Genomic DNA, 115,343 nt, shown 5'->3' with positions numbered 1-115,343 from the left:
GGCCTGCTCGTCATCCTCACGATCGGCGCCTGGGCGGTCCTGACCGGTGACGGCGAACCCTCCCGGCTCGGGGAGTTCCAGGCGGAGGGCACCGGCTACGCGCTGATCACCAGCGTGCTGGGGGCGACTGCCCTCGGCTTCTTCGCCTTCGTGGGGTTCGAGGACTCGGTCAACATGGCCGAGGAGACCAAGGATCCGGCGCGTACGTTTCCGCGCGCCATCTTCACCGGCGTCGCCGTCACCGGCACCATCTACGTCCTGGTCGCCCTGGTCTCCTCGCTGCTCGTCGACTACCGCGTGCTGGAGGACTCCAGCGGCCCGCTGCTGGAGGTCGTCAAGGCCGGCGGAATCGACTTCCCACCCAAGCTGTTCGCGGTGATCGCCCTGTTCGCGGTCACCAACTCGGCCCTGATCAACATCATGATGGCGTCCCGCCTCTGTTACGGCATGGCGAACGAACGCATCCTGCCACGCGCCCTGGGCCGCGTTCTCCCCAGGCGCCGCACCCCGGTCGTCGGCATCGTCTTCGTTTCGCTCCTCGCCATCGGACTGGTCTCGACCGGGGAGATCGCCGGCCTCGGCGACACCACGGCCTTCCTGCTCCTGTGCGTCTTCGCCGTCGTCAACATCGCCGTCCTCGTCCTGCGCCGCGACCGCGTCGAGCACAAGCACTTCCGTACGCCGACCCCCCTGCCGGTGCTCGGCGCGATCACCGCCCTGATCCTCGCGAGCCCGCTGTCCGACCGGCCCGCCGACGTCTACATCAGGGCGGGAGTGCTGCTGGTCATCGGAATCGGGCTGTGGGCGCTCAACAAAACGGTGATGAAACTACGCGGCGAGGTGTGAGCCGCACCGTCTTCCTGGTGAGGCGGGAACACGAGCAGCCGGCCAAGCCACGAGGGATCGTGTTCCCATCGAGACAGGGGACTGTCTGGGCCGGGAGTGCGGAATCCGCACCGAGCGCCTCCGGGCCACCTGGGCGGATCTGGTACGGCTGGTGACTCGACCGGACGGCCCCACGGGTGGCGTCTCGCACCTGTGAACCGAAACGGCCTGGGGCACGTTCGCGCCGGGAGAGGCAGTGGCGTGGTGCCGCCGTCGCCATCGCACCGGGTGCGCCGCCGTCGGACGCGCCGCGCGGTGGCCGTGGCCGGTTGCAAGGGTGTGCGTTCCCCGGGGTTGCCGGGCAAGGCCCGAACGGGAGGGGATGAGCGGCGCGCCGTCCGCTGATGCGACGGCGGCGGCCGAAGCAAGAGCGGCCCGCTGTGGGTCAGGGCACAGCGGGCCGCGGTCGGTGAGGCCGGTCAGCAGGACCGGGCGCATGGTGATCAGGTATCGGCAGGTTCCGGGTATGTCTCGCTCATCTTCATGAGCCGCTCCAGTACCTCATGCGGAACAGGCCGGGGAAGGAAACCGGCGAACTGACGCATCGCCAGGGATGACAGCATGAGCAGCGCGTCGGCGTTTCCCTCCGCGTCCGCGTCGGCCTGTTCCTGGGGGAGCCCGGACGACAGTGCCGCCGTCAGGGCGGGGCCGACGGTCGGGTGGCCGAACCACTCGCTGATGGGGGAGTCGAGGGTGAGCGGCGGCAGTGGCAGGGCGTCGCCCGCCAGGTCGAGGGTGGCGGTGGCGACGAGGTCGTGGGCGTTGTCGGCGAGCTGCACCTGGTACTGCCCGGCGGCGATGGTCCAGTCGTCGCGGGTGATGTCCCAGTAGGCGAAGGCGCGGCGGTCGAGGGCGATCTCGACGGTGGTGCTCTCGCCCGGGGCGAGAGCCACCTTGGCGAAGCCGCGCAGTTCCCGGGCCGGGCTGCTGGCCGGGCGTTTCGGCGCGGCGACGTAGACCTGCACCACGTGCTTGCCGGGGCGCTCGCCGGTGTTGGTGACCGTGACGCTCACCGTGGCGGTGTCCGGGCCGGTGGGCGTGACATGGAAGTCGGTCTGCTGGAAAGAGGTGTAGCTCAGTCCGTGGCCGAAGGGGTAGCGGACGGCGACGTCGGCGGTCTCGTAGTAGCGGTAGCCGACCATGACGCCCTCGCCGTAGCGGACGTGGCCCTGCTCGCCGGGGAAGTTCAGGAAGGAAGGGGTGTCCTTGAGTCGGAACGGGATGGTCTCGGCGAGTCGCCCAGACGGGTTGACCCGGCCGGTCAGCACGTCGGCGATCGCGCCGCCGCCCGCCTGCCCGGGCAGCCACGCCTCCACCACGGCGTCCACGTCGTCGTGCCAGTCCTCCAGGCTCACCACGCCACCGTTGAGGAGAACGACGACCGTACGCCGGGCCACATGGGCGACTGACCGCACCAACTCCACCTGGTCGGAGGGCAGTTGGATGTGCTCGTGATCGAATCCCTCGGACTCGTCGGCCTCGCGCAGGCCGATCACCAGTACGGCGGTCTCCGCCCGGCCCGCGAGCGCAACGGCCTCCTCGCGCAGCTGGGCGGCGTCCGCAGACCCGGCGGTGTCATAACCCTGCGCGAAGTCGACCCCGGCCTCGGGCAGCAGGGCTCGCAGTTCCTCCAGCGGGCTGTCGACGCCGGTGGCGTTGACGTGCGAGCTGCCGCCGCCCTGGTGGCGCAGGGCCGTGGCGAACTCGCCGATGACGGCGATGCGGCCGGTGGGAGCCAGTGGCAGGGTCTGGTGGCGGTTCTTCAGCAGTACCAGAGAGTCGGCGGCGACCTCGCGGGCCAGCTGGTGGTGCGCGTCGAAGTCCACCGTCACGGGGCCGGCCCGGGAGCGGACCCGCTCGGCCAGGCCGCGCAGTCGGGCCACGGCGGTGTCGACGGCGGTCTCCTCCAGTTCGCCGGAGCGGACGGCAGCGGCGACCTCCGCGTCGGTGTCGCGGTGGCTACCGGGCATTTCCAGGTCGGTGCCGGCGAGCAGCGCGGCGACGCGGTTGCCGACGGCGCCCCAGTCGGAGACGACCAGCCCGTCGAAGCCCCATTCCTTGCGGAGCACCTGGGTGAGCAGCCACCGGCTCTCGGCGGCGTAGGTGCCGTTGACCTTGTTGTAGGCGCACATGACGGTCACCGGGCGGGCCTGGACCACGATCCGCTCGAATGCCGGAGGTAGATCTCCCGCAGGGTGCGCGTATCGACGTCGGCGCTGACCCGCATCCGTTCGGTCTCCTGGTTGTTGGCCGCGAAGTGCTTGACCGACGCGCCCACGCCCTGGCTCTGCACGCCGACCACATGCGCCGTACCCAGCACGCCGCTGAGGAGCGGGTCCTCGGAGAAGTACTCGAAGTTGCGGCCGCACAGCGGCGAGCGCTTGATATTGACGCCGGGACCCAGCAGGACGTCCACACCGAGCGCCCGCGCCTCGCGGCCCAGTGCTTCGCCCACACGGCCGATCAACTCCGGGTCCCAGCTGGAGGCCAGCGCGACCGCGGGCGGGAAACAGGTCGCCGGATGACTGCCGTGGAGGTCGAGGGCGCGAGTGATCGGCCAGATGCTGATGTGCCCGATGCTCGACGACCGCAACCACACCCCGTCCGCCCACCAGATGGCGGGCCTGGGCGTGTGGGACCGTACCTCCAACGAGACCGGGTGGAGCGCGCTGCTGGGTGAAGCGCGTGGCACAGCAGACGTCCCGCCCTATGCCGCGCCCGCTCGCGCGGACGACCTGTCCGGTCTTCCCCCGGCGTTCATCGACGTCGGCTCGGCGGAGACCTTCCGCGACGAGGACGTCGCCTACGCGAGCCGCATCTGGCAGGCGGGCGGTATTGCCGAGTTGCATGTGCGGCCGGGCGGCTTCCACGGGTTCGACAGCCTGGTACCCGAAGCCGCCCTCTCCGTGGATGCCCGCGCCGCCAGGCTGCGCTGGCTGCGCCGACTCCCGGGAGAAATGGCATAGGTGGACTCAGAGCGACCACCGCCGCCCTGGTGCCGCCGGTCTACAGGGGAGGAGGAGCGGTGGTCCGCCGCGGCACCAGAGTGGGTGAGAGCTTGACCTGTACCGGTGCCTTCCGACGGTCGGCGATCCGCTCCAGGAGGAGGCGCGCTGCATTCCCGCCGATCTCGCGGCCCGCCTGGTCGACGCTGGTGAGGGAGATCGGGCCGAAGGAGGCGAAGGTCGTGTTGTCGTAGCCGGCCACCGAGATGTCACCGGGAACGGACAGCCCGGCTTCGGCAAGGGCCTCCAGCACCCCCATGGCGACGATGTCCGCGCCGGCGAAGACGGCCGTGGGCCGGCGAGGGCGGGCGAGCAGTTGTGTGGCGCCCTCGTACCCGCCCTGTTGGGTGTAGCTGGTGGAGACGATGTCGATCTCCTCGGCGAGGCCGAGGGACCGCATGGCACGCCGATAGCCTTCCGCGCGCTGGGCGTTGGGCATCTCAGCGATGCGTGTCGGGTCGGATTCGTGGTGCTCGATGTGGGCGATCCGGCTGTGGCCGAGGTCGACGAGGTGACCGACGAGCATGGCCGCGCCTGCCACGTCGTCGTCCGTCACGGTGTCGTACACCGTGGAATGCCCGTGGCGGCCGACGACCACGGCCGGTACGGCGGAGGCGATGTGTTCGAGACGGGCGCGCGATGACACGGGTGCGATCAGGATGATGCCGTCCATCCCGCGGTCGATCATGGCGTCCGTGACGCGCGCTTCCGCCTGCTCGTCGTTGCGGCCGCCGGGCCCCAGGAAGACCTGGTAGTCGGTGTCCGCGAGGTGGCCGGTGATTCCGTCGAGGATCTCGGGGAAGAACGGGTTGCGGATGTCGGGCAGCATCACACCGATGGTGTACGTCTGGCCGCGCAGGCCTCGTGCGGCCGCGTTGGGCCGGTATCCCAGTTCGTCGATCGCCCGGCGTACCTTGGTGCGCATCTCGGGGCTGGCGCCGTAGGCGTTGCGCAGCACCTTCGAAACGGCGGTGGTGGATACCTGGGCGTGCCGTGCGACATCGACGATGGTGACACGGCGCTGCGGTGCTGGTGGCTCCATCCGGTGCCCTCCGTGGTGGGGAACGTTATCGGGGAGTGTAGGAGCGGACTCTGCAGTGAGGGTAGGCGCGGTTCCTGTCCCGCCGCCTCGTCAAAGCCTTCGCCGCCCCTGGTGACGTAACAACCGCGCAGCTTGCGCGGCATCTTGACGTCACGGTGGAGGCTCTCTAGGGTCTGGCACCACCCGATGGGAAACGTTACCCAAAATCGCATCCGACGGCGGGCGGCCGACGCCGGTCATCCCCCCGGTACCCGCCGGCAGCCGGTACCGCCGCGCATGACATCAAGCTGACCGTTCCAGACTCGGCGGCTGTGTGAAACGTTTCAAGGAAGTAGGTCCGCCCGTGACCCTCGCTCCACACGACCGGCTTCCGGACCGCGGCCGGCTCCCGGATCCGGCCCCGGCGACGCGTGTTCGCCGTGCGCGCAACGCGCCGCCCTGGTGGTTCGTGCTGCTGGCCCTGCTGCTGTTCGCCTTCGTCGTGCTGGTGCCGAGTGTCCGCGGCGTGAACTACGCGTTCACCGACTGGGACGGCCTGAACCCCGACTTCTCCTTCGTCGGCCTGGACAACTTCTCCGCAATGCTGCGCGATGCCGACGCGAGGCAGGCGGTCTGGCACACCCTGCTGATCGCCGTGGCGATCACGGTCGTGCAGAACGCGGTGGGACTGGTCCTGGCCCTCGGCGTCAACTCGGCCATCAAGTCCCGGAACGTGCTCAGGGTGTTCCTGTTCGCCCCGGCCGTGGTCACCCCGATCGTGACCGCCTACCTGTGGCGCAACCTGCTCGGCCCGGACGGCGCCGTGAACAGTCTGCCGGGCGCGGTCGGACTGGACGGCTGGGAACAGGACTGGCTGGGCAATCCCGACCTCGCCCTCTGGGCCGTCGTCGGAGTCGTCGTGTGGCAGTTCGCCGGCTATTCCATGGTGATCTTCCTGGCCGGGCTCCAGTCGGTGCCCAAGGAGGTCCACGAAGCCGCGGCGATCGACGGTGCGGGCCCGGTCCGGCGCTTCTGGTCGGTGACCCGGCCGCTGCTGGCCCCTGCCCTGACCATCAACCTGATGCTGTCGATCATCGGCGGGATCAAACTCTTCGACCAGGTGTACGCGCTGACCGGCGGAGGGCCAGGCCACGCCACCGACACGATCTCCACGCTGATCTACAAGGACGCCTTCGCCCTCGGCGAGTTCGGCTACAGCATCGCCCTCGCGGTGGTCCTGACCATCATCGTGGCGGTCGCCTCCACGGGGCAGTACCTGCTGCTTTCCCGCAACGAGAGGGCCGCGTCATGAACCGCTACCGACCTCGCACGCTCGCCCTGGAACTGGCCATGATCGCCGCCGCGCTGTTCGTGGCCTTCCCGCTGTACGTCCTGGTCAACCTCGCCGTACGTCCGTCCTCGGACACCTCCTCGCCGATCCGGCCGACCAGCTCGCCGACCCTGGACAACTTCACCCAGGCCTGGCAACAGGGTTCGCTGGGCGGCGCGTTGGCCAACAGCGTGCTGGTGACGGTGTGCAGTGTCGTCGTCGTGCTGGCCGTCTCCTCCCTGGCGGCCTATCCGCTGGCCCGGGTCACGGCACGCTGGTCGCGGGGAACGTATCTGCTCGTCCTGCTGGGCCTGGTGCTGCCCTTCCAGCTCGCCTCACTGCCGCTCTACCAGACCTTGCCCGACCTCGGTCTGCTCGGCACCCCGTGGGCGCTGGTCCTCTTCTACTCCGGGCTGCAGGTGCCGTTCACCGTCTTCCTGTACGTCGGCTTCCTGCGCGCGCTGCCCCGTGACTTCGAGGACGCGGCCCTGATCGACGGCTGCACACCGCTGCAGGCCTTCCGGCGGGTGGTGCTGCCGATGCTCAAGCCCGTCACGGTGACCGCGCTGGTGCTCAACACCGTGGCCGTGTGGAACGACTTCTTCACTCCGCTGCTGTATCTCAGCGGCAGCGCCCAGCAGACCATGCCGGTCGCGATCGCCGGATTCGTCGGTCAGTACGTCACCGACTGGAACCTCATCTTCGCCGCGCTGGTGATCAGCATCCTGCCCGTCCTGATCGTCTACTTCCTGCTGCAGCGCAGCATCATCAACGGCTTCGCGGGAGGGCTGCGGGATGACACCCGACTCCCGTCCCTCACCCACGCCCACTGTCACTTCCCCGAGGGGGACAAGATGAAGACGCGTACACCCATGACTCTCGTCGCGGCGGTGACAGCCGCCGCTCTCCTGGCCGCCTGCAGCGGCGGCACGAAGGCGAGCGACTCCGGCGGCGGATCCAAGACCCTGACGCTCGCCTCTATCGACCAGGGCTCCGTCGAGGACGTCGTCAAGGCGTTCGAGAAGGCCAATCCGGGTGTCAAGGTCCGCTACACCACCAGCGGCGCGGACCAGTACCAGCAGCAGATCCGCACCCAGCTGTCCTCGGGCACCGCACCGGACGTGATGTCCGTCTGGCCGGGCGACGGCAACCCCGGTGCCACCTACGTCCTGGCCGAGCCGGGCTATCTACGTGACCTCTGAACGGCATCGGCGCCATCTACAACCAGCAGGCCATGGAGAAGGCCGGACTCACCCCGCCGGAGACCTGGACGGAACTGCTCGCGTTCTGCCGGGACGCGAAAGCCAAGGGAACTCCCGCCTTCGCACTGGGCAACCAGGACAACTGGGTCACCCAACTCGTGCTGTACGCGCTGGTCGCCACGACCGTCTACGGCCCCGACCGCGACTTCGACCAGAAGATGCAGGCCGGACAGGCCACCTTCGCGCAGTCGCCGTGGACCACCGCCGTCGACAAGTACCTGACGATGGAGAAGACCGGCTGCTTCCAGAAGAACCCCCTGGGCGCCAACTACGAGGCCAGCCAGCAACTCGCCGCCACCGGCAGGACGCTCGGCATCGTCCAGGGAAACTGGGTGATCGCCCTCCTCAAGGGGAAGAACCCGAAGGGTACGTTCACCTTCAAGGCGCTCCCGGCCACCGACGACCCGTCCGCGACTCTCATCCCGGCTGCGGCGGGTGCCGGCTACGGAGTGAACGCCAAGGCGAAGAACGAGGACCTGGCGCTGAAGTTCGTGAACTTCGTGATGTCGCCGGAGGGCATGAACCTCTTCGTCAAGAAGCAGGGAAGTCTGCCCTCACTTCCCGACACGGGCCATGAGTTCGACCCGTCCCTGGCCGAACTCTCCACGTTCATCCAGGGAGACCGCACGGTGCCCTTCATGGATCAGCTGTGGCCCAACGCCAAGGTGCAGCAGACCATGCTCAGCGGCCTCCAGGAGATCTTCAGCGGGCAGTCGACGCCCCGCGAACTCCTCCGCGACATGGACACCGACTACAAGGCCGGTTCGTGACCGCTGCCGGGGTGACCGCGACCCTCTCCACAGCCATCGAGGAGTGAGGTATGTCCGCACAGCCGCACGGTGACCCGAGCCGCAGACAAGTCATCGGGACCGTCGTGGCAGGGACGGCCGGATGGGCGCTGCCCCTCGCGACCGCCGACCCTGCCGCCGCTGCCGGACCCCGCCGAGCGACGGTCGACCGTGTGGCAGGTCAGGGTCTGGAGCACAGGCGGTGACATGACCGACTGGAGTCGTCCCGCCTCATGGGCGATGGGACTGCTGGAGCGTGGCGACTGGGGCGCGGCCGAGTGGATCGAGTATCCCGGCCGGGATGTCGGTGATCCGCTGCCGGTCTTCGCGCGTGCGTTGGGAACGCTGGCCGCACCGGCTGCCGCCGGGGCCGCCGCCCTCAAGGTGAGCAGCGTCACCGGCTACCACGTCGGCGGCACGATCAACATCGACACAGGCGACGGCGGTGAGCGGCTGGAGTCCCGTACGATCACCGCGATCGGCACCGCGGGCCCGGACGGTACGGGCATCGGTTTCGAGCCGCCCCTGAGCGCCGCCCACGCGGCGGCCGCCGAGGTCACAGGATCCGGTAACTCCCTCGCCAGTACGGATCCGAGCGCCGGGCCGCCGCCCCGTGTGATCGCCCGGCTGGAGATCACGAGAGCGGACGGCTCCACCGAGTCGATCGTCAGCGACCGGACGTGGCGGGCGGCGCTCGGTGCGGTCACGACCGCCGACTGGTACGCGGGCTCCGACTACGACTCCCGCCGCGAACAGCCCCCCGTCATAGCCGCCGCTTCACCGCGGACGCGGGGCAGGCTGGTGCGGTCGTCGGCCATCAGCAACGGGTCAGTGTGAGCCCTGAAACACCAGGGGACAGCTGACCGGACATGCGAACCGTTGTACGCTCCGGAGACCGCCCTTGACCTGCAAAAAGCGGGCAGGGAGCAGACAAGTCGGGAGTATCTCCGTGTTTCGTACGATGTTCAAGTCCAAGATCTAACGCTTGGTCATCCTTGCAGGTCAGAGGCATGATTGTCGGGCTGAGGTCAGCAAATGGTCAGCATCGGGCGTGGTTGCGTCCTGGCCTTGCTGACCTCTGGGCCGGGGGTGACCCGGCCAGGGTCGTCCCCCGCTCCCGCCCGGAAGGTTAGATTCGTGCCCCGACAGCTCGCCCGCGGTATGGGGTCCTTCTTCAAGGACTGCGACTGTGCCAAGCCAACCCGTTGCCCGCACCCGTACACGATTCGGTTCAGGGACGCCCTGGGTAGGCAGCGTGAAGAGGTCGGCTACGGCACCCAGGATGACGCGATCGAGCGCCTGACGCAGATCTACGCGGAGAAAAAGAAGACAGCGCCATCCGTTGCCGAGGCCCGCCGGGAACTCGGTCAGCAGACGGTCGAGGAATACGCGAAGCAGTGGCGGCCTCGACAGCGCAGGATGACCGAATATTCCACCGGCGGGCATGTCGACAGCTCGATCAAGGTGCACATCGTTCCCCGGCTCGGATCGCGGAAGCTGAACTCTGTCACGCCGATTGTGGTCGAGCGCTTCCTTGACGAGCTGGAGACGGACGGGGTCGGTCGCGGCAACCAGGTGAACATATTCCGCACCCTCAAGGCCATCCTGCGGGACGCTTATGACAAGGGAGCCATGGCGGAAGATCCTGTAAAAGGGGTCCAGGAGCCGGAGTACGTCCGCGAGAGAGTGGTCATCCCATCCCTCGTATACGTGAAGAAGGCGCTGTCTGCCGCTCACGAGGATCTTGCGCTTGAGATCGTCATGATGGCCGGTTGTGGATTGCGAAATGGCGAGGCCCGGGCGGTGAACATCAACAACATCGTGGCGGACGACGTCTACAGGGTGCACGAGCAGATCCACTCCAACACGCACAAGCCGGCGAAGCTGAAGCACCGCAAGGCAGGGGATTTCCGGGAGGTTCCTCTGCCGCGCTCGGTCCGGGAAGCGATGGAGCGTTATGAGGAGAAGCACGGGGCGACGAAGGAGGGCTATCTGCTGCGTGGTCCCAGTGGGTACTACACGGAGCCGATGGAACGCCGGCGGGTGCAGAGGCTCTTCAAGGACCTTCCTGCGGAGGACGGTGTCGGGATGTACGGCTTCCGGCACTACTTTGCCTCGAACGCGCTTGGCCAGGGGATACCGATCACCGATGTGGCGGAATGGATGGGGCACAAGTCCATCGAGGAGACGTATCGCACCTACCGGCACCTGATGCCTGGGAGCATCACCAAGGCGGCCCGCATTCTGGATGCTGGCCTTTGGGAGGCGGCTTGATCCCAGCTTGGCTGACAGCAGATTCTCCGTCTGCTGGTGGTACAGCGGCAGCGCATCGCTGATCAGCGCAAATAGTGCCCGTCGAGACCTTGGCGGGGTCGCTGGCCCGAGCATGGTCCGGATCATGATCGATGCTGTTCCCCGGACCGGGTCCTTGTTTGAATGGACCTTCGCCTTCTGCGCTGCTTGGCGGCTGGCTTCGAAAGAATCCGCTCCTGGTTGGCCACCGCCCGGGCCATGAAGGGGTCGAAGCCGGACGCAACCATGCCGTGGCACGCCTGCGGAACGCACCGAGTTGATGGGCCGCTGCGTAGGACCTTGTGGTGCGTGTTGCCTGCAGGCCGGGGCTCTGCCCTGGCGCTGAGAACCGCTGATGCACAGCCCGCCGGAACGGACAGCCATGCCGTCCTGGGGGCTCGCGCTTCCCACGACATCTGCATCCGACCACTGGCAACGAGATCGGCCACGTGCAGTGGTGCCACTGTCCTTGAGCTGTGACGGTCCCACATGGCACAGGTCGTAAAGACCGTCCAAGGGCGTCCAGTCGATCCAGAACGGGCGCGTACGGCCAGGTCAGGGCCTCACAGTCCGGGGGGGTCCGCCCAGTTGGTGAGAGCTGTGTGAGAGCGCGTGAGACGACGAAGCCCCGCCGGAATGAGCTTCTTGCTCCGGCGGGGCTTCTGTGCGCTGTGGGGCTACGACGGCGTGCAGCGTCCGGCGTGGGCACCGTTGTACTCCGGCTCTCCGCTTTCGAGCACGCGGAGCAGGGAGGCCGTGACGACACGCGTGCTACGGCCGACGCGTAGCACGCGGCACGGGAACTCCCCGCGACGAACCAGGTCGTAGCCCTTCGCCCGCGAGAACCCCAGCGCCCTGGAAGCGTCCTCCACGCTCCCCGTCCCGTCCCAGGTGGCGCGAATGCGCGTAGGGCTGTACCGGGTGCCCTGCACCTCGGCAGTCTGTCCGTGCATTTCGGATTCTCCAGTTCTTAAGTAAGACGGCCCTGCCTACGCGCAGCCGATAGGGTTTGAAACTGCCGAAAACTTGTGGCTCTAATGCCTGTGGCGGGTCAGCGGACCACGGTGTTGGGCCGGAAATTGGACAAGACAGACGATGACGTAAGTAGGGTCACCCCGCATCGCGCGCTGAGGTCGATGTCGATGCACAGGCAAACCCGACGCAGGTCGACGTCTTTCCCGGGTTCACGCGGGTTGTCATAGGGGTCGGCCCCAGGACACGGGCGACCTGCGCGGCTCATGGGATCTTGAGCGCGCGGCACATGTTCCGCGGGAGCTATGCGGCGGGAAGCGCTGACGACGCGCGACGAGTTGATTTGACGGCCGTCTCGGTGCCTTTCGACGTGCGGGCAGGTGGTGGCGGTGGACTATCAATGATCCGCGGGATCGCCGGTTTGGCTAACCGGCGATCCCGCGCTATGTTGCCCCGCTTCGAAGCAGCCTGCGCTTATTGAGCTGGAACCGTTGGGTCGCCTATGCGATCGTGTAACCGACGTGTCGGGCGTGGAAGTAGCTGCGGACGATGTGGATTTGGCGCTGTCGGCGGCGGAGAAAGTGGCGGGCTTCGTGGACGAAGTCGTCGGCCGAGGGTGCGCGTGAGCCGTACACGTGCCGTTTGATGTCGGCGTTGAGCAGTTCGGCGGGGTTGAGTTCGGGGCTGTGGCCGGGCATCAGGTGCAGTGCGACGTGGTCGGCATGTGAGTCCAGCCAGGTGCGGACGGCCTTCGAGCGGTGGAGAGGCGTGCCGGTCGGTGATCGCGTGGACCTTCCGTCTGGCCTGGCGGGCGAGCCCGTCCAGGAAGCCCGTGAACACCTCAATCGCGGATATCTCGTTCACGCGCAGCCGTCTGCCGTTCACTCTCACCACTGGAATGCGGGCGCTTCGGCGCCCAGGAGCGGCCGGGTGGCGCCGTGTCCGAGTGCAGCCCGCAGTGATCCGCCCAGGCCAGCACGGCCTTCTCCGCCTTCGCGTTGCCCACTCCGCGCTCGGTCATCGCCAGCCCGGTGACCATGCGGGTCAGTTCCCGCACCGTGGCCCGGGCCCACAGCAGGCCGCCGATGAGCTACGGGACTGACCTGCACAAACGCAGTGTTCCAGGCGCTCGTCCCGGTTACGTGGGATGTATGTCGGATCGAGTGATCCCTGGGGCGCGGGTGCGCCCCGATGGCCCGGACGCAGGTACTCACACCATCTTCACTCGCGCGCAGGGTCTCACGGAAACAATCTTCCCCCTCCCTGACGTTCTCGATCTTCGAGTCGAGGAGGAATGTGTCGGGCCTGAAGCTGTTCCACACGACCAATGGCGGCATGACGGAGGTCATGCCGCGCCTTGCTGATGCCGAGACGGATGTGCAGAGTCTCGTCGAGGCCAATATGGAGGCACTGCTCGGGGTCCGCTTCCTGGCGACCGAGTACAGCACCGGTCCGGTCCACGGCGGCCGGATCGACTCACTGGGGATCGACGAGAACGGGGCGCCGGTGGTCGTCGAGTTCAAGCGCGGCACTGACGCCGGGGTGATCCATCAGGGTCTCTTCTACCTGAGCTGGCTGATGGACCACCGGAGCGAGTACCAGCACCTGGTCCGCGACCGGCTCGGGGTCACGGCCGCGGCCCAGGTGCTGTGGAGCGCGCCCAGGCTGATCTGTGTGGCCGGCGACTTCACCCGCTACGACGTGCATGCCGTACGCGAGCACCGGCGCAGCATCGACCTAGTCCGCTATCGCTTCTTCGGCACTGAGCACTTTGGCCTTGAGACCGTGGCCTCCGTCACCGGACAGGCAACTGCCCCCAGGACCGCCCGTCGACGGACGTCCGCGGTGCCGAGCGCTTCAAGTCGAGACGGGGCGATGGCGGAACTGGCCGCGGCGGTCGACGAGATCCTGCTCGGCCTCGGGGACGGCATCACCCGGGTCCCGCGCCAGACCTACTGTGCCTACCAGCGGCTGCGGAACTTCGCCTGCGTCTGTCCGCCGCAGAAGACCAAGCTGCTCGTCTATCTCAAGGCGGATCCCAAGGGGGTCGGCCTTGTTCCCGGGTTCACCCGCGACGTGACGGGGCTGGGCCACCACGGCACGGGCGACCTTGAGGTGCAGCTTCGTGCGGAGCGGGACCTGGAGCGTGCCCAGGACCTGTTCCGCCTCAGCTACGCCGCGGCGTAGCGGCATCCTCCGGGTGGCTGGTCCGGTGGAGTGCGTTGCTGTGGGCTGTCGTCGTTTGCAGCCAGCGGCACGACTGATCACCCGCGGGATGTTGGTGGAGGCGGCCATCCAGACCGGGATGTGGTGCGGTTCCGGTTCCGTGCGGCATCCCGGGTCCTGGCCATCCAATCGGCAAGGGCCCGGGATGTGTTCGCCCCGGCCTCAGGGCGGCCGACAGGATGCGGGTGCCGCCGCACATGCGGAACCTGTCGGCCTCATGGCGGGCCGTCAACTACAAACCTCGAACGTCACTCGTCCTGGAACGGCGGGAGCTGGCGCATGGCCAGCACCGTGCCATCCCGACTGATGGAGACCACGCCGCCCCACTGGTGGTCCCAGAACGTCCCGCGCCGCTTGGCCTTCCACGCCTGGACCCGTTGCCGGTAAGCGGCGACATCGGCGCGTCGTGCAGGCTCTTTCCTGGTGACGAGGACATCGAGTATGTCGGCCGCGACGCCGGAGAATGCCTGGACCCTTTCGCCGTTGAGGCGGAAAACATGATCCGTGCCCTCGAATTTCTGGCCCAGGAGCTTGTAGCGCGCGTCCTGGACGGTGCCGGCTGCGGCGTGGGCGAATCCTTGGAAGAAGTCGCTGCCCTGACGTGTGGTGAGCAGTGCGGCGGTGGATTCCCCGTCGCCGGCGAAGGCGGTGAGTCCGGCGGCGCCGACGTGAGCCAGGGCACGTTGGAACCACTCGTAGTACTCGGGACCGACCTGGCATCCGGGCTCGGAGGAGTCGGGGTCCTTGCCCTTGCCCGGCTTGAAGATGCCAATACCCGGGTTCTTGTCGCCCACGGGCAGGCCGATGTCAGCGGCGGGCGTGTCGTCCGGGAGGTGGAGCCAGCCGCCGGGGCCGTCGGCGTGCAGGGCGTGGACGGTGAGCGGGTCGCTCAGGGAGATCTCCGTGCTGAACAGCAGGGCCGGAGTTTCGTTCCACGCTCCGATGTGCACCCCATCCGCATGGACCGCTGCGGAGGCGAGTTGCTCGTATGCCTTCTGCCGGTCACTGTGGTTGCCCTTGCACGCGATCGGAAAGACACGTGAGGATTCGCCGGGTTTCCAGACTTCGGCGAAGAACTGCGGGCGGTAGTGGTAGCCGACAGTTTTCGTTTTCGCCTTGTCCCGGCTGGTCAATGTCCAACCAGCGCGCAGGGCGGTGTCGGCGCGGACGATGGAGACACTGTGGTCGGGGTAGCGGCGGGTGAGGATTTCCTCGCTGACGGCCAATGCGAAGGCTTGTCCCAGCTCCTCAGATTGCAGCGCCTTGTAGTACATGGCGATCCGCTCGCCCTCCTCGGACAGCCCGAGGTGGGTTTCGGCGTTCCCGCTGAGAGCTTGGCAGTACTTGAGGCTGCCCCAGTGTTCGGCCAGCCCGCGCGATGCGCCGCGCTGGGACAGCGCGAGACCGCGGCCGAGGTGATGCAGTACGTCCCAGAACGTCAACCGTACTGACAGGCCGAGTTCTTGGCTGGGGAGCGGGCGCAGTCCCGGCTTGCGTCGCAGCGGTGCATAGGTGTCGCCCTGCTTGGTCTTGCCCTCCTCCTGACGCTTCTGGAACGTCTCCTTGCGCTCACGTTCCTTGTCGGCAGCAGCTTCCTCGACCTTGCCCACCAGTTCTCGCGTTGAATACACCGGTACGGTCACTTGCCGCTGGAGGCTGTGCAGGACTTCTTCGGTCTTCATGGTGCTCGTCACGACTGCCCCTCCCCAGGTCGGATGTCCGGTCAGCCGTGCAGGGCCGACCGGTCACTCAGTCGAACAGCGGCGCCAGTACGTTCGGGCCCGCCAAAATGCGCCAGGCTGGGATACGGAGAACGCGCTCGACGCTGCCTGCCTTCGCCCCCAGGCCGCCGGATGGCAGCCCGATCAGCAGGCCGGCGCGCTCGTGCATCAGGCGTAGGTGCCGTGCCGGGTCACGGTCTGGTAGTGGTCCGGTGTCGATCAGTACCGCCGTGTTGCCCTCGGGTGCGGTGAACAGCAGGTCGACCCGCTGTCCGCCGACCATGGCGTCGCGTTCCAACTCGACGACGCCTCGCGAGGCGAGGAGCTGCTGCACGGTGTCGGCGAGGTCCCTGCGGCGCGGATCCTGTCGTGGGCCGGGCTCGTGTACGGGAGTTTGGCCCGCATCGACAGCCCGCGCCCGGTTCCACAGGACCGAGCGTGACGACAGCAGGTGCGGAAGCCCGGTCTGCTGCTGCCAGTAGCCATGGTCGCCCACTGTGATCAACTGGGACTTCGCGCGGGTGATCGCGACGTTCCAGAGGTTCACCTGGCTCGCCACCCAGTGGGCCGTCCTCGGTGGTGTATTGGCAGTCGCCACCGGGCTGAGGACCATGACGTCGCGCTGACCGCCCTGGAAGGCATGCACCGTGCCCACCCGCACCTGGTCGCTGCCCACCATGCGCTCCAGAGCATCCTTCTGCGCACGGAAGGGAGTCACGACACCCACCGTTGCGGTCTTCGGCAGATGGTGCAGCAGTTCCTTCACGACCCCGGCCACGGCGGCGGCCTCGGACGGGTTGCGCCACGACTTTCCGCCAGGGCCGCGTGCTGACTCGCCGGAGGGAACGTTTGCCCAAGCCAGTACGGGAGTGGTTTCGCCGGTGCTCATGAGGTCGACCGCGGGTACTTGCCGGCGTACGTCGGTCAGGATCTCCAATGCGCCGGAGTAGCAGTGGCCGTTGACGATGTCGGCAATCTCCGGGTGGCAGCGGTAGTGCTCGTCGAGGAGCAGGGCGGAATCGCCGTTCTGCGCGGCGGCGTGGTACGACGAGTGGACGTGATACGCGAGTCGTCGGTCCTCCAGCCAGGCCGCGCTCAGACCCGCCCTGACACGTGCCTGGCGCTCCTGCTCCGGTGAGATGCCGGGGATGTGGCTCAGCTGCATCGGGTCACCGATGATCAAAGCCCGCCGGGCGCGGAACAGCAGCGGCAGTACCGAAGCGATGGAGCACTGGCTGGCCTCGTCGATGACGACCAGGTCGAAGAGCTTCGCAGTCGGTCGTAGCTGGCGCACCGCGTGCGTGGTGATCGCCCACCCTTTCAGGTGGGGCAGCAGATTCAGTTGGCTGCGCTGGGTTCCCGAGTGCTGCCGCAGCGTCTGGAGTCGCTGGTTCAGCAGCGATCGCCCGCGGCTGAGCGCCTCCGCCGACACGGCCACACACAGCTCTGCCGACAGTTCGGCGCGTGTCGTGGCGCAGTCCGCGCGAGCCTGCCGTACGGCCTCCTCGTCGTGGGTGAGCTGGGCTGGCGTGAACTCATGCACCTGCCGCTCCAGGGCCGTCACGTTCGCCAGGTTGTCGAGGACTTCCAAGGCGACGGGCCGTTCGCCGGTCCATGTCGGCAGTTGCGTGGCCACCTGCGGACTGGCAGCCGAGACGAACGCCTTCATCGCACGCTTCCGCCGCCAGCGTCCCCACCAGCCCCCCGCCGTCGCCGCCCTGCGGGCTCGCGCTTCCCAGCGGGCGAGCGCCGAATGGTCGTCGGTCGCCCACATCTGTGACAGGAGCAGCACCGGAAGTCCGATCTTCTCGGCGAGCTCCGCACGCTTCTCAAGGACTCGGGCCAGCTGCACCTCACCCTCGACCTGTCGGCCGGCCCGGTCGCGCAGAACGGTGGCGCGAGATCGGAGGTTGCGGAGCTCACCCGCCACCGTGGCCGAGCTGCGGCCTGGCTGTGGAGGCGGATCCGACAGCAGTTGCTCCAGCTTGGCGGCTTCCTTGACCAAGGCGTCGACGTTGCCGGTACGCATCAGAAGGGCAGGAGCGATGTCGTCGCACCGCTGGGCGACGACGTCCACCGCCTCGTTGTTGGTTGACGCCACCAGAACCGACTCGCCGGCGGCGACACAGGTGGCGACCACCGAGGTGACGACCTCGCTCTTTCCTGTCCCGGGCGGGCCGGTGGCCACGGTCAGGGGTTGCGTCATCGCCGAGACGACCACTTGCTCCTGGCTCTCGTTGGACGGCCCGGCTGCGACCATGAGCACCGGATCGGTTCCTGCAACCGGGGCGGCGCTGTGCAGTAGGGCATCCAGAGCGGTGCCAGGGATCTCGTTCGTGCGCGTGGAGATGGCCAGCAGATTCTCCACCAGCCCGTCGGTGGCGAACCGCTCCACGCTCGAAGGGGCCAGGATCACCGCGGCGTTGTGCGCCCCTGGGCGCAGGGCCTCGTTCACGGAGTCCGCACGGAGTGCGGAGGCGTCGAGCGGTTCGAGCTCCGGCAGTCCCAGCTCGCCGAGCAACTCCCGTACAGCTCTGAGCATCTGTGCGTCATTGCCGTGCTGCCAGGTTGGCTGCCAGCGGGCGAGTAACTGGGCGGCTTCGTCCTCGGAGAGAAGCTCGGTCACCACTTTGGTGTGCAGGGAGGGCACCCCGCTCGGACGGAGTAAGGCCCGCCCGCTCTCGTCCGGGGCCAACTCCATCTGCTGAATGAGTAGCGGTGCGATGCCCACGTCCGTGCGCCGACCGCCGTCGCCACGGGAGGGGAGGGTGACGGCCGGATACCCGTACCAGTACTCGTGCTGATCGGCGGCCCGCCCTGACCTGTCCTTAGCCGTGCCGCCGTTGCCCGGCACGTGCGCACCGGGCAGCCCCGCCGGAGCCGGCAGCACCGAGCCCAGACCGGACTGAATGGTCTCGGGCCCGTCGGTCACAAGGAAGTACTGCGAATTCCGCCCGGCCCGCCGGTCGGGCAGCATGCTCGCCGCGGCCTGGGCACTCAGGCACTGCGCGTAGTAACGGAGCAGCCGCTGCCAGTCGTTGGCGTTCTCGCTGTCAGCTGCGGCCCGCTCGCGAGCCTTGAGCTGAGCGGCGGACGGCGCAGCCGGCTCACCGGGCAGAGCGGGGAGACTGACCGGGCTGGCCACCGATCTGGCGAAGTACAGCGTGTGGGTGGCGCGGATGGTGGACTTGGTCGGGCGCTGCTCCTTCGGCACACCCCTTCGCACCATCTGCGCGTTTAGATACTCGAAGAGGTCCTCCGGTGATATCCAGCCGCTGTCCTTGATCCGCCCGTTCCGCAGCCCTTCGACAATTTCGCCGGTGAACCGCGAGGTGCCGAGCGTTGATCCTTCGGGGGCCATGGCGGAGGCGGCCTGTAGCGCGTCCGAGGCAGTGATGAAGTAGACGCCGGTGGGACGCAGCAGGGTGCTGCGTTCTTCCTCGGCCGATTCAGAGCCCTCTCCGCCCTTGGCACGCCAGCCCTGGACGACCGAACCGCTCGCACAACAGTCGAGCAGCACGATCTTGGACGCGGCGCGGCAAGACGCCAGGCTCCGCTCAAGGAACTCCGCCGACACCGCGGTGCGGGGCAGATCGGCGCGGTCGCTGTCGCGGGTGAGGAAGTACAGCTGGTTGTCGGTTTCGCAGAACTCACCGTGCCCACTGAAGTACAGCAGCGCGCTCTCGCTCTGCTGCCGCTCCTCGAGGAACGACTCGATGGCGTGCAGCATCTCGGCACGCGTCGGATCAGCCACCACCTCGCAGTCGTTGTACTGGCCGATTTCTGCTTTCTCCAGGACAGCCTGCATGTAGTGCAGATCGGCACGCACTGCCGGAAGGTCGTGGTAGTCGTCACTGTCGTACGTCGAGACGCCGATCAGCAGGGCGTATCGGTCGTTGTTGCGCACCCTCGGTCAGCCTGCCGTGGAGGTGTCGTCCCGGCCCGCTGCGCCGCCGACCGTGTCAGTGTCTGCCGGCAAGGAGCCATTGGCCAGGAACCGTTCGAGACGCTCGTCGTCCTCGCGGGCCTCGCGGCCTGTGATCCGCAAGGTGGATCCGTCGGGTCGGGCCGCGATGATCGTGCGCTGAGGTACCTTCGCTAGCCATACCTGAACGCAGGCTGCCGCGAATGAGCCGGCGCTCAGGGCCAGACCGACGACGCCCACGACGTCGCCACCCTTGTCGGTGCTCTCCGAGGGTTCGGTCGAAGGCAAGCGAAGTGAGGCCGTCGGATCGGCCCCAGTCACCTCGGCCAGCAGTTCTCGGGCGTCGCCGCGCGCCCTCAACGGATCGTCGTCGATCACTGAGATCAACAGGTGCGGCCGCCCTTGGCTGTCGCGGTCGTTGCTCACGAGTCCCCCTGCGCCGTCAGCTGTCGACTTAGATGCTTTGGGAAATTACCGGAGCAACTGCGAGGGGAAACGTGCATTTTCGGGAATCGGCCGATAGTTGACGTGAAACCTACTTCGCTCTCGAAGGCAGGTGGGAGCCTGAGTCCGTGCTGTGGTCGGGAACGCGTTGGTTGATCGCGCTCCGTGTTACCGGCGGTGCATCGTCTCCAGGGCTGCGGCCAGTACGTGGGGATCGTGGTGGCCCTTGTAGACCGCAGGCGGATGCTTGTCGAGCTTGAGGAGTTGGGCCACGGCTGTCCAGGCGGTGCGTACGGAGTACTCGACGGTGAAGACGACATCGTCGGGCACCTCGGCGAACTGGCCGATGAAGGCGAGGTTCACCGACCCCGGGGGCACGACCTTAGGCCGGTCGTCGCGGCGGCGGGCCAGGAACTGGCTGGTGATGTACGGCATCAGGCAGGGCACTACGGTGGAGCTCTGAACGATCCGGGCCGCCGTCGGCTCGTCGAAGTGCAGGTGGTGCAGAACCTCTTCGAGGATCTCGCGGCCGGAGCACATCGTCATCGGCTTGGGTGTGCGGTTGCCCTCACGGCCGGGGAACAGGGCGTAGCCCCACCAGACGGAGACGCCCTCGGGCTGGTCGCGGTAGACGGGCTGACGGTTGGCGACGATGGTGAGCAGCCAATTGGAGTCGGTGAACGTCATCAGGCCGCCGCGGCCGGTCTCGCGGCCGCTGAAATCCTCCAGCGCCTTGAGGAAGGCGGGGTCCTTGGTGGTGACGGTGAACGACTCCCAGCGGGATTCCTTGACGCGCTTGTCGAAGGCGTCCGGGTTGCCGAAATCGTCGCGACCCCGGGCCAGCCGGTGCCAGAGCAGCCAGGCGTCCGAGCGGTGGGGCGCCGGCGGGGGCGCGGCGGTGTGCGAGCCGAGGCTGGAGGCGTCGGTCATGGAGCCGTTGGTGACCAGGACCAGGTCTTCAGGGGCCACCTCGATCTGCTCGTCACGGCCGCTGCGGGACAGGTAGATGCGCTCAACCCTCGTACTCCTGCGGCCCGGTGCGAGCCCGAGGTCGGTGACGTGGCATCCGGTGTGGAGGGTGACACCGCGTTCGCGCAGCCAGGCGGTCAGGGGGCGCACGATGGAGTCGTACTGGTTGTAGCGGGTCCGGTGGATGCCCGTCATGGAGGCGAACTCGGGGAAGAGGTGGATGAAGCGCCTCAGGTAGCGGCGGAACTCGATGGCGCTGTGCCAGGGCTGGAACGCGAACGTGGTGCACCACATGAACCAGAAGTTCGTGGTGAAGAAGTGCTCTCCGAAGCAGTCGGTGATCCGCTTGCCGTCCAGGTGTCCCTCGGGCGTCGCCAGACAGCGGACCAGGTCCAGGCGGTCGTGTTCGGAGAAGCCCATCGAGCGGACGTCTACGACCTTTCCGTCGCCGTCGATGAGGCGTGCGATGTCGTCCCAGGCGAAGTCCTCGTGTCCGGCCAGGATCTCCTGCGTCACCGACACCGAGGGGTCATCGAGGGTGGGAATGCCAGACAGCAGGTCGTAGGTGCAGCGGAACTCGGCCTCGAACATCCGCCCGCCGCGCATGGTGTAGCCGACGTCGGCCGTGCCGCCCGCGTCGAGGCTGCCGCCGATGTTGCGCTGCTCCTCGAAGAGGTGGATGTCCGCTCCGTCGAATCCGCCGTCGCGGATCAGGAAGGTGGCTGCGGCGAGCGCCGCGATCCCGCTGCCCACCAGATACGCCTTCGCCATCACACAACTCCTCGTTCTCACTGGTCGATCGGGAACCGCACAGCATCAGCGTTTCCTGCGCCTGCGAGCGCTGTCATCGGGCCGTTGGTCACTCGTCTGGTCCGAACGGCCCGTGTGGTGGGCTCCCACGTACAGATTGGGGGGACGCACAGAGGCCCGGTCGGCGGACCGTCACCGACCGAGCCTGTACTCAACGCGGACTCACGCCGGGTGAGAGTCCGCCGCGCTGCCGCTGCCTTCGGCAGGACGTGGGGTACCGGAGCCACCGCGCCACGGCGGAGCCGGCGCCCGATGGTCGTTGTGTCCGGTGCGGGCGGCCTTGTCGGTCTGGCGGCGCAGCCGGTCCTGTAGTTGGTCGACGACCTCCCGGCCGGTGGCCTCCTCGGCGAGGACGACCACCTGGCGCCTGCCGACGCGCAGTTCCGCCGTGGCCAACCAGGGGTGGTCCGCGTGGCGGGTGGCCGCCCGCACGATCCGCACCTCGCCGGTGACGGCTGGCAGCCCCGGCCGGGTGACGACGGCGTCGATCTTCGTACGAGCGTAGTCGAGCGTGTCCTTGTCCACCGGGCCGTCGGAGCGCAGCCGCACTGTGGGCGCGGCCTGGGCCTTGTCGCTGGTCATGGTGATTCCTTTCTGGAGGTGGCAAGCTCGTTCAGGCCGCCGGGCCGGGCAGCCACAGGTCGGGTCCGAAGACCTCGTAGCGGATGCGCTGTGCCGGAACACCGGCGCCCAGCAACTGGCCGCGTATGTTTCGCATGAATGGCAGCGGGCCGCACAGGAACACCGTGGCGTTCTCGGGCAGTTCGATCCCGTCGAGGTTCATCAGACCCTCGCGGGCGTCGGGTTCCTCCGGACCGGGGCGCTCGTACCAGAAAACCGCGCGGGCGCCCGGCAGTTGCCCGACCAGCTCGCCCGTCTCGGTGCGCAGTGCGTGGTCGGCGGGGGAGCGGTCGGCGTGCAGGACCAGCACCGGGCGGGTCGAGCCGAGGGCGGTGAGATGGGCCAGGATGCTGGTCATCGGGGTGCCGCCGATGCCCGCGGAGACCAGGACGACCGGAGTGGTGGCGTCGGCGGGGTCGTCAAGGAAGACGTCCCCGAAGGGAGCGGAGAGCGTCAGTTCGTCGCCCTCCTGGACCTGGGTGTGCAGGAGGTTGGAGACCTCGCCGTCCGGCGCGTCGGCCGTGCCGGCGACCCGCTTGACGGTGATGCGCCGCAGCTCCCCGCCCGGGTCTGAGGACAGGCTGTACTGGCGCAACTGGTGGACCCCGTCGGCCATCAGGACCCGTACGCTCACGTACTGGCCTGCCCGTGCCCGCGGAGACGGTTCGCCGTCGGCTGGGCGGAGGACGAAGGAAACGACGTCCGGTGTCTCGGTGCGGCGCTCGACGACCGTCCACGGTCGCCACACCTTGCCGGGCTCCACGCCCGCGTCCTGGTACAGGCGGGCTTCGCGGCCGATGAGGGCGCCGGCCATCAGCCAGTACACCTCGTCCCAGGCGGCCGCCACCTCCGGGGTGACCGCGTCGCCGAGTACCTCGGCTATCGCACCGAACAGGTACTTGTGCACGATCGTGTACTGGTCGTCGGTGACCCCGACCGCGGCGTGCTTGTGCGCGATCCGGTCCAGCAGCGTATCCGGGCGGCTGTCCGGGTCATCGAGCAGTGCGGTCGCGAACCCGGCGATCGAGCCGGCCAGGGCGCGCCGTTGGGCTCCGCTGGCCTGGTTGCCGCGGTTGAACATTCCGTCGAGGAGTTCCGGCCGGTCGCGGAACATCGCGCCGTAGAAGCGTGTCGTGATCTCGCGGAGCGCGCCGCCCACGGCGGGCAGGGTCGCACGTACCACGGCGGCGGATTCTGCGGACAGCATGAAGCCTCCCAGGCAGGGATGAGGTGGGAAGGACAGCCGCATCGCTTCGGGCGGCACCTTCTGTGTAGCAGGCACCTGGCCGCGTTTCGGCGCTGTTTCACGGTGCTGGGCGAAGAGGGGCCGAAGGGCCCCATTGATTCAGGCGCATCGGCCCCACAACCCACTGTGCCGTAGGGCCGCACGGCGTCGGGACGACTTCCCGTCGGCCCTGTCCGCCGCAGCCGTCCTGGGCCAACGACGACAGCGACCACCTCGCCAGGCGCCCCGCAGACATTGCGGTGCGGAGGGCGGATCCCCGGCCCGTCTACTGATCGCGGTGCCACTTCCTGTATGCGGCCACGGCCGTCGGCAGGGTCGGAAAGATCCGCTCGCTGCCGATGGTGTCCACCAAGCCGTACGCCCTCAGGTCGTCCAGCAGGTCCTGCTTGACGCGGGCGAGGGCGAAGACGATGCCGCGGTGGGCGAGTTCCCGGCGGAGTTCGTCGACCGCGTCCAGGGCGGTGATGTCGACCTCCACATTGGCCTCGGTGTTGAGGACGAACCAGTGGACCGGTTCGGTCTGTTCGTCGACGGCGGCGAGGGCCCGGCGGCGGAAGTCCTCGGCATTGGCGAAGAACAGTGGGGAGTCGTAGCGGTAGACGAGCATGCCGGGGATGGTGCGGGCCTGCGGGTAGTCGTCGATGTCGTGCATGCCGGCCACGCCGGGCACCAGGCCCTCGATGGCGTCGTGCGGGCGGGCCACCCGAGTGAGCAGTTCGGCCACGGACAGACCGACGGCGACCAGCACGCCGTACAGGATGTCGAGGGCGAGCACCCCGGCCAGGCAGCCGAGCGCCAGTAGCAGTTCCCGGCGGCGGAAGGACGCCAGCCGTCGGAAGCCTGTCAGGTCGATCATACGGACGGCCGCGTAGACGACGAGCGCGCCGAGGACTGCCGTGGGTGTGCGAGAGAGCAGGGGGCTCAGGAAGAGCAGGACCGACAGGACGGCCGCGCCGGCCACCAGGGAGTACGCCTGGGTGTGCCCGCCGGCTGAGGAGGCCAGCGCGGTGCGGCTGGCGCTGCTGCTGACCGGGAAGCCGTGCAGTGCGCCCGCGCCGAGGTTGGCCGCGCCCAGTGCGAGGAACTCCTGGTTGGCGTCGAGCCCCGGGCCCTCGTCGTCGCGTTTGGTGAAGGCCCGCGCGGTGAGGATGAAGTCGGTGTAGCCGACCAGGAGGACGCCCAGGGCGGGGAGCACCAGGTGCGGCAGTTCGGCCAGGTCCGGCAGGGCCACGGTGGGCAGGCCCGAGGGGACGTCGCCGATCACCTTGATGCCGTATTGGTCGTCGAGGTCGAGGACAGCCACGGCTGCGGTGCCGAACACCACGGCGAGCAGGGGGCCGGGGATGGTGCGGAAGAAGTGGGCCACTGTGAAGAGGACCCCGAGCGCCGCGACGGCGAACAACACCGTGGCCAGGTGGAGCCGCGACAAGTTCCCTACGAAGGACCACAGTTGGGGGAAGAAGGCCGAGCCTGTCGTCCGGACACCGGTCAGTTTGGGAAGCTGGTCCACCATCATGATCAGTGCCACGCCCGCCAGATAGCCGATCAGCACCGGCCGGGACAGCAGGTCAGCGATGAAGCCGAGCCGCGCCGCCCATGCCAGCACGCACAACAAGCCGACCGCGACCGCGAGGGTGGCCGCCAGTGTTGCGTACTGGGCCGGATCTCCGGCGGCGAGCGGCCCGACCACCGTTGCCGTCATCAGCGCGGTCGTCGACTCCGGGCCGACGGAGAGCAGGCGGGAGGAACCCAGCAGGGCGTACAGGGCAAGCGCCGGCAGGATCGCCCACAGTCCGGCGACCGGTGGTAGGCCGGCCACGCCCGCGTACGCCATCACCTGGGGCACGAGATACGCGGCCACCGTCACCCCGGCCAGGACGTCGCCCCGCAGCCACGAGCGCCGATAGCCGAACAGCACACCGAGCCCGGGCACCAGGAGGCGCCACCTTGGAGCACGGCCGACCGAGCTCTGGGACATGATCCTCCTTGAGCCGAAGGACCTCATGATCCTCCGGGACCCTGGTTGGCCGCGAGATGCCGAACGGCCTGCGGGTGCCGCTGCTCCGGTAGACCGGATCCTTGCTTCAGTAGGTGTTCTCGGACGAGGTTCGGCTCCGAGCGCACGACTCTCGGCGGATCGGGTTGGTGACCTTCGGTCCGCTCGACAGAAGCCTCGCTGTGGTCGCGTGTACCGCTCTGGCACGGCCGGCGTCGCGGGCCCTGCGATGGCGGGGACCCCTCGGCCGATGGGGCCTATCGGTCCCAGACCGGGGACCTGCGGGCTCTGCACCGCGTCTCTCCTCGTCGCCACCCTGGAGTCAGAACCCCGACCAGGAGGTGGACGACATGTCCCGCAACGTCATCGTGGGCCTCGACGGCTCGCCTGAGAGCCGCGCCGCAGCCGAGTGGGCGGCCCGTGAGGCGAAGCTGCGCGGCCTGCCGCTGCGGCTGGTGCACGTCTGGGAACCCGTCCCGGAGCCCATGGCGCAGGCCCCGCTCCTGGGCGCCGAGACGCAAGCGCACTGGAGCGAGCGGATTCCGCGCGAGACTGCCGAGGGCCTCCGCCTGCGCCACCCCGGCGTGCATGTGGAGATGGAGCAGATTTCCGGCAGGCCGATGGATGCGTTGGCCGAGGCGGCGAAGGACGCCGAGCTGCTGGTCCTCGGTTCGCGTGGGCTGAGCGGAATCGGGGGGTTCCTTGTCGGGTCCGTGGGCATGGCAGTGATCGCGCACACGGAGACCCCTGTCGTTCTGGTGCGGGCCGGGGAGCAGGCCGCCGACGAGCACGAGGCGGATCCGGCGGGCATCCCGTCCGCCGCCACCGCGTACCGGCCCGTGGTCCTCGGCCTCGACACCGGCCACCCCGATGACGCGGTGATCGCTTTCGCCTTCGAGGAGGCCGCCCGTCGCGGCACCGCGCTGAGGGTCGTGCACGGCTGGAACCTCCCGCCTTACTTCGCCTACGGCCTCCCCGCCGACCCCGAGCTCAACGCCGAACTGGGCCGACAGGAGGCTGCCGCGCTGGCGGGGGTGCTGCGCCCCTGGCGGCAGAAGTACCCGGAGATCGAGGTCGTCGAGGTGTCCCGCTGCGGCAGCCCCGCCAACCACGTCATCGACGCCTCCCGCGAGGCCTCGCTGGTCGTCGTCGGTCGCCGGACGCGCCGCAGCCCGATCGGTGCCCACATCGGACCCGTCACACACGCGGTACTGCATCACGCCACCGCCCCCGTGGCCGTCGTCGCGCACGACTGAACGCATTCTCTGGAGGAGTGGAGATCATGAACGCAGCGGTGGAACGAGCCCTCGGCGAGCCCTTGGTCGTGGGCGTGGACGGTTCCGAGCCGAGCCTGCGCGCCGTCGACTGGGCGGCCGACGAGGCCGTGCTGCGCGGGGTGCCGTTGCGGGTGGTGTACGCCTGCCTGTGGGAGCGGTACGAGGGTGCCGCGCTCGCCCGGGACATCGGCAAGCCGTCCGCGCTGCCGTTGGCGCAGGACGTCGTCGGCGCTGCTGCTCAGCGGGCACGTGCCCGGCACCCCGAATTGAAGGTGACCGCCGACGTGGTGTTCGAGGAGCCGGAGTACGCCCTGGTGCGCGAGGGGCGGAACGCCTCCGCGCTGGTCGTGGGCACGCGCGGCCGCAGCGGCATCGCCGAGCTGCTGCTCGGCTCCGTCAGCCTGGCCGTCGCCGCCCATGCCGACTGCCCGGTGATCGTGCTGCGCGGCAGCCACGACAACCAGGCCACGCCCCCCGTCCGCGGTCGAGTCGTCGTGGGCATCGGCGAGGAAGCCAAGGCGTCGGCGGTCGTGAAATTCGCCTACGAGGAGGCGCAGCGCCGCGGTGTGCCTCTGGAGGCCGTACGGGCCTGGCGGTGCCCGGCACACGAGACCACCGACCATCCGCTGCTGGCCGGTGAACCCGCCCGTCTGCACGAGGAGCGGGCGGTCGAGGAACTGGAAGCGGCGTTGCAGGACGTCCCGGCGGACATCGATGTGCGCCGGCGCACCGTCGAGGGCCATGCCCGCCGGGTGCTCTTGGACGCCTCGCACGAGGCCGACCTGCTGGTCGTCGGCGCCCGGCGCCGCGAGGGGCACTTCGGGCTCCAGCTTGGGCGGGTCGCCCACGCGGCACTGCACCACTCCGCCTGCCCGGTCGCCGTCGTACCGCACCGGGAGCACGACGCCTGACCGGCGCCTCAGAGGCTCGCCGCGTGATCGGGGACGTAGGTCTGCAGATCGCGCGGCGGGCGCTCGTAGCCGGTCGACGACGGCCTGGGCGGCAGCTCGAGCACCGGCGGCGGCACCTCGCGGTACGGCACCGAGCCCAGCAGGTGGGCGATCATGTTCAGCCGGGCCCGCCGCTTGTCGTCGCTCTCCACCACGTACCACGGCGCCTCGGCGATGTCGGTGTGCACCATCATCTCGTCCTTGGCCCGGGAGTACGCCTCCCAGCGGGTGATGGACTCCAGGTCCATCGGTGACAACTTCCAGCGCCGCGTCGGATCCTCCAGCCGGTGCCGGAAGCGCTCCTGCTGCTCGGCGTCGCTCACCGAGAACCAGTACTTGCGCAGCAGGATCCCGTCCTCCACCAGCATCCGCTCGAAGATCGGGCACTGCCACAGGAAGAGCTGGTACTCCTCCTCGGTGCAGAAGCCCATCACATGCTCGACACCGGCCCGGTTGTACCAGCTGCGGTCGAACAACACGATCTCCCCGGCGGCCGGCAGATGCTCGACGTACCGCTGGAAGTACCACTGAGTGCGCTCGCGTTCGGTCGGCTTGGGCAGCGCCGCGATCCGGGCGACACGCGGGTTGAGGTGTTCTGCGACCCGCTTGATGGTGCCGCCCTTGCCCGCCGCGTCCCGCCCCTCGAAAACCACGATCAGCCGGACGCCTTCAGCGCGCACCCACTCCTGCAGTTTCACCAGCTCCGTCTGCAGGCGCAGCAGTTCCCGTTCGTATGCCGCGCGCGGCACCTTCGCCACCTTCTTGTCGGCCATGCCGCCTCCATCGCCCGATGGCTTACGTCGATGACTTCAACGTAATCGCTGGTGCCCGGTCGCAGACCGGGACAGCACCGCAATGACCGGCAAGGAGCGGCGCACCCTGAACGTGCACCGTCAGGCACGCCTCCCACGTCCGCGCCGGGGACGACTGGCGAAAACTTGGGCCTACCGGCCCTCGCATCGCCCCCGGACAGCCCATGGGACCACCCCCCGATCCGCCGGATGCTCGAAATGACAAGAGGCTTGGAGGAGTCCCGCGATGACGCACGACGTGACCGACCGACCCCCCGTCCACGCCCTGCTCACGGACGGCACCACCGTGTGCATCCGTCCCGTGGTGCCGAGCGACCATGACCAGTTGGAGGGGCTGTACGAGGAGATGTCCCCTGAGAACCTGCGCCTGAGGTTCTTCGCCGCGAGCCACCGCTCGGCCGGTCAGGCCGCCGACCGGGCCTGCGCTCCGTCCCGCCCCGGCTACCGGGCGCTGCTGGCCGAGACGCAGGGCCGGGTGATCGGTCTTGCCGAGTACGACACAGGGGACGAGAAGGACGCGGCCGAAGTGTCCATCGCCGTCGCCGACGGACTACACCACCGCGGCGTGGGAACCCTGCTCGTCGAGCACCTCGTCTCGGCCGCCCGCGCGGAGGGCATCACGACCTTCACGGCCGACGCGCTCAGTGAGAACCACGAGGTGTTGAAGCTCTTCGCCGACCTCGGTCTACGCACGGACCGCCGCTTCGAGGGCCCGGAGGTGCGCTGCACCATCGTCCTCGACCAGAGCGACACCTACCTCACGGCGGTCGAGGAACGCGGCCGGGCCGCCGACGTCGCCAGCCTGAAGCCGCTGCTGCGGCCTAAGGTGGTCGCCGTTGTCGGAGCCGGGCGCAAGCCGGGTTCGGTGGGCCGGGCGATCCTGCACCAGCTGCACTCGGGCGGCTACACCGGGCGCCTGTTCGCGGTGAACCCCGCCGCGCACTCGATTCTCGGCGTGCAGTCCTACTCGTCGGTCAGCGCCCTGCCCAAGACACCTGACCTCGCGGTGCTCGCCGTACCGGCCGCCGCGATCGCGGAGACAGCCGAGGAGTGCGGCAAGGCGGGCGTACGGGCCCTCCTCGTCGTCACCGCGGGCCTGGACGCCGGCGAGGCGCACGCTCTGCTGGCGGCCTGCCGTTCGTACGGCATGCGCCTCGTCGGCCCCAACTGCCTCGGCATCTCCAACACCGACCCGGAGCTCAGCCTCGACGCCACCTTCGCAGCCGGCCATCCACGGCCCGGCACCGCGGGCGTCGCCGTACAGTCCGGCGGCGTCGGCATCGCCCTGCTCGACGGACTGTCCCGGCTCGGCATCGGCGTCTCTTCCTTCGCCTCTCTCGGCGACAAGTACGACGTCAGCGGCAACGACATGCTCCAGTGGTGGGAGAGTGACAGCACCACCGACCTCGCCCTGCTGCACCTGGAGTCGTTCGGCAGCCCGCGGGCGTTCTCCCGCACCGCCCGGCGCGTGACCCGCCGTATGCCCGTACTGACCGTCGACGCCGGCCGCACCGACGCGGGCCGGCGGGCCGCCGCCTCGCACACTGCGGCCGCCGCCACCCGCACCATGACCCGCGGCGCGCTCTTCACCCAGGCCGGCATCACCGCCACCCGCTCGATCGGCGAACTCCTCGAGACAGCCGCGCTGTTGCACTCGCAGCCACTGCCCGCGGGCAGCCGCGTGGCGATCGTCACCAACGCGGGCGGGGCCGGTGTCCTCGCGGCCGACGCCTGCGCCGAAGCCGGACTGTCGCTCCCGGACCCCACACCGGAACTGATCGACGACCTGCTCGCCGTGCTGCCGGACGGGGCTGCGGTGGGCAACCCGATCGACGCCACCGCCGCCGTCACGGAGGAACAACTCACGGACTGCGTGGACCGGATCATGCGGTACGGCGGCGTCGACGCCGTCCTCGTCGCTCTGGTCCCCACGGCGGTCGCCGCGGCGACCGGTGACGACCTCGTCCGGGCCCTCACCCGCGCCCCCGGCCGCAGGGCGAAGCCGATCGCCGCGGTACGGCTCGAACAGGGCCTGCCCGTCGAGCTGTTGCCCGCTGCGGAAGACGGAACCATCCCGTCGTACGCCGAACCCCAGGCGGCGGCACGGGCGTTGGCCCACGCCGCCCACCGCGCGGCCTGGCTCGCCCGCCCCGCCGGGACCGTCCCCGACCTCGACGGCGTCGAGACGGAGCGAGCCCGCACCGTCGTCGAGACCTACCTCGCCGCACACCCCGACGGCGGCTGGCTGGACCCGCGCACCTGCGCCGACCTGCTGGCCTGCTACGGCATCCCGCAGATCCCCTGGGCCTGGGCCGAGACCGAGGACGACGCCGTCCTGGCCGCCGACCGGCTGCGCGGCAGCGATGGCCGGGTGGTCATGAAGGCCCACTGGCCGGGACTCGTGCACAAGAGTCAGCAGCACGCCGTCCACCTCGACCTGCGCGGCGATTCCCAAATCCGGGCCGCCTTCCGCGACTTGGAGACCCGCTTCGCCGGGCTGATGACCGGCGTCGTGCTGCAACCGCTCGCCGACCGAGCCACCGAGCTGTTCGCCGGCGTCGTCCAGGACCAGGTCTTCGGCCCGCTCGTCCTGTTCGGACTCGGCGGTACGGCCACGGAGGTGCTGGCCGACCACGCGGCACGCCTCGCCCCGCTCACCGACCACGACGTGCACGACCTCATCACCTCCCCGCGCTGCGCCCCGCTCCTGTTTGGCGCGCACAGCAGCGGACCCGTCGACCTCGAGGAGCTGGAACAGCTGCTGCTGCGGCTGTCCCGCATGGCGGCGGACCTGCCGCAGCTCGCTGAGACCGACTTCAACCCGGTCCTCGCGACACCGGGCGGCGTCACCGTGCTGGACGCGCGGATCCGCCTGCTGCCGTGCAGGCCCCAGGACCCCTATCTGCGCCGGCTCCGCTGAGGAGGGAACGGACATGAAGCACCACAAAGTCGGCTCCGTGATGACCACGGACGTAGTCCGCGCCACATACGGCACCCCGTTCAAGGAGGTCGCACGACTGCTCGCGGCCCACCGGATCAGCGGGCTGCCGGTGGTCGACGAGGACGACAAGGTCATCGGCGTCATCTCCGAAACGGACCTGGTGGCACGCCAGGCGGCCACCCCCGAACCGTACGAACCGCGCCGTCGCTTCGCGTTCCTGTCCGGGCTGACGCGCGGTGCCCGACGGCAGGCGGCGAAGGCGCATGCCTGCACCGCCGGCCGGCTCATGACCGCGCCGCCCGTCACCGCGCACGCCGACGACACCATCGTCGAGGCCGCCCGCACCATGGCCCAGCATCAGGTGGAACGGCTGCCGGTGCTCGACGAGGCGGACCGGCTGGTCGGCATCGTCACCCGCCGTGACCTGCTCCAGGTGTTTCTGCGGCCTGACGGGGAGATCCGCGATGAGGTGATCGAGGACGTACTGGGGCGCACCCTGTGGCTGCCGCCCCGCAGCATCGACGTGTCCGTGGTGGAGGGCGTCGTCACGCTCACCGGCCACATGGAACGCAAGAGCGAGACGGAGATCGCCCTGTCGATGACCGCACGGATCGACGGTGTGGTCGGCGTGGTCGACAGGCTCACGTATCGGCTGGATGACGCGCGCCTGCGCACCGAGGAGCACGCGCTGCACGGCGTGGCCGACGACTGGCTGCGCAAGATGTGAGAGGAGGCGTACCGCCATGACCGGCACCGTGTTGGTCACCTACGGAACCACGAACGGATCAACGGAGCAGATCGCCGAAACCATCGCCGACGTCCTGCGCAAGGACGGCCTGACGGTCGAGGCCCTTCCGGCCCAGTCCGTCACGAGTGTGGCGTCGTACGACGCCGTGGTGGTCGGAGGCGGACTGTACGCCGGACGCTGGCAGAAGCACGCCCGCCGCTTCCTCCGCCGGCACCACCACGACTTGGCCGAACGCCCACTGTGGCTGTTCAGCAGCGGCCCGCTCGACGCCTCGGCCTCGGAGAAAGACATCCCGCCCGTACCCGGCGTGAAGAAGGCCATGGTCGCGCTCGACGCCAGGGAACACGTCACCTTCGGAGGCTGCCTGGAGGAGGGCGCCAAGGGATGGGTCGCACGAATGATCCTCCGCAACGGAAAGGGCGGAGACTTCCGCGACTTCACCGCGATCGAGACGTGGGCGGCACATGTCGCCGACGAGCTGGCACACACATAAGGTGGGCCGGAATGCTCCGCGCCACCCAGACCCCGGTGCCCGGCACCGGGGTCGCCGCATGGCCGCACCTACGACGGCACCACGGCCACGGGGCACGTGGCCTCTCGCAACAGGGACCGAAGGATGTGCCTCCACTCGGCGCCGGGCCTCCTCCCCACCACGACCAGCGCGGCGCCCGCGGAACAGTGGAGCAGGGCCTGCGCCGGCGCGAACAGGACGACGTCCTGGAGCACTGGTATCTCCGGATGTTTCTCACACCACGGCTGCAGCGCATCGGCGAGCTGCTGCACCTCCTGGTCCTCCCAGGCGGCCCGGTCCTCCTCTGGTATGGCGAAAGGCAGTTCGGCGGCACTGGCGGGAAGCGACCAGGCGTGGACAACGTGCAGGCGTGAGCCTCGTATCCGGGCGCTGTCGAAGGCGAAGGCGATCGCGGCGGCCGCGGGGTTCCGGGCGTCCACGCCGAGCGTGACCCCTTCGGAGTGGAGAGGGCCGGAGATGTCGTCCGGGACGAACACGAGCGGCCGGGCTGCGGCTTCGACGTTCGCAGGAAGGGGCGTGCCGGCCGTTTGGGAGTCGGCGACATCCTCCCGGCGCAGGCCGCACACGACAACCTTGGCCTCGCTCACCTCCTGCGGTTGGCCGTGGACCACGCGAAGCGGCAGACCGCGCAGCCGTGCCTCGTGCGCGGCCCAATCGGCCGCAGTCCGGCTGGGCTCCGATGGGTCGCTGGAGGCAAGAATCACTTGTTCCATGGCAGTCCGCCTTTCCACCGCAACGAGACGCCACCAGCCTGGCGCGTGCCTGCGGGCGTGAGCAGGGGCCGAACGGCCTCGAACCGTAACCCCGGTGGGAGGAGGGTCAGCCGAACTCGACGGGGATTCCCGGAGGTTGCCGAAGCGTGTGGTGCACCGTGCAGTCGTCGACCCCGCGCGCTGTCCAGTCGGCATGGCGGCACTCAGCTCCCGAGGCAGCCACGGGGAGCGGCGGTGGTCGCCGCAAGGACGATGCGCGCTGGACGGGGGCGTGCGCAGCGCCGCCAGGTCTTCGCCGCGATGTTTCAACGTTCACTCGGGGCGGTTCACGACGGTGAGGCGTTCTCGCTGTGACTCGACGGGTCAGGGGTCGTCTCCGAGGAACGGCCGTGCTCGGAGACGTCGAACTCCACGTCCACGACGCCCTCGACGGCCCGGATCAGCCGTGCCGCCACGGGGACCAGGGACGTGTCCCGGATGCGGCCGCTGAGTGTCACGACCCCGTCCCGCACCGCCACGCGTGCGGCTGACGTCGACGCGGGGAAGAGATACGACACGACCTCCCGGCGGACCTCCTCCGCGATGTCCTCGTCGGCGCGGAGGAACACCTTCAGCAGGTCGGCGCGGCTGACGATGCCCTGCAGCATGCCCAAGTCGTCGACGACGGGCAGCCGTTTGACCTTGGCGTGTGCCATGGCCCGCGCGGCCTGGGCGAGCGTCGCGTTCGCGGGGACGGTGAGGGCTGGTGAGGACATCAACTCCCCGGCGGTCACTGCGCCGGCCTTCGCCAGGTCGGACAGGCGGCGCAGCTGGGTGTACCGGTCGGGGTCGCTGTCGCGGAACTCTTCCTTGGGCAGCAGGTCGGCCTCGGACACGACCCCGACGACCCGACCCTCGCCTTCCAGGACTGGAAGGGCACTGACCTTCCAGTCCTGCATCATCCGCACGATCTCCTTGAAGGAGGCGCCACGGCCGATGGCGGCGACGGTGTGGGTCATCACGTCGCTGACGATGTGCGGGGTGCCGTGCATGGTGCCTCCTTCGGCGCTGTCACTTCGACCCGTCGGCTCGGTCACAGGAGGCTGCCGCTGCCGTAGGGGGCATACAGGTCCAACAGCCGGGTGCGGGCCGAGCGCAGGCGGTGGGCGACGACACCACCCACCCACTGGGCGACACTCGCGCCGAGTGCGGGGTCGTCCTGGATCATCGAGCGGACCGCGGTGGCGTCGAACTCGTAGGCGCGCACCGGGCTGGTCGCCGTGGCGCCCAGGTGCCAGGTGTGCGGGGCGAACAGCCAGGACCAGCCGATGAGTTCGTTGTGTCGGAGGGTCTCGATGACGGCGGCGCGGCGGCCGGGCACGTGCATGTCGAGGTCGACGCTGCCGGTGCGGATGATCCAGAACCGATCCGCCTTGCCGCCTTCCTCGAAAAGGCGGGTGCCCTGCGGGAACGACACCTCACGGGCGAAGCGCATCAGCCGATGGCGGTGCTCGGCGGGCAGCCCCTGCAGCATGCCGGCCGTGGCGGGAGCGTTCATGACGTGCCTCCAGTCAGGGCGTACGAACCTGCCACGTCCAGCGTGCTCCCGTGCCCCGTGCCGGGCGATGGGCCACCCGGCCCCATGGCCGGGCCACCCGGCACCACGTCCGGGTCCTTCGGCACCCTGTGCCGGAACGGTCCCGGATGTTCGATGAAGACGAGAGAGGGCTCGGCAGAAGGGGGTGTGCAGTGTGACCACGTCACTGAACTCGGAGTTCTGGAGGCTGTTCGCGGTTCTCCTGGTGGTCTCCACGGCGGTCACTTTCGTACTCAGTGCACTGTTCGACGCGCTGGCACTACGGACGCAGCGGCGTCATGCCGACGTGGGGACGGTCGACGTGGGGACGTCCGAGGCGCCCCGCCGACCTGATCGGATCCCGGTACATCAGTGAGCCGGGGGAGCCTGGAGCCGCCACACCAGGTCAACGGCAGGACGCTGACGGCCACCGGCTACCCGGACGCCATGGGAATGCACCGCCCGCCCTACTCGGCCACCGCACCCGGCCGGCTGTCAGCTCCTGAACACCTGCGGCCTTCGGCACCCGAAGGCACTGCTGGTCTCTTCTCTTCGCCCGCCTCGGTTGCCTTCGACCAGGCAACCGGCTCCGCACCATCAGCGCTGCATTCGTGGCCATCCCGGAGGACCTAAGCCATGCGCATCGTCATCGCCCTGGGCGGCAACGCCTTGCTGCACCGGGGCGAACGCCCCGACGCGGCCGTTCAGGAGGCGAACATCGACCGGGTGACCACCGCGATCGCCGGCCTCGCCCTGGAACACGAGATCGTCGTCACCCATGGCAACGGGCCGCAGATCGGTCTGCTCGCCGAGGAGAGCGCCGCCGATCCGGCGCTGAGCGCTCCGTATCCACTGGACCTGCTCGGCGCCCAGACACAGGGCATGATCGGCTCGCTGCTGGTCCGCGCACTGCACGACGCGCTGCCGGGGCACCGGATCGCCGCGCTGGTCACGCACACCCTCGTACGGGCCGACGATCCCGCCTTCGGCCGGCCCACGAAGTTCGTGGGCCAGGTGTACTCCCGCGAAATCGCCGAGTCCCTCGCCCGCAAGCACGGCTGGCACATCGCCAAGGACGGCACGGGCTGGCGCCGCGTCGTTCCCTCACCGTCGCCCGAACGGGTCCTGGAGACCGAGACCATCCATGAACTGCTGGGCGGCGGCACCCTGGTCATCTGCGCCGGCGGTGGAGGAGTCCCCGTCACCGCCGACAGCGACACGGGCGCAGCGAACGGCGTCGAAGCGGTCGTCGACAAGGACCTCACGGCGGCTCTCCTCGCCGAGGACCTCAAGGCCGACTTCCTGCTCATTCTCACCGACGTCCCGTGCGTCTACGCCGGCTACGGCACCCACGACCCGCAGCCCGTCCTCGACGCAACCCCCGACGACCTGCGCCGCGGAGGCTACCCCGACGGCACCATGGGCCCCAAGACGGAGGCCGCCGCCCGGTTCGTCGAACGCACCGGAGCACTGGCCGCCATCGGCGCCCTCGACGCGGCGTACGAGATCGTCCACGGGAGGTCGGGGACCCTTGTGCGCCCTGACCTGACCGTCGGCTGACAACCGCCAGACGCGTCGGGCCGGACGGCCCTATGGCTTGCCGCGAGGGGGTGGGGCGCCGGAACGGCCTTCTCCGCGATTTCACAGCGATCGAGGAGCGGCGGCGCACATCGCAGCGGACCTACGGGCCGATCTGGGAGGCACGTCGGCAGCGCACCGTGGCCGGTGATCCCAACTAGGGCAGCCGTCGTCGCGCGACTCGGATCGCCGCGACCACGGAAGACGCGACTACGGAGGCGGAACCACCCGCGTGCTACTACGGCTTGGCTGCGCTTCCCGCAGCAAGGCATGGATCACCCGGTCTTGTGGCCCCACTGCGGGCCGACCAGGTCCCACTCCCTGCCCCACTGGTCGATGCGCCGCCGGTCGAGCCCCCACCGTGCGAGGGTTCCGGTGCCGAAAGCGAGGCCGGCGAAGGCGAGCGCGGCCGCGGTGGCCAGGGTGCCGGCTTCGACGGCCGCTTCCGTGGGACTCGGCGGTTCGGCGGTGATCTCGCCCCGGCCGTCCGTCCAGACGACGATCCTGGATCCGGCGTTCAGCCCGGTGTCCACCAGGGTCGTGTCCGTGTGGGCGGAGCCGTCGGGGTCTGTCCAGCGGACTCGTGCGGAGGTCTTGTCACTGGTGGCTCCGTCCGCCGGGACGTTCCGGGGGACGTCGTTGAGGAGGACAGCGCGCACGGAATGCCGCTCGGCGCGCTGCCGGGCGAACACCTCGTCGGCTGCGTAGGCCGTCACCAGGCCGGCGACGGTACCGCCCACCGCTGTGACCGCCCACACGGCCAGCATGATCCAGGCCTCGAGGATGTCGTGCCGCCGTCGGAGCGGGTTGTTACGCCATCGCCAGAGCCGCTTCTTCATATGCCTGCTGCGGTCCATCGGTCTGCCCTTCGTCCTCGTCGTGACGTTCACGAAGGTGACAGTCGGGAGCGAGCCCTGACAGGGGCCGACCAGGCAGCGCGAGAGGGCCGATCGGGGGCCAACTCGCAGCTGATGTTGGGCCGTTCAGCCCATACCCGCAGGGAACTGGAGGACGGGACGCCACGGCTGCGTTCCCGTACGCCGCCCACGCGGTGAGGTGTGGCCCGTCCGGTCCCGGAGGCGGGACCATCGGCCCCTCACCGGGCCGTGGCCGGGCGCCCAGGCTCGGAGAACAGCACCCCCTGTCCTACGCCGACGCGTGAGGAGGGCATCATGCACAGCACATCCTTGGACGCCGTATTTCCGGAGACCTGCGTGTCGGCCGCGGTCGCCGCGCCCTCGATCCACAACACCCAGCCATGGTGCTTCCGCCTGGATCCCGAGTCGGCCACGTTCCAGGTGCGCGCCGCCCCTGAACGCGGCCTGCGGCACACGGACCCGACCGGTCGCGCCCTGCATCTCTCGGTGGGGGCGTGCCTCTTGAATCTCCGGGTCGCGATCGCGCACTCCGGATGGTCGCCGGTCAGGCGCCTGTTGCCCTCCCCGGAGGACCCCGGACTGCTCGCTATTGTCCGCCTGGCAGGGTCCGTTGCCCGGCGCCCGACGGAGCACCGGGCCGACCTGTACGAGGCGATCTGGCGCAGGCACAGCAGCCGCCTCCCGTTCTCGGGGCGGCCGCTGTCGCCGTATCTGCGCAACGAACTCCGTGAAGCCGCCCGTGTGGAGGGCGCGCGGCTCTGGTTCCCGGACGCCGTCGAGACGGAACGGCTGCTTCGCCTGACCGCAGAGGCCGAGGGCCGCAACCGCATCGCCACCGACCGCGCCACGGAGAGCAGCCGCTTGGTGCACCGAGACCTGGAGCCGGGTCCCGACGTGGGCATGCCGCGGGCGGTGCTCGGCCCCCAGGACGCACGTGAACACCTTCCCCTGCGGGACTTCACCGCGCAGCGGCACACCGAGCGACTGATCGCCCGACCGTTTGAGGCGACACCCACCGTTGCTGTGCTGATCACCGAACACGACCGCCGCACCGACTGGCTGCGGGCCGGACAAGCGCTCCAGCACGTGTGGCTCCTCGCCACGGCACATGGTCTGCGTGCCTCCCTGCTGCATCAGGCATTGGAATGGCCGGACCTACGCAGTTCCCTCAGCCCGACGCCGGGGCGGACCGATCATGTGCAGATGCTCATCCGTCTCGGATACGGCCCCGAAGGCGCTGCGAGCCCACGGCGCACCCCGCGCATGGCGCTCGATGACGTGCTTGCGAGTCGCTAGCCCATCCGCCTGGTCATCAACCCGCGGCGGCAGGCGCGATCACGGCCTGCGGTGCACGGGCCAGGGCCGTGCCCAGGCTGGGGTGCAGCTCGAAGACACCTGCCAGGCCGACGGCGCGAAGGATCCGCCGGAAGCGCACGCTGTCGGTGACGAGCCGCAACCGCCCGTGCGCGGCCTCGGCTCGGTTCCGTGCCCGGCACAGGACACCGAGGCCCGTGCAGTCGATGAAGGTGGTCGAGCGCAGGTCCAGGACCAGATCGGGGTGCTGGTCGGCGGTGAGGGCATCCAGCCGGGCCGCGAGGGACGGCGCGGTGAAGATGTCGATCTCGCCGCGCAGCTCCACGACGGTGGTTTCACCGACGGTGTGTTCCGTGTGGTGAGGCGCGGAGCTGGGGTCGATTTCGGACATGGTCTGAGGAAACAGGGCAAGGCGAGGTGCGGGTAGGGCCGATCGGCCCTACCGCCCGGTTTCGATGGATCCGCCGGGCCTGTCCGTCGGGGGCGAAGCTGCCGACCGGTCCGAGGATCACCAGAACATTCCGGACAGGCGGGCCTCGCGGCCCACCGATCAAGGGTGCGACAACGGGTCGTTCTCCGGCTCGGCCGGGACCCATGGCCCCTCATCTCCGGGCCTCGTCCGGCTCAGGGTGGAAGGACGCAGTACCGCTGTATCAGGCGAAAGACAGGCTGGCTGATGTACCCCAATGACGGTTTCCGCGAACTCGGGCGGCAGGAGTGCCTGCGGCTGCTGGCCAAGGTGCCCGTCGGCCGCATCGTCTACACGCGCCGTGCCCTGCCCGCCGTACTGCCGGTGAACTTCGGCCTGGACGGCGACGGCGCGGTCCTGCTGCGCACCTCGGCGGCTTCGGAGCTGGTCCGCGCGATCGACGGCGCGGTGGTCGCCTTTGAGGCGGACGAGGTCGACGCGGTGCGGCACTCCGGCTGGAGTGTTGTCGTCACGGGGTCGGCCACCGTGGTGACCGACCCCGCCGAACACGAGCGCCTGGCCCGCACCGGCCCGGTCTCCTGGGTGCCCGCGCCGCAGGAGGTCTTCGTCCGCATCGAGCCCGAGCTGGTCACCGGGCGTGAGCTCGTCGGCGGACGCACCCTGTACGGGGTGGACCTCTCCGCCTAAAGGTCCTTCCTCCTTCTTTCCGTTCCTTCTCGTTCGGCCGGGTCCGGGGCCGTACGGCCCCGACGGGACGGGTCGTACGGCGTGCCGACGGGTTCCGTCGGCCTCTGCCCGCAGCGTCCGCGGACGACGAGCATCTCCGTGGAGCCGCAGCGGGATCGACACCCAGCTGGCCAGCGTCGATCTTGTCACCGCCCTCGGCGCCCCCAGGGGGTGAACATCCCGCGCACGGAACAGAAGACAGAAGGGAGCAGGGCAATGACTGACCTTCATGTGGTCGTTGGAGTGGACGGTTCACTGGTCGCCGTACGGGCCTTGGACTGGGCCGCCGAGGAGGCGGTGCGCCGCGGCGCCGCGTTGCGCATCGTGTACGCCGTGGCCGACCGCGACGAGGCGGGGCCGGTTCTGGCGTCGGCCGCCTCGCGGGTCCACGAGCGTCATCCCGGTCTGCCGGTGGAGACCAGGGCCGTGGAGGGCGGCGCTGTGCGGGTGCTGGCAGGGGAGAGCGCGGGCGCGGTGCTCACCGTCGTGGGCACCCGGGGGTTCGGCGGTGTGTCCGGTCTGCTGGCCGGCTCGGTGAGCTGGCGCCTGGCCGCGCACGCGCACGGTCCGCTGCTGGTCGCCCGTGGGGATCACCCTCGCGACGAGGGGCGCGAGGTGCTGCTCGGCCTGGAGAGCGACGCCGATGAGGCCGCAGCCGCTTATGCCTTCCAGGAGGCATCCCGGCGTGGGGCCCGGCTGCGTGTCGTGCACTCCGCGACGCACCGGCACACCACGCCCGAACTGCCCTCGCTGGTGGCCGCGACGAGCCCCGGCCAGGAGCGCCAGACCCTAAGCGACCGGGCGGAAGAAGCCGTGCCGCGCTTCAGCATCGCCGGGCTGCGGGAGGAGTATCCCGAGGTCGAGGTCGACAGCCGCACGGTCCGCACCGGACCGGCCCACGCCCTGCTGGCGGGTACCCGCGAGGCCGGCGTCGTGATCATCGGCACGCGCCGCCGCGCGGGCCGGATCGGTCCACCGGTCGGCCCGGTCGCGCATGTCTTGTTGCACCACTCGCACTGCCCTGTGGTGCTGGTGCCGACGACCTGATGACGGGCACAGCGGATGGCCCGGTCGGCCCTGTCGGGCACCCGGCGGGTGGGGGGAGGGTGAGGAGGTACGGACCCGCAGGCACCTCCAACCGAACCCCGACCCGGAAGGGACCCATGATGTCCGTCGACACGCAGCAGGCGTCCGCTCCGCTCACCGACGACGAGCTGAGGACGCTGGACGCCCACTGGCGCGCCGCGAACTACCTGTCCGTCGGCCAGATCTACCTCATGGCGAACCCCCTGCTGACCGAGCCGCTGCGCCCCGAGCACGTGAAACCGCGGCTGCTTGGCCACTGGGGTACCTCGCCCGGGCTGAACCTGGTGCACACCCACCTCAACCGCGTCATCAAGGCTCGCGGCCAGGACGCCCTGTGTATCTGGGGCCCTGGGCACGGCGGCCCCGCGGTGCTCGCAAATGCCTGGCTGGAGGGGAGCTACAGCGAGACCTATCCCGACGTCTCGCGCGATGCGGCCGGCATGGAGAGGCTGTTCCGGCAGTTCTCCTTCCCCGGCGGCGTCCCCAGCCACGTCGCACCCGAGACACCCGGCTCGATCCACGAAGGCGGCGAACTCGGCTACTCCCTCTCGCACGCCTACGGAGCCGCTCTCGACAACCCGGACCTGCTGGTCGCCTGCGTGATCGGCGACGGCGAGGCGGAGACCGGGCCACTGGCCGCGTCCTGGCACTCCAACAAGTTCCTCGACCCCATGCACGACGGGGCGGTGCTGCCGATCCTGCACCTGAACGGCTACAAGATCGCCAATCCGACGGTGCTGTCGAGGCTCCCCGAGTCCGAACTCGACGCCCTGCTGCGGGGGTATGGCCACGTCCCGATCCACGTCACCGGCGACGACCCGATGACGGTGCACCGCGCGATGGCCGCCGCGATGGACGACGCGCTGGACCGCATCGCGCTCCTCCAGCGCAGCGCGCGCGAGGACGGTGTTTCCGAGCGGTCGCACTGGCCGATGATCGTGCTGCGCACCCCGAAGGGCTGGACCGGCCCAGCCGAGGTCGACGGTGTGCCCGTGGAGGGCACCTGGCGCTCCCACCAGGTCCCGCTGTCCGCCGTGCGGGACAACCCCGAGCACCTGAGGCAGTTGGAGACATGGCTGCGTTTGTACAAGCCCGAAGAACTCTTCGACGAGCACGGTGGCCCCCGCGAGCAGGTGCTGGCCTGCGTCCCCGAAGGCCCCCGCCGCCTGGGCGCCAACCCGCACGCCAACGGTGGGCTCCTGCTGCGCGAACTGCCCCTGCCGCCGCTGGAACGGTACGCCGTCCCCGTCGACAAGCCCGGCGCGACCCTGCACGAACCCACCCGCGTTCTCGGTGACGTGCTGGAACACGTCATGCACGCCACCCGCGGGAGCCGTGACTTCCGGATCGTGGGCCCGGACGAGACCGCCTCGAACCGTCTGCAGGCCGTCTTCGACGCGAGCGGCAAGGCGTGGCAGGCGCAGACGCTGCCGGTGGACGAGCACCTGGACCGGCATGGCCGGGTGATGGAGATCCTCTCCGAACACACCTGCCAGGGCTGGCTGGAGGGCTACCTCCTGACCGGGCGGCACGGGCTGTTCTCCTGCTACGAGGCGTTCGTCCACATCGTCGACTCCATGGTCAACCAGCACATCAAATGGCTGCGCGTCACCCGCCGCCTGCCCTGGCGCGCCCCCATCGCCTCCCTCAACTACCTGCTGACCTCGCACGTCTGGCGCCAGGACCACAACGGCTTCTCCCACCAGGACCCCGGTTTCGTCGACCACGTTCTCAACAAGAGTCCTGAGGTCGTACGGGTCTACCTGCCGCCTGACGCCAACACGCTGCTGTCAGTCGCGGATCACGCGCTGCGCAGCCGCGACTACGTCAACGTGATCGTGGCCGGCAAACAGCCCTGCTTCGACTGGCTGACGATGGAGCAGGCGAAGGTCCACTGTGCGCGGGGCGCCGGGATCTGGGAGTGGGCCGGCACGGAGAACGGCGAGCGGGAGCCCGACGTGGTGCTCGCGGCGGCGGGTGACGTTCCCACGCAGGAAGTGCTGGCCGCCGCCCAGCTGCTGCGCACCCACCTGCCGGAGCTGACGGTGCGGGTCGTGAACGTGGTCGACATCGCCCGGCTGCTGCCCGCCGAGGAACACCCGCACGGGATGAGTGACTTCGAGTACGACGGCCTGTTCACCCCGGACAAGCCGGTGATCTTCGCCTACCACGGCTACCCGTGGCTGATCCACCGCCTCGCCTACCGCCGCACCGGCCACAAGAACCTGCATGTGCGCGGCTACAAAGAGATCGGTACCACGACCACACCCTTCGACATGGTCGTCCGCAACGACCTCGACCGCTACCGCCTGGTCATGGACGTCATCGACCGAGTTCCTGGCCTCGCGGTGCGCGCCGCGGCCGTACGACAGCAGATGGAGGACGCCCGGCTGCGCCACCACGAGTGGATCCGCGTCCACGGCACCGACCTGCCGGAGGTCGCCGACTGGTCCTGGGACGGCTGACCGATGCCAACAGGGCCCGGAGCGGGGGCCGTTCGGCCCCCGCTCCGGGCCCTGCAGCCCCTCGGACGGGCGTCGACGACGCGGGACATTGAAGGCGCAACGAGAGTCGTCCAACAACCTGCGCGTCGCACCCCTCGAAAGGGATGAGCATCATGGCAGTGCACGACCACCCCCACCGGCACCTGGGATTCCGCTTCCCGTCCCTGCGCAGGGACCGGACGGCTCCCGCCTCCGCCGACGAGACGACCGCAGCCGCGACGGCGACCCGTGCGTACGTGTTCGCCGGGCTCCGCCTCCTGACCGGCTTCGTCTTCCTGTGGGCGTTCCTGGACAAGACGTTCGGCTTCGGTTATGCCACCCAGTCAGGCAACGGCTGGATCGACGGCGGCTCGCCCACCAAGGGCTTCCTTGGCGGGGTCGCCGTCGGCCCGATGGAGTCCACGTTCCACGACTGGGCCGGGGACGCCTGGGCGGACTGGCTGTTCATGCTCGGCCTGCTCGGCATCGGCCTCGCCCTGATCGCGGGCATCGGCCTGCGTCTCGCCGCGGTCGCCGGCACCGCCATGATGGCGCTGATGTGGATCGCCGAATGGCCGCCGGCCAAGCACCTGTCCGACGGCTCGGCGAGCATGTCGACCAACCCCTTCGCCGACTACCACCTCATCTATGCGATCGTCCTGATCGCCCTGGCGGCCGCGGGCGCCGGCGCCACCTGGGGACTGGGCAAGGCGTGGGCGCGGCTGCCCTTCGTCAGCCGCAACCGCTGGCTGCTCTGAGGGCCGCGGGCTCGTCGGACCGGGGCACCTCCGCTCGTCGGCGGAGGTGCCCCGGTCGCTCGTGCGCCGGTAGCCAGGTAATGCCGGGTTCGGCCTGACCGAGCCCAATCGGCCCGGCAGACGAGGGACCGATGGCGCGCCCCAGGTACGCCGACAGGCCCTCCCGGCAGGCATCACGAGCGACGAGCATCGAAAGCGCAGAGATCCTGCGTGCAGAGTGAGGGAGAGACCGGCCATGACGGCAACGGTGACAGCTGGACCCCGGGCGACGACCGAGGCATGGCGGGGCTTCGCCGGTACGCACTGGCGGGACCACGTCGACGTGCGCGACTTCATCCAAGCCAACTACACGCCGTACGAAGGCGATTCCACGTTCCTGGCTGGTCCGACCGACCGCACGCTCGCCGTCTGGGACAAGGTCGCTCGTCTGTTCCCCGAGGAGCGGCGCAAGGGAATCCTGGACGTCGACCCGGGCACCCCATCCACCATCACCTCGCACCGGCCGGGATTCATCGACCGTGACCGGGAGCTGATCGTCGGCCTGCAGACCGACGCCCCGCTGCGGCGGGCGATCATGCCCAACGGTGGGCTGCGGATGGTGGAGAACGGGCTGAAGGCGTACGGCTACCAGGCCGACCCCTTCGTCACGCGCGTCTTCGGGACCTACCGCAAGACCCACAACGACGGTGTGTTCGACGCCTACACCCCCGAGATGCGGGCCGCCCGCAAGGCGGGGATCATCACGGGTCTGCCGGACGCGTACGGCCGCGGCCGGATCATCGGCGACTACCGGCGCGTCGCGCTGTACGGCACGGACCGGCTGATCGAGTCCAAGCGGGCCGAGCGGGCCCTGCTGGACGCGCAGCCCTCCGGCCCGGACGTCATCCGCGACCGCGAGGAACTGGCCGAGCAGATCCGGGCGCTCGACGAGCTGGTCGAGATGGCGGCCTCGTACGGCTGCGACGTCACCCGCCCCGCCGCGACCGCTCACGAGGCCGTGCAGTGGCTCTACCTCGGCTTCCTGGCGGCGGTGAAGGAGCAGAACGGCGCCGCGATGTCGCTCGGCCGCACCTCCACCTTCCTCGACGTCTACCTCCAGCGCGACCTGCAGGACGGGACGATCGACGAGGCGCGGGCGCAGGAGCTGGTCGACGACTTCGTGATCAAGCTGCGGATCGTACGGTTCCTGCGTACCCCGGAGTACGACGCGCTGTTCTCCGGCGACCCGACCTGGGTGACGGAGTCCATCGGCGGCATCGGCGCGGACGGCCGGCCGCTGGTCACCCGTACCTCCTTCCGGTTCCTGCAGACCCTCTACAACCTGGGCCCGGCCCCCGAGCCCAACCTGACCGTGCTGTGGTCGCCGCAACTACCCTCCGGATTCAAGGAGTTCTGCGCACAGGTCTCCATCGACACCAGCGCGATCCAGTACGAGTCGGATGACCTGATGCGTCCGCGTACCGGCGACGACACAGCGATCGCCTGCTGCGTCTCCGCGATGGCGGTCGGGAAGCAGATGCAGTTCTTCGGCGCCCGCGTCAACCTCGCCAAGGCGCTGCTGTACGCCATCAACGGCGGCCGGGACGAGATGACCGGCGAGCAGATCGCGCCCGAGACGCCCGCGCTGACCGGCGAGTACCTGGACTACGAGGAGCTGTCGGCGGCGTACGACCGCACGCTGGACTGGCTGGCGGCCACCTACGTCAACGCGCTCAACGTCATCCACTACATGCACGACAAGTACGCCTACGAGCGCATCGAAATGGCCCTGCACGACCACCCCGTGCACCGCTTCATGGCCTGCGGCATCGCCGGCCTCTCCGTGGCGGCCGACAGCCTCTCGGCCGCCAAGCACGCGCGCGTGAAGGTGATCCGGGATGCCACCGGGCTGGCCGTCGACTACCAGGTCGAGGGCGAGTACCCGGCGTACGGCAACAACGACGACCGCGCCGACGCGCTGGCCGCCGACCTGGTCCAGTCGTTCATGGCGAAGGTGCGCCGCCACCCCACGTACCGCAACGCCGAGCACACCCAGTCGGTGCTGACCATCACCTCGAACGTCGTCTACGGCAAGCACACCGGCAACACCCCCGACGGCCGGCGTGCCGGGGCGCCCTTCGCACCGGGTGCCAACCCGATGAACGGCCGCGACCGGCACGGGGTGGCCGCCTCGGCCCTCTCGGTGGCCAAGCTCCCGTACGAGCAGGCCCGGGACGGCATCTCGCTCACCACGACGATCACACCCGAAGGACTGGGACACGACCCGGCCGAGCGCGCGGGCAACTTGGCCGGCATCCTCGACGCGTACATGGCCTCCGGCGGGTTCCACATGAACGTCAATGTCCTGGACCGGGCGACGCTCGAGGACGCCATGGAACACCCGGAGAGCTACCCCGAGTTGACAGTCCGGGTCTCCGGTTACGCCGTCAACTTCGTCCGCCTGACGCGTGAGCAGCAGCTCGACGTGATCAGCCGTACCTTCCACGGATCGCTGTGAGCACCACGGTCGAGCCGGTGACGGGCAGGGTCCACTCCTGGGACCTGTCCACGGGAGTGGACGGTCCCGGGACCCGGTTCGTGCTGTTCCTCAGCGGCTGCCCACTGCGCTGCCTGTACTGCGCCAACCCGGACACCTGGCACATGCGCGACGGCAAGCAGACGACGGTCGACGAGGTGATGACCGAGATCGAGAAGTACCGGCCCTTCATCACCACCGCAGGCGGGGGAGTAACCCTCACCGGCGGCGAGGCCCTGCTCCAGCCCGCCTTCACGGCCGAGATCTTCCGCCGCTGCAAGGAACGCGGCCTGCACACGGCCCTGGACACCTCCGGCTTCCTCGGCGCCCGCGCCACCGACGAGCTTCTCGCCGACACCGACCTGGTCCTGCTGGACATCAAGTCCTTCGACGTCCGCACCTACCGGAAGCTGACCGGCGGAGACCTCGCCCCCACCCTCAACTTCGCCACCCGCCTGGACCGGCTCGGCGTCCCGGTGTGGATCCGCTACGTCCTCGTGCCCGGCTGGACCGACGACCCGGCAGCCGTCGACAGCCTCGGCGCGTTCCTCGCCGGACTCGGCAACGTCGACCGGGTGGACGTCCTGCCGTTCCACAAGCTCGGCGCCCACAAGTACGACGCACTGGGCATCCCCTTCCCTCTACGCGACACGCCCACCCCGGACCCGGAGCTGACGGAGCAGGTGCGCGAGCAGTTCCGGGAGCACGGGCTGCGGGCGCTTTGAACGAGTGCCTGTCACGGTTGAGCGAGATGCACAAGCCCGACCGAAGAGCCCCGGCCGGGGTGATCCGGCCGGGGTTCTGGGCTGCTGCTGCGCTGAGAGCTTCTCCCCAGGACGCTTTGGGCGAGGCAGCGCTGGGAGTCGCTGGCCGTACGAGCCGTCACAGGGTGAATCGAAGGGCCTGCTCGTCCTCAGTAGACGGAGGCGGGCCAAGTGCAGGCCACGGCCACGATGACGCCCACGTCGAGCAGCACGCCGACGCTGAGCCACGGGTCGAACCAGATCGCCTTGAGGGCAAGCCCGCTTGCGGCCGCGACCACAGCGGCCGTCGGCCACCACCCGCTGCCCGCGAGCACCCCGGCGCCGGCAACGACGTACACGAGGGCCGTGTACCAGGCGAGCGCCAGCGCCACGGCCCTGGCCGGCGCGGGCGAGACGTGGGCGGCGGCCAAGGCCCAAGAGTGCCCGCGATCGAACGGGGCCGGCTTGTCGGGCTGCTCCGGCGTCGTCCAGACGCCCAGGTGGAGCAGTCCATGCACGATCAGGAACGCCCCCACCAGCGCGGTGATCACGACAGGTCCTCCGCATCGCTCGGTTCGGTGCCGCCCATGTCGAGTCGGAACGGCGGATAGGTGTCGGTCATCAGGGCGGCGTAGGCGGCGACCCGCAGCACCCACCGGTTGAGGCCGAGGATCAGGTCGAACAGGCTCTTCGGGTACTTCTCGGTGAAGGCCAGGGTCACGGCGGCGATCACCGCCAGGACGGCGACGAGCCCGCCGTCCCACCAGCCGAGGTGCCAGCCGCCGAGGAAGAAGCCGACGACGATGTAGTGCGGGATGGCCAGCAGCCACCACTTCACCAGCACCAGGCCGCGGGAGAGGTGCTCGGGGTAGGCGATGTCCAGCCGCGCCGGGTAGCCGGGTTCCTCACCCAGGCTGAACGGCGGATACCGGTCGGTGCCCAGGGCGCCGTACGAGTAGTACGCGACCCGCCAACTCCAGCGCAGCACACCCAGGTTGAAGTCGAACAGCGCGCGTGGGTAGCGCTCAGTGAACAGGATGCTGAAGAACGCGATCACGCTCACCACCGTGAAGGCGATCCACAGGAAGAACAGAACCACGTAGTGGGGAATGACCAGGATCCACTTCACCAGCCACAGCCACCGGGATAGAGGCGCATCCAGCACCGCGTTCACCCGGACCGGACGGTCCGGGGTTCCGGCCAGGGGTGTCATGGCGATCAACTCCTTCGGGCCCAGAGCGATAGCTGCTAGTCGGGCCCATGACCAGCGTGGCCAATGAGAGGGCACCACGGGGAGGGCCGTCCGGAGCCGTTCCGGGGGCCATCCGTCCCGGCTTCCCTCGACTGGCACGCAGCGGATCGGCACCCGCCCAGTGCGGACGACGATGCTGTCCCATTGGGCCTATGCGCCGGTCGCCTGCGATGCCCTGGAAGCGTCGGGGGCGCGGTAGTTCTCGTACTTCGGTCGGCCCATGAGCTTGGTCGGGACCGTGCCGTTGTAGCGGATGACGTGGGGGAGCGGCACCGCGGGGGATCGGTACCGCTCCCACTGCCACGGTCTCGCAGACGGGAGCCGCCACCCAGGCGTCAAAGGTCCCAGCCAGGGCCCGAACGGGCCCGAGGCGCCGGGGCCGTTCGGCCCTGACAGCAAGGATGGGCCGGACCGAGTACCGGGGCGGGCATTCGGCAGCGCCTGTGGGCGCTGTCGACGCCCCGGGGTGATGGTGGGGTAAGGATGTTCGCTTTGTCCCGGCGCCATGCGGATCACACCGGGGCGTCCGCACCTGTGGAAAGGACTCGCACTCATGCGATACGCAGTTCTCGGCACCGGCGTCGTCGGCCGGACGATCGCCGGCAAACTAGCCTCTCTCGGCCATGAGGCTGCCATCGGCACCCGCGACCCGCAGGCCACCCTCGCCCGCACCGAGCCGGACGGCTACGGCAACCCGCCGTACTCGCAGTGGCGGGCCGAGCATCCGCAGGTCCGGCTGGAGACCTTCGCCGACGCCGCGGCCCACTGCGAGGTTGTGGTCAACACCACCGCGGGTCTCAGCAGCCTGGAGGCCCTCCACTCCGCCGGTGCCGCGAACCTGGCCGGCAAAGTGGTCATCGACATCGCCAACCCCCTGGACTTCTCCCGGGGCATGCCCCCGTTGCTGGACCCGGTCAACACTGACAGCCTCGGCGAGCAGATTCAGCGTGCCTTCCCCGACACGAAGGTCGTCAAGACCCTCAACACCATGAACGCCCAGATCATGGTGGCCCCGGCGCGTGTGCCGGGCGCGCACACCGTGTTCGTCTCCGGCGATGATGCCGAGGCCAAGGAGGCCGTCACCGAACTGCTCGTCTCCTTCGGCTGGCCGACCAGCGACATCATCGACCTGGGCGACATCACCACTGCCCGTGGCGCCGAGATGCTGCTGCCCATCTGGCTGCGCCTGTATGGCGCCTTCGGCAACGCCGACTTCAACTTCCACATCCAGGGCGCCCACCACAGCGCCTGATTCCTGGACTGGACAGGCCTCCCACCGGCGAGGCGCTACTGTCAGCCTTCGTCGCCTCGGCCCCGGAGCACCGCCTGGTCTGGTGTCTGCGGTCGGAGCTCTTTCGTCTGTAGACGACGTGTGCGTCCCGCTGCTGTCGGAGACGCTGGCGTCACGATGAGCTGCGACTCACGCCGTATGCGCGGAAACACCGAGGTGAGCCGCCGCGCGTAGACCGGGGCGGCTCGCCTCGGTGTGGGTCAGGCTGCTGCCTGGAAGGTGTCGTGCTGCTTGTCCGGGTATGGCGTTGTCCTCGCCTGTAGCTGGCCGCTTCCGTGCGTTCCGGTTCCGAGTGGCGGCGGATGCGACAGGGGGCGAGGGGCGGTCAGCGGCGTCCGGCAGCCGCACGGACCCGTTCGTCCGTGCCGGAAATGGCGGTTCGGGCCGCGGTGCGTGCCTCCTCGGCGGTGTCCGCGGCGCGGGCCGCGGCGGCTGCTCGCCGGCACTGGGCGAGGGTGCGCCGGGCCAGTTCGGCGCGGACGTACGGCAGTGATGCGGCGCCCATGGACAGGCTGGTGACGCCGAGTCCGGTGAGGACGCAGGCGAGCAGTGGGTCGGCGGCGGCCTCGCCGCACACGCCGCAGCTCTTGCCCTCGGCGTTCGCGGCGTCGGCGGCCGCAGCGACGAGGTCGAGGAGGGCGGGCTGCCACGGGTCCTGCAGCCGGGCGAGCGCGCCCACCTGACGGTCGGCGGCGAAGGTGTACTGGGCGAGGTCGTTGGTACCCAGCGACAGGAACTCGACGTCCTGCAGGAGGGAACGAGCGCGCAGTGCGGCGGAGGGGATCTCGACCATCGCGCCGGTCTTCGCCCGCAGGCCCGCCTGGCGGCAGGCTTCGACGAAAGCCTTGGCGTCCGCGCGGTCCGCGACCATCGGCGCCATCACCTCCAGCTGTACCGGAAGGCCCGCGGCCGCCGCGGCCAGCGCCCGCAGCTGCGACTGCAGTACATCGGGGTGGTCGAGCAGCGTGCGCAGTCCGCGCACGCCCAGTGCCGGGTTCGGCTCGTCGGCCGGGGTGAGGAAGTCCAGCGGCTTGTCCGCGCCCGCGTCCAGCACCCGCACCACCACCCGGCCCTCGGGAAATGCCTCGAACACCTGGCGGTACGCCTCCACTTGGCGTTCCTCGGAGGGCGCCTGCTTGTTGTCGTCGAGGAAGAGGAACTCGGTGCGGAACAGGCCGACGCCCTCGACGCCCGCCGCGACGGCGGCGGGCACGTCCGCCGGGCCGCCGATGTTCGCCAGCAGCGGCACCCGGTGTCCGTCCACGGTGGCCCCGGGACCGGAGGCAGAGGCCAGGGCCGCTTCGTGGGCGGCGGCCTGACGCTCCAGCTCTGCCCGCTTGCGGGCATCCGGCTCCAGGAACACCTCGCCGGTACTGCCGTCCACCGCGACGACGGTGCCCTCGGCCACCCCGGTGGCGCCGGGCAACGCCACGACAGCCGGTACACCCAGGGCACGGGCGAGGATGGCGCTGTGACTCGTCGGCCCGCCCTGCTCGGTCACGAAGCCCAGCACCAGGGCTGGGTCCAGCAGCGCGGTGTCCGCTGGGGCAAGATCGCGGGCGAGCAGCACATAGGGTTCCTTGCTGTCCGGCAGGCCCGGCATCGGCACTCCGAGCAGCCGGGCGATGACGCGGTCGCGTACGTCATCCAGATCGGCGACCCGGCCCGCGAGATACTCGCCCGCCTTTGCCAGCAACGCCCGGTACGCGGCGAAGGCGTCGAAGACCGCGCGCTCGGCGCAGCTGCCCCCGCCGATACGCCGCTCGACCTCCGCCATCAGTTCGGGGTCCTGTGCCATCAGGGCCTGGGCCTCAAGAACCGCTTGTGCCTCACCGCCGGCCAGGGCACCGCGCGCCGTGAGATCCGCGGCAACCACGTCGGCCGCCCGCCGGGCGCGGCCCTGTTCACCCCGCATGGCCTCGGGCGGGATCCGTCGGTCGGGCGGCTGTAGGACCGCGGTCCCCATGTGGCGTACCGTGCCGATCACCACACCGTGGCTGACACCGACGCCTCGAAACGTTGTCTCCATCGTGCCTGTTCTCCGAATAGGTGCGGCGGCGCACCGCCGCACATCGTCGTCGTCTCACATGGCGGCCGGCGGTCCACAGGACAGACGCCGGACCTTCATCCCCGGCCTCGTGTGTCACCGGCTGTCGCTGGCCTCGGTCTCGGGTAGTGCGGCTCGTCCGGCCTCCAGACGGGCGACCGGGACACGGAACGGCGAGCAGGAGACGTAGTCGAGCCCCACGGCGTGGAAGTAGTGCACCGAGTCCGGGTCTCCTCCATGCTCGCCGCAGACGCCGATCTTCAGCCCTGGGCGTGCGGCGCGGCCTTCGGCGACGGCGATCTGGACCAGTCGGCCCACGCCGTCGCGGTCGATCGTCTCGAATGGGGAGACCTTGAAGATGCCCTTGTCGAGGTAGGTGGAGAAGAACGCCGCTTCGACGTCATCGCGAGAGAAGCCCCACGTGGTCTGGGTCAGGTCGTTCGTGCCGAACGAGAAGAACTGCGCCTCCTCGGCGATACGGCCCGCGGTGAGGGCGGCCCGCGGTAGTTCGATCATCGTGCCGATCGGGCACTCCACGGGGACGCCGGAATGGGTGCTGACCTCGGCCAGTACCTGTTCCACCTCCTCGCGCACGAGTCGCAGTTCCTCCACCGTGTCGATCAGGGGCACCATGATCTCCGCCCGCGGGTCGCCACCTGCTCGCTTGCGCTCGACGACCGCCTCGGCGATGGCCCGTACCTGCATGGCGACCAGGCCCGGTGCCACCAGTCCCAGGCGTACGCCGCGCAGGCCGAGCATCGGGTTCTCCTCATGCATGCGGTTGACGGCGTCGAGTAGTTCGGCGTCATGCGTGCTCGGCGGGCTGCCGTGGGCCTCGGCGGCGGCGAGGCGTACGGCGAGTTCGGTGCGGTCCGGCAGGAACTCGTGCAGCGGCGGGTCCAGGAGCCGGATGGTGACCGGCAGGCCGTCCATCGCCTCCAGGATGCCGATGAAGTCCTGCCGCTGCAGCGGCAACAGCGCCTTCAGCGACCGCTCGCGTTCGGTGTCGGTGCGGGCGAGGATCATCGCCTCGACCAGCTGCCGCCGGTCGCCGAGGAACATGTGCTCGGTGCGGCACAGGCCGATGCCCTCAGCTCCGAACCGGCGGGCGCGGGCCGCGTCCTCGGGGGTGTCCGCGTTGGCCCGGACCCCCAACCGCCGCACTCCGTCGGCCTGTCGCATGGCGCCGTCCACAGCGTCGACCAGCCCGGCGGAGGCCTCGCCGGTCTCGAAGTACCGCATGACCGCCGAGTCCACCAGCGGAGCCGCGCCGGCGTACACGGCGCCCTCCGAGCCGTCGACGGAGACGACCGTGCCCTCCTCGACGGTGGTGCCGCCCACGGTGAAGCGGCGCTCCTGCGGGTCGACGGCGATCTCTTCGGCACCGCACACGCAGACCTTGCCCATACCACGGGCGACCACCGCTGCATGGCTGGTCTTGCCGCCACGGCTGGTCAGCACGGCCTGGGCCGCGACCATACCGGGCAGGTCGTCGGGGGTGGTTTCCTGCCGGACGAGGACGACCTTCTCCCCGGTGGCGGCGCGCCGTACCGCCTCGGCGGAGTCGAACACGGCAGCGCCCACGGCGGCGCCTGGCGAGGCCGGGATGCCGTGCGCGAGCGCGTCACCGACAGCGGAGGTGTCGAAGCGGGGGAACATCAGGCGGGCGAGACCGTCGCCACTGACGCGGGCCAGACCCTCCTCGGTGGTAATGAGTCCCTCGTCGACCAGTTCGGCGGCGATGGCGAACGCGGCTTCGGCGGTGCGCTTGCCGACCCGGGTCTGCAGCATCCACAGCCGGCCGCGCTCGATGGTGAACTCGATGTCGCACAGGTCCCGGTAGTGGGTCTCCAACGTGCGCATGTGGTCGCCGAGTTGGGCGAACGCCTCGGGGTTCAGGCGGCCCAGTTCGTCCAGGGGGACGGTGTTGCGGATGCCGGCGACGACGTCCTCGCCCTGGGCGTTTGGCAGGTAGTCGCCGTACACGCCTCGGGCGCCGGTGGCCGGGTCGCGGGTGAAGGCGACGCCGCTGCCGGACTCGGGGCCGAGATTGCCGAAGACCATGGTCTGCACGTTGACCGCGGTGCCCAGGTCGTCGGGGATGTGCTCGCGGCGGCGGTAGAGGCGGGCGCGTTCGCCGTTCCAGGATTCGAAGACGGCCAGGACCGCCTGGCGCAGTTGCTCGGCGGGGGACTGCGGGAAGTATTCGCCCGTCTCCTGACGGATCAGCTCCTTGTACGCTTCGACGAGCCCGGCCAGATCGGCCGTGTCCAGGCCCAGATCGTCCACCGCGCCGCGGGCCTCCTTGAGGCGGGCCATCACGGTCTCGAACAGTGCACTGTCGACGCCCATGACGGTGCTGCCGAACATCTGCAGAAGGCGGCGGTAGGAGTCCCAGGCGAAGCGTTCGTTCCCGGAGGTCTTCGCCAGGCCGAGAACCGATTCGTCGTTGAGGCCGATGTCGAGGATCGTCTCCATCATGCCGGGCATGGAGAAGCGGGCCCCGGAGCGGACGGACAGCAGCAGCGGGTCGTCCGGCTGCCCGAGCCGCCGTCCGGCGGCCTCCTCCAGTGCCGTCAGATGGTCGGAGATCTCACGGGCCAGGCTGTCCGGCTCGGTGCCGGTGGCCAGGAAGGCGCGGCAGGCTTCGGTGGTGACGGTGAAGCCGGGCGGGACGGGCAGGCCCATGCGGGTCATCTCGGCCAGGTTGGCGCCCTTGCCGCCGAGCAGGTCGGCCATGTCACGGCCGCCCTCGGTGAACGCGTACACGTAACGGTCCATGACGGTGTTATTCCTTCCTGCTTCCCAGAGGGAGAGTGCGCCTCGGCCACTCGCGGAGCTGCACCTCGGTCGGTGCGCGAGGTGCAGCAGCCAGGCGTGGGCGGTCACATCTCGAAGACGATGCGTGCCTTGATCTGCCCGTTGAGGACTTCGGTGATGGAGTCGTTGACGGTGTCCAGCGGCCGGGTCTCGTAGATGACCTTGGTGCGTCCGGCGGCGTGCAGCTGGAACACCTCGTCCAGGTCCTGGCGGGTGCCGACGATCGAGCCGATCACGGAGGTGCCGTTCAGGACGGTGTCGAAGATCGGCACGCTGATGGTGCCGCCGGCGGGTAGGGCGACCATGACCAGCTTGCCGCCGCGCCGCAGTCCGCCGTAGACGGAGGCGAACGCCTGCTCGTTGACGGCCAGCGCGATCGCCGCGTGGGCGCCGCCGTGCTGCTTCAGGACCTCGGCGGGGTCTTCCTTGCGGGCGTCGATGAGGATGTCGGCGCCGAGCTCACGGGCGAGTTCGAGCTTCTCGTCGGTGACGTCGATCGCGGCGACGGTCGCTCCGGCGATCTTCGCGTACTGCACGGCGAGGTGGCCGAGGCCGCCGACGCCGGAGATCGCCACCAGCTGGGTCGGTCGTACGTCGGCGACCTTGAGTGCCTTGTACGTGGTGACGCCGGCGCAGGTCAGCGGGGCCGCGTCGCGCGGGTCGATGCCGTCCGGGACCACGGCGGCGAAGTCGGCCGGGGCGAGCATCTTCTCGGCGTATCCGCCGTCCACGCTGTAGCCGGTGTTCTGCTGCTGCTCGCACAGCGTCTCCCAGCCGGACAGGCAGTGCTCGCACCGCCCGCAGGCCCAGCCGAGCCACGGCACCGCCACCCGCTGACCGACGGCCAGGTGGGTCACCCCGTCACCGAGCGCCTCGACGATGCCGACGCCCTCGTGGCCGGGGACGAACGGCGGGGTGGGCTTGACCGGCCAGTCGCCGTGGGCGGCGTGGATGTCGGTGTGGCACAGCCCGGACGCCTCCAGCCGGATGCGGACCTGGCCGGGGCCGGGCTCCGGGTCGGGACGGTCCTCGATCACCAGCGGCTCGCTGAAGGACCGGACGACTGCTGCCTTCATGTGATGCTCCTCAGGTCTGTCTGGTCGGTGCGGTTCCAGGGTCGAACGGGCTGCGCTGCGGCGGCAGGTACTGGACGTCCCCGGCGGTGGGGCCACCCGGCCTCAAGCCGAGCGGAATCCGGCCCTCAGCCGTGAGGCACTACGGCGACCGGGGCGGCGGCATGGTGCAGCACTGCGTGGGCCACCGGCCCGATGCGCATACCGAGCGCCGGACGGTGCACCCGGCGGCCGACCACCACGAGTCCGGCCTGCGCGGCGGCCTTCAGCACGATTCCGGAGGGGCGGGTGAGCTCGACCGTGTGGGCGACGGGGACCTGCGGGTACTTCTCCCGCCATGGCGTGACAGCGTCGGACAGTGCCTTCTCCGCCTGCCCCGTGATACCGCCTTCCTGGCTGGCCAGCTGCCCCACAACCGGGCCATATCCGTACAGCGGCGGCAGGCTCGGCGCGTGCACGATGCGCAGCGCGGTCCTGCGGGCGGCGGCCGCGTCGAAAGCGAATTCCAGCAGCGGCACGGCAGGGCCGTCGAGGTCGTCGAGCCCTACCACGACCTCCCCACCATCGTGCTTGGCTGCCGAGCGGGCGTTCGCCCGCACCATGACCACCGGGCTGTTCGCCCGGGCCAGCACCTGCTGCCCGACGGAACCGAGCAGGAACCCGGCAATGGCGCCGTGACCGCTGGAGCCCAGCACCAGCATCTGGGCTTTCTCGGCCTGGCCCAGCAGCACCTCGGCTGCGGTGTCGGAGATCTGTTCGGTGCTGACCGTCAGTGCCGGGTGCCTTCCGCGCAGCTCCTCCTCGGCTTCCCGCAGCATGTGCTGGGCCCACTGCTTCTGCGCGTCCAGGTCCTGCGCGACGGGCACATCGTGTGGCTGCCAGATCCAGGCATGCACCAGATGCAGCGGCAGGGTGCGGCGCTGCGCGTCGCGGGCGGCCCAGTCGGCGGCAGCCAGGCTTTCGGGGGAGCCGTCCATGCCGACGGTGATGGGGCGAATCATGGGAAGAGACCTCCGGATACGGGACCAACGGGCCGTGGACGACTGCGCCGGCCCTCGTCCCGAGCCTCACGACAGGGCGGCCGTGGTTCCAGGGGCCGATGGTCCCGACTCGGACGGCATGGTCCCCACGGTGAAGGCCCGCTCGGTCTACTCGGCGTTCGGCACCGGCCAGCACCGGGTAGGCGACAGACGCCGGTACTCCTCGGAAGGCGGGAACGCCGGAGCGAAAAGGGCCGATCGGCCCTGGCCGTTCGGTCCGGAATCGCGCAGGATCTGCGACAGGAAGGGACCGGTCCCGCCCATCTGGCGGTTTCCGGTGCCAGAGACAGACGACACAGGACAGGAGCCGTCGATGGCGGACAGCGAGCGACCCGGACCCGACAACCCGATCCGGGTCTTCCTGCTGGACGACCACGAGGTGGTACGACGCGGGGTACACGACCTGCTGAACGACGAACCGGACATCACCGTGATCGGCGAGGCCGCGAACGTGGAGCAGGCACTGGTCCGCGTCCCCGCGCTGCGCCCGCAGGTGGCCGTGCTCGACGTACGTCTGCCCGACGGCGACGGTGTGACCGTGTGCCGGGAGCTGCGCTCGCAGATGCCGGAGCTGGCCTGCCTGATGCTCACCTCCTTCGACGACGAGGAGGCCCTGCTGGACTCGATCATGGCGGGTGCCTCGGGATATGTCCTGAAGCAGATCCAGGGCTCGGACCTGGTGTCGGCCGTGCGCACGGTGGCCGCCGGGCAGTCCCTGCTCGACCCGAGTGCCACCGCCAAGCTGATGGCCCGCCTGCGTCAGGGCCAGGAGCCCGAGCCCGAGCCCGAAGCCCTGCCGGGGCTGACCGAGCGGGAGCGGGAGATCCTGGCCCTTATCGGCGAAGGGCTCACCAACCGCCAAATCGGCCAGCGGCTCTATCTCGCGGAGAAGACGGTGAAGAACCACATCTCCCGCCTGCTGGCCAAGCTCGGTGTGGAGCGGCGCATCCAGGCCGCCGTCATCGCCACCCAGGCCCAGGACCGGCGCAAGCACGAAGGACACTGACGCCGCACGGCGAGCTGTGGGGCCGAACGTCCCCCGGCTCGCCCCCGTACGGCCCAAGCCCAATCGCATCCCCGGCCGGAAGGCTGGCAGCGCATACAGACGCGGATCGATCGGGAGGGCGACAAACATGAGCGTGCGCGTGGGAATCAACGGCTTCGGCCGCATCGGACGCAACTACCTGCGCTTGGTGCTGGAGCGCGTGGAGACCGGGACCGGCACACCGGTGGAGGTCGTGGCGATCAACGACATCACCTCGCCGACCGCACTGGCCCATCTGCTGGCGTACGACTCGACGTACGGCCGCATCGGCCGCACCGTGGAGCACGACGACGACTCGATCACCGTCGACGGACACCGCATCGCCGTCACCGCCGAACGCGACCCCGCCGCGCTGGCCTGGGGCGATCTCGGCGTGGACATCGTCATCGAGTCCACCGGCCGCTTCCGCACCCGCGAACAGGCCGGCCTGCACCTGGCGGCCGGAGCGCGCAAGGTGCTGCTGTCCGTGCCGGGCAAGGGCGTTGACGCCACCGTCGTGATGGGCGTCAACGAGGGCACCTACGACCCGGAGCGGGACCACGTCGTCTCCAACGCCTCGTGCACCACCAACTGCGTGGCGCCCATGGTGAAGGTGCTCGACGAGCATTTCGGCCTGGTCAAGGGCCTGATGACCACCATCCACGGCTACACCAACGACCAGGTCGTCCTCGACGGCCCGCACAAGGACCTGCGGCGCGGCCGCAGCGCCGCCGTCAACATCATCCCCACGTCCACCGGCGCGGCCCGCGCGGTCGGCCTCGTCCTGCCGGAACTGGCCGGAACCCTCGACGGCATCGCGGTACGCGTCCCCGTCGAGGACGGCTCCCTGACCGACCTGAGCGTGGTCCTGGAGAGGCCCGTGACGGCGGACGAGGTCAACGCCGCCTTCCGGGAGGCCGCCGACGGTCCGCTGAAGGGCATCCTGCGGGTCTCCGACGCCCCCATCGTCTCCCGCGACGTCGTCGGCGACCCCGCCTCCTGCGTCCTGGACGCACCACTCACCCAGGCACACGGCGAACTGGTCAAGGTCTTCGGTTGGTACGACAACGAGTGGGGCTACACCAACCGGCTGCTCGACCTCACCGAGTACGTCGCCGCCCGGCTTTCGCAAAGCTGACGAGCACTTCACCGGCACGCGGCTGGCAGCCCGCCTTCGAACGGCGGCCGCCAGCCGTTGTGTGTCGCGAAAACGTTGGTCTGTCCGCGTCCGTACTGATGATCACTGGGCAGGGCGGCCGGGCCAGGACTGTGAGCAGGGCGCAGCTGGTCGGCGCGCCGGCGAATGCCGAAGCAAGTCGGAATTGTGGCCTGTTCATGAACGATTTCCGATGGTAGGAGTGGGCACTGCGTTTGCATGGGGGGCTGCTCGTGGGGGGTAGGGGTGGACGAACTACCGCAGGACGGCGGTGGGATGGGCGCAGAGGGCATAGCCGTGTCGCAGTACGTGCCCCCGCCGTCGGTGGTGTCGCACAACCGGTTCGACACGCGAACACCGCTGCAGCAGGTCTTCTACTGGGAGGCGGACCAGTGGGAGCAGTTCACCTGCGAGTGGGTCCGCATGCGAAAGGACGAGTTCGGCTATCTCGGCGTCGAAATCATCGGTGGGACCAACGACCGCGGCGCCGATGTAGTGGCCTTCATGAGCGAACAGAGGCTGAACGGCGAGTGGCACTGCTACCAGTGCAAGCACTACTCCGATGGCCTGACGCTCGACGACGCGCTGCCGGAGATGATCAAACCTTTCGCGGCGGCTGTGGAGACGACCAGGACCCTTCCCACCAAGTACATCTTCGTGGCGCCCAGGATCCACTCGCGCCTGAAGGACACCGTGCTGACGCCGGCCGAGTTGAAGAGACGGTTCCTCTCCTACATGGACGGACGTACGCGGCCGGTCGCCGCGCTGACACCCGAGACCCGTCACGCTGTACGGGAACTGGCGGCCCGCACGGACTTCTCGATGTTCTGGACCGTGAACCTGGACGAGGTCTTGGAGGTGTACAGCAAGTCGCCGCTGTTCGCGTCCCGTTTCAACCTCCCTCCCACGGGCGAACCCGTCAAGCTGATCCCGCCGCCCGTCCCCGGCGTCAACGAGGCGCGCTACCTGAAGCGGCTCCTGGACGTTTACCAGGAGAAGTTCGGCGCGCAGATCGCGACCGTCAAGGATGCTTTCGAGCACCCGGCCTCGGGGCAGCATCTGGGAAGGCAGCGTGTGGCCTTCTTCGACGCCGAGTCCCTGCGCATGTACGCGCGGGAGAGCGTGCCGGGGGACGCCTACCAGGAATTGCAGGACGATGTGCTGGACAACCTGATCGAGGTGGCTGTCAGGGACTTCCCGTCCGGTTGGGAGCGGTTACAGGCGGTACTACAGGCTTCCGGGCAGTTGAACATCAGCGGCTCTCTGTTGGCGTCCCACTTCCGTAACAGTCAGCGCAAGGGAATGTGTCACCAGCTGGCGAACGAGGACAAGTTGACGTGGTGCACGGGAGGTTCCTGGTGAATCCGCTCAACAGCCCGGTCGAGGTGGGGATACGGGCGTTAGTGCTGCTGGCGCGCAGCTATCCTGACCCGCTGGACCTGTCCTGGCTCGTGGTACTCGATCACGCCATGCTGCACAGCGGCCAGCTCGACGGTCCACCGAGTCTCCATCCGCAACTGCCCGCCCAGCCGGGCGAGCTAGGCATGAAACGCCGTCTGATCCAGGAGGGCCTTGAGGTCCTGATGCGCGCCGGCCTCGCGCAGGTCGCGGCGACCGGCGATGGGCTGGTTTACCAGGCTACGAAGCGCGGTTCCGGATTTGTGGGGATCCTGGAAGCCCCATACGTCGGTGAGCTACGTGAGCGCGCGCAGTGGGCCGTCGAGCAGTACGCGTCGAACATGGACGCTGCGGAAGCCACTCGCAGCATCACGGCGCGCTGGCACGACGACTTCACCGCCGGCACGCGCCACCTGGGGGTCGGTCATGGGTAGCCTCACCCTCACGCATCTGACGTACGCCGGCTCAGGGCTGCCAACCGCCAGAGTGGACTTCGACCCCAAGTTCACTGTGATCTATGGATCCTCCAACACCGGTAAGACGTTCATCGTCGACTCCATCGACTACATGCTCGGTGGTCACGTGCGCCCGTCCATCCCGCGGGCTGCTGGGTACAGCCAGATCCTGCTCGGCCTGCTGCTGCCCGATGGGACCCCCCTGACGCTGGTGCGCAAGCCCGGTGGAAAGAGCATCTACGTGCACCATGCCGACTTGCGGAACCTGGTCCACGCCACCCCCGATGCCGTCGTGTCGGCCCGCAGGATCCGCAGTCGTCGCGATATCTCGCACTTTCTGCTCAGCAAGGTGGGTCTCGACGACAGCTACATCCGCACCAACGAGGCCGGCAATACCGAACTGCTCAAACTCGCCGATCTAACCCACCTTGCCGTTGTCACTGACACCCGAATGATCGATCCGACCCCTCCGTCGCAGCGCACTCGCGGCACGGCGGCCAGGACCTCCGCACGCTCGGTCATGAAGCTGCTGCTGACCGGCGAGGATGAGCCCCCAGCGGCCAAGCTCCCCAACGCGGCCCAACGGCGCATCCAGAGGAGCAAGATCAACCTGATCGACTCGCTGGTCCTGGACCTGTACGCCAAACTCTCCCGCGACCAGACCCCGGCCGAGTTGCAGCAGCAGCTGGCGCGGTTAGAGGGCACGTTGGAAGACATGGCCCGCTCCCTGGCCCGCGAGTCCGAACAGCAGGCCCGTGCCGTCGCCGCCCGTGCTCAACTAGCCGAGAAAGTAGCGGAGTCGGAGAACCGCCTTGGCGAGGTCTTGGACCTGCTAGGACGGTTCGGAATCCTGCGCCAGCAGTACCAGTCGGACCTGGCCCGCCTGGAGATGGTCAGTGAGGCCGGGAACCTCTTGGGCTACTTCCAGGTCGGGCGCTGCGTCTTCTGCGGGGCTGAGCCTGAGCACCAACACCCCCAGCACGGCGTTCAGGAGACCACCCAGCTACATGAGGCCGTGATCGTCGAGTCCACCAAGACCCACACCCTGCTAGCCGATCTCCAGCTGACCATCTCGGACCTGGAAGCCCAGCGCGACGAATTGGCGCAACACCGCGCTGACTTGACACGCCAGGTAGACGAGGCGGACAACGCCCTGGCACAGATCGAGGCACGGTTGGCCCCCCTGAACGAGGGGCTGCGCGAAGTCGTCGCCGAACGACTGCGCATCGAGCGGGACCTGGAACTGCGGGCCCGGCTGGACGAACTGGACGAGCACCGTGCCCAGCTGGTCTCCGAGGGAGCGGTGCCCGCCAAGCGTGCCGAAGCCCTCATCGCAGGCAGGATCCTGACCTCCTTCGATCAGGTCTTGCAGCGCGTCCTGGACTCCTGGCGCATCCCTGATGTCGAGGATGCCGGCTACGACCCCTACGGTGGGGACGTGAGCGCGGGCGGGACCACTCGCGCAGGCCATGGCAGGGGCATGCGGGCCCTGCTTCACGCCGCCTTCTCTATCGCCCTTGCCCGCTACTGCCTGGATCGCAGGCTCCCTCACCTGGGATTCCTCGTCCTGGACTCCCCTCTGGTGACCTACAAGGAGCCGGATTATGACGCCGACCGTATCCCCCCGAACGTGATAGACCACTTCTACCGCTCTTTCCTCGCCTTCCCCGGCCAGGCGATCATCGTTGAAAACGCGACTCCGCCACCCGACGTTATCGAGGGTGCGCGAGTCATTACTTTCAGTGGTAGCGGAGACCGCCCAGGTTTCTTCCCTGCGCGTCCCAGCAGTGCCCACTCCGTGTCCTGACAGTGCGCCGTTCCGGCAGCCCCTGGCGTCGCGGACCATGCTGCAGTTGGCCGGGCCGCAGCGCCACTGTGAACATCATCCCCACCAGCACGGGCGCCGCTCGCGCCGTCGGGCTGCTCCTGCCGGAGCTGGCCGGCACCTTGGACGGCGTCGGTGAAGGACGGCTCGCTGACCGACCTGAGTGTCGTCCCGGACCGTCCGGTGACCGCATGCAGGAGGGCCGATCGGACCCAGCCGGGGGACGATGGGGACCTTGCGTGTCCCCTTGTGCCCATGGTGTCTGGAGGTAGGGCGCACGTAGGAAGCGCGGAGGGCCGCGGGACCAAGCGATTCCGGCGGGTGGCATCCGGCCGTCGTGCGCGGACCGAGCACCGCGGTCGCAGTCGTGCCCGCAACCGCTCTCCGGGGTACCCGGTGGTTCGGATCTGCGTCGCCTGGGCGACGTGGGAGGAGGATGTCATGGCTTCGCGACCACTCGATGAGAAGACGGTGACCACACTGGTGGCCGAAGCCACCGCGGCCCCGTCCATGCACAACGCGCAGCCATGGCGCTTCCACTACCGGACCGACGAGCGTGTTGTGCTGCTGTATGCCGACCCCAGGCGGGCCATGCCCCGGTCCGATCCCGACAACCGGGCACTTCACATCGGCTGCGGGGCAGCGCTGCTCAACCTGCGCGTCGCTGCGGCACACGCGGACCTCGTCCCGGAGACGACTCTGCTGCCCGAGCCCGACGACCCACTGCTGCTTGCCGCCGTCCATCTGGCTGACCCGGTCGGCGGTGTGCGGGACGAGGACCTGGCGCGGCTGCATCCGGCGATCCGGCAGCGGCACACAAGCCGCCATCCCTTCGCCGAGAAGGACATTCCCGAGGACGTGCGCGCCGCCTTGCAGGACGCCGCAGTGCAGGAGGGAGCCGCCCTGCTCTTCCCCGGCCCCTGGCATGCCGAGACCGTGCTCGACCTGGTCCACGACGCCGAGAGCCGCGACCTCATGGACCCCGGTGCCAATGAGGACCTGGTTCGCTGGACCCGGCTCGGACCGGAGGCGGACACCGCCGTCGACGGCGTGCCCGAGTACGCTTTTGGGCCGCGGAAACGCAACGGCAAGGCGCCTGTGCGGGACTTCGCTGGACGGCGTCCGGTGGCCGACCGTGGCACCACCGCCTTCGAGTACACCCCGCACCTGGCCCTGCTGAGCACCCGCGGCGAGGGCCCTGCCGAGTGGCTGCGCGCCGGGCAGGCACTGGAACGCGTCCTGCTGGAGGCCACTCTGGCCGACCTGGCGACCTCACTGACCTCTCACGCCCTGGAAGAGCCCGAGCTGCGCCTGCTGGCCCGTGACCCGGCATCGGGCACCGGGCAGGTGCAGATGGTGCTGCGTCTCGGCTACGGCCCGCGAGGCCCTGCAACGCCTCGCCGCCCCGTACGGGACGTTCTCGAGATCACCTGACTGCGTCACGGGCCGGTAGGCGAGGGGCGCGACGGGCACGGAACTCCCAGTGGGGTGTTTGCCTCTGCGGACGCTGGTGACACGTTCGAAAACGAGGCCGACATTCCGATGCAGCTGGGCCGGCAGAGGCGTCCGGACTGGTGCCACGCGGCGACCGGGCCGACGATCGGGCCCGCAGGGTGTCCGGCCGGTTCTGAGCCGACAGGGCCACTGTGAAGGCTGATGCGCCAAGCTGTGCGACAGTCGCGGCCCGGCCACTGTCGTGAGCTCGGTCCTCCTTGCCCACCTCCGCTGCCGAGGAGATCCATGCTTTCACCCGAGTCGGCCACGGTCGTCCGGACCACCCTGCCCGCCGTTTGTGGAGCTCTGGCCGAGATCACAGCGCGGTTCTACGACACCGTGTTCGCCGAGTAGCCCGAACAGGGGTCGGCTGGGCCCGACTGGCTGCCGAAGCGCCGCAGGGCACAATGCCGTTCATGACAGACGAAGCGGGCGATGGCATGGGTGCTCCTCAACTGGGCGACGCTGTGGCGCTGTTGGCGGACTTCCTGGGCGCCGAGCCGTTGACCGCGGCCATCGCCTCACTGGAGCGGGACCTGACGGGCAGACCCGCCAGGGAGGTCGGTGACATGGCCGCCGCCCGGGGTATCGGTCCTGAACTGATGATGGCGGCCCTGACCGTGCGCGAGAGCCTCGGCCGGCTGAACGACCTCATCCACGCGGCCGGGATCGTGCTGGCACTGCCCCATGTCCTGGAGGACGGGGAGGAGATCGCCGTACGTCCTTCGCTTGCCGCCGGCAACGACCCGCACCGGCCGTTCGACCTGGAGACGGACCGGCGCGTGGCGGAGTTCAAACTCGCGCGGTGGCGCGGCGCGGACGCCATGCGCAAGCGGCAGACGTTCAAGGACCTGGTCATGCTTGCCGCCGACCGCACGGGCCGTCGCGCTGAGCTGTTCGTCGTGGGGCCCGAGCCCGGCCGGTTCCTGCGTACGTCCAGGGCGACGGCGGCCTGGGCGCTGGACCGCACCCCGCACGCGCGCCGCGTGTTCGAGGAGTCCTTCGGCTCCCTGGACGTCTCCGTCGCGCAGTTCACCGAGCGCCACGCCGGCCACGTTCAGGTCACCGACCTGTGCGACGTGCTGCCACCCATGGTGGCAGCGGCGCTGGTGCGCTGATCAGGGCAGCACGCACGGCCGGACGTCGGTCATGCCGCGGAAGGCACCCCGGATCCGGACGACTCCGGGACGGGCAGCATGGTCAGCAGCATGACGCTGGGCTCGGTGGCGCGCACGGTGTGCGGCAGCCGCGCGGGCAGGTGGATCCAACTCCCGGGCGTCGCTTCCGTCTTCTCCTCGCCCAGGACGAGGTCGAGACGGCCTTTGACGACCTGGATGACCACGGGAAGGGCCGAGGTGTGCTCGGTCAGCTCCTGGCCGGCGGCGAACGCGAAGCCGACCACGCGCAGGCGGTCGTCGCGGTACAGGACGCGGCTGAGGGTGCCGTCATCGGGAACGGTCAGTTCGGCGGCCAGGTCGGTGATCACGGTGGCGGTCATGAGGGGTTCCTCCTCAGGGCTGGGGCGGGGTGGGGACGGCGAGCAGACTGATCGCGCCCAGATGGGTGCTGTGGCGTTGGAATACGCGGCGCATGTGCAGCACACGGCGCAGGGCAGCTGGGTTGCGCAGTGCCCGTCCGGCGATGCGCAGCGCGGGGACCAGCCCCTCGTCGGCGACGAGCCGGCGTGGTTCGAGCAGTGCCATCGGTGCCGTCTTGTGGGCGGTGACGGTGAAGCCCTCGTCGGCGAGGAGTTCACTCCAGCCGGTGGGGGTCAGGGGGCGGGCGCCGACGTGGATGGCGTCTTGCAGGTCCGCGGTGATGCGCTCGGCGAGGGCCGGGTCGAGGTCGTCGGGCAGCAGGCACAGTTCGTGGATGGCGTACCGGCCGGTGGAGTCGTCGAGGAGGCGGCGTGCTTCCCGTACGATGCGCCGCTTGGCGGGTTCGGGCTGCATGGTCAGCATCGCCTCGCCGTACACGACGGTGGCGTCGCCGTCCGGCAACCGGGTGTCCGCGGCGTCCGACCGTACGGCGCGCACCTGGGTCGGGCCCGGGGCGGTGAGGGCGCTGAGTGCGGCTACGGCGGTGGCGTCGCGGTCGACTGCGGTGTAGGCGGCCGGGCGGCGGGCGAGGGTCAGCCGGGCGGTGGCTCCGAGTCCGGCGGCCAGCTCCACGACCCGGTCTTCCGGGTCCACGCCCAGGGCGTCCAGCATCCACCGGGTCAGCTCCACACCGCCGGGGCGCAGTACGCGCTTGCCCAGGCGGGCCAGCAGCCAGTGGCCGGGCATGCGGGCGGCGTCCAGTCCCTCGCCCGGAATGGGGATGTTCTTCTGCAGGGCCGGATGGTCCGTCGATGCCATATTCGTGCCTCACTCTCTGCCTGCATCGGTGTTACTTAGGGGAACCTAACTCGAAGGGGTGGCTGGGTGCGGGGGCCGAACGTCCCGATTGAGGGGTCCAGTGGGCCCGTCACAGCACTCGGCTTGCGCACGGCCGGAGGCGCCTCCGGAGGACCAGCGGGATCACCCCGCATAAGCGGCGAGAGTGTGGGCTCCCGCGATCCGCGCGGTTCATGGTCTTTCCAGCTGCGCGCTGCTCCTACTCGTCGTAGAACAGGTCCGTGCTGAGGTAACGCTCCCCGGTGTCGGGCAGGACGACGACGATCAGGGCGCCCTTGTGCTGTGGGTAGTGGGCGAGGGCGGTGGCTGCGTGGAGGGCGGCTCCGCCGGAGATTCCGGTGAGGATGCCCTCGGTGCGGGCCAGGCGGCGGGCCTCGGTGCGGGCCTGGGGTGCGGAGACGCGCTGCACGGTGTCGTAGACCTCGGTGTCGAGGACGTCGGGGACGAAGCCGGCGCCGAGGCCCTGGATGCGGTGCGGGCCGGGGGAGCCGCCGGACAGGACGGCCGACTCCGCCGGTTCCACGGCCACCACGGTGATGTCGGGGTTCTTCTCCTTGAGGACCTGGCCGACGCCCGTGACGGTGCCGCCGGTGCCGACGCCGGCCACCAGGATGTCGACCTGGCCCGTGGTGTCGTGCCAGATCTCCTGGGCGGTGGTGCGGCGGTGGGCGTCGGGGTTGGCCGGGTTGCGGAACTGCTGCGGCATGAACCAGCCGTGGCGCTCGGCGAGTTCGGTGGCGTGGGCGACGGCGCCGGTCATGCCCTCGGCGGCTGGGGTCAGGATCAGTTCGGCTCCGTAGGCGCGCAGCAGGGCGCGCCGCTCGGTGCTCATGCTCTCGGGCATGGTGAAGGTGACCGGGTAGCCCTTGGCGGCGGCCACCATGGCCAGGCCGATGCCGGTGTTGCCGCTGGTCGGTTCGACGATGCCTTGCCCGGGCCGGAGCGCGCCGGTGGCCTCGGCGTCCTCGATCATCGCCAGGGCGATGCGGTCCTTGACGCTGCCGCCGGGGTTGGCGGACTCCAGCTTGGCCACCAGGCGCACGGGCAGGTCCGCGCCGTAGCGGCGCAGCGCCACCAGGGGGGTGCGGCCTATCAGCGCCGTGATCGACGGCATGAACGAGGGGCCTGTCGCCGTCATGGTCGTCCTTCTTTCTCGTCCGAGGGGGTGAGGACCCCGGCGTGGAGTGTCGTTGCTGTGTCAGGAAGATGGGTGACGGAGGCGGCATGTGCGGTCCGGACGCAGGAGTGGGCGGGGACGTCGCGCAGAACCAGGGCGTGCGCGCCGACGATCGCGTCGTGGCCGACGTGCACGGGGCCGAGGACGGTGGCGCCGACGCCGAGGACCACCCGGTCGCCGATGGTGGGATGCCGCTTGGCGGCCTTCGCGTCGGTCCACCAGCCGGTGCCGCCCAGGGTGACGCGGTGATACAGCATCACGTCGTCGCCCAGGACTGCGGTCTCGCCGATGACGACGCCCATGCCGTGGTCGATGAAGCAGCGACGGCCGATGACCGCACCCGGGTGGATCTCGATGCCGGTCAGCGCGCGGGCGAGTTGGGACAGCAGACGGGGCAGCAGTGGCACGCCGAGCTGGTACAGCTTGTGGGCGAGCCGGTGGGCCCAGATCGCCCACAGGCCGGGGTACAGCAGGACTTCGACCACGTGGACACCGTGCAGGGCCGGGTCCTTGCGGCAGGCCGTTCGGAGATCTTCGAGGATCATGCGCGTCTTTCTGTGGGCCGGGCGCGGCATGTAGCCGGTGGGCGTGGTGTCGGGTGGCACGCCGTGCTCGACGGGACGTGCCGGCTGCGGGGCGGAGGGGTGTTGGGCTGGGGTCGACGACGGTTGGTCACCGCCGTGACGGCTGCACAGGCGCCTGCCAGCGGTCCGTGCAGCCCGCCGCGGGCCGGTGCAGCCTCACGTCGAAGAGGCAGGGGAGGGGAAGTCCTCCGCACGTGCGGCACAGGACAGGTGCCGGAACCCGGAGTTATGACATCGCGCCGCTCCCTGCCGTGTGACGAGTCGACGTGCCCCCTCGTCGTGGGCTTCCGAAGCCACCGCGGTCGTGCCGTTGTCCATGTCTGGGAACGCTACGGCCCGCTCTCGATGTGGCGCCCGGTCCGAAGCGCCTGGTGTGGATGGGCCGGACGGTCACGATCGTCGCTCGTGGTGCGGGACCTACGGCCCGCGGAAAAGGGGCCGTTCGGCCCGAGCACCCCCTTCCCGGGTCAAGCGATGCTGTCTCCCGGAACCGAACGGGAGGAGCCACGGACCGCCGCCTCCAACTGCTGGCTGCGCGTTCTCCTTTCCAGAGGCCGCAGTTGGAAGCGGTGTTCCTCCCCGCTCGGTCATCGTCCGGCCGCCTGCCATACCCGTCCCGGGCGGCCGGACGCGCCCCCCGGGACGCTGGGCGATGGTGCGGCTACGCCCGCCTGCGGCAACTCGGCCCGTGACCGCTGCGACGGGGCGCTGTGCGTCGCGGCACGGGCGCCGCCCACAAGCTTCGCTTCGGGCTGGTCGCCTGCTGCAACAGCCTTCTGCTGCCCCACCTCGCGCCGCCGAGACCGTTCTGTATCCCGTCGCGTACCTCAACCTGACGTGCGCCCGCCCGTCTGAGAGTCGGCTCGCTGCTGTGGGCCACGTGGTCCGGGTTGATGGGGCCAAGGGGCCCATGCCTGAGGGCCACAAGCCCCAGGTCTCCCGCACACAGGTAAGGCTAACTTCACCTTGTTGGTGATCTTTTGCTGGGCGGATCTGCCCGGCGCGATGTGGTGGAGACGCACATGAGTGGCACTGATGGGGTGTTCGAGGAAGCAGGCGGCCGGGGGACCACCGTCATCGATGCCGTACCGCTCTCTCTGGCGGATCTGGCACCCGGTGCCCGAGCCGTCGTGCTCTGCGTCGTCGCTGACGGGGAGCTCACTGTCGCCCGCCGATTGCACGACCTCCGCTTCACCCCTGGAGCGGTCGTGGAGGTGGTACGCCGGGCGCCACTGCGTGAGCCGGTCCTCTACCGGGTCAGGGACTACGAGGTGTGCCTGCGCCGCGCGCAGGCGGAGTGCGTGCACGTGACCGAGGCGGAGCGGTGAGCGCGAGCTGCCACGACGAGGGCGGCGCGGACGCGACCCTCACCGAGGCGCCGCGGATCGCCCTGGTCGGCGCCCCCAACTCGGGCAAGACCAGCGTCTTCAACGGCCTTACGGGCCTGCATGCCAAGACCGGCAACTACCCCGGGGTGACCGTGTCCCGCTACGTCGGGACCGCCCGGACCGGCCGGCACCGGCACTTGGTCGAGGACCTGCCGGGCACCTATGGCCTGGAGCCGATCAGCCCGGACGAGCAGATCACGGTCGACGTGCTGGACGGACGACTCGAGGGCGCCGACCGGCCGGACGCGCTGCTGGTCGTGGCGGACGCCACCACGCTGCGGCGCTCCCTCGGGTTCGTCGCCCAGGTCCTGGCCCGCGGGCTGCCGGCCTGTGTCGTGGTGACCTTCACCGACGAACTGGCCCGCCGTCAGGGCCGCCTGGATATCGACGCGTTGAGGCAGGCGCTCGGCGTGCTGGTGCTGCCCGTGGTCGGCCACCGTGGGGTGGGCATCGGGCAGTTGCGCGAGCAGCTCACCACGTGGCGCGCTTGGCCTGCTCCGGCTGTGCCACCGCCCACCGAGCCGGGAGAGCGGGACGCCTGGGCGGAGTCGGTCCTCGCCTTCGCCGGCTACCGGCCCCCGGAGCGCCATCGGGTCACCCAGCGCATCGATGCGGTGCTGCTGCATCCGCTGTGGGGAACAGCGGTCTTCTTCGCGGTGATGATGCTGTTCTTCCAGACCGTCTTCACCCTGGCCGCCCCGTTGCAGGACGGGTTGGAGTCGCTGTTCACATGGCTGTCGGGCCAGGTCGACGCCCACGTCAGCAGTCCGTGGCTGTCCGGGCTGCTGGGCGATGCCCTCATCGGCGGTGTCGGCGGCGTGCTGGTGTTCGTCCCGCAGATCGTGCTGCTGTTCCTGCTCCTGGCTCTGCTGGAGGGCGTGGGATACATGGCGCGAGCGGCCTTCCTGATGGACCGGGTGATGGCCCGCTTCGGTCTGGAGGGCCGGGCCTTCGTGGCGCTGCTGTCGTCGTTCGCCTGCGCGATCCCCGGCATCATGGCCACCCGCACCCTGCCCTCGGCCCGGGACCGCCTGGCCACGATGATGGCCGCCCCGCTGATGACCTGCTCGGCGCGGCTGCCGGTCTACGTGCTGCTCATCGGCCTGCTGATCGACCCCTCCGTCACGGTCGGCCCGTTCGGCGCGCAGGGCCTGGTCATGTTCGGCCTGTACCTGCTGGGCGCGGTCTCGGCGATGCTGGCCGCCTGGGTGTTCAAGACGATCGGGGACCGCCGCGGGCAGGCGATGCCGTTCTTCATGGAGCTGCCGCCCTACCGGCTGCCCGCCCCGCGTGCGGTGCTGGTGGCGATGTGGTCCTCCGCGCGCGCCTTCCTGCACAAGTGCTCGACCGTCATCATCGCCACCAGCGTCGTGCTGTGGCTGCTGCTGAACCTGCCCCTGCACACGGACGCGCAGCTGCGCGCGGCCGGCGTTGACACCACCGACTCCGTCGCCGTGTCCGCCTACACCGTCGACCACAGCTACGCCGCCGACCTGGGCCGACTGGTCGCCCCCGTCTTCGACCCGCTGGGCTTCGACTGGCGCATCAACGTCGGCGTACTGTCCGCCCAGGCCGCCCGCGAGACCTTCGTCGCCACCCTCGGACAGGTCGCATCCGCCGAGGACCCCGAACAGCCGGCGCGGGCGCTGGGGGCCATGACCTACTCTGACGGGCCGCGCGCCGGCGAGCCGGTGTTCACGGCGCCCACCATCGCCGCGCTGCTGATCTACTTCGTGTACGCGCTGCAGTGCATGGCCACGGTGGCGGTCCTGCGCCGCGAGACCGGCACTTGGAGATGGCCGACGATCGCCTTCACCTACCTGACGGTCCTGGCCTGGCTGATGGCCTATCTGGCTCGAACGGCCACCGTCCTGCTGGGCGGGTGAGCAGACCTGATGATCCCCATACACCCCCAACAAGTCCCCGGCCGACCCGATCGGCTGCGCTGGATCGTCCCCGCTGGAACCCTCACCACCATCGGCCCACTCGCCGAGGTGCCCGCACCTCTGGCTGCCCTGCTGGCCGACGGCACCCTCGCCCGGATCACGTTGGAATTCACGGCCGTCGTCACCTGTCTCGGCGCGGACCGCACCTGGCGAGAGGAGGGCGCCCGGGTCCGCACCGCGCTGCATGCCGCCCTCGACGACCATGCGGGATGGATCCCGGCCGCCGGTCCGGACCACCGGCATGACGACAGGCTGCTGTACGGCGCGGCACGAGAGGTCCTCGCCGGACAGGTGGGTGACTTCGCCCGATCCCATGGCGGCACGATCGACCTCGTCGGCGTACGCGACGGCGTCGTCACCGTCCGCCTCGGCGGCGCTTGCCGCGGCTGCCCTGCCTCCTGGTTCACGCTGCATCAGCGTCTGGAGCGCCAACTGCGCCGACGCCAGCCCGGTCTGCTGGGAGTCCGGAACATCGCCTCACTGGTGAAACCGGCCGACCAATGAGCGTCCCGGACCGTCCCGGACCCCAGCGATTGATACGGCAGCCACGGGGCGTCCCCCTGACTACGCCGACGTGGCCACTGGGCTGTGCTTCGGCCGATGGGAACGCCGCACCGAACTCCACGACGCATTCGTATCCCTGGCCTGCAACCTCATCTGCTGGCGGCGCCTCAGCAAGCCCGCGTCATGACCGTGTTGCGAGCACTAAAGGAGCATCAAATTCGGCGGAGCCGAGCGCGGAGTGGTCAGACGCAGCCAACTCTCGTACGCGGTGGGGCCGTTGTTCAGGGCGAGTTGCTCGGCTGACGCGAAGGTTCGACAGCTGAACAAGCGCGAGCCCCCTCTTGGACAGGCCCAACACTCAGGCGTTAAGCGCCCAGTTGGGCCCCAACTCGGGATGCAGCGAGGTCCTCGCCACTCAACGTGGCGAAGAACACGCTGTGTTACTGGCTAGTCTACTTACACGTCTTGAGGATCGTGTGCCAAAGTGCGCAAGTGTTGGCCTATGCGACGCATGGTGTAGATGTTCGCTTTTACATAAAGCGGCAGGCGTGAATTTACGGGGACGTGTTGGTGAGTCAGAGCGAGAGCCAGAGTCAGGAACAGCCGGAAGCCGGCATGTACTTGTCCAAGCTAGGGATAAAGAACTTCCGGTCTTGCTACGACGTAGCGGTCGAGTTCCGGCCGGGTATCACCCTCCTCGTCGGTGAGAACAACTCCGGCAAGTCCAACGTCATCGAATCATTGCGGCTGGCCACCACGCCCCTGAACCGCCGTAGCACAAGGTGGTTCGACGAGTCCGATCTGTCGCGGGGCCGGGAAGCGCAGGAGGCTGAGTTCCAAGCCGCCTACGACGGGCTGACGGCGATACAGCGGGCTCACTACATCGCCTCGCTCGACGTTGACACGCACCAAGCGATCTACACCACGACCTACAAGAAGGACCCGGCCCGGCAGCAGATGCGGCCCAGTGTGACGGCCGGGCCCGTCGGTGGCCCAGACGCCGAGCAGGAGAAGCGCGAGCAGATAGGACACGTCTACCTGGCTCCGTTGCGCGACGCCCAGCGGGAGCTCGACTCGTCCGACGGTAGCCGGCTGTTGCGGATCATCCGGTATCTCACCAGCGAAGAGGAACAGGAAGAGTTCCGTGCGAGCGCCAACGACTCGCTGACGAAACTCAAAGACCACAACGTCCTGACCTCAACGACCAGTGAGATACAGGTCCATCTCGGCGAGCTCACCGACTCAGTGCGGGGCCAGACCGTCGAGGTCACGTTTGCCGAGTACGAGCTGCACCGGCTCGCGCGGAGCCTCCGCGTAAAGATGGCCGAAGCCGGGATCGAACCAGCCGATCTCGCTGAGTCGGGTCTGGGCTACGCCAATCTGCTGTTCATCGCGACCGTCATCCTGGAGTTGCGCAAGGCGCAGGTTGCCGAGCTGACGCTGTTCCTCGTCGAGGAGCCCGAGGCTCATCTTCACCCGCAGCTCCAGGCAGTGCTCCTGGACTACTTGCGGGAGCAGGCTGAAGCCTCTCCGCGGGACGACACGAAGGGGCCGGCGGGGCGCATACAGGTCATCGCGACCACACACTCGCCGAATCTGGCCAGCAGTGTGGGCATCGAGAACGTTGTGGCCCTGCGCACGCGCGTGGACAAAGAGACGGTCCAGGACGAAGAGGGGCACGACAGAGAAGTCCTTCGCCGGAAGACCCAGTCGCTGCCGCTGGCCAAGCTCGCCCTCACTGACGACGAGCGGCGGAAGATCAACCAGTACCTGGATGCCACCCGCGCGGGCTTGCTCTTCGCTCGCCGCGTCATCCTCGTCGAAGGCATCGCGGAGGCGGTCCTCCTCCCGGTCATCGCCCGGCACTGCGTCTTCAAGGGTGCGGAACAGGCGAAGCAACGCCGTGACTTCCACGGCGTCACGATCATCAATGTCGGCAGCGTCGACTTCGCTCCGTACATCACCTTGCTGCTCTCGACGGTCAACGGCTGCCGGCTGATCGATCAGCTGACGGTCGTGACCGACCGCGACCCGGATCCCGAGCTGCCCAAGAAGCCGAAGACGAAGGATGGCCAGCAGGCCGAACGGCAACCTGAGAGTGACTCTGAAGCACAAACTGCTGAACAGGGCGATGAGGCGGAGGACCGCGCTGCCAATCGAACCAAGGTGAGCAACCGGAAAGAACTACTCACTGCCCATGCCTCAGCCATGGGTGCTGCTGACCACCTGATCGTCGCCGAGGCTCCCCACACACTCGAAGCTGACCTGCTTGCCGCAAAGGTAAACGAACCAGTACTCAAGGCAGCCTATTTGAAGCAACACCGCAAGTCGGAGCACCACTGGGAAGATATCCTGGGGCATAACAAGGGTCCGGCTTTTGGCTTCTACCAGAAGCTTTGCAAGTACGACAAATTCATCAGCAAGGGCGAGTTCGCACACGACGTGGCCCTCGCGATCCAGAGCGGTGCGGCCTTCGAGGCGCCTCAGTACCTGGCAAACGCCATCCGCGGCGTCTTGGAGGACACGACGGGCGGTGAAGGTTGAGCACCGTGATCTTGACCGAGGACCAGCAAGCGCTCGTTGACGCGGAGGAGAGCCTGTTCGCTGTCGCCTGTCCCGGAGCAGGTAAGACCCGCGCCATGGTCGCCAGGTTCCTGAAGCGGACTGCCAAGGAAAATCGCCGAGGCGTCGCTCTCATCTCGTTCACCAACACGGCCGTGGACGAAGTGCGGCAACGGTGTGGGGACCAGACTGAAGCTTTGGAGGCGCCACATTTCGTAGGCACGTTTGACGCCTTCATTCACCGCTTCATCGTGACTCCGCTGTACGTCAAGGCGTACCAGCAGAAGCCAAACTATGTGCAGTCTTGGCGGGACGTGCCCAGCACGAGCTTCCGCCTTCGCGACATGGGGAGAACCAAAGACCTGGAATTCAGCTGGTTCGACTTTGACCCAGATGGTCGGGCTCACCTCAATCTGAGCCGAGTGCCGCGAGATTTCGGCGATGCGGATGCTCACACGATGCTTGCGGAGCGTAAGCAAGAGGCGGAGGCCAATGCGGCCTATATCTTTGGACGCCTCCTGCGAGCAGGTACGGTCAGTTGTGCAGCCGCACGCGTGCTGGCTGAATTCTGGATCGGCAGCGCCGAGGGTCGGGCCATCCTCGCTCCGCTGTTGCGGTCACGCTTCGCTGAGGTGATTGTCGACGAGGCGCAGGACTGCGGTCGCGAGGAGCTGCGCATCCTGGAGTTTCTCCGCGACTGCGGAGTGCACGTTGTGATGGTCGGCGACATCGACCAGTCGATCTACGAGTTCCGCAGCGCCACACCTGCCGCCGTTCAGGAGTTCGCCACCAGCCTGCCCGGCCCGCTGGAGCTGAGAGATAACTGGCGCAGCTCGCCAGCCATTTGTGCGTTCAACAGTGCGTTGAGGTCCGGGCAGTTCGTCGAGACAGCTCGGGGCGACAACTCCATCGTCCAAACTCCGGTGCACTTGATCGAGTTCTCGTCTCTCGACCAGATCGTGCCCGCTGCTCTGGACGTTGCTGAACAGTACAAGCTGACCGCAGACGATTTGATGCTCCTGTCGCACGCCGAGGTCCACGGTATGAAGGCGGCCGGCGTGGTGAGCCCCGAAAGCGTGGGAAGCAGCCGAGTCCTCGCCATCGCCAGCGCCGGGCTGAAGCTCAGGTCGCGGGAGACCGATCCGAAGACTCGTCGGAAAGCAGTGGATCAGGTACAGCGTGCTGTTCTGGCAGCCATCACAGTGAACCAGAGGACGGAGCACCACAGCTTCGATGCGTTGTGCGAGCAAGCAGGGGTCGAGCAGCGCTGGCTGGAGGCGTTTGCGGTCCGGATGGCGATCAGTCTCGATGCCGAGGGCCAGGCCAAACAGAAGTTCGCCGCCGAGGTTCGCGACTTCATGAAGACCGCGGACTGGGGCGACGTGGCACCTCCCAGTTCCAGCGACCTCGGCAAGCTGTTCAAGGCTCCGTCGGATGGGGCTTGGACAAGCGTCGCCAGCTTCGGCAACAGCCCAATGATCCGCTTCTCCACCGTGCACGGTGTCAAAGGCATGGAGTTCCCCGGCGTGGTGCTCGTCCTGCCGGAGAAGCTACGCGTAGATCGCATCACGGAGCGAACAGTCCTCGACGACTGGGAAGGCGGTCATGACACCGAGGCCCGGCGCGTCCTCTACGTGGCTGGCTCTCGGGCCCAGGAACTGCTGATGTGCGCGGTCCACCGCAGGCATGTCGCCCGAGTGGGGGCACTGCTCGACGCCAAGGGCGTCCCGTATGTCAGAACCTAGTACTGCAACGGTGCTTGTCGTGACTGCTGGCCAGGTCGGTCGTTGGTGTGGTTATGGGTGGGGACCTTGACGATGTCAGGCTGTGGGCCGGTGAACTGGACGCTCTGCATGAGCGGTTCATCCACCGGTTCAACCGGGAGGAGCCGCGCCAGTCGGCGCTGGCTTACATGCGAGGCCTGGTCGCTCCGCTGGAGCGCAAGAACGGCTGGACTCTGGCCGAGGAAGCCGGGCACGCGGGTCCCGATCGCATCCACCGGTTGCTGAACCGGATCGAGTGGGACGCCGACGAGGTCCTGGACGACGTACGTGACTACGTCGTCGAACACCTCGGAGACAGCGAGGCTGTCCTGATCGTCGACGACACCGGCTTTCTGAAGAAGGGCGTCCGCTCGGCCGGGGTGCAAAGGCAGTACTCCGGCACCGCGGGACGCACCGAGAACTGCCAGATCGGTGTGTTCCTCGCCTACGCCACCGGCCGCGGACGCACACTGATCGACCGCCGCCTCTATCTGCCCACCTCCTGGACGGACGACCGGGAACGCTGCGACCGGGCGGGCGTCGACGACACGGTCGCCTTCGAGACGAAGGTGGCCATGGCCAAGGCGATGGTCCGCCGGGCCATCACCGACCGGATCCCGTTCGGATGGGTGACGGCCGATGCTGCCTACGGCTACAGCAAGGGCTGGCGGTTCGAGCTAGAACAGGCGGATGTCTTCCACGTCATGGCCACCACCCGGCACGACACCGTCGTCACCCGCTGGTCCATCGACCACCCCGTCCACGACCTGTTTCCCGGCCTGCCCCGGCAGAAGTGGAAACGCCGCTCGTGCGGTGAAGGAGCCCACGGCCGGCGGATCTTCGACTGGGCCCGCGTGGAGGTGCGGCCCTGGCACCGCGAGGACCGCCGGCACTGGGTTCTCGCCCGCCGCAGCGTGAGCAGGCCCGAGGAGATCTCCTACTACATCGCCTACTGCCCGGCCGACACCACGCTGGACGAGCTGATCCGCATCGCGGGCAGCCGATGGGCCGTTGAGGAGTGCTTCCAGACCGCGAAGCAGGAGTGCGGCCTGGACGACTACCAGGTCCGCCGCTATCCGGGCTGGCACCGCCACATGACCCTGGCCATGGCCGCCCACGCCTGCCTGACCGTCCTGCGGGCCCGAGAGCTGGACACGGAGAAAGCAGAAACGGATCCCCCCAGCTCATCCACCTCAGCCTCGCCGAGATCCGACGCCTGATCACCCGCCTCGCCAACCGCCGCCCCACCCCGTCCGACCACATCCTGCGCTGGTCACACTGGCGACGACGACGCCAACACCAAGCCCGCATCAGCCACTACAAACGACACGGACACAGCCCATGACAACTGCCCAGCAGTCAGAACAAGCACCGTTGCAGTACTAGTGCGACTTGCCCATCCGCCCGGTGCTCGTGCCTGACGGTGGGGGCTGGTCATGCGGCCCCGGAGGCGGGGCCAGGGCTGGCCTCATTTGCCCACCGGGCGGCGAGTTCTCCGGCACGCCCAGCTGCGGCGGCCACCGCGTCCGGACCGCCGCCCGCCTGCCCCGCCGCGTACCCGACCAAGAAGGTCGTCAGCGGGGCGGCCGGTCGGGCGACGCCGTGAGCGGCCTCGCCCGCGAGGGCGAGGAGCAGCGTCCGGTCGACTTCGAGCTCGATGCCCAGCTCGGCCTTGAGGGCGGCCGTCCATTCCTTCAGTACGTCGTCCATGATCGTCATATCTTTCGTCCGGGTGACCTGTCAGCGGGTTGTGCAGCGTGCGGAGGGCGTTGGCCGGTTACAGCAGGCTGCTCCAGTACGGCCAGAAACGGGTGAGGACGAGCAGCACGATCACCCCGTACCAGGCGCCGAGGAGCATCCAGTGCGTGTCGCGGACGATATACAGCACGCCCCGGGGCACGGGGACGATTCCCCGTTCCATGCAGTGCACGGTGACGTACCAGAACAGGGCGATGGTCACGATCCAGACGGCAGCGCAGTAGGGGCAGAGCTTGTTGAGCTCGTAGAGCGACTCACCGATCAGCCAGTGTGCGAACGCCACCCCCACCAGTGCCCCGGCGTCCAGCGCGAGCCACAGCCGACGGTGCAGGCGCGCTCCGGAGAGTACGGCGATGCCCAGGGCGGTCACGGCGGCGAAGGCGCCCAGGCCGAGCAGCATGTTGGGGAAGCCGAGCAGGCTGCCCTGCGGGCTGGACATGACGCTGCCGCAGCTCACGACGGGGCTGATGTTGCAGGGCGGTTGGTAGGCCGGGTCCTTGAGGAGCCGCCAGTCGTCCACGGTGAGCTGGAAGGAGGCGAGCCAGCCGATGATCCCGGTGAGGACCATCACCCATCCCGTTCGGCGGCTTGCGCCCACCGTGTGCCGGTGCCGGTGCCGGGTGGGCGTGGCGTCCGGTGCCAGCGCGGGTCCGTGACTCACGCCGCTCGCCGGGAGCCGGACGCCGACCGGGTCCGGCCCGCGGTCTTCGGGGCTGCCGTCGGTGTGGCTCGCCGCCGGTAGACAAGGTACGGGCGGGCCAGGTATCCGATCGGGGCGCTCCACACGTGGACCAGCCGGGTGAACGGCCAGGCGGCGAAGAGCAGAAAGGCCGTCAGGGCGTGCAGCTGGAAGAGAAGCGGGGCTCCGGAGATCGCTTCGGGCTGGGGCTGGAGGACGAACAGGCCGCGGAACCAGACGGAGACGGTGGAGCGGTAGTCGTAGCCGGCGCCGAAGACGTTGTGGGCGGCGGTGGCGGTGATGCCGAGCAGGACGGTGGCGGAGAGCAGGGGGAAGAGGAGTTTGTCGCTGCGGTCGGTGCCGAGGCGGATCTGGCGGGTGAGCAGGCGGCGGGCGCACAGCATGCCGAGCCCGGTGACCATGGCGACGCCCGCGACCGAGCCCGCCCAGACGGCTGTGGTGTGGTACGCGTGCTCGGTGATGCCGACGGCTTCGGTCCACGAGTCAGGAATGGCGAGTCCCACGACATGGCCGGCGATCACCATGAAGGCGCCCAGGTGGAACAGGGGGCTGCCCCAGCGCAGCCAGCGGTGTTCGAGGAGCTGGGTGGTGCGGGAGGTCCAGCCGAACTGGTCCTGCCGGTAGCGCCAGACGTGTCCGACGGCGAACACGGCGAGGCAGATGTAGGGGACGGCGACCCACAGGAGAAGGTCGGCGCCGCTCGCCGAGGCGGCGGCCAGGGGGGAGAGCGGGGCGTTCATCGGGGGCCCTCCGTGCGGCTGGTCGGGGCAGGCGGGACTCGGGTCGGCGGGGCCTGCATGGGCGGCACGAAGGTGCCCGGAGGTGCGAATTCCCCGTCCCCGTAGGTCCCGTAGGGGTCGAGGCCGACCTCCTCGTTCGGCGGGCCCTCGGCGACGAGCTGGGCCACCGCCGCGCGGTCCGCCTCGGTGGGCGGCGGCAGGAGGGTGAGCAGCGCGGCCAGGACGTGCCGGTAGGGGGAGTTCGAGTCGGTCAGCGCGCGGTGGATCAGCTCCAGCCCGCGCCGGTGCTGGCGCAGCGGCGCCTCGCCGCCGCCCGGACCCGCCAGGGCGGCGAACTCCAGTATGACCGGGAGGTGGTCGGGCAGCTCACCGCCGTCGGTGTCCCAGCCTGCGGCCCGGTAGCGCTGGTTCAGGGTGAGCAGGGCCATGCCGCGGCGGCGGGTGTCGCCGTGCAGGTAGTAGGTGAGGTAGAGGCTGCTCTTGCGGCGCAGGTCGAACATCTCGACGTAGTGGCGTTCCAGCGCCTCCGGGTCCTGGCCGGTGAACCAGGTGGTGAAGGCGGCCAGGTGCTCGGCGGCGGGCGAGGGCGGCAGCGCCTCGGCGGTGGCCGTCAGCACCGGTCGCGCGGTGGTGAGTTCGGCGTCCGGGTACTGCAGCAGCAGCGAGCACATCCGCAGCAGCAGGGTGCGGGTCTGGGCCTCTTCGGGGCTGAGCCGGGCCGGGCGGCGTACGGCCGCCCGGACGCGGGTGCGGACGAGGGCGGGGATGGTGGCGGGCAGCGGGCTCACGAGTGGCCTCCGGCGGTGTGGCGGCGCAGGGTGGGGATGCCGAGCATCACGCGTCGGCCACCGGCCTCGGCCGGGTCGCCGGACGACTCGACCGGGCAGCGGTTCTCCATCGCGCTCAGCGCGGCGGCGTCCTCCTTGTGCGCGGCGGGGACGACGTACCGGTCGGCGTACTTGGCGACGGCGAGGAGGCGGTGCAGGTCCTCCGCCTCACGTGCGGTGAGACCCACCGCCTTGAGCGTGGCCTCGTCGCCGTCCTCACCGAGGGTGCGTTCGCGCATGTACGAGCGCAGCGCGGTGAGCTTCATCAGCACCCCGCCGACCACGTCGGTGTCCCCGGCGGTGAACAGCTCCGCCAGGTACTCCAGTGGGATGCGCAGCCTCGTCACGGCCGCGAAGACATGGTCGGGGTCGTCCTGGTTGCCGCCCGCCGCGTCGACGGCGTCGAGCACGGGGGAGAGCGGAGGCACGTACCAGACCATCGGCATCGTCCGGTACTCCGGGTGGAGCGGCAGCGCCACCTTGTAGCGCATGACCAGGTCGTACACCGGCGAGCGGCGAGCGGCGTCCAGCCAGTCGTCGGGGATGCCCTGCTCCCGTGCGGCCGCACGGACTTCAGGGTCGTGCGGGTCGAGGAACACACCGCGCTGGGCGTCCAGGAGGTCCTTCTCGTCCGGGGTGGCCGCGGCCTCGCCGACGCGGTCGGCGTCGTAGAGGAGCAGGCCCAGGTAGCGCAGGCGTCCCACGCAAGTCTCGGAGCAGACGGTCGGCTGGCCGACCTCGATGCGCGGGAAGCAGAAGGTGCACTTCTCGGCCTTGCCGGTGGCGTGGTTGACGTACACCTTCTTGTACGGGCACGCCGTCACGCACATGCGCCAGCCCCGGCAGCGGTCCTGGTCGACGAGGACGATGCCGTCCTCGACCCGCTTGTACATCGCGCCGGACGGGCAGGCGGAGACGCAGGCGGGGTTGAGGCAGTGCTCGCACAGGCGGGGCAGGTGGAAGAGGAAGGTCTGCTCGAACTCGAACTTGACCTTCTGTGCCCACTCGCCGGTGAGGTTGGGGTCGCCGCCCGCGTGTTCGGGAGCGCCGCCGAGGCCGTCCTCCCAGTTGGCGCCCCAGGTGATGGCGGTGGGCTTGCCGGTGAGGACGGAGCGGGGGCGGGCGACCGGCATGTCCTTGCCGGCGGGGGCGTTGACGAGATTGTCGTAGTCGTAGGTGACCGGCTCGTAGTAGTCCTCGATGCTGGGCAGGTCGGGGTTGGAGAAGAGGGACAGGAGCCGTTTGATCCGGCCGCCGGAGCGCAGGACGAGACGTCCGCGCTTGTCGAGCATCCAGCCGCCCTTCCACTGCTCCTGGTCCTCGTAGCGGCGGGGGTAGCCGACTCCCGGCTTGGTCTCGACGTTGTTGAACCAGGCGTACTCGACGCCGGTGCGGTTGGTCCACGTCTGCTTGCAGGTGACCGAGCAGGTGTGGCAGCCGATGCACTTGTCGAGGTTCATCACCATCGCCATCTGTGCCATGACGCGCATGTCAGTACTCCACATCCTGCGAGCGACGGCGGATGACGGTGACCTCGTCGCGCTGGTTGCCGGTCGGGCCGTAGTAGTTGAAGGCGTAGGTGAACTGGGCGTAGCCGCCCGCGAGGTGGGTGGGCTTGAGCAGCAGCCGGGTGAGTGAGTTGTGGATGCCGCCGCGCTTGCCGCTGACCTCGGTCTTCGGGACGTTCACGTTGCGGTCCTGGGCGTGGTACATGTACACGGTTCCCTCGGGCATGCGGTGGGTGACCACGGCTCGGGCGGCGACGACGCCGTTGCGGTTGTACGCCTCGATCCACTCGTTGTCCTTCACGCCGATCTTCTCGGCGTCGGCGGTGGACATCCAGATCGTCGGGCCGCCGCGGGACAGGTCGAGCATGTACTTGTTGTCCTGGTAGTTGGAGTGGATGGACCACTTCGAGTGCGGGGTCAGATACCGGACCGTGACCTCCGCCCGGCCGTTCTCACGCAGCTGCTCGTCGCCGTAGTGCTTCGGCGTGTTCAACGGAGGCCGGTAGACCGGCAGTTGCTCGCCGAGTTCGGCGATCCAGTCGTGCTGGACGAAGAAGTGCTGGCGGCCGGTGAGGGTGTGCCAGGGCTTCTTGTGCTCGGTGTTGATGACGAAGGGCGAGTAGCGGCGCCCGCCGGTCTCCGAGCCCGACCACTCGTACGACGTCATCACCGAGCGGGGCTGGGTGCGGGTGTCGGTGAAGGTGATCCGCTCGGCCTCGCGCTCGGAGGCCAGTTCGACCAGGCCCTCGCTGCCGGTCCGGCTTTCCAGTTCTCGGAAGCCCTCCGTGGCCAGACGCCCGTTGGTGGTGCCGGACAGGGCGAGGATGGCCTCGCACATGTCGCTCGCGGTGGCCAGCGAGGGCCGGCCGGCGGCGATCCCGTCTCGTACGGTGCCGTTACGGCGCCGCAGTTCCTCGATCTCCTGGTTCGGGTGGACGGTGACACCCTTGGTGGTCGTGCCCAGGCTGTCCAGCAGCGGACCGACCGCGCGCATCTTCTGCGCAGTCGCGGCGTAGTCCCGTTCGATGACGACGAGCTTGGGCATGGTCCGGCCGGGGACTGGTTCGCACTCGCCGGCCTTCCAGTCCTTCACCTCCCCGCCGGGCTGGGCGAGTTCGTCGGGGGTGTCGTGCAGCAGCGGCACCGCGAGGACGTCGGTACGGGTGCCGAGGTGCTCGGCGGCCAGTTCGCTGAACCGGTCGGCGATGGTCAGGAAGGTGTCGTAGTCGGTGCGGGCCTGCCAGGGCGGGGCGATGGCGGGGGTGAAGGCGTGGACGAAGGGGTGCATGTCCGTGCTGGACAGGTCGTCCTTCTCGTACCAGGTCGCGGCTGGCAGGACCACGTCGGCGAGCAGCCCGGTGGAGGTCATCCGGAAGTCCATGGTGACCAGCAGGTCGAGCTTGCCCTCGGGGGCCTCCTCCCGCCACACCACGTCCTTCGGCCGGTGCTCGGGCGGTGTCTCCTCGGAGCGGACGGCCGCGTCGGTGCCCAGCAGGTGGCGCAGGAAGTACTCGTTGCCCTTGCCGGAGGAACCGAGCAGGTTGGCTCGCCACACGGTCAGCACGCGGGGGAAGTTGGCGGGGTCGTCGGGGTCCTCTGCGGCGAACCGCAGCCGCCCCGACTTCAGCTCGTCGACGATGTGCTCGGCGACCTCACGCCCTTGAGCCTTCGCCTCGTCCGTCAGGTCGAGGGGGTTGCGGTTGAAGCCGGGGTGGCCGGGCGTCCAGCCCAGTCGCACGGCCTGCGCCAGGCAGTCGGCGAACCCCTTGCCCTCGAACCGCCCCTTCCCGAGCGGGGAAGCCAGCTCCTCGGGCCCGAACGCCTCGTAGCGCCACTGGTCGGAGTTCAGGTACCAGTACGAGGTGCCCGCCATGTGCCGGGTCGGCCGCTGCCAGTCGAAGGCGAAGGAAAGGTGCTGTTGTCCGGTGACGGGGCGGACCTTCTCCTGGCCGACGTAGTGCGCCCAGCCGCCGCCGTTGACGCCCTGGCAGCCGGTCATGGTGGTCAGGGCCAGGAAGGCGCGGTAGATGGTGTCGGAGTGGAACCAGTGGTTGGTGCCGGCGCCCAGCGCGATCATCGAACGGCCCTGGGTGCGCTCGGCGTTGCGGGCGAACTCTCGGGCGATCCGGGCCGCCTGCTCCGCCGGCACGGAGGTGATGGTCTCCTGCCAGGCCGGGGTGTACGGCTCGGAAGCGTCCTCATACGACGACGGCCAGCTGCCCGGCAGACCCGGCCGCTCCACCCCGTACTGCGCCAGCATCAGGTCGAACACGGTGGTAACGAGCCGTCCGCCGATCCGGCGGACCGGAACGCCCCGGACCATGACCGAACCGCCCTCGGTGTCGCCCTCGTCGAACCGGGGCAGCGCGATCTCGGCGCTCTCCTCGGCCCGCTCCAGCAGGCTCAACTCGGGGACGACATCGCCCAGTTCGAGGTTCCAGCGGCCTCGCCCGGCCTCCCCCCACCGGAAGCCGAGCGAGCCGCCGGGGACCACCGGTTCGCCGGTGGCCCGGTCCAGAAGGACGGTCTTGAACTCGGCGTTCTCCTCGTCACGGCCGAGATCGGCGGCCGTCAGGAACCCGTCGGGGACGAGACCGTGGTCGTGCTCGCGCAAGGTCACCAGGAACGGCGCGTCGGTGAACTTCCGCATGTAGTCCTGGAAGTACGGCACTTCGCGGTCGACCAGGAACTCGCGCAGGATCACGTGCCCCATGGCCATCGCCAGCGCACCGTCCGTGCCGGGGTGCGGGGCCAGCCATTCGTCGGCGTGCTTGACGTTGTCCGCGTAGTCAGGGCTGACCGCGACGACCTTGGTGCCGTTGTAGCGGGTCTCGGTCAGGAAGTGCGCGTCGGGGGTGCGGGTGACGGGAATGTTGGAGCCCCACATGATCAGGTAGCCCGCGTTCCACCAGTCCGCGGCCTCGGGGACGTCGGTCTGGTCGCCGAAGACCTGCGGGGAGGCGATCGGCAGGTCGGCGTACCAGTCGTAGAACGACAGCAGGGTGCCGCCGATCAGCGAGTGGAACCGTGCCCCTGCCGCGAACGACGCCATCGACATCGCCGGGATGGGCGAGAAACCTGCGACGCGGTCGGGACCGTACGTCTTGACGGTGTGCACCTGGGCGGCGGCGACCAGCTCGCTCACCTCGTCCCAGTCGGCGCGCACCAGACCGCCCTTGCCGCGGGCCCGCTTGTAGGCCCGCGCCTTCGCCGGATCGGAGGTGATCTCGGCCCAGGCGGCCACCGGGTCACCCAGCCGACGCCGTGCCTCGCGCCACAGCTTCAGCAGCGCACCGCGCACATACGGGTAGCGCACACGGCTGGGGGAGTAGGTGTACCAGGAGAACGACGCCCCACGCGGGCAGCCCCGCGGCTCGTACTCGGGGCAGTCCGCGCCGATGGACGGGTAGTCGGTGGCCTGGTGCTCCCAGGTGATGATGCCGTCCTTGACGTACACCATCCACGAGCACGAGCCGGTGCAGTTGACCCCGTGGGTGGAGCGCACCACCGTGTCGTGCGACCAGCGGTCCCGGTAGAAGCCCTCCCACTTCGGATCGCCCGTGCCGAACACGGCACGTCCGTCGGCGGACACCTCGCGGCGGGTGAGCAGCCTGCGGGCGGCCAGCGGCCAGCTTTCACCGGCGCGCAGCGCCTCACGCCGTGCGTTCTGATCGTTCTCCATGGCCGAGAACGCTAGGCGGCGCACCGCGTCCCCCACCTGGGGCTGGCGGTCCCTGACGGCTGGCCTTCCGGCCCAATATGGCTGGTAGCAATAGGGCCCAATGGTCCCTGTGGTGGGGTCCGGTCGGCCGGGGAGTCAGCGCGGCCGGCGTTGCATGCTTGGCATTGATCGAACTGCGGATGCCCCTCTGTACGACCGCATTCCGTGCCTGCCAGGCGGCCAATTCCCCCGTCCCTGGCCGCCGCAGGTGTAGCGCGTACGGCGCGTGGCGCCCGGTTCGGTCACGCGTCCGGCCGCCCCTGGCGGTCGGACGCGGCATCCCTCTTCCCCAGCGTCGACGCCCGGGATGCCCTCCCCACCCGCACCGGTCGGCCGAGCCGACCGTGACCTGCTGGAGACACCGTCATGAGTGTGCTCACCCTCTCCTCGGCCCCCGAAGACGCCACGGCCCTTGAAGCCGCCGAGGCGCACCACGCCCGCCTGGCCGGGGAACTGGCCGGCCGGGTGACGATGCTGCTGACCGTCGTGGACCGCGACCCCAGCGCCGCCGAGAAGATCCACGCCGGGCTCGTCGCCTTCTGCGACCGTTCACTGCTGCCGCACACCGCCGCCGAGGAGGCCGTGCTCTACCCCGCCGCCCACGGCATGCCCGAGGCCCGCCTGCTCATCGAGAGCCTCATCGGGGAACACCGCTGCCTCACCACGCTCGTCGACGCCCTGCGCAACGCGCCCAGCCCGGCGGGTGCTGCGGCGGACGCCCGGGCCCTTCAGGTGCTCTTCGAAGAGCACGTGGCCAAGGAGAACGGCCTCGTGCTGCCGCTGCTCGCCATGACGTCAGAGGTCTCCCTGGCGGAGCTGCTCGCGGAGATGCACCACCGGCTCGCGGGCGGCACGGGCAACACCAGCGCTCAAGAAGATCAGGACATCGAGGAAGGACAGGCCATGCGAGAAGGGCAGATCGAGGAGACCGGCGGTTGCGGCGGGGTATGCGGCTGCGGCGGTGCGGAGGAGACGGCCGAGCCCGAACTGGACGTGCGGGAGGTTCCGCACGCCCTGCGTCACGCCACGGTCTTCGGCGCCTTGGACGCCGTTCCGGCGGGCACCGCGATGGTGCTGGTCGCCCCGCATGACCCGCTGCCGCTGCTCGCGCAGATCGAGCAGCGCAGCCCGGGAGTCTTCTCGGCGGAGTACCTGGAACGCGGCCCCGAGACCTGGCGGCTGCGACTCGGCCACCGCTGATCCGCCGTTACTCGACTTCCCGGCGGTGCACAGACGGTGCCCACCCGGCGCGCACGCACCGCCGTACCCGCAAGCACACACGGAACAAGCACACGAGGAAGAGGACAACACGATGGACGGATCGCACCGTCGGGCCGGCACCCTGCTCGGGACAGTCGGTATAGCCCTGGCAGTGGCCGGGCCGGTCATGGTGTGGCGCGGCCGCAGCGGCAGGAAGGAGATTCGTACCGAGCTGGCCGCCCAGAAGATCATCTTCCCCGAGCGCGGGCTGCCCGCCGAACTCGCCGCCCACGCCGGCCGCCGTGTGGAATCCGGCCCCGAGGCACACGCCTACGCCGAGTTCATCAAGGGCAATCTCGCCCACGCCACCGGCGGCCGTACCTATGCCGAGATCAGCGCTGAGCTGCACGCCGCCGGAGGCGACGACGACAAGCTCGCCGAGCTGCGCCAGACCGCGTTCATGGGCCAGTCCCTGCGCGCCTCCCTGATGTCCGCCTACCAGGCATGGCACCTCACGACCCTGGTCACGGGCCTGGGCGCCGCACTGACCGGCCTGGGTGTCGCCCTGGTGGCCACCGCTGACGCCCTGACACCCTGCTCTTCGAACCGCCCCTGACAAACGGCGGCGCGCACGGACGGGACCTGCACTCACGCCTGCGTGGGATGCCCAGAGTGCCGGCAAGCACGCCATCCCCGTCGCCCTTCCGACGGCCCATCCGGCCCTGGTCCACCTGCCGCGAACAGGGACCGTCGGCCCTGTTCGAGAAGACCATCGGCCGCCGCGCCGACCACCGCCGCCGGTGGATGCTGACGGCGACCGATCCGGAGGTATCCCGTGCACGACCACGTCGACCGCCCTCGAGGCCGATTCCACCGCTGTCGCTCGCGGTGGGTGCCGCGCACGGTCCGGCCCGGTCACCGTCCGGCCGCCCGCCTCGTCTGCCCTGACTCCAGGGCGGCCGGACACAGCGACAGGGCACTGGGCAGGGCCGCACGATGAACACCGCCACCCATGCCATCCGCCGCCAGCGACACGACGCGGGGGAACGGCCCTTCATCGTCATCTGGGAATCGACCCGGGCCTGCCCGCTGGCGTGCCTGCACTGCCGTGCCGAGGCCGTGCCCGACCGCGACCCGCGCGAGTTGGACATCACCGCCGCCAAGGACCTGCTGCGTCAGGTGGCCGCCTTCGGGCAGCCCGCCCCACTGTTCGTGATCACCGGCGGCGACCCGTTCCAGCGCCCCGACCTGACCGAGCTCATCGCCTACGGTCAGGAGATCGGCGTCCGGGTCGCGGTGTCCCCGTCGGGCACTCCGACGCTCACCGCGGAGCGGCTGCAGGACCTGCATACGGCGGGTGCGGTCAGCCTCTCCCTGAGCCTGGACGGCTCCACCGCAGAGCTGCACGACGACTTCCGCGGGGTACCCGGGGTGTTCCGGTGGACCCTGGACGCCTGGGACACTGCCCGTGCCCTCGGCATGAAGGTGCAGATCAACACCACGGTCGCCCGGCACAACCTGCACGACCTCCCCGACATCGTCCGCCTGGTAGCCGATCACGGGGCGATGTTGTGGAGCGCCTTCTTCCTGGTGCCCACCGGCCGTGGTCGCAGCCTCGGCGCCCTGACCGCGGGCGAGGTGGAGGACGTCCTCAACTTCGTCTACGACGTGGGCCTGACCGTGCCCGCCAAGACCACCGAGGCCCACCACTTCCGCCGCGTCGCCCTGCAACGCCAAATCCTCGCAGCCACCGGCGACGACCACGTCACGGCACTCGAACTCGGCCCGCTCTACCGGCAGTTGCGCGAGCGGGCCGCCGAGCTGGGCCTGGACGCCGGAGCCCGCCGGGTGCGGCGACCACCGCTGGACGTCAACGCGGGCCGCGGCTTCGTCTTCATCTCCCACACCGGCACCGTGCACCCCAGCGGCTTCCTGCCGCTGGGCGCCGGAAGCGTCCGCGAGACACCGCTGACGGAGATCTACCGCACCTCGGAGCTGTTCACCGGCCTGCGGGACCCCGACCGGCTGGGCGGCCGGTGCGGAGCGTGCGAGTTCCGCCAGGTCTGCGGCGGCTCGCGATCACGCGCGTACGGCGCCACCGGCGACCCGTACGCCGAAGAGCCCTGGTGCAGCTACGTCCCCGGCTCCTTCCCCCACCAACGGGAACTGGCCGCGCTGCTGTCCGGCGGCGCCGACGCGGAGGACCGGCCGGTCCCCCAGCACAGCGCGTCCCACAAGAACCGGGGCGGGAGTTCGACCAAGCACCAAGGAGTGGCATGACCAGCATCGCCAGTGGGCCCACCGGGACCGGCGACGCGAGCGGGCCTGGCAAGGACGGCGCGAGCGGGCCCGGCAAGTACCCCAACAGGTTCAGGGCGTCCGGCGTGAAGGCCCGTCATCTGCGCGCCCACGTCCTGGTCGTGGGGTGGCTGGCGTTGGCCCTGCTGGCGGTCGCGGCGCAGGAGTCGCTGCCGGTGGCCCGCTGGCTCGCCGTGCACATGTTCCTGCTCGGCGCCGTCACCACCGCCATCCTGATCTGGAGCGAGCACTTCGCCGTCGCCCTGCTGCACGCGAAGATCCCCGACGAGCGCTGGAGCACCGCCCGGCTCGCGACGGCCAACCTCGCCGTGGCCGGGCTGCTGGCCGGCGTGTGGACCGCAACTCCCGTACTTACAGCCGTATCCGCCGCGTTGCTGGTGGCCGCGGCCACCGCGCACCTGGTGATGCTTGTCAGCCTCGAGCGGGGCGCGCTCGGCGGGCGGCTGAAGCCGATCGTGTCCTACTACCTGGTGGCCACGGCTGCCCTGATCGCCGGTGCCGTCCTCGGGTGGCTGCTGGCCACAGGCGGTGCCGGCGGGCCCGACCGGTACGCCGGGCTGCGCCTGGCCCACATCCACGTCACGCTGCTCGGCTGGATCGGGCTGGCCGTCCTGGGCACGCTGTTCATGCTGTGGCCGACCGTGCTGGGCGTACGGATGAAGGACCGCACCACCAAGGTGTCCCGGTGGGTGCTGTGGCTTACCGGCAGCGGACTGCTGGTGGCGGTCGTCACACTGGCCCTCGGGTGGCGCTGGCCGGCCGCGGCGGGCCTCGCCCTCTACGCGGAGGGAGCCGCCCTCGCCGTCAACCTCTTCGTCCGCTCCGTACGAGGCAACCGTCCCGTCTCCGCAGCGGCGGCCTGGATGCTCGCCGCGGCCACCTGCTGGCTGCTGATCGCTGTGGCTGCGGACCTCGCCTGGCTGGCCGCCCGGCCGCTCGCGGCGGCACAGACCGCGATCGACGCTCTCCTCCCGGTGCTGCTCATCGGCTTCGTCGCCCAGATCCTCATCGGCGCGCTCACCTATCTGCTCCCGGTCGTCCTCAGCAGCGGCCCGAAGGACCGTGCGGCCGTGCGGGCGCTGCTCGAACGGGGCTGGCTGACGCGGCTGGTGGCGCTCAACACCGGTGTCGCGCTGGCTGCGCTCCCGCTGCCCGGCCCGGCCGCCACGACCGGGATGCTGCTGGCCGCACTGGCCGGGGCCGCGTTCCTCACCCTCGCGGTGCCCGTACTCGTCCACAGCGGCCGGAGGCTGTCGCCGGACGCGGACAAGGCCGACGTGGCACGGCGCCCGGCCCTGTGGGGCACGGCCGCCGGCGCCGTCCTGACCGTGCTGGCGGTACTCGTGGCCAACAGCGGCGGGGGCACGGGCGGCGGGACGAGCGCCGCCGGCACGTCGGGCGCGGGCGTCGGGACCACTCGCACGGTCGCCGTCACCTTGGCCGACATGCGCATCCGCCCGGCCCGCATCGAGGTGGCCGCAGGCACCGCGGTGCGGCTGAAGATCACCAACGAAGACGCCCAGCGCCACGACCTCAAGGTCGAGGACGGCCCAGCCACGCCGATGCTCGCCCAGGGCGACACCCGCGTACTCGACCTCGGGCAGGTCACCGAGAACCGCGAGGCGTGGTGCACCCTGCCTGGCCACAAGGCGGCCGGGATGACCATGGACATCGTCGTGAAAGACGACACGGCAACGGACAGCGGCGAACACGACGGGCACACGTCGGCCGCCGCCGACGACAGCGGCCTGGACCTCTCCGCCGACTTCTCCACCGGCTGGCAGTCACGCGACGCCGACCTGGCCCCCGCACCCGGCGGGACGGTCCACAGGGTCGAACTGCACGCCGCGCACACCACGGTCGAAGTGGCCCCGGGCGTGAAGCAGCAGATGTGGACCTTCGGCGGCACCGCACCCGGCCCCACCCTGCGCGGCAAGGTCGGCGACGTCTTCGAGGTCACCCTCGTCAACAACGACGACGGCATGGGCCACGGCATCGACTTCCACGCCGGCTCCCTCGCCCCCGACAAGCCCATGCGCACCCTCGACCCGGGCGAGCGGCTGGTCTACCGCTTCCGTGCCGAGAAGGCCGGGGCATGGCTGTACCACTGCAGCACCGCACCGATGCTCCAGCACATGGGCAACGGCATGTACGGCGCCGTCGTCATCGACCCACCCGGCCTTGCGAAGGTGGACCACGAGTACGTCCTGGTCTCCTCCGAGCTCTACCTCGGCAAGCCCGGCAGCACCGCCCAGGTGACGAAGATGCGTCAGAACACCCCGGACGCCTGGGTGTTCAACGGCATCGCCAACCAGTACGCCCAGCAGCCCCTGAAGGTGAAGGCCGGTGAGCGGGTCCGCGTCTGGGTGGTCGCCGCCGGGCCCAGCGACGGCATCGCCTTCCACATCGTCGGCACCGTCTTCGACACCGTGTACAAGGAAGGCACCTACCTGCTCAAACCGAATCAACCGGGCGGCGCCCAGGTACTGGACCTGGCCCCGGCGCAGGGCGGCTTCGTCGAGACGACGTTCCCCGAGGCCGGCCACTACCCATTCGTCGACCACGACATGCGCCACGCCGAAGCCGGTGCCCACGGCATGGTGGAGGTGAGTAGGTAGTGGACACCGTCGGTCTGTGGTCCTTGGTGCGGTTCGCGCATGTGGCCGGCGCGGCCCTGTGGGTTGGTGGGCAGTTGGCCCTTTCCCTGGTGATCCTGCCGCTGGCCCGCCACCTGCTCGCCCCGGAGGCGAAGGACAGCTTCACCGCCGCGGCCGGGCGCCGGTTCGGGATGCTGACCGGAGCGGTGTTCCTGCCCGTGCAGCTGGCCTCCGGCTGGGCCATGGCCTGGCACAGGGGAGTCACCTGGGCCTCCCTCGCCGAACCCGGCTACGGCCGCACCCTGGCAACGAAACTCGCCCTGTTCGCCGTGGTGATGCTTGCCGCGGCGGGTCACGGCATCGCCCACGCCAAGGGCCGCGCCGACCTGGCTCGGGCCCTGGCGGTCGTCTCCCTCGTCGGCTCACTCGGCGTCGTCCTGCTCGCCACCGCCCTGCCCGCCACCTGACCAGCGGCCATGACGAAGGAAGGAAGAGAAGCCATCATGCGCACCCAAGCCGTGCTGGACGCAGCCACCGTGGAGTCGCTCCTGACAGCCGCCGTGGCAGCCCCGTCGATCCACAACACACAGCCCTGGCGCTTCCGCCTGGACCCCGGCAACCAGGTGCTGGAGGTCCATTCGGCGCCGGAGCGGACACTGCCGCTGACCGACCCGATGCACCGGGCTCAGTATCTGTCCGTGGGCGCCGCGGTCTTCAACCTCCGCCTCGCCGCCGTCCACCAAGGCTGGCGACCCGAGGTGAAACTGCTGCCGGATCCACACGAACCCGGCCTGCTGGCCGCCGTACGACTGACCGGTCCGCTCGGCGCGGAGGACCAGCCGTCGGACCCTGACCTCTACGAGGCCATCGCACGGCGGCACACGAGCCGGATGCCGTTCACCGGCCGCCCGGTGCCCGAGCCGATCGTGGCGGAGATGGCGTCGGCAGCGCACGCCGCCGGCGCGCGTCTGCACGTGCCGGACATCGCCGGAACACGGCGGCTGCTGCATCTGACCGCCGCAGCCGAGGCACGCAACCACGCCCACCCGGACCGCACCGCCGAAACCCTCACCTGGATCAACGCCCCAGGAGCGAGCACCCCCTACGGCATACCCGCCACCGCCCTCGGCCCGCCCGACGCGGCCGGGCGGATGCCGATGCGGGACTTCACCGGCGCACTGCCCGCCCGCCGCCTGCCCGCCCTGTGGTTCGAACGCCACGTCCAGCTCGCCCTCCTGTGGACGCCCCACGACCGGCGGGAGGACTGGCTGCGGGCCGGCCAGGCCCTGCAGTACGTCCTCCTCACTGCGACCGCCCACGGACTGCGTACCTCACTCCTGCACCAGGCCATGGAATGGCCCGACCTGCGAATCGCAACAGCCCTCCCACGACACAAGCGGTGCCATCCGCACGTACTGATCCGATTCGGCTACGGCCCGGATGGCGTCAGCACACCGCGAGAATCCGGGCACTCCGTTGCTCGTCCCGCAGGACCGCCAGCAACCGATACGGAACCGGGCTGAGAGCCGCGGTCTCTCACGGCGCTCCGGCCCGAGGCCCACGGCGGTGTGGCACGAGCAAATCCCTACCGCGCAGGCTCGTCCGGCTCTTCGGGTCGCCCGATCGGCTTCCTGCCCGTGGTGAAGAAGTCGGGGTCGGGCCAGATCCCTCCAGCCGTCCACCTCTTCACGAAGGGCTCCAACCTCTCCGCGAACGGATCGCGTTTGGTGGTGACCAAACTGGTCGCCCACTGCCGGACCGCTCCAGCTGCCCAGTCCGCAATCTGAAGCTGCGGCGCCGCAGTGCTGTCGGAGAACGCGACGCTGGTGACGGGCAGGCGCTCCATCATGAGTCCCGGCCGCGCAGGGTCAGGGAGCCAGTGCAGGTACTGGAGGAAGACAGAGCCACGGGCGACCGCATTTGACTCGTCGTGAACGAGGGCGAACTCGCCCACGATCTTCCCCATCTCGCCGCAGACCACCGCCAGGCACGGAATCGCAGGGTCGAGCACGTCCCGCATCTCCCCGGATGCGATCCTGCGGATGATGTCGTCCCCCTGCGCGCGCGTGCACTCCAGCAACTCGACCCACTTCGTCAGTGGCGGCTTCGTCGTGGCCCGGTAGGTGGAGATCGCAGCGAACAGATCGGCTGCACTGGCGCGACTACGCCGCCGTACCGCGTCGACAAACGTCTGGAGCATACGGTCGTATGCGCCGGGGTCACCCAACACGGGGCCCGAGAGGTGGTAAAGGTTGGCCAGCCCCAGCGCGGCGTCGCCGTCGTACAGGTTGAAGCCCGTCTCGTGTGCCAGCTCCTCGACCAGGACGTCGACCATCTTGGTCACCACCATGAAGCGTTTGTTCGCGATGAACGCCAGGATGCTCTCGCCGACCAGCGTGTCGAACGCGGCGATCAGCGCATCCCGGCCCGTGCCGGTCTGCGACAGAGCGGTGTACTTCGGTTCGCCGTGTGTTGAGGGGAGGTGCGCTTTGACGTCCTCGACGGTCTGTTGGGCCAGGCTGTCATCCAAGTGGACGGCCGCGGCGCAGAACACAGGCTGATCCGGGTCGAGAAGGTTCTCCCCTGTGGAGCTGGACTCATCTGCGTAGACCGTGGGTGTCGCCATGGGGTGCAGCGTCGTCCAGCAGACCTCTGGTGTCGAGGCGTTTGTTGCAACTCACCGCCCAGGAGCTGTGGATCCGCTCCGCACACTGATCGGCCGACCCGGCGAGCGCTCAGTGCCATGCCCACTGGGACTCCTCACGCCATGACGACCAGAGCGAGTGGGGCGAGCACACCCCTGGTCGTGTGCAACACCGCGACGTGGCCGAGAGGGACGTTCACGGCGCCAACCCGGAATCTGCCGCGCGGGTAGCTCATCGGGGGCTGCCGTCGAAGCAGCCCCCGGACTGATGGAACGTCACCGACCCGTCCCCATCTGGCGCATCAGGGCGTCGGCGGCCGACGGCAGCCCGACGCGCCCGGTGTGGGCGCCGGTCAGAAGAAGCCGAGCCTCTTCGGGGCGTAGCTGACCAGCAGGTTCTTCGTCTGCTGGTAGTGGTCGAGCATCATCTTGTGGGTCTCGCGGCCGATGCCGGAGCCCTTGTAGCCGCCGAAGGCCGCGTGGGCCGGGTAGGCGTGGTAGCAGTTGGTCCACACGCGTCCGGCCCTGATCTCGCGGCCGACGCGGTAGGCGTTGTTGGCGTCGCGGGTCCACACGCCGGCACCGAGGCCGTACAGGGTGTCGTTGGCGATCTTCAGGGCCTCATCGAGGGAGTCGTATGTGGTGACGGAGACGACCGGGCCGAAGATCTCCTCCTGGAAGATCCGCATGTCGTTGGTGCCGCGGAAGATGGTGGGCTCGATGTAGTAGCCGTCTTCCAGGCCCGTCACCGTGCGGGGGGTGCCGCCGGTGAGGAGGTCGGCGCCTTCCTTCTTGCCGATGTCGATGTAGGAGAGGATCTTCTCGTACTGGTCGACGCTGGCCTGGGCGCCGATCATGGTGGCCGGGTCCAGGGGGTCGCCGCTGACGATGGCCTTGGTGCGCTCGACGCAGCGGGCGATGAACTCGTCGTAGATGGAGGAGTGGATCAGGGCGCGGGATGGGCAGGTGCACACCTCGCCCTGGTTGAGGGCGAACATCACGAAGCCCTCGACGGCCTTGTCCAGGAAGTCGTCGTCCGCCGCCATGATGTCGGGCAGGAAGACGTTCGGGCTCTTGCCGCCCAGCTCCAGGGTGACCGGGATGATGTTTTCGCTCGCGTACTGCATGATCAGCCGACCGGTGCTGGTCTCCCCCGTGAACGCGATCTTGGCGATGCGCGGGCTGGACGCGAGCGGCTTGCCCGCCTCGACGCCGAAGCCGTTGACGATGTTGACCACGCCGGGCGGGAGCAGGTCCGCGATCAGCTCGATCACCAGCAGCAGGCTGACGGGGGTCTGCTCGGCCGGCTTGATGACCACGCAGTTTCCGGCGGCCAGCGCGGGTGCCAGCTTCCACGCGGCCATCAGGATCGGGAAGTTCCAGGGGATGATCTGCCCGACCACGCCCAGCGGCTCGTGGTAGTGGTAGGCGACCGTGTCGGTGTCTATCTCGGAGAGGCTCCCCTCCTGGGCGCGGACCACCCCGGCGAAGTAGCGGAAGTGGTCCACGGCCAGCGGGAGGTCGGCGGCCAGCGTCTCGCGCACCGGCTTGCCGTTCTCCCAGGTCTCTGCCACGGCGAGCTTCGGGAGGTTCTCCTCGATCCGGTCCGCGATCCTGTTCAGGATGCCTGCGCGTTCGGCGCTGGAGGTGCGGCCCCACTTGGGCGCCGCGGCGTGCGCGGCGTCCAGGGCCAGCTCGATGTCGGCCGCGGAGGAGCGGGCGACCTCGCAGAAGACCTTCCCGTTCACCGGCGAGTGGTTCTTGAAGTACTGCCCCTCCGCGGGGGCGACCCAGTCGCCGCCGATGAAGTTGTCGTATCGCGGGGCGAAGCTGACGATGCTGCCGTCCGTTCCCGGCTGTGCGTACACCATGGCGGCTCTCCTCGGTGGGCGATGGTGAGTGACAGTGGTACGACGGCCCACGCCGTCGTGGTCTGCCTCACCGTGGCCTCGGGAGGTTGGCGCGAGGTTGGTGCGCGGGTGTCAGTCGCGCAGCGCGGTGGTCAGCCGGCCGGCGGCGATCGCCCGGCGTGCGTCGGCCGGCCCGAACAGCCGCAGTGCGTGCTCGTGCACCTCCGCGTCGTACGGTGCACGCCCGCCGTAGCGCAGGGCGTGTTCTGGGCGTGTGCTCGCCAGGACCGCCTCGCGTACGGCGACTTCCAGGTGGGTGCGCCACTCCTCGATGCCCGGAGCCTCGGAGCGGGCGAGCAGCGGCCCGCGGTAGAGGCGCAGGGCCGTCTCCGTGTCGCCGCTCTCCAGCGCACGCAGCACGTCGACGGCGTCGCAGGATACGGGTGTGGTCAGCGTGTAGCGGCGGGTGGCGATACCGCCGCCGAGGGCCCGGCGGAGATGGGAGATCTCCGCCTTGAACGTGGAGGCGGTGACGGCACGGTCGCCGTACAGGGCCTCGCGGAGTCGGTCCGGCGTGTATCCGTCCGGTTCCAGCGCGAGGAGCGTGAGGATCTCCAGCTGCCGGGGCCGCAGGAGAAGGGGGACGCCGTCTCGTACGGCCTTCTCGGTGCCCAGGCAGTTCAGCCGCAGCTGGGGCAGCCGGTCTTCGGGAGGCCGAAGGGGCAGTTCCGTACGGAGTTCGGCCTCGATGGCGGACGCCAGGCCGCGCACGGTAGATATGGCCAGGGGATGCGAGCGGTCCCAGGTCGTGGACAGGTCCAGGACGCCGAGGACGTGCCCGTCGGGGCCATGGATGGGCGCGCAGTAGCAGGCCCAGCCGTGCAGCGCCGTCACCAGGTGTTCGGCGGAGAAGACGGTGCTGGGGCGGCCGGTGCGCAGCGCGAGGGACACGGCGTTGGTGCCCATGGCCTCCTCGTCCCACCGCCCGCCCGGCGCGAAGTTGACCCACTCGGCCCGTCGCCGCATCGCCTGGCCGCCGTACGTCCACAGGATCGTCCCGGACTCGTCGGTGACCGCGGTGACGAATCCGGCGTCGTCGGCGACGCTGCGCAGCTCGTCGGCGAGGCCGTCGACCGGCCCGCGCAGCGGCGATCCGGACCAGAGCCGGTGCACCGCACCACCGTCGGCGACGGGAGCGCTGTCCCGGCCGGGATCCACACTGGTCAGCGAGCGCGCCCACGACTCGGTCACCTCCTGGCGCAACGAGCCGCCACCGATCGGGAGCGTGCCCGCGACCTTCAGCCGTGGCACCCAGCGGGACCACTCGTCCTCCAGACCGGCCCTGCGCCGCCGCAGGTCACTGCGCCGCCCCATGTGCTTCCCCTCCCGCCGAACGGGGACAATTGCCCTTTGTCCGCGATGACTTCACCGACCCGCCTGACCGATCGGACAGGTTTCCTCGTCCGATCGGACAGTTCCGCACCCGGGCACGCCTCCCTGGCTTGGTCCGCGGCTTCAAGAGGTGCTGCACACGCCGCTGCTCGGGGACCGCTCTGCCAGCCTGAATCGACGGACTCGTCGGACGTGGGCGTCCAAGCGACCTGGGCGGCTGCTGCTCTCCATACGGCGGGAGGTTAGACGGGCGCGGCGCGCGACACGTGGGGCGGATCGGACCTTCTCGAGGGGCCGTTCGGCCCTATTCGCAACGGTGATCAGGGACCCGGCGTACGGTGCCGTGGGGACCGTACGGCCCAGGCGCCAGCCTCTGGCGTACCACGATGCTGGCCACGACCGGCCGGGAGTTGCCACGGACCGTCGTGTCCAGCTGTCGGCCACGTCTTCTCCATCCCAACGGCCGCAGCAGGCGCGGCGTGCTTCTGGTCCGGTCACCAGCCGTCCGCCGCGGCTCCGGACGCACGCACGGCTCACTCCGCATTGGCGTTTTGGCGTCGGCACCAGGCCGTACCTGGTCGTGGAGTACCAGATACCCTGCGTTGGTCGGCCCGGCCGACCGTGGCGCGCACAGATCGAGGGCTGTAGCTCCGGGGCTTCTGGGTGGAGTGCCTGGAGCGGGTCCGAAGCCGGACGGCTATGGCTCGGCCATCGCTGTTTTGGCGTCGCCACCAGACATGGAGAAGGAAGGCACGCCACGGACAAACGCGTGCTCCTTGTCTGCCACCTGCCCTTCCGCGCCGTCTGCCCGCCGAATGAGGCCGTATGGCCCGCAGTATGGGGCCAGCCAACGCTCCTCCAGAGAGGGACGGCGGCGGCGCAGGGTTGACGGCACGGAGGAACGTTTTGCGAAGAAGCCGTGATGCATACCCGGGAAGTCGGCGCGATAATCGTTCAGGCCCACGGCCGCCAGCGCCCATTGCTCCTTCTGGGCAAGCGCTCACTCCTTTGGCGCGATAAATCGCAAATACCCCTAGTCCGTTCTACCGTCCAGACATGACCCGGATCTTCCTTGGCCGCGTAAACATTCGATCGGCGCCTCACCGTAAGCGCACCATTCCCGTTGAGCTCAGAAGGAGAATGGAAGCACGCGAGCACAAAAAGGCATTCGAGCATCTAAGGGATAGCCTGAAGGAATACACCCTTGACTACTCCAGGGCTGCTATCGAGGGAGAAATCCCAAAAGCCCTCGAAAGGGACTCGCGTATCCTGGACGAACGAAGCGTCGATGCGTACGGGACCGAATCGGGCCATACCTTTGCCCTTGATCAGGACGGCTGGATTTCTATGGCCGTTCCGGAAGATTCATCCCCGGGTGACATTGCCACCGAGGTTGAGCGATTCCTCCAAGAAATGGCACCAACGACTATCAGGGAGGAGGGGCTGACGGTCAATATCGACCTAGTATGCCCGCCTGGCACGATCCTGGACGGAATTCAGAGGCTCTCCAGTGTGGCGGAATTGTCCCTGACCGTACGGCTCCCGAACCCTGGTTGCGATCTCCCAGACGCAATCAAACGAATGGAAGAATACGGAGCACAAGTCGCGGAAGAAAAGTACAGGAACGAGCGTGGTCTCGGGGTCCCACTTCAGGAGGCTGAACGTTTCGACAAGGAAGCGAGTCGGGGGAACGCGGACGTGAGGGTAGTCTCGACCGACGGTGACGTTTTCGATTCCAGGGAGAATCCCGCAGAGTTTAAGCATCATTACGAGATGGCTCGTAGTACAGTACCGCCGCTTCTCGTCCTGGCACTTGCCTGGCTATCCGAAAGGTGGTTCGGCGGCGGGGGCCCAACGTGACCAGCACGCCCCATGGTTCAGGAGCCAAGCGCCTCAAGAAAAGGGCGCCTGGAAATGCAGCATTCCATGATCTTCTCACCGTCATCAATCTGAGGCCCAAATATCTATGGTGGGGAGAAGTGGTGCTTGCCCTCGCGGGTGGTGCAGGAGGGGGGTGGCTTGGGCATGACAGAATCGAGGAGGCTCATGCCGCAGCGAGAGTCGCTGCCCCATTGATCGGCATCATCATCGGAGCCGTAGTGGCAGCCCTAGCCATGATCACGAGGGCTCTCGACACCGCCTTCCTCAAGAAAGCAAAGGCGGCGGGCATCACTCCCATGTCCAAGTACTTTTCACCATTCATTACCATTATCACCCTTGGTCTTCTGGCAGGCGTCTCCCTGCTGCTCCTATCGGCGACTAAACAATGCGGGAACGGTTGGAGCACAGCTTTTGGTGCAGCTGCGGGGCTTTTTACTTTGTGGACCCTCGCCGGCTTGCTCCCGGCACTGGGAACTCTGATTCAGTTCACCCAACTCCTGGAAAAAACAGCCGGAATTCCCGAACCGAAAGAATAGTCACCGCCGCCCGCTCAACCGCCGGTCGTCAGCACCACGTCGGGCAGCATCAGCAGGTCCAGGAACAAATCCCACAACGTCCACACCGCCGCGGCCGTCTTCAACCTCCGGGTGGCGCAGTGCATCTGGGCTGAGAACCCCTCCTCCGGCTACTTTCCGCCGTAGACGGTCCGGGCCTGTTGGCCGCAGTGCAACTGGCCGGGTACCCGCGGACGCGCAGCTGCCCTTGCGCGATCTGCACGAGGCGGTCGAGTGGCGCCACACGAGCCGGATGCCGTTCACCGGCCGCCCGGTTCCTGTCCCGATCGTTACCGAGATGATCAGCTCGGCCCGGTCTGAGGCGCTCAGTTGGACGTACCCGACACATCATGGCGACCGGGCGCCTGCTGCGCCTGGCCCAGGCGGCGGAGGCCCGCAACGCCGTCCACCTCGCCCGCGCGGGCGAGGTGCGGACCTGGGGTTACCGCTCCAGGAGCGGACGCATCGTATGGCATTCCCGTAACCGCCCTGGGTCCGCGGGATGCCTCCGGGCGGATGCCGGTGCGGGACTCCACGGGGCGGCTGCCCGCTCTCCACCTACCGCCCTGCGTTTCGAACGCCACGCCCAGGTGGCCCTGCTGTGGACGTCCCACGACCGGCGGGAGGACTGGCTGCGCGCGGGCCAGGCTCTGGAGCGCGTGTTGCTCACGGCGACCCAGCGCGGGGTGCGCACCTCGATGCTGCACCAGGCGATGGAGTGGCCGGACCTGCGGGTGCGATGGCCGGATCCGAAGCGGTGGTGCTGCCCGCAGCTGCTGATCCGCTTTGGGTACGGCCCGGAGGGCGGCCGCACGGCCAATGCGTCCACACACCCTGTGCCTGGGGCGGTTATGGGACCTGAACTGGAGACTCCTTACACGAGGACCACGTCGCACTCGGCTCGCGACCTGTCCCCGCGGCAGGCTACGCCTCACAGCGTGCCGAGCGTTCCCCTGAGTTCGCGTCCGGTGACCATCTCCGACTCGATCCGTACGAACACCGCGTCCCGCAGGGGCATCCAAGAGATGGGGCCGGCCTGCGACAGCCGTTCCTGCTCGGCGGGATCGGTCACCACGGTGGCCCGGCCGGTGACGACCACGCTCCAGCCGGACCGGGTCGCCGCATCGAACTCGTCCGCCTCGAAGGCGACCACGACGCCGTCGATGGCGCGCACGAGGTCCGAGTCCGGCGAGGTGCACAGCAGGACAGAGGCGTCCGTGTCCAGGGAGAAGTTGATGGGGAGGACCGCGGGCAGCGCCTGACGGGTGTAGACCACGCGGCCGACCGGCACCTTGGCGAGCAGGCGCAGGCACTCCTGCCGGTCGAGTGCGCGAAAGGCGTCGTTCTGGAACATCAGTCCATCCTCCCCGTAGTCGCGGCGAGGGGGTAGGGCCGACCGGCCCTACCCCCTCGCCGCGCGAGGGACGGCCGATCGCGGCCGTTGTTCCGCGGGAGCCACGCGGGCAAGGCGGTTCAGGGGGCTGTTTGGAGGGACGGCCGGGCCCGGACCCGGGGACCGTCTGTCCACCGGTAGGGACTGATGGCCCATGCCTCCGGTGAGTCCTGATGCGGACAGTGGTGACGTGACGCCGTTCTGCAGGCAAGGGGCCTGCGGTGCGCGTGCGATCCCGGTGGCGCAGTACCACCGTGAAGAGGAAAGGGACGGACAACATGGTCCAGCCGTTGAAGTCGAAGAGCGGCAGCTCACCGTCGCGGTCGCCGGTGTCCGGCCGGGCGTGGCTGATGCTGACCCTGGCCACGGTTGGTTTCGCCGTGAACTTCTGGGCGTGGGCACTGCTCAGCCCGCTCGGCCCCCGGTTCAAGGACAGCCTCGACCTCTCGTCGTTCGAGCAGTCCCTGCTGGTCGCAGTGCCGGTCGTGGTCGGCTCCCTGGGCCGCATACCGGTCGGCGCACTGACCGACCGGTTCGGCGGACGGGTCATGTTCCCGATCGTGTCGGCGGCCACCATCGTGCCGGTCCTCTACCTCGGCCTGGCCGGACATTCCTCGCTGGCGGCACTTCTGGTCGGCGGGTTCTTCCTCGGCATCGGCGGCACCGCCTTCGCCGTCGGCGTGCCGCTCGTCAACGCCTGGTTCCCGCCCGAGCGGCGCGGACTCGCCATCGGCGTCTTCGGCGCCGGCATGGGCGGCACCGCCATCAGCGCCCTGACCACCGTGAAGCTGGTCGACGCGAACAGCATGGCCACCCCCTTCCTGATCACCGCCGCGATGCTGGCCGTGTACGCCGTGGCCGCCGCACTGCTGCTCAGGGATGCCCCCGGCCGCACCGTGCCGACCGAGCCGTTGGCCCGTCGGCTGGCCGCCACCGTCCGGCTGCCCATCACCTGGCAGGCGTCCGCGCTGTACGCGGTCGCGTTCGGCGGCTACGTCGCCTTCTCCGTCTACCTGCCCACCTACCTCAAGACCGGCTACGGCCTGACCCAGGCCGACGCCGCCAACCGCATGGCCGGATTCGTACTCCTCGCCGTGGCGATGCGCCCGATGGGCGGCTGGCTGTCCGACCGGCTGGGCCCGGTCCGGGTGCTGGCCGGCTCGCTGGCGGTGGTCGTGGCCGGGGCGGTCGTGCAGTCGTTCACCCCGGGCCTGGCACCGCTGGGCACCATCGCCTTCCTGTCCATGGCCGCCGCGCTCGGCGCGGGCAGCGGGGCGACCTTCGCCCTGGTAGCTCTGCGGACCCCGGCCAACCAGGTCGGCTCGGTCACCGGTGTGGTTGGCGCCGCGGGCGGCCTGGGCGGCTTCCTGCCGCCGCTGGTGATGGGCTCGCTGTACGGCGAGTACGGAACGTACGCGGCCGGCCTCGCCCTGCTCGCGATCGTGGCCGCCGCGGCGCTGGCCTTCACCCTCACCGGTGTTCGCGCCGCAGCCGAAGGCGGCGAGCGCAAGCAGCGCCCGGGCCGGGGACGCCGGCACCGCACCGCCGACAGCACCGCGTAAGGGCGAGCGGACGAGAACGACGAGCCGAGGAACAAGGGAGTAGACCGGTGTGCGAGTACTGCGGCTGCCAGGCCCTGGAGACCATCGACGAACTGACCCAGGAACACGAGAGGGTCGTCAACCTCATCAGCCTCCTACGGGACGCCCGGCGTGACGGCGCTATCGCCCGGATGGCGGAGCTCGCCCGCGAGATCGCGGCCGTGCTGGGCCCGCACACCCAGGTGGAGGAGCACGGCCTGTTCTCGGCCCTGGCCGCCGAGTTCCCCGAGCAGATCGCCGCACTGGAGGACGAGCATCGCCGCATCGAGGCGGTGCTGGCCGAGGCGGACGGACCGTACCTGACCGACCCGAGTTGGCCGGACCGGCTGATGGAGGCGATGGCCATGCTGCGCGACCACATCCTCAAGGAACAGGACGGCGTCTTCCCGGCCGCCCTCGCGAACCTCAGCACCGAGGAGTGGGAAGCGGTCGAGGCCGAGCGCCTGAAGGCGGGCGGCGCGCTGTCCCGGCCAGCCGCCTGAAGAGTCCGCCCGCCAACGCCGACGGGGCAGCACCCCCGCAAGCCCCGTGCCCCCGCTCACCACCCCGAGCGGGGGTACGGGGCTTTGCAGACGAGGGGCATGGCCAGGCGGTGCCGGGATACTCCCTGCACTCAGGCGATCTCGACCAAACCGCGCGTTGTTCGTGGTGTGGCTGTTGACCCTCCCGGGGACGGCGGTCGTAGAGTCGTGTGCTGGCGGAACCGATCACAATTCGAACGGGTGCCCGTGGTGCCCGGGGCGGAGTGGCACGGTGAGCACGGAGACCAGCCGGGAACAGACGCGGGCGGGCTTGGACGGCGAGTTGGCGGAGGCGCTGGTGCGCAGCCGCCGCTTCTTCACCCGGGCGGAGGTCTCCGACGACCTGCGCACGTTGCACCGAAAAGGCGGCCGGCAGGCGGACGAGTTCTACCGGGACCGCTGGTCGCACGACAAGGTGGTGCGCTCCACGCACGGGGTGAACTGCACCGGCTCGTGCTCGTGGAAGGTGTTCGTCAAGGACGGCATCATCACGTGGGAGGCGCAGCAGACCGACTACCCCTCGGTGGGCCCGGACCGTCCCGAGTACGAGCCGCGCGGCTGCCCGCGCGGCGCGGCCTTCTCCTGGTACACGTACTCGCCGACGCGGGTGCGCTACCCGTACGTGCGCGGCGTGCTGCTGCAGATGTACCGCGAGGCCAAGGCCCGGCTGGGCGGTGATCCGGTGGCGGCCTGGGCGGACATCGTCTCCGACCCGGAGCGCGCCCGCCGCTACAAGGCGGTGCGCGGCAAGGGCGGCCTGGTGCGGGCGAGTTGGGACGAGGCGGTGGAGCTGGTCGCCGCCGCGCACGTTCACACCATCAAGGAGTACGGGCCGGACCGGCTGGCCGGGTTCTCGCCGATCCCGGCGATGTCGATGGTCTCGCACGCGGCCGGGGCCCGCTTCTACTCGCTGCTCGGCGGGGCGATGCTGTCGTTCTACGACTGGTACGCCGACCTGCCGGTGGCCTCGCCGCAGGTGTTCGGCGACCAGACCGACGTGCCGGAGTCGGGGGACTGGTGGGACGCCGGTTACCTGATCATGTGGGGTTCCAACCTGCCGGTGACCCGTACGCCGGACGCGCACTGGATGGCCGAGGCGCGCTATCGGGGCCAGAAGGTGGTGGCGGTCTCCCCGGACTACGCGGACAACGTGAAGTTCGCTGATGAGTGGCTCGCGGCCCAGCCCGGCACCGACGGGGCGTTGGCGATGGCCATGGGCCACGTGATCCTCAAGGAATTCTTCGTCGACCCGGCCACGCCGTACTTCACTTCACCGACTACGTCAAGAGGTACACGGATCTGCCCTTCCTGGTCGCCCTTGACGAGGTCGAGGGCGAGCCGGGCACCTACCGGCCGGGCAAGTTCCTGACAGCTGCCGACCTCGGCGGCGAGCACGCGGCGGCCGAGCATGCGGAGTTCCGGACCGTACTTCTGGACGCGGCCACCGGACAGCCGGTGGTACCCAATGGCACGCTCGGCGACCGCTACGGCGAGGCCGGCGCCGGCAAGTGGAACCTGGACCTCGGCGACACACAGCCCTCGTTGTCCGCCGAGGGCGGCGACGAGGCGCCGGTCGCCGTCGACCTGCCCCGCTTCGACGCTCCGGACGGCGGCGCGGGGCGGCTGCGGCGTGGAGTACCCGTGCGCCGGATCGCGGGGCGTCTGGTGACCACGGTGTACGACCTGTTGCTGGCCCAGTACGGGGTGGCCCGCGACGGCCTGCCGGGCGAGTGGCCGTCCTCGTACGAGGACGCGGAGGAGCCGTACACCCCGGCCTGGCAGGCGGCGATCACCGGCGTGGACGCCGGGAAGGCGGCGCGTATCGCCCGCGAGTTCGCGGCCAACGCCGAGGAGTCCGGCGGCCGTTCGATGATCATCATGGGGGCGGGCACCAACCACTGGTTCCACTCCGACACCATCTACCGTTCCTTCCTGACGCTGACCACGTTGACTGGCTGCCAGGGCGTCAACGGCGGCGGCTGGGCGCACTACGTCGGGCAGGAGAAGGTCCGCCCGATCACCGGCTACTCGGCGATCGCGACCGCCGCCGACTGGAACCGTCCGGCCCGGCTGATGATCCAGACCGCCTACTGGTACCTGCACAGCGATCAGTTCCGCTACGACCCGTTCTCGGCCGACACTCTCGCGGCAGCTGGCGCGGGCGGCCCGTTCGCCGGGAAGACCACGGCGGACGTCATCGCGCAGTCGGCGCGGATGGGCTGGATGCCGTCGTATCCCACCTTCGACCGAAACCCGCTGGACCTCGCTGATGAGGCAGAGGCGGCTGGCCGCCCGGTCGCCGAGCACATCGTCGACGAACTCAAGTCCGGGCGGCTGCGTTTCGCGGGCGAGGATCCGGACGCCCCAGAGAACTTCCCGCGGGTGCTGACCGTGTGGCGGGCCAACCTGCTGGGATCCTCGGCCAAGGGCAACGAGTACTTCCTCAAACACCTGCTCGGCACCGACGCCTCAGTGCGTGCCACCGAGGCACCGTCGGACGCCCGCCCGCGCGATGTGGTCTGACGGGAGGAGGCCCCGGCCGGCAAGCTCGACCTGCTGCTGGCCCTGGACTTCCGGATGACCAGCACCACGGTCTTCTCTGACGTCGTGCTGCCCGCCGCCACCTGGTACGAGAAGCACGACCTGTCCAGCACGGACATGCACCCCTTCGTGCACGCCTTCAACCCGGCGATCGCCCCGCCCTGGCAGACCCGCACCGACTGGGATGCGTTCCACACGCTCGCCAAGGAGTTCAGCCGTCAGGCCGCCGATCGTCTCGGTGTCCGCACGGACGTGATCGCCGCCCCGCTGCTGCACGACACCCCGGACGAACTGGCCAACCCGCACGGACAGGTCCGCGACTGGAAGGCTGGGGAGTGCGAGCCGGTGCCGGGCCGTACCATGCCGAAGCTGGTGACGGTCGAGCGGGACTACGCGGCCGTCGCCGACAAGATGGGGGCCCTCGGCCCCCTGCTCGACACCCTCGGCGCCACCACCAAGGGAGTCACCTTCAAGGTCGACCGCGAGCTGGAGTACCTGCGCCACAAGAACGGCACCGTGCGCGGCGGGGCGGCCGACGGACGGCCATCGATCGCCCGTGACACGCACGCCTGCGAGGCGATCCTCGCCCTGTCCGGCACCACCAACGGCCACCTGGCCACCCAGGGCTTCCACACCCTCGAAGCCCGCACCGGTACACAACTCGCGGACCTGGCCGCCGAGCACGAGGGCAAGCAGATCACCTTCGCCGACACCCAGGCCGCCCCCATCCCGGTCATCACCTCCCCGGAATGGTCCGGCTCGGAGACCGGCGGTCGCCGCTATTCCCCGTTCACCGTCAACGTGGAGCGCCTCAGCCCTGGCACACCCTCACCGGCCGCCAGCACTTCTATCTCGATCACGACTGGATCACCGCCCTCGGCGAACAACTCCCCGTCTACCGGCCACCGTTGAACATGGACGCCCTGTTCGGCGAACCGCGCCTCGGAGACGTCGGGGAACTGGGCGTGACCGTGCGCTACCTGACCCCGCACAACAAGTGGTCCATCCACTCCGAGTACCAGGACAACCTGTTCATGCTCTCCCTCTCCCGGGGCGGCCCGACGATCTGGATGAGCACGCAGGACGCGGCGAAGATCGGCGTACACGACAACGACTGGATCGAGGCCGTCAACCGCAACGGCGTGGTCGCCGCCCGCGCGGTCGTCTCTCACCGCATGCCGGAAGGCACCGTCTACATGCACCACGCCCAGGACCGGCTCATCGACGTGCCCCGCACCGAGACAACCGGCCGGCGCGGCGGCATCCACAACTCCCTGACCCGCCTGCTGATCAAACCCAGCCACCTCATCGGCGGCTACGCCCAGCTCTCCTACGCCTTCAACTACCTCGGCCCGACCGGCAACCAGCGCGACGAGGTCACCGTCATTCGCCGCCGCGCCAACCAGGACGTGGAGTACTGATCATGCGTGTGATGGCCCAGATGGCGATGGTGATGAACCTCGACAAGTGCATCGGCTGCCACACCTGCTCGGTCACCTGCAAACAGGCGTGGACCAACCGCACCGGCGTCGAGTACGTCTGGTTCAACAACGTCGAGACCCGTCCCGGCCAGGGCTACCCCCGCCGCTACGAGGACCAGGACACCTGGAAGGGCGGCTGGGAACTCAACAAGAAGGGCCGCCTCGCGCTGAGGGCGGGCGGCCGGTTCAAGAAGCTGATCCAGATCTTCTCCAACCCGGTGCTGCCTACCCTCGACGACTACTACGAGCCCTGGACGTACGACTACGAGACCCTGACCAACGCCCCGCTGCAGGAGCACACCCCGGTCGCCCGCCCCAAGTCCCTGATCTCCGGCAAGGACATGAAGATCTCCTGGTCGGCGAACTGGGACGACGACCTCGGCGGCTCGGCCGCGACCAGCGAGAAGGACGTCCTGCTGAACGAGGTCTCGGAGAAGATCAAGTTCGAGTTCGAGCAGACCTTCATGTTCTATCTGCCGCGGATCTGCGAGCACTGCCTCAACCCGTCCTGCGCGGCCTCCTGCCCCTCCGGCGCTATCTACAAGCGCGAGGAGGACGGCATCGTCCTGGTCGACCAGGACCGCTGCCGCGGCTGGCGGATGTGCGTGACCGGATGCCCGTACAAGAAGGTCTACTTCAACCACCGCACCGGCAAGGCCGAAAAGTGCACCTTCTGCTTCCCCCGCGTCGAGGTCGGCCTGCCGACCGTCTGCTCCGAGACCTGCGTGGGCCGGCTGCGCTACATCGGCCTCGTCCTCTACGACGCCGACCGCGTCCTCGAAGCCGCCTCCACCCCGGACGAGACCGGCCTGTACGAGGCCCAGCGGAAGGTCTTCCTCGACCCCCACGACCCGCACGTGATCGCCGCGGCGGAGAAGGCGGGTATCCCGCGGGACTGGGTCGAGGCCGCCCAGCGCTCCCCGATCCATTCTCTGATCAACACCTTCAAGGTGGCCCTGCCGCTGCACCCGGAGTACCGGACGATGCCCATGGTCTGGTACATCCCGCCGTTGTCCCCGGTGGTCGACGCGGTCCGCGACACCGGCCGCGACGCCGAGGATCATCACAACCTGTTCGCCGCCGTCGAGTCCCTGCGTATCCCCGTCGACTACCTCGCCCAGCTGTTCACCGCAGGCGACCCGGCGCCCGTCGACGCGGTGCTGCACCGGCTGGCCGCCATGCGGTCCTACATGCGGGACATCAACCTCGGACGCGAGCCGAACGATGCCATCCCCAAGGCCGTCGGTATGAGCGGCGAGCAGGTCTACGACATGTACCGGCTGCTGGCCCTGGCCAAGTACGACGAGCGGTACGTCATTCCGCCCGCCCACGCCGAACAGGCCCACAAACTCGAAGAGTTGGCGACCGAGTGCAGCCTGGACTACGAGGGCGGCCCCGGCATGGGCGGTTCCGGCCCCTTCGGCGAATCCTCCGGCGGCGCGGCGCCCATCGCCGTGGAGAACTTCCATGCCCTGCGCGACCGCCAGACCTCTGAGACACCCGCCGCCCCCACCGACAAGGCTACCCGCGTGAACCTGCTCAACTGGGACGGCAAGAGCTCCCCGCCCGGCCTCTTCCCACCCGCTGCGGACGACGAGAACGGCTCCGCGTCATGAGGCCCCGCGCCACTGATGCTCGCAACGCTCTGGCCTGGCAGGCCCAGTCGCTGCTGCTCGCCTACCCCGACGACCAGCTCGAACAGCACCTCACCCTGGCCCTCAAGGTCGCCGCCACCCAGCCGAAGCCGGTTGGCAGCCCCCTCGTACGCTTCGCCGAGCACGTCGACCGCACCCCGCTGCCGGAGCTGGCCGCCGACTACGTCGCCACCTTCGACCACTGCAAACGCTGTTGCCTCTTCCTGACCTACTACGCGCACGGCGACACCAGAAAGCGCGGCCTCGCCCTGCTGCGTCTTAAGCAGACCTACGCCAGAGCCGGATGGCGGGTCACCGACGAGGAAATGCCCGACCACCTGGCCGTCGTCCTCGAATTCGCCGCCACCGAGCCCGCCCTCGGATACCGGCTGCTCAACGATCACCGTGCCGGCCTGGAACTTCTCCGGCTCGCCCTGAACGACGACGGCTCGCCTTGGGCCCACGTCCTGGACTCCGTCTCCGCCACCCTGCCGACCCTCGTCGGCGACGACCGCGAAGCCGTCATGCGCCTGGCCGCCCAGGGACCGCCCGAGGAACAGGTCGGCCTCGACCCGTACGCAGCCCCCGTGTTCCTGCCCGACCCCGTCGTAGGAGGTCCCCGATGACCGGACCCGCGCAGCCCCTCACCTTGGCGGCGGAGGCAGGCACCGGTGGCATCCTGCTGTGGGTCGTCTTGCCCTACGTCTGCCTCGCCGTCTTCGTCCTCGGCCACATCTGGCGCTACCGCTACGACAAGTTCGGCTGGACCACCCGCTCCTCCCAGCTCTACGAACGCCGCCTACTGCGCATCGGCAGCCCGCTGTTCCACTTCGGCATCCTCGTCGTGCTCCTCGGCCACATCGGCGGCCTGGTCATCCCCAAAAGCTGGACCGAAGCGGTGGGGATCAGCGAGCACACCTATCACATCGGCGCGGTCGTCCTCGGCACCATCGCCGGCGTCGCCACGCTCGGTGGGCTGGCCATCCTGATCTACCGGCGCCGCACGGTCGGCCCGGTCTTCTCCGCCACCACCCGCAACGACAAGGCCATGTACGTCTCCCTGTCGGTGACCATCGCGCTGGGACTAGCCGCGACCGTGGCTGCGAACGTCGTCGGCGGGGGATACGACTACCGCGAAACCATCTCCCCCTGGTTCCGCTCCATCTTCTACCTTCAGCCCGACCCCGCCATGATGACCGAGGCCCCGGTGCTGTTCCAGCTCCACGCCCTCAGCGCCCTGCTCCTGTTCGCGGCCTGGCCCTTCACCCGGCTCGTCCATATGCTCACCGCACCGCTCGGCTACCTGACCCGCCCCTACATCGTCTACCGCAGCCGCGACACCCAACTCGGTGCCAGGGCTCCGCGGCGGGGCTGGGAACGCACTGGGGCATGAGTGCCTCGTGGATGGACCCTCGGCCCACCGGATGGCCTTCGGCTGACGGATCAGACGTCTGCAAGGAGCCGGGCTCTGCACTCCTACACAGGCCCGTACGGCGTCGGTCAGCTCCTCCGGATGCCGCCAGGGCTTCGGCGGCGCTGCGCCACCCGGGCAGCCATGAGGGCACGCAGCCATGAACGGAACCCGGCCTTCCCGCTTGCTACCACCGCGTTCCGGTCCTTCCGGATCGGGCGCGGCTCGTGGGCGCGAAGCTTCCCCCGAGTCCCGCACACGCGTAACGCCCCATTCCGCGAGGACCGTTGACGCGCCGCTGAACCGGCCGGGCCCTATGGCACGGGTGCTGCTCGGGTAGCGGACAACGCGCAGGAGCCTGCTCGCGGCGATCAGCGGGACCGACGAGCAGGCTCACCCTCCGCAAAGCTCACCAGTGGCCGAGGATCTTCAGCCACGCGGCGCCGACGCCCATCCAGATGACGATGTTGGCCGCGGCAGCGGCAAGGCCGGTACGCCACCACTCGCCGAGGGTGACGTATCCGCCGCCGAAGAGGACGGGGGCCGGGCCGGAGGCGTAGTGGGTCAGGCCGCCGTACAGGGAGCTGATGAAGCCGAGCACCAGGGCGGCCATCACCGGTGGTGCTCCGGTGGCCGTCGCGGCCGCGAGGAAGGCGGCGTACATGGCCGCGACATGAGCGGTGTTGGAGGCGAACAGGTAGTGGGAGAACAGGTAGATGAGGGTCAGGGCGACGAATGCGGCCTGCCAGCCCACGCCGGAGACGGCATCGGTGATCGAATCGCTGAACCAGCCGATCACACCGAGGTCTTGCAGCTGGCCGGCCATCATCACCAGTACCGAGAACCACACCAGCGTGGTCCAGGCCGACTTCTCCGCGACCAGGTCGCCCCAGGTCAACACCCCGCTCACGAGCAGCAGGGTCACGCCGGTGAAGGCCGAGACGGTGGCTGACAGGTCCCAGACCTGGCCGCCGACCGACCAGAGCAGGAGCAGCAGCACGAAGACCGCCGCCATCGTCCACTCGTTGCGGGACATCGACCCGAGCTCGGTGAGCTGGGCGCGGGCCTGTCCCGGCGCCTCGGGGGTCTCTCGCAGCGCCGGCGGGAAGATCCGGTACAGCAGCGCGGGGAGCACCAGCAGGGCGACCAGGCCGGGCACGATTGCCGCCAGTGCCCAGGAGGTCCACGTCAGATGCACGCCGTGGTCGGCGGCGAGCTTCTGCACCAGCGGGTTGGCGGCCATGGAGGTCAGGAACATGGCGCTGGTGACCGTGTTGACCTGCATCGCGGTCACGCTGAGGTACGCGCCGAGCTTACGGCGGCTCTCATCGCCAGGGTGTGAGCCGGCGTTGGTGCTCAGCGAGCGGATGACCGGGTGGATGACGCCACCGGAGCGGGCAGTGTTGCTGGGTGTGGCCGGGGCGAGCACCAGGTCGGTCAGGGTGATCCCGTAGGCCAGACCGAGGCTGCTGCGGCCCAGTGCTCTGACGAACAGCAGCGCGATGCGGCGGCCGAGTCCGGTCTTGGTGAAGCCGAGTGAGATGAAGAACGCGGCCACGATCAGCCAGATCGTCGGCTCGGAGAAGCCGCCCAGGGCGACGTCCGGCTCCAGCGTTCCCGTGATCATGGTGACGGTGAGGCCGACCAGGGCGACCGCGCCCAGCGGCAGAGGTTGGAGGATCAGGCCGAGCACGGTCGCGGTGAAGATGGCCAGGACCGCCCAGCCGCCCTGCTTGATCCCGTCGGGCTGCGGCAGCAGATAGACGATCAGGCCCACGGCGACCGGGGCGATCCACTTTGCCGCCGTCCATACCGCGGTGCTTCTGGGCCTGGCCGGGGTACGGCCCGCTGCCGACCCGGCGAGTGGTCCTTCGGTGTCCCGGAAGGGTGTCATCGGTGCCATCCCATGCGTAGAGCCCGGCTCGCCTTGGAATGCTCAGCCGGAGCAGGAGCGAGCGTTCGCCTCTACGGTGGCGGAGGGGGAGGGCACCTGGCGTGTGGCGACCGGCCCCCGTTGTGGGGCCGAATGGCACCACTGGGGACGGGCGGCGCCTGTGGCAACAACGGCATTGCCAGCCAGACAAGCGGTCCGATCACCGGGACCCACCGCGCGGGACTGGACAGCGGGTGCTCTACGCCGTGCTCCCGTCCGACGGCGTGAGATGGGCAACGGTCCATCGCGAAGCTGGCGCCACGATGAGAACCGAGCGGCTGTGGGTCATCCCAAGGCAGACCGATCCTCCGGATCCGTCTCCCCTCACGGAGAGCACCGCCGGGCGGCGGGGTCAGGCTTGCGCCTGGACGGGCAGAGGGACCGTCCATTCCACGATGGTGCCGGTGGGCTGGTTCGGCGTGAGAGTCAGGCTGCCGCCCAAGTCGGTGGCGCGCTGGCGGAGGTTGTCCAGGCCACTGCGGCGGGTGACGGCGGGGTCGATGCCTCGCCCGTTGTCGGCAACGCGCAGTCCCAGCCGGGTGCCGTCCGTCTCGGCGGTGACCTCCACCGCGGTGGCGTGTGCGTGGCGGGCGGTGTTCGACAGCGTCTCGCGGAGCACCGCCAGCAGGTGCTCGGCGTGGCCGTCGGGTACGTCGGTGTCCAGCAGGCCGGTCATCCGCAGCGCGGGAGAAAAACCGAGCGTGTTGGTGGCCTGGTCGGTCTCGGCCAGCAGCTTCGCGCGCAGGCCGCCGCGCCCGTCCGAGCGGTCGCGCTCACGCAGCGCATAGATCGTGGTCCGGACCGTCTTGATGGTGTCGTCGAGATCGTCGACCACTCGCTGGACGCGCTCGGCCACCTCGGGCCGGTCGGCCACCCGGCCAACCACCGAGTTCAGCGTCAGGCCGGAGGCGAACAGCCGCTGGATGGCCAGATCGTGCAGGTCGCGGGCGATGCGGTCACGGTCGGTCAGGACCATGAGCTGATCGGCCTCGCGCCGGTGCTCGGCGATCTCCAAGGCGAGTGCCGCCTGGTCGGCGAAACCGCTGATCATGACCATGGTGGCGTCGGAGAACTCCTCCCCGCCAGGCAGGTTGGCGACCTGCACGACTCCCCGCGCGTGCTCGTGCCCGCCCAGCGGGAGCAGGAACCCGGCGCCCAGCGGGATCTGTGCCGCGGAGCCGCCCCCTTCCTGCGGCTCGTCGGACAGGGAGCTGCTGGTGATCCGTTCGTTGGAGTGGTACACCTTCGCGGCCAGTGTGGTGGCCGGCAGTACCAGCCCGCGTACCCGCTCAGCGCCTTCGCCGTCGGCCGCCTCGATCACCAGCTCGTCGCCGTCGGTCAACGGCACCGCGAGTGTCACCAGCGCGGCGTCGGCCAGACGCCGGATGGTGGCGGCGATCTGGTGCAGCACCTGGTCGGTGTCGGTGCCGGACAACAGGCTGCGGGTCAGTTCGCTGCTCGCCGCCAGCCATCGCTCTCGGCGGCGTGTTTCGTCGTACAGCCGGGCGTTGTCGATGGCCACGCCGGCCGCAGCCGCGAGGGTGCGCAGCACGGCTTCGTCCTCGTCGTCGAACTCCGCGTCGCCGCGCTTGTCGGTCAGGTAGAGGTTTCCGAAGACCTGGTCGCGCACGCGTACTGGCGCGCCCAGGAACGTGGTCATCGGTGGATGTCCTTCGGGGAAGCCCACCGATTCGGGATGTTGGCCCAGGTCGGGCAGGCGCAGCGGCTCCGGCTCCCGGATGAGAAGCCCCAGGATGCCGTGGCCCTCGGGATAGTGGCCGATCGCGTTGATGGTGTCCTCGTCCATACCGACCGTGATGAACTGCCGGATGCGGCCTTCCTCGCCCAAGACGCCCAGCGCCCCGTACTGGGCGTCCACCAAGGTCACCGCGGACTCGGTGATCCGTCGCAGCACCACGTCAAGATCGAGGTCGGAGCCGATCGCCAGCACTGCATCGAGCAGCGTGTGCACGCGGTCTCGGGTTGCGCGGACCTGCGCCACCTGCTCCTGCAGCCCCTCCAGCAGCTCATCCAGTCGCGTCTGGGGCGCCGGACCACCCCTCCGCCGCCCGGCCGGACTTTCCGCCATTCCCGCTCCCTCCGGAAAGGTGCCGCTGGCACCTACCCAGCATGCCCGAACGGCCCTGCCCGCACGCGAACACGTGTGTTAAAGACGGCCGTCACAGCAGCTCAGATCCTATTACCCTCCTGCCGCCTGCGACTGGGGGTGCTGGTACCGACAACAGCGACACGCGCGGACGCCGAACGCGGGAAGACCTTGACCTGCTGTTACTGACATTGTTGCCGTGATGTCGTCAAGGTGAGGCTGGTTTCGGCGAGGCATCCGGTGATGAGGTTGCTGCGGTACTGGATCTGGCGGAGACCGTGGC

The 115,343-nt window shown here is 69.4% G+C and carries 88 protein-coding genes and 4 pseudogenes (1 of these 92 running past the window's edge); 50 read left to right on the top strand and 42 right to left on the bottom strand.

Annotation, left to right across the window (positions count from 1 at the left end):
* On the top strand, positions 1–846 hold the 3' portion of the coding sequence (locus IE263_RS40235) for an APC family permease (protein ID WP_189943088.1). It extends 504 nt beyond the left edge of the window; the window shows 846 of its 1,350 coding nt (coding positions 505–1,350); the start codon falls outside the window, past its left edge; it ends in the stop codon at positions 844–846.
* 482 nt (positions 847–1,328) lie between these two features.
* Here IE263_RS40235 and IE263_RS49630 read toward each other — a convergent pair whose 3' ends face one another.
* Together IE263_RS49630 and IE263_RS49625 are read right to left on the bottom strand one after the other, a co-directional pair.
* Positions 1,329–3,044, bottom strand: coding sequence for a glycoside hydrolase family 3 C-terminal domain-containing protein (locus IE263_RS49630; RefSeq protein WP_268256115.1), 1,716 nt, complete (start codon positions 3,042–3,044; stop codon positions 1,329–1,331).
* A complete protein-coding gene (locus tag IE263_RS49625) occupies positions 3,023–3,484 on the bottom strand; it encodes a glycoside hydrolase family 3 N-terminal domain-containing protein (RefSeq protein ID WP_268256114.1) in 462 nt (153 codons plus the stop codon). Before IE263_RS49625 ends, IE263_RS49630 begins: the two co-directional genes overlap by 22 nt.
* Here IE263_RS49625 and IE263_RS40225 point away from each other — a divergent pair.
* Positions 3,420–3,851 (top strand): annotated as a pseudogene (locus IE263_RS40225) (alpha/beta hydrolase fold domain-containing protein); the annotation flags it as partial. The gene IE263_RS49625 and the pseudogene IE263_RS40225 overlap by 65 nt on opposite strands.
* A gap of 40 nt (positions 3,852–3,891) precedes the next feature.
* On the opposite strand, the gene IE263_RS40220 reads toward IE263_RS40225, so the two are convergent.
* Positions 3,892–4,932: a LacI family DNA-binding transcriptional regulator gene (locus IE263_RS40220; RefSeq protein WP_189943057.1), complete on the bottom strand. Its 1,041-nt coding sequence runs from the start codon at positions 4,930–4,932 to the stop codon at positions 3,892–3,894.
* A 343-nt stretch (positions 4,933–5,275) separates the two neighbouring features.
* Between IE263_RS40220 and IE263_RS40215 the strand changes: the two genes are divergently transcribed.
* The 5 genes from IE263_RS40215 to IE263_RS40195 all read left to right on the top strand — a co-directional run bounded on the left by IE263_RS40215 (position 5,276) and on the right by IE263_RS40195 (position 10,565).
* A complete protein-coding gene (locus IE263_RS40215) occupies positions 5,276–6,223 on the top strand; it encodes a carbohydrate ABC transporter permease (RefSeq protein WP_189943056.1) in 948 nt (315 codons plus the stop codon).
* On the top strand, positions 6,220–7,443 hold the full coding sequence (locus IE263_RS49620; protein WP_268256113.1) for a carbohydrate ABC transporter permease: 1,224 nt from the start codon (positions 6,220–6,222) through the stop codon (positions 7,441–7,443). The genes IE263_RS40215 and IE263_RS49620 overlap by 4 nt, the downstream gene beginning before the upstream one ends.
* Positions 7,444–7,475: 32 nt before the next feature.
* Positions 7,476–8,273 carry an extracellular solute-binding protein gene (locus IE263_RS49615; RefSeq protein WP_268256111.1) on the top strand — a complete coding sequence of 266 codons (798 nt, stop codon included), beginning with the start codon at positions 7,476–7,478 and terminating at the stop codon, positions 8,271–8,273.
* 69 nt (positions 8,274–8,342) lie between these two features.
* Entirely contained in the window at positions 8,343–9,128 is a 786-nt protein-coding gene (locus IE263_RS40200) for an alpha-L-rhamnosidase N-terminal domain-containing protein (RefSeq protein WP_444545108.1), read from the top strand.
* Between the two features lie 324 nt (positions 9,129–9,452).
* Entirely contained in the window at positions 9,453–10,565 is a 1,113-nt protein-coding gene (locus IE263_RS40195) for a tyrosine-type recombinase/integrase (protein WP_189943087.1), read from the top strand.
* 695 nt (positions 10,566–11,260) lie between these two features.
* Here the strand turns inward: IE263_RS40195 and IE263_RS40190 are convergent.
* The 3 genes from IE263_RS40190 to IE263_RS40180 all read right to left on the bottom strand — a co-directional run bounded on the left by IE263_RS40190 (position 11,261) and on the right by IE263_RS40180 (position 12,594).
* Complete coding sequence (locus IE263_RS40190; RefSeq protein ID WP_189943054.1) at positions 11,261–11,536, bottom strand: helix-turn-helix domain-containing protein; 276 nt, start codon at positions 11,534–11,536, stop codon at positions 11,261–11,263.
* Between the two features lie 519 nt (positions 11,537–12,055).
* Positions 12,056–12,400: a transposase gene (locus tag IE263_RS40185; RefSeq protein ID WP_189943053.1), complete on the bottom strand. Its 345-nt coding sequence runs from the start codon at positions 12,398–12,400 to the stop codon at positions 12,056–12,058.
* The gene (locus IE263_RS40180; protein ID WP_189943052.1) at positions 12,397–12,594 is read right to left on the bottom strand and encodes a hypothetical protein; all 198 of its coding nucleotides are present in this window, start codon (positions 12,592–12,594) and stop codon (positions 12,397–12,399) included. Before IE263_RS40180 ends, IE263_RS40185 begins: the two co-directional genes overlap by 4 nt.
* Before the next feature lie 257 nt (positions 12,595–12,851).
* Here IE263_RS40180 and IE263_RS40175 point away from each other — a divergent pair, with 257 nt between their 5' ends.
* Positions 12,852–13,742: a DUF5655 domain-containing protein gene (locus IE263_RS40175; RefSeq protein WP_189943051.1), complete on the top strand. Its 891-nt coding sequence runs from the start codon at positions 12,852–12,854 to the stop codon at positions 13,740–13,742.
* Positions 13,743–14,029: 287 nt separating this feature from the next.
* On the opposite strand, the gene IE263_RS40170 is transcribed toward IE263_RS40175, so the two are convergent.
* From IE263_RS40170 to IE263_RS40140, 7 genes are all read right to left on the bottom strand, one after another.
* Complete coding sequence (locus tag IE263_RS40170) at positions 14,030–15,475, bottom strand: hypothetical protein (protein ID WP_229911419.1); 1,446 nt, start codon at positions 15,473–15,475, stop codon at positions 14,030–14,032.
* Positions 15,476–15,530: 55 nt separating this feature from the next.
* Positions 15,531–19,409, bottom strand: coding sequence for a caspase, EACC1-associated type (locus IE263_RS40165; protein WP_189943050.1), 3,879 nt, complete (start codon positions 19,407–19,409; stop codon positions 15,531–15,533).
* Positions 19,410–19,415: 6 nt separating this feature from the next.
* Positions 19,416–19,853: a hypothetical protein gene (locus IE263_RS40160; RefSeq protein ID WP_189943049.1), complete on the bottom strand. Its 438-nt coding sequence runs from the start codon at positions 19,851–19,853 to the stop codon at positions 19,416–19,418.
* Between the two features lie 186 nt (positions 19,854–20,039).
* Positions 20,040–21,632, bottom strand: coding sequence for an oleate hydratase (locus IE263_RS40155; RefSeq protein WP_189943048.1), 1,593 nt, complete (start codon positions 21,630–21,632; stop codon positions 20,040–20,042).
* Positions 21,633–21,812: 180 nt separating this feature from the next.
* A complete protein-coding gene (locus IE263_RS40150) occupies positions 21,813–22,232 on the bottom strand; it encodes a hypothetical protein (RefSeq protein WP_189943047.1) in 420 nt (139 codons plus the stop codon).
* A 31-nt stretch (positions 22,233–22,263) separates the two neighbouring features.
* Complete coding sequence (locus IE263_RS40145) at positions 22,264–23,478, bottom strand: globin domain-containing protein (protein WP_189943046.1); 1,215 nt, start codon at positions 23,476–23,478, stop codon at positions 22,264–22,266.
* 304 nt (positions 23,479–23,782) lie between these two features.
* Positions 23,783–25,495: a SulP family inorganic anion transporter gene (locus IE263_RS40140; protein ID WP_189943045.1), complete on the bottom strand. Its 1,713-nt coding sequence runs from the start codon at positions 25,493–25,495 to the stop codon at positions 23,783–23,785.
* 368 nt (positions 25,496–25,863) lie between these two features.
* Here IE263_RS40140 and IE263_RS40135 point away from each other — a divergent pair, with 368 nt between their 5' ends.
* Positions 25,864–26,769 (top strand): universal stress protein, encoded by a 906-nt coding sequence (locus IE263_RS40135; protein WP_189943044.1) that lies wholly within the window; start codon positions 25,864–25,866, stop codon positions 26,767–26,769.
* Positions 26,770–26,795: 26 nt separating this feature from the next.
* Positions 26,796–27,701, top strand: coding sequence for a universal stress protein (locus tag IE263_RS40130; RefSeq protein ID WP_189943043.1), 906 nt, complete (start codon positions 26,796–26,798; stop codon positions 27,699–27,701).
* Between the two features lie 8 nt (positions 27,702–27,709).
* Here the strand turns inward: IE263_RS40130 and ppk2 are convergent, their stop codons facing one another.
* Positions 27,710–28,513: a polyphosphate kinase 2 gene (gene ppk2 / locus IE263_RS40125; protein ID WP_189943042.1), complete on the bottom strand. Its 804-nt coding sequence runs from the start codon at positions 28,511–28,513 to the stop codon at positions 27,710–27,712.
* A gap of 265 nt (positions 28,514–28,778) precedes the next feature.
* On the opposite strand from ppk2, the gene IE263_RS40120 reads away from it, so the two are divergent.
* The 3 genes from IE263_RS40120 to IE263_RS40110 are packed head-to-tail and all read left to right on the top strand — an operon-like array spanning position 28,779 to position 32,734.
* The gene (locus IE263_RS40120) at positions 28,779–31,472 is read left to right on the top strand and encodes a bifunctional acetate--CoA ligase family protein/GNAT family N-acetyltransferase (RefSeq protein WP_189943041.1); all 2,694 of its coding nucleotides are present in this window, start codon (positions 28,779–28,781) and stop codon (positions 31,470–31,472) included.
* A gap of 13 nt (positions 31,473–31,485) precedes the next feature.
* On the top strand, positions 31,486–32,220 hold the full coding sequence (locus IE263_RS40115) for a CBS domain-containing protein (RefSeq protein WP_189943040.1): 735 nt from the start codon (positions 31,486–31,488) through the stop codon (positions 32,218–32,220).
* A 16-nt stretch (positions 32,221–32,236) separates the two neighbouring features.
* On the top strand, positions 32,237–32,734 hold the full coding sequence (locus tag IE263_RS40110) for a flavodoxin domain-containing protein (protein ID WP_189943039.1): 498 nt from the start codon (positions 32,237–32,239) through the stop codon (positions 32,732–32,734).
* A gap of 68 nt (positions 32,735–32,802) precedes the next feature.
* Here IE263_RS40110 and IE263_RS40105 read toward each other — a convergent pair whose 3' ends face one another.
* The 3 genes from IE263_RS40105 to IE263_RS40095 all read right to left on the bottom strand — a co-directional run bounded on the left by IE263_RS40105 (position 32,803) and on the right by IE263_RS40095 (position 35,023).
* On the bottom strand, positions 32,803–33,486 hold the full coding sequence (locus IE263_RS40105; RefSeq protein WP_189943038.1) for a universal stress protein: 684 nt from the start codon (positions 33,484–33,486) through the stop codon (positions 32,803–32,805).
* A 326-nt stretch (positions 33,487–33,812) separates the two neighbouring features.
* Positions 33,813–34,517 carry a CBS domain-containing protein gene (locus tag IE263_RS40100; protein ID WP_189943037.1) on the bottom strand — a complete coding sequence of 235 codons (705 nt, stop codon included), beginning with the start codon at positions 34,515–34,517 and terminating at the stop codon, positions 33,813–33,815.
* Positions 34,518–34,558: 41 nt separating this feature from the next.
* Entirely contained in the window at positions 34,559–35,023 is a 465-nt protein-coding gene (locus IE263_RS40095) for a cyclic nucleotide-binding domain-containing protein (protein ID WP_189943036.1), read from the bottom strand.
* A 654-nt stretch (positions 35,024–35,677) separates the two neighbouring features.
* Between IE263_RS40095 and IE263_RS40090 the strand changes: the two genes are divergently transcribed.
* Positions 35,678–36,601 (top strand): carbamate kinase, encoded by a 924-nt coding sequence (locus tag IE263_RS40090; protein ID WP_189943035.1) that lies wholly within the window; start codon positions 35,678–35,680, stop codon positions 36,599–36,601.
* A gap of 293 nt (positions 36,602–36,894) precedes the next feature.
* Here the strand turns inward: IE263_RS40090 and IE263_RS40085 are convergent, their stop codons facing one another.
* Positions 36,895–37,476 (bottom strand): Rv1733c family protein, encoded by a 582-nt coding sequence (locus IE263_RS40085; RefSeq protein ID WP_189943034.1) that lies wholly within the window; start codon positions 37,474–37,476, stop codon positions 36,895–36,897.
* A 315-nt stretch (positions 37,477–37,791) separates the two neighbouring features.
* Between IE263_RS40085 and IE263_RS40080 the strand changes: the two genes are divergently transcribed.
* Positions 37,792–38,793, top strand: coding sequence for an Acg family FMN-binding oxidoreductase (locus IE263_RS40080; RefSeq protein ID WP_189943033.1), 1,002 nt, complete (start codon positions 37,792–37,794; stop codon positions 38,791–38,793).
* A 16-nt stretch (positions 38,794–38,809) separates the two neighbouring features.
* On the opposite strand, the gene IE263_RS40075 is transcribed toward IE263_RS40080, so the two are convergent.
* Positions 38,810–39,202 (bottom strand): STAS domain-containing protein, encoded by a 393-nt coding sequence (locus IE263_RS40075; protein WP_189943032.1) that lies wholly within the window; start codon positions 39,200–39,202, stop codon positions 38,810–38,812.
* Positions 39,203–39,487: 285 nt separating this feature from the next.
* On the opposite strand from IE263_RS40075, the gene IE263_RS40070 reads away from it, so the two are divergent.
* The 6 genes from IE263_RS40070 (at position 39,488) to pflA (ending at position 47,534) form a co-directional block, all read left to right on the top strand.
* A complete protein-coding gene (locus tag IE263_RS40070; RefSeq protein ID WP_189943031.1) occupies positions 39,488–39,928 on the top strand; it encodes a pyridoxamine 5'-phosphate oxidase family protein in 441 nt (146 codons plus the stop codon).
* Positions 39,929–40,183: 255 nt separating this feature from the next.
* Positions 40,184–41,014, top strand: a complete 831-nt coding sequence (locus IE263_RS40065; RefSeq protein ID WP_189943030.1) for a universal stress protein — start codon at positions 40,184–40,186, stop codon at positions 41,012–41,014.
* A gap of 119 nt (positions 41,015–41,133) precedes the next feature.
* A complete protein-coding gene (locus IE263_RS40060; protein WP_189943085.1) occupies positions 41,134–43,518 on the top strand; it encodes a phosphoketolase family protein in 2,385 nt (794 codons plus the stop codon).
* 152 nt (positions 43,519–43,670) lie between these two features.
* Positions 43,671–44,294 (top strand): DoxX family membrane protein, encoded by a 624-nt coding sequence (locus IE263_RS40055; protein WP_189943029.1) that lies wholly within the window; start codon positions 43,671–43,673, stop codon positions 44,292–44,294.
* Between the two features lie 235 nt (positions 44,295–44,529).
* Complete coding sequence (pflB, locus tag IE263_RS40050; protein ID WP_189943028.1) at positions 44,530–46,791, top strand: formate C-acetyltransferase; 2,262 nt, start codon at positions 44,530–44,532, stop codon at positions 46,789–46,791.
* A complete protein-coding gene (gene pflA / locus IE263_RS40045) occupies positions 46,788–47,534 on the top strand; it encodes a pyruvate formate-lyase-activating protein (protein WP_189943027.1) in 747 nt (248 codons plus the stop codon). The genes pflB and pflA overlap by 4 nt, the downstream gene beginning before the upstream one ends.
* A 188-nt stretch (positions 47,535–47,722) precedes the next feature.
* Here the strand turns inward: pflA and IE263_RS40040 are convergent, their stop codons facing one another.
* The 3 genes from IE263_RS40040 to IE263_RS49610 all read right to left on the bottom strand — a co-directional run bounded on the left by IE263_RS40040 (position 47,723) and on the right by IE263_RS49610 (position 49,077).
* A complete protein-coding gene (locus IE263_RS40040) occupies positions 47,723–48,103 on the bottom strand; it encodes a hypothetical protein (protein ID WP_189943026.1) in 381 nt (126 codons plus the stop codon).
* On the bottom strand, positions 48,100–48,765 hold the full coding sequence (locus IE263_RS40035; protein WP_189943025.1) for a DUF4389 domain-containing protein: 666 nt from the start codon (positions 48,763–48,765) through the stop codon (positions 48,100–48,102). The genes IE263_RS40040 and IE263_RS40035 overlap by 4 nt, the downstream gene beginning before the upstream one ends.
* Positions 48,766–48,954: 189 nt before the next feature.
* Positions 48,955–49,077, bottom strand: coding sequence for a hypothetical protein (locus IE263_RS49610; RefSeq protein ID WP_268256110.1), 123 nt, complete (start codon positions 49,075–49,077; stop codon positions 48,955–48,957).
* A gap of 280 nt (positions 49,078–49,357) precedes the next feature.
* Here IE263_RS49610 and IE263_RS40030 point away from each other — a divergent pair, with 280 nt between their 5' ends.
* On the top strand, positions 49,358–50,056 hold the full coding sequence (locus IE263_RS40030) for an NADPH-dependent F420 reductase (protein ID WP_189943024.1): 699 nt from the start codon (positions 49,358–49,360) through the stop codon (positions 50,054–50,056).
* A gap of 364 nt (positions 50,057–50,420) precedes the next feature.
* On the opposite strand, the gene ptsP is transcribed toward IE263_RS40030, so the two are convergent.
* From ptsP to IE263_RS40010, 4 genes are all read right to left on the bottom strand, one after another.
* A complete protein-coding gene (gene ptsP, locus IE263_RS40025) occupies positions 50,421–52,124 on the bottom strand; it encodes a phosphoenolpyruvate--protein phosphotransferase (protein WP_189943023.1) in 1,704 nt (567 codons plus the stop codon).
* Positions 52,125–52,238: 114 nt separating this feature from the next.
* Positions 52,239–54,923 (bottom strand): pyruvate, phosphate dikinase, encoded by a 2,685-nt coding sequence (gene ppdK / locus IE263_RS40020; protein ID WP_189943022.1) that lies wholly within the window; start codon positions 54,921–54,923, stop codon positions 52,239–52,241.
* 104 nt (positions 54,924–55,027) lie between these two features.
* Positions 55,028–56,038, bottom strand: coding sequence for an alcohol dehydrogenase AdhP (gene adhP, locus IE263_RS40015; protein WP_189943021.1), 1,011 nt, complete (start codon positions 56,036–56,038; stop codon positions 55,028–55,030).
* Positions 56,039–56,163: 125 nt separating this feature from the next.
* Entirely contained in the window at positions 56,164–57,036 is an 873-nt protein-coding gene (locus IE263_RS40010) for a universal stress protein (RefSeq protein WP_189943020.1), read from the bottom strand.
* 352 nt (positions 57,037–57,388) lie between these two features.
* On the opposite strand from IE263_RS40010, the gene IE263_RS40005 reads away from it, so the two are divergent.
* The 8 genes and pseudogenes from IE263_RS40005 (at position 57,389) to IE263_RS39970 (ending at position 65,545) form a co-directional block, all read left to right on the top strand.
* Positions 57,389–58,081 (top strand): response regulator, encoded by a 693-nt coding sequence (locus IE263_RS40005; RefSeq protein ID WP_189943019.1) that lies wholly within the window; start codon positions 57,389–57,391, stop codon positions 58,079–58,081.
* Between the two features lie 127 nt (positions 58,082–58,208).
* A complete protein-coding gene (gene gap / locus IE263_RS40000; protein WP_189943018.1) occupies positions 58,209–59,237 on the top strand; it encodes a type I glyceraldehyde-3-phosphate dehydrogenase in 1,029 nt (342 codons plus the stop codon).
* 264 nt (positions 59,238–59,501) lie between these two features.
* A complete protein-coding gene (locus IE263_RS39995; protein ID WP_189943017.1) occupies positions 59,502–60,617 on the top strand; it encodes an ABC-three component system protein in 1,116 nt (371 codons plus the stop codon).
* Positions 60,614–61,087, top strand: a complete 474-nt coding sequence (locus tag IE263_RS39990) for an ABC-three component system middle component 2 (RefSeq protein ID WP_189943016.1) — start codon at positions 60,614–60,616, stop codon at positions 61,085–61,087. Before IE263_RS39995 ends, IE263_RS39990 begins: the two co-directional genes overlap by 4 nt.
* Positions 61,080–62,915 carry an ATP-binding protein gene (locus IE263_RS39985; protein WP_189943015.1) on the top strand — a complete coding sequence of 612 codons (1,836 nt, stop codon included), beginning with the start codon at positions 61,080–61,082 and terminating at the stop codon, positions 62,913–62,915. The genes IE263_RS39990 and IE263_RS39985 overlap by 8 nt, the downstream gene beginning before the upstream one ends.
* Positions 62,916–62,971: 56 nt before the next feature.
* Positions 62,972–63,122: pseudogene (locus tag IE263_RS50380) on the top strand (type I glyceraldehyde-3-phosphate dehydrogenase); the annotation flags it as partial.
* A gap of 252 nt (positions 63,123–63,374) precedes the next feature.
* The gene (locus IE263_RS39975; protein WP_189943084.1) at positions 63,375–64,367 is read left to right on the top strand and encodes an Acg family FMN-binding oxidoreductase; all 993 of its coding nucleotides are present in this window, start codon (positions 63,375–63,377) and stop codon (positions 64,365–64,367) included.
* A gap of 476 nt (positions 64,368–64,843) precedes the next feature.
* Positions 64,844–65,545: a PE-PGRS family protein gene (locus tag IE263_RS39970; protein ID WP_189943014.1), complete on the top strand. Its 702-nt coding sequence runs from the start codon at positions 64,844–64,846 to the stop codon at positions 65,543–65,545.
* Between the two features lie 29 nt (positions 65,546–65,574).
* Here the strand turns inward: IE263_RS39970 and IE263_RS39965 are convergent, their stop codons facing one another.
* From IE263_RS39965 to epsC, 4 genes are all read right to left on the bottom strand, one after another.
* A complete protein-coding gene (locus tag IE263_RS39965; RefSeq protein WP_189943013.1) occupies positions 65,575–65,925 on the bottom strand; it encodes a cupin domain-containing protein in 351 nt (116 codons plus the stop codon).
* A 13-nt stretch (positions 65,926–65,938) separates the two neighbouring features.
* Positions 65,939–66,784 (bottom strand): class I SAM-dependent methyltransferase, encoded by an 846-nt coding sequence (locus tag IE263_RS39960; RefSeq protein WP_189943012.1) that lies wholly within the window; start codon positions 66,782–66,784, stop codon positions 65,939–65,941.
* Between the two features lie 238 nt (positions 66,785–67,022).
* Positions 67,023–67,961, bottom strand: coding sequence for a cysteine synthase A (cysK, locus tag IE263_RS39955; RefSeq protein ID WP_229911417.1), 939 nt, complete (start codon positions 67,959–67,961; stop codon positions 67,023–67,025).
* Positions 67,958–68,545 (bottom strand): serine O-acetyltransferase EpsC, encoded by a 588-nt coding sequence (epsC, locus tag IE263_RS39950; RefSeq protein ID WP_189943011.1) that lies wholly within the window; start codon positions 68,543–68,545, stop codon positions 67,958–67,960. Before epsC ends, cysK begins: the two co-directional genes overlap by 4 nt.
* Positions 68,546–69,606: 1,061 nt before the next feature.
* Here epsC and IE263_RS39945 point away from each other — a divergent pair.
* The 6 genes from IE263_RS39945 (at position 69,607) to IE263_RS39920 (ending at position 77,967) form a co-directional block, all read left to right on the top strand.
* On the top strand, positions 69,607–69,912 hold the full coding sequence (locus tag IE263_RS39945) for a FeoA family protein (protein WP_189943010.1): 306 nt from the start codon (positions 69,607–69,609) through the stop codon (positions 69,910–69,912).
* Positions 69,909–71,858 carry a ferrous iron transporter B gene (gene feoB, locus IE263_RS39940; protein WP_189943009.1) on the top strand — a complete coding sequence of 650 codons (1,950 nt, stop codon included), beginning with the start codon at positions 69,909–69,911 and terminating at the stop codon, positions 71,856–71,858. The genes IE263_RS39945 and feoB overlap by 4 nt, the downstream gene beginning before the upstream one ends.
* 9 nt (positions 71,859–71,867) lie before the next feature.
* A complete protein-coding gene (locus IE263_RS39935) occupies positions 71,868–72,422 on the top strand; it encodes a NifU family protein (protein WP_189943008.1) in 555 nt (184 codons plus the stop codon).
* A gap of 570 nt (positions 72,423–72,992) precedes the next feature.
* Positions 72,993–74,966, top strand: a complete 1,974-nt coding sequence (locus IE263_RS39930; protein ID WP_229911416.1) for an ATP-dependent nuclease — start codon at positions 72,993–72,995, stop codon at positions 74,964–74,966.
* A gap of 5 nt (positions 74,967–74,971) precedes the next feature.
* Complete coding sequence (locus IE263_RS39925) at positions 74,972–76,729, top strand: UvrD-helicase domain-containing protein (protein WP_189943007.1); 1,758 nt, start codon at positions 74,972–74,974, stop codon at positions 76,727–76,729.
* Between the two features lie 53 nt (positions 76,730–76,782).
* Positions 76,783–77,967 (top strand): IS701 family transposase, encoded by a 1,185-nt coding sequence (locus IE263_RS39920; RefSeq protein ID WP_189943006.1) that lies wholly within the window; start codon positions 76,783–76,785, stop codon positions 77,965–77,967.
* A gap of 214 nt (positions 77,968–78,181) precedes the next feature.
* Here the strand turns inward: IE263_RS39920 and IE263_RS39915 are convergent.
* The 6 genes and pseudogenes from IE263_RS39915 to IE263_RS39890 all read right to left on the bottom strand — a co-directional run.
* Positions 78,182–78,448: pseudogene (locus IE263_RS39915) on the bottom strand (DUF6457 domain-containing protein); the annotation flags it as partial.
* 76 nt (positions 78,449–78,524) lie between these two features.
* Positions 78,525–79,166 carry a vitamin K epoxide reductase family protein gene (locus tag IE263_RS39910; RefSeq protein WP_229911415.1) on the bottom strand — a complete coding sequence of 214 codons (642 nt, stop codon included), beginning with the start codon at positions 79,164–79,166 and terminating at the stop codon, positions 78,525–78,527.
* Complete coding sequence (narI, locus tag IE263_RS39905) at positions 79,163–79,945, bottom strand: respiratory nitrate reductase subunit gamma (RefSeq protein WP_189943005.1); 783 nt, start codon at positions 79,943–79,945, stop codon at positions 79,163–79,165. The genes IE263_RS39910 and narI (IE263_RS39905) overlap by 4 nt, the downstream gene beginning before the upstream one ends.
* On the bottom strand, positions 79,942–80,733 hold the full coding sequence (gene narJ / locus IE263_RS39900; RefSeq protein WP_189943004.1) for a nitrate reductase molybdenum cofactor assembly chaperone: 792 nt from the start codon (positions 80,731–80,733) through the stop codon (positions 79,942–79,944). Before narJ (IE263_RS39900) ends, narI (IE263_RS39905) begins: the two co-directional genes overlap by 4 nt.
* On the bottom strand, positions 80,730–82,262 hold the full coding sequence (narH, locus tag IE263_RS39895) for a nitrate reductase subunit beta (RefSeq protein WP_189943003.1): 1,533 nt from the start codon (positions 82,260–82,262) through the stop codon (positions 80,730–80,732). The genes narJ (IE263_RS39900) and narH (IE263_RS39895) overlap by 4 nt, the downstream gene beginning before the upstream one ends.
* A gap of 1 nt (position 82,263) precedes the next feature.
* Positions 82,264–85,962 (bottom strand): nitrate reductase subunit alpha, encoded by a 3,699-nt coding sequence (locus IE263_RS39890; RefSeq protein WP_189943002.1) that lies wholly within the window; start codon positions 85,960–85,962, stop codon positions 82,264–82,266.
* Between the two features lie 405 nt (positions 85,963–86,367).
* Here IE263_RS39890 and IE263_RS39885 point away from each other — a divergent pair, with 405 nt between their 5' ends.
* The 6 genes from IE263_RS39885 (at position 86,368) to IE263_RS39860 (ending at position 93,640) form a co-directional block, all read left to right on the top strand.
* The gene (locus tag IE263_RS39885; protein ID WP_189943001.1) at positions 86,368–87,201 is read left to right on the top strand and encodes a DUF2249 domain-containing protein; all 834 of its coding nucleotides are present in this window, start codon (positions 86,368–86,370) and stop codon (positions 87,199–87,201) included.
* 112 nt (positions 87,202–87,313) lie between these two features.
* Positions 87,314–87,817 carry a hypothetical protein gene (locus tag IE263_RS39880; RefSeq protein WP_189943000.1) on the top strand — a complete coding sequence of 168 codons (504 nt, stop codon included), beginning with the start codon at positions 87,314–87,316 and terminating at the stop codon, positions 87,815–87,817.
* Positions 87,818–88,197: 380 nt separating this feature from the next.
* Positions 88,198–89,481, top strand: coding sequence for a TIGR04053 family radical SAM/SPASM domain-containing protein (locus IE263_RS39875; protein ID WP_189942999.1), 1,284 nt, complete (start codon positions 88,198–88,200; stop codon positions 89,479–89,481).
* On the top strand, positions 89,478–92,138 hold the full coding sequence (locus tag IE263_RS39870) for a multicopper oxidase domain-containing protein (RefSeq protein WP_189942998.1): 2,661 nt from the start codon (positions 89,478–89,480) through the stop codon (positions 92,136–92,138). The genes IE263_RS39875 and IE263_RS39870 overlap by 4 nt, the downstream gene beginning before the upstream one ends.
* Entirely contained in the window at positions 92,138–92,584 is a 447-nt protein-coding gene (locus IE263_RS39865) for a hypothetical protein (RefSeq protein WP_189942997.1), read from the top strand. The genes IE263_RS39870 and IE263_RS39865 overlap by 1 nt, the downstream gene beginning before the upstream one ends.
* A 36-nt stretch (positions 92,585–92,620) precedes the next feature.
* The gene (locus IE263_RS39860) at positions 92,621–93,640 is read left to right on the top strand and encodes an Acg family FMN-binding oxidoreductase (RefSeq protein WP_189942996.1); all 1,020 of its coding nucleotides are present in this window, start codon (positions 92,621–92,623) and stop codon (positions 93,638–93,640) included.
* A 62-nt stretch (positions 93,641–93,702) separates the two neighbouring features.
* Here IE263_RS39860 and IE263_RS39855 read toward each other — a convergent pair whose 3' ends face one another.
* The 3 genes from IE263_RS39855 to IE263_RS39845 form a co-directional block, all read right to left on the bottom strand.
* Positions 93,703–94,743: a DUF3800 domain-containing protein gene (locus IE263_RS39855; RefSeq protein ID WP_189942995.1), complete on the bottom strand. Its 1,041-nt coding sequence runs from the start codon at positions 94,741–94,743 to the stop codon at positions 93,703–93,705.
* A 371-nt stretch (positions 94,744–95,114) separates the two neighbouring features.
* Entirely contained in the window at positions 95,115–96,632 is a 1,518-nt protein-coding gene (gene adh / locus IE263_RS39850) for an aldehyde dehydrogenase (RefSeq protein ID WP_189942994.1), read from the bottom strand.
* Between the two features lie 111 nt (positions 96,633–96,743).
* Positions 96,744–97,985, bottom strand: a complete 1,242-nt coding sequence (locus IE263_RS39845; protein WP_189942993.1) for a GAF domain-containing protein — start codon at positions 97,983–97,985, stop codon at positions 96,744–96,746.
* 1,074 nt (positions 97,986–99,059) lie between these two features.
* Between IE263_RS39845 and IE263_RS39840 the strand changes: the two genes are divergently transcribed.
* Positions 99,060–99,863 carry a hypothetical protein gene (locus tag IE263_RS39840; RefSeq protein WP_189942992.1) on the top strand — a complete coding sequence of 268 codons (804 nt, stop codon included), beginning with the start codon at positions 99,060–99,062 and terminating at the stop codon, positions 99,861–99,863.
* Complete coding sequence (locus IE263_RS39835; protein ID WP_189942991.1) at positions 99,860–100,420, top strand: hypothetical protein; 561 nt, start codon at positions 99,860–99,862, stop codon at positions 100,418–100,420. The genes IE263_RS39840 and IE263_RS39835 overlap by 4 nt, the downstream gene beginning before the upstream one ends.
* Before the next feature lie 949 nt (positions 100,421–101,369).
* Here the strand turns inward: IE263_RS39835 and IE263_RS39830 are convergent.
* Positions 101,370–101,792: a pyridoxamine 5'-phosphate oxidase family protein gene (locus IE263_RS39830; protein WP_189942990.1), complete on the bottom strand. Its 423-nt coding sequence runs from the start codon at positions 101,790–101,792 to the stop codon at positions 101,370–101,372.
* 317 nt (positions 101,793–102,109) lie between these two features.
* Between IE263_RS39830 and IE263_RS39825 the strand changes: the two genes are divergently transcribed.
* The 6 genes and pseudogenes from IE263_RS39825 (at position 102,110) to narI (IE263_RS39800) (ending at position 111,002) form a co-directional block, all read left to right on the top strand.
* Positions 102,110–103,393 (top strand): MFS transporter, encoded by a 1,284-nt coding sequence (locus tag IE263_RS39825; protein ID WP_373312249.1) that lies wholly within the window; start codon positions 102,110–102,112, stop codon positions 103,391–103,393.
* 47 nt (positions 103,394–103,440) lie between these two features.
* Entirely contained in the window at positions 103,441–103,914 is a 474-nt protein-coding gene (locus IE263_RS39820) for a hemerythrin domain-containing protein (RefSeq protein WP_189942989.1), read from the top strand.
* A 310-nt stretch (positions 103,915–104,224) separates the two neighbouring features.
* Positions 104,225–107,915 (top strand): annotated as a pseudogene (locus tag IE263_RS39815) (nitrate reductase subunit alpha).
* A 2-nt stretch (positions 107,916–107,917) separates the two neighbouring features.
* Positions 107,918–109,591, top strand: a complete 1,674-nt coding sequence (narH, locus tag IE263_RS39810) for a nitrate reductase subunit beta (protein WP_189942988.1) — start codon at positions 107,918–107,920, stop codon at positions 109,589–109,591.
* Entirely contained in the window at positions 109,588–110,235 is a 648-nt protein-coding gene (gene narJ, locus IE263_RS39805) for a nitrate reductase molybdenum cofactor assembly chaperone (RefSeq protein WP_189942987.1), read from the top strand. Before narH (IE263_RS39810) ends, narJ (IE263_RS39805) begins: the two co-directional genes overlap by 4 nt.
* A complete protein-coding gene (narI, locus tag IE263_RS39800) occupies positions 110,232–111,002 on the top strand; it encodes a respiratory nitrate reductase subunit gamma (RefSeq protein ID WP_189942986.1) in 771 nt (256 codons plus the stop codon). The genes narJ (IE263_RS39805) and narI (IE263_RS39800) overlap by 4 nt, the downstream gene beginning before the upstream one ends.
* 427 nt (positions 111,003–111,429) lie before the next feature.
* Here narI (IE263_RS39800) and IE263_RS39795 read toward each other — a convergent pair whose 3' ends face one another.
* Together IE263_RS39795 and IE263_RS39790 are read right to left on the bottom strand one after the other, a co-directional pair.
* Positions 111,430–112,914 (bottom strand): DASS family sodium-coupled anion symporter, encoded by a 1,485-nt coding sequence (locus IE263_RS39795; RefSeq protein WP_229911414.1) that lies wholly within the window; start codon positions 112,912–112,914, stop codon positions 111,430–111,432.
* A gap of 391 nt (positions 112,915–113,305) precedes the next feature.
* Positions 113,306–115,042 (bottom strand): sensor histidine kinase, encoded by a 1,737-nt coding sequence (locus IE263_RS39790; RefSeq protein WP_189942985.1) that lies wholly within the window; start codon positions 115,040–115,042, stop codon positions 113,306–113,308.
* Positions 115,043–115,343: the final 301 nt, after the last annotated feature.

The organism is Streptomyces aurantiogriseus (assembly GCF_014649375.1).
GTDB classification, from domain to species: Bacteria; Actinomycetota; Actinomycetes; order Streptomycetales; family Streptomycetaceae; genus Streptomyces; species Streptomyces aurantiogriseus.
This window is presented reverse-complemented; position numbering and strand designations above follow the sequence as displayed.

Coding starts and splice junctions, on each gene's coding strand:
- IE263_RS40220 (WP_189943057.1), bottom strand. CDS start 4,932: ATGGAGCCACCAGCACCGCAGCGCCGTGTCACCATCGTCGATGTCGCA.
- IE263_RS49620 (WP_268256113.1), top strand. CDS start 6,220: ATGAACCGCTACCGACCTCGCACGCTCGCCCTGGAACTGGCCATGATC.
- IE263_RS49615 (WP_268256111.1), top strand. CDS start 7,476: ATGGAGAAGGCCGGACTCACCCCGCCGGAGACCTGGACGGAACTGCTC.
- IE263_RS40195 (WP_189943087.1), top strand. CDS start 9,453: ATGGGGTCCTTCTTCAAGGACTGCGACTGTGCCAAGCCAACCCGTTGC.
- IE263_RS40190 (WP_189943054.1), bottom strand. CDS start 11,536: ATGCACGGACAGACTGCCGAGGTGCAGGGCACCCGGTACAGCCCTACG.
- IE263_RS40180 (WP_189943052.1), bottom strand. CDS start 12,594: ATGGTCACCGGGCTGGCGATGACCGAGCGCGGAGTGGGCAACGCGAAG.
- IE263_RS40150 (WP_189943047.1), bottom strand. CDS start 22,232: ATGACCAGCGACAAGGCCCAGGCCGCGCCCACAGTGCGGCTGCGCTCC.
- IE263_RS40145 (WP_189943046.1), bottom strand. CDS start 23,478: ATGCTGTCCGCAGAATCCGCCGCCGTGGTACGTGCGACCCTGCCCGCC.
- IE263_RS40140 (WP_189943045.1), bottom strand. CDS start 25,495: ATGTCCCAGAGCTCGGTCGGCCGTGCTCCAAGGTGGCGCCTCCTGGTG.
- IE263_RS40135 (WP_189943044.1), top strand. CDS start 25,864: ATGTCCCGCAACGTCATCGTGGGCCTCGACGGCTCGCCTGAGAGCCGC.
- IE263_RS40130 (WP_189943043.1), top strand. CDS start 26,796: ATGAACGCAGCGGTGGAACGAGCCCTCGGCGAGCCCTTGGTCGTGGGC.
- ppk2 (WP_189943042.1), bottom strand. CDS start 28,513: ATGGCCGACAAGAAGGTGGCGAAGGTGCCGCGCGCGGCATACGAACGG.
- IE263_RS40120 (WP_189943041.1), top strand. CDS start 28,779: ATGACGCACGACGTGACCGACCGACCCCCCGTCCACGCCCTGCTCACG.
- IE263_RS40115 (WP_189943040.1), top strand. CDS start 31,486: ATGAAGCACCACAAAGTCGGCTCCGTGATGACCACGGACGTAGTCCGC.
- IE263_RS40110 (WP_189943039.1), top strand. CDS start 32,237: ATGACCGGCACCGTGTTGGTCACCTACGGAACCACGAACGGATCAACG.
- IE263_RS40105 (WP_189943038.1), bottom strand. CDS start 33,486: ATGGAACAAGTGATTCTTGCCTCCAGCGACCCATCGGAGCCCAGCCGG.
- IE263_RS40100 (WP_189943037.1), bottom strand. CDS start 34,517: ATGCACGGCACCCCGCACATCGTCAGCGACGTGATGACCCACACCGTC.
- IE263_RS40095 (WP_189943036.1), bottom strand. CDS start 35,023: ATGAACGCTCCCGCCACGGCCGGCATGCTGCAGGGGCTGCCCGCCGAG.
- IE263_RS40090 (WP_189943035.1), top strand. CDS start 35,678: ATGCGCATCGTCATCGCCCTGGGCGGCAACGCCTTGCTGCACCGGGGC.
- IE263_RS40085 (WP_189943034.1), bottom strand. CDS start 37,476: ATGGACCGCAGCAGGCATATGAAGAAGCGGCTCTGGCGATGGCGTAAC.
- IE263_RS40080 (WP_189943033.1), top strand. CDS start 37,792: ATGCACAGCACATCCTTGGACGCCGTATTTCCGGAGACCTGCGTGTCG.
- IE263_RS40075 (WP_189943032.1), bottom strand. CDS start 39,202: ATGTCCGAAATCGACCCCAGCTCCGCGCCTCACCACACGGAACACACC.
- IE263_RS40070 (WP_189943031.1), top strand. CDS start 39,488: ATGTACCCCAATGACGGTTTCCGCGAACTCGGGCGGCAGGAGTGCCTG.
- IE263_RS40065 (WP_189943030.1), top strand. CDS start 40,184: ATGACTGACCTTCATGTGGTCGTTGGAGTGGACGGTTCACTGGTCGCC.
- IE263_RS40060 (WP_189943085.1), top strand. CDS start 41,134: ATGTCCGTCGACACGCAGCAGGCGTCCGCTCCGCTCACCGACGACGAG.
- IE263_RS40055 (WP_189943029.1), top strand. CDS start 43,671: ATGGCAGTGCACGACCACCCCCACCGGCACCTGGGATTCCGCTTCCCG.
- pflB (WP_189943028.1), top strand. CDS start 44,530: ATGACGGCAACGGTGACAGCTGGACCCCGGGCGACGACCGAGGCATGG.
- IE263_RS40035 (WP_189943025.1), bottom strand. CDS start 48,765: ATGACACCCCTGGCCGGAACCCCGGACCGTCCGGTCCGGGTGAACGCG.
- IE263_RS40030 (WP_189943024.1), top strand. CDS start 49,358: ATGCGATACGCAGTTCTCGGCACCGGCGTCGTCGGCCGGACGATCGCC.
- ptsP (WP_189943023.1), bottom strand. CDS start 52,124: ATGGAGACAACGTTTCGAGGCGTCGGTGTCAGCCACGGTGTGGTGATC.
- ppdK (WP_189943022.1), bottom strand. CDS start 54,923: ATGGACCGTTACGTGTACGCGTTCACCGAGGGCGGCCGTGACATGGCC.
- adhP (WP_189943021.1), bottom strand. CDS start 56,038: ATGAAGGCAGCAGTCGTCCGGTCCTTCAGCGAGCCGCTGGTGATCGAG.
- IE263_RS40010 (WP_189943020.1), bottom strand. CDS start 57,036: ATGATTCGCCCCATCACCGTCGGCATGGACGGCTCCCCCGAAAGCCTG.
- IE263_RS40005 (WP_189943019.1), top strand. CDS start 57,389: ATGGCGGACAGCGAGCGACCCGGACCCGACAACCCGATCCGGGTCTTC.
- gap (WP_189943018.1), top strand. CDS start 58,209: ATGAGCGTGCGCGTGGGAATCAACGGCTTCGGCCGCATCGGACGCAAC.
- IE263_RS39985 (WP_189943015.1), top strand. CDS start 61,080: ATGGGTAGCCTCACCCTCACGCATCTGACGTACGCCGGCTCAGGGCTG.
- IE263_RS39975 (WP_189943084.1), top strand. CDS start 63,375: ATGGCTTCGCGACCACTCGATGAGAAGACGGTGACCACACTGGTGGCC.
- IE263_RS39970 (WP_189943014.1), top strand. CDS start 64,844: ATGACAGACGAAGCGGGCGATGGCATGGGTGCTCCTCAACTGGGCGAC.
- IE263_RS39965 (WP_189943013.1), bottom strand. CDS start 65,925: ATGACCGCCACCGTGATCACCGACCTGGCCGCCGAACTGACCGTTCCC.
- IE263_RS39960 (WP_189943012.1), bottom strand. CDS start 66,784: ATGGCATCGACGGACCATCCGGCCCTGCAGAAGAACATCCCCATTCCG.
- cysK (WP_229911417.1), bottom strand. CDS start 67,961: ATGACGGCGACAGGCCCCTCGTTCATGCCGTCGATCACGGCGCTGATA.
- epsC (WP_189943011.1), bottom strand. CDS start 68,545: ATGATCCTCGAAGATCTCCGAACGGCCTGCCGCAAGGACCCGGCCCTG.
- IE263_RS39945 (WP_189943010.1), top strand. CDS start 69,607: ATGAGTGGCACTGATGGGGTGTTCGAGGAAGCAGGCGGCCGGGGGACC.
- IE263_RS39935 (WP_189943008.1), top strand. CDS start 71,868: ATGATCCCCATACACCCCCAACAAGTCCCCGGCCGACCCGATCGGCTG.
- IE263_RS39920 (WP_189943006.1), top strand. CDS start 76,783: ATGGGTGGGGACCTTGACGATGTCAGGCTGTGGGCCGGTGAACTGGAC.
- narI (WP_189943005.1), bottom strand. CDS start 79,945: ATGAACGCCCCGCTCTCCCCCCTGGCCGCCGCCTCGGCGAGCGGCGCC.
- narH (WP_189943003.1), bottom strand. CDS start 82,262: ATGCGCGTCATGGCACAGATGGCGATGGTGATGAACCTCGACAAGTGC.
- IE263_RS39890 (WP_189943002.1), bottom strand. CDS start 85,962: ATGGAGAACGATCAGAACGCACGGCGTGAGGCGCTGCGCGCCGGTGAA.
- IE263_RS39885 (WP_189943001.1), top strand. CDS start 86,368: ATGAGTGTGCTCACCCTCTCCTCGGCCCCCGAAGACGCCACGGCCCTT.
- IE263_RS39880 (WP_189943000.1), top strand. CDS start 87,314: ATGGACGGATCGCACCGTCGGGCCGGCACCCTGCTCGGGACAGTCGGT.
- IE263_RS39875 (WP_189942999.1), top strand. CDS start 88,198: ATGAACACCGCCACCCATGCCATCCGCCGCCAGCGACACGACGCGGGG.
- IE263_RS39870 (WP_189942998.1), top strand. CDS start 89,478: ATGACCAGCATCGCCAGTGGGCCCACCGGGACCGGCGACGCGAGCGGG.
- IE263_RS39860 (WP_189942996.1), top strand. CDS start 92,621: ATGCGCACCCAAGCCGTGCTGGACGCAGCCACCGTGGAGTCGCTCCTG.
- IE263_RS39855 (WP_189942995.1), bottom strand. CDS start 94,743: ATGGCGACACCCACGGTCTACGCAGATGAGTCCAGCTCCACAGGGGAG.
- adh (WP_189942994.1), bottom strand. CDS start 96,632: ATGGTGTACGCACAGCCGGGAACGGACGGCAGCATCGTCAGCTTCGCC.
- IE263_RS39845 (WP_189942993.1), bottom strand. CDS start 97,985: ATGGGGCGGCGCAGTGACCTGCGGCGGCGCAGGGCCGGTCTGGAGGAC.
- IE263_RS39840 (WP_189942992.1), top strand. CDS start 99,060: ATGACCCGGATCTTCCTTGGCCGCGTAAACATTCGATCGGCGCCTCAC.
- IE263_RS39830 (WP_189942990.1), bottom strand. CDS start 101,792: ATGTTCCAGAACGACGCCTTTCGCGCACTCGACCGGCAGGAGTGCCTG.
- IE263_RS39825 (WP_373312249.1), top strand. CDS start 102,110: ATGGTCCAGCCGTTGAAGTCGAAGAGCGGCAGCTCACCGTCGCGGTCG.
- narH (WP_189942988.1), top strand. CDS start 107,918: ATGCGTGTGATGGCCCAGATGGCGATGGTGATGAACCTCGACAAGTGC.
- narJ (WP_189942987.1), top strand. CDS start 109,588: ATGAGGCCCCGCGCCACTGATGCTCGCAACGCTCTGGCCTGGCAGGCC.
- narI (WP_189942986.1), top strand. CDS start 110,232: ATGACCGGACCCGCGCAGCCCCTCACCTTGGCGGCGGAGGCAGGCACC.
- IE263_RS39795 (WP_229911414.1), bottom strand. CDS start 112,914: ATGACACCCTTCCGGGACACCGAAGGACCACTCGCCGGGTCGGCAGCG.
- IE263_RS39790 (WP_189942985.1), bottom strand. CDS start 115,042: ATGGCGGAAAGTCCGGCCGGGCGGCGGAGGGGTGGTCCGGCGCCCCAG.